This is a genomic window from Diaphorobacter sp. MNS-0 (genome assembly GCF_019602835.1).
Taxonomy (GTDB): Bacteria; Pseudomonadota; Gammaproteobacteria; order Burkholderiales; family Burkholderiaceae_C; genus Diaphorobacter; species Diaphorobacter nitroreducens.
This window is the reverse complement of record NZ_CP080761.1, coordinates 2,836,386-2,947,897: the sequence shown is the minus strand read 5'-3', so window position 1 is coordinate 2,947,897 and position 111,512 is coordinate 2,836,386. Positions and strand designations below refer to the sequence as shown.

Annotated in this window: 114 protein-coding genes and 1 riboswitch (1 of these 115 only partly in view); of the genes, 46 read left to right on the top strand and 68 right to left on the bottom strand. The window is 65.2% G+C overall.

What is annotated here, in order from left to right:
• Positions 1-442 precede the first annotated feature (442 nt).
• From rpoE to K2L43_RS14030, 14 genes are all read left to right on the top strand, one after another.
• Positions 443-1,078: an RNA polymerase sigma factor RpoE gene (gene rpoE / locus K2L43_RS14095; protein WP_123675897.1), complete on the top strand. Its 636-nt coding sequence runs from the start codon at positions 443-445 to the stop codon at positions 1,076-1,078.
• Between the two features lie 40 nt (positions 1,079-1,118).
• Positions 1,119-1,742, top strand: a complete 624-nt coding sequence (locus tag K2L43_RS14090; protein WP_220637809.1) for a sigma-E factor negative regulatory protein — start codon at positions 1,119-1,121, stop codon at positions 1,740-1,742.
• A gap of 65 nt (positions 1,743-1,807) precedes the next feature.
• Positions 1,808-2,833: a MucB/RseB C-terminal domain-containing protein gene (locus K2L43_RS14085; protein ID WP_220637808.1), complete on the top strand. Its 1,026-nt coding sequence runs from the start codon at positions 1,808-1,810 to the stop codon at positions 2,831-2,833.
• A 139-nt stretch (positions 2,834-2,972) separates the two neighbouring features.
• On the top strand, positions 2,973-4,403 hold the full coding sequence (locus K2L43_RS14080) for a DegQ family serine endoprotease (RefSeq protein WP_369799308.1): 1,431 nt from the start codon (positions 2,973-2,975) through the stop codon (positions 4,401-4,403).
• Positions 4,404-4,843: 440 nt separating this feature from the next.
• Positions 4,844-6,652, top strand: coding sequence for a translation elongation factor 4 (gene lepA, locus K2L43_RS14075; RefSeq protein WP_220637807.1), 1,809 nt, complete (start codon positions 4,844-4,846; stop codon positions 6,650-6,652).
• Positions 6,653-6,666: 14 nt separating this feature from the next.
• Positions 6,667-7,644 carry a signal peptidase I gene (gene lepB / locus K2L43_RS14070; RefSeq protein ID WP_220637806.1) on the top strand — a complete coding sequence of 326 codons (978 nt, stop codon included), beginning with the start codon at positions 6,667-6,669 and terminating at the stop codon, positions 7,642-7,644.
• Between the two features lie 27 nt (positions 7,645-7,671).
• Positions 7,672-8,046 (top strand): DUF4845 domain-containing protein, encoded by a 375-nt coding sequence (locus tag K2L43_RS14065; RefSeq protein WP_220637805.1) that lies wholly within the window; start codon positions 7,672-7,674, stop codon positions 8,044-8,046.
• A 2-nt stretch (positions 8,047-8,048) separates the two neighbouring features.
• Positions 8,049-8,735, top strand: a complete 687-nt coding sequence (gene rnc, locus K2L43_RS14060; protein WP_220637804.1) for a ribonuclease III — start codon at positions 8,049-8,051, stop codon at positions 8,733-8,735.
• Positions 8,732-9,745, top strand: coding sequence for a GTPase Era (gene era, locus K2L43_RS14055; protein ID WP_220637803.1), 1,014 nt, complete (start codon positions 8,732-8,734; stop codon positions 9,743-9,745). The genes rnc and era overlap by 4 nt, the downstream gene beginning before the upstream one ends.
• 119 nt (positions 9,746-9,864) lie before the next feature.
• Positions 9,865-10,632, top strand: a complete 768-nt coding sequence (gene recO / locus K2L43_RS14050) for a DNA repair protein RecO (protein WP_220637802.1) — start codon at positions 9,865-9,867, stop codon at positions 10,630-10,632.
• Positions 10,629-11,402, top strand: a complete 774-nt coding sequence (locus K2L43_RS14045; RefSeq protein ID WP_220637801.1) for a pyridoxine 5'-phosphate synthase — start codon at positions 10,629-10,631, stop codon at positions 11,400-11,402. Before recO ends, K2L43_RS14045 begins: the two co-directional genes overlap by 4 nt.
• Before the next feature lie 58 nt (positions 11,403-11,460).
• Complete coding sequence (gene acpS / locus K2L43_RS14040) at positions 11,461-11,853, top strand: holo-ACP synthase (protein WP_220637800.1); 393 nt, start codon at positions 11,461-11,463, stop codon at positions 11,851-11,853.
• 105 nt (positions 11,854-11,958) lie between these two features.
• On the top strand, positions 11,959-13,050 hold the full coding sequence (nagZ, locus tag K2L43_RS14035; protein WP_220637799.1) for a beta-N-acetylhexosaminidase: 1,092 nt from the start codon (positions 11,959-11,961) through the stop codon (positions 13,048-13,050).
• A gap of 181 nt (positions 13,051-13,231) precedes the next feature.
• Entirely contained in the window at positions 13,232-14,284 is a 1,053-nt protein-coding gene (locus K2L43_RS14030) for a 6-phosphofructokinase (protein WP_103737509.1), read from the top strand.
• A 90-nt stretch (positions 14,285-14,374) separates the two neighbouring features.
• Here K2L43_RS14030 and K2L43_RS14025 read toward each other — a convergent pair whose 3' ends face one another.
• The 8 genes from K2L43_RS14025 to K2L43_RS13990 all read right to left on the bottom strand — a co-directional run bounded on the left by K2L43_RS14025 (position 14,375) and on the right by K2L43_RS13990 (position 22,162).
• Positions 14,375-16,699 carry a copper-translocating P-type ATPase gene (locus K2L43_RS14025; RefSeq protein WP_220637798.1) on the bottom strand — a complete coding sequence of 775 codons (2,325 nt, stop codon included), beginning with the start codon at positions 16,697-16,699 and terminating at the stop codon, positions 14,375-14,377.
• 105 nt (positions 16,700-16,804) lie between these two features.
• Complete coding sequence (locus tag K2L43_RS14020; RefSeq protein ID WP_103737433.1) at positions 16,805-17,308, bottom strand: cytochrome c; 504 nt, start codon at positions 17,306-17,308, stop codon at positions 16,805-16,807.
• A 176-nt stretch (positions 17,309-17,484) separates the two neighbouring features.
• On the bottom strand, positions 17,485-17,763 hold the full coding sequence (locus K2L43_RS14015; protein ID WP_103737434.1) for a DUF2933 domain-containing protein: 279 nt from the start codon (positions 17,761-17,763) through the stop codon (positions 17,485-17,487).
• 10 nt (positions 17,764-17,773) lie between these two features.
• Positions 17,774-18,244 carry a hypothetical protein gene (locus K2L43_RS14010; protein WP_246867445.1) on the bottom strand — a complete coding sequence of 157 codons (471 nt, stop codon included), beginning with the start codon at positions 18,242-18,244 and terminating at the stop codon, positions 17,774-17,776.
• Between the two features lie 41 nt (positions 18,245-18,285).
• A complete protein-coding gene (locus K2L43_RS14005) occupies positions 18,286-18,768 on the bottom strand; it encodes a DUF411 domain-containing protein (RefSeq protein WP_103737435.1) in 483 nt (160 codons plus the stop codon).
• A gap of 29 nt (positions 18,769-18,797) precedes the next feature.
• Positions 18,798-19,304 carry a plastocyanin/azurin family copper-binding protein gene (locus K2L43_RS14000; RefSeq protein WP_103737436.1) on the bottom strand — a complete coding sequence of 169 codons (507 nt, stop codon included), beginning with the start codon at positions 19,302-19,304 and terminating at the stop codon, positions 18,798-18,800.
• Positions 19,305-19,337: 33 nt separating this feature from the next.
• A complete protein-coding gene (locus tag K2L43_RS13995; protein ID WP_370632964.1) occupies positions 19,338-20,306 on the bottom strand; it encodes a copper resistance protein B in 969 nt (322 codons plus the stop codon).
• A 38-nt stretch (positions 20,307-20,344) separates the two neighbouring features.
• Positions 20,345-22,162 (bottom strand): copper resistance system multicopper oxidase, encoded by a 1,818-nt coding sequence (locus tag K2L43_RS13990; RefSeq protein WP_103737437.1) that lies wholly within the window; start codon positions 22,160-22,162, stop codon positions 20,345-20,347.
• 118 nt (positions 22,163-22,280) lie between these two features.
• Here K2L43_RS13990 and K2L43_RS13985 point away from each other — a divergent pair, with 118 nt between their 5' ends.
• The 4 genes from K2L43_RS13985 (at position 22,281) to K2L43_RS13970 (ending at position 25,553) form a co-directional block, all read left to right on the top strand.
• On the top strand, positions 22,281-22,979 hold the full coding sequence (locus K2L43_RS13985; RefSeq protein WP_103737438.1) for a heavy metal response regulator transcription factor: 699 nt from the start codon (positions 22,281-22,283) through the stop codon (positions 22,977-22,979).
• Entirely contained in the window at positions 22,976-24,382 is a 1,407-nt protein-coding gene (locus tag K2L43_RS13980; protein WP_255580604.1) for a heavy metal sensor histidine kinase, read from the top strand. The genes K2L43_RS13985 and K2L43_RS13980 overlap by 4 nt, the downstream gene beginning before the upstream one ends.
• 181 nt (positions 24,383-24,563) lie before the next feature.
• Positions 24,564-24,896, top strand: a complete 333-nt coding sequence (locus tag K2L43_RS13975; protein WP_103737440.1) for an antibiotic biosynthesis monooxygenase — start codon at positions 24,564-24,566, stop codon at positions 24,894-24,896.
• 306 nt (positions 24,897-25,202) lie between these two features.
• Positions 25,203-25,553, top strand: coding sequence for a hypothetical protein (locus K2L43_RS13970; RefSeq protein ID WP_103737441.1), 351 nt, complete (start codon positions 25,203-25,205; stop codon positions 25,551-25,553).
• Here K2L43_RS13970 and K2L43_RS13965 read toward each other — a convergent pair.
• A complete protein-coding gene (locus tag K2L43_RS13965; RefSeq protein WP_348639061.1) occupies positions 25,550-25,732 on the bottom strand; it encodes a hypothetical protein in 183 nt (60 codons plus the stop codon). The two genes, K2L43_RS13970 and K2L43_RS13965, sit on opposite strands and share 4 nt — an antisense overlap.
• Before the next feature lie 195 nt (positions 25,733-25,927).
• Here K2L43_RS13965 and K2L43_RS13960 point away from each other — a divergent pair, with 195 nt between their 5' ends.
• Positions 25,928-27,298: a cytochrome P450 gene (locus tag K2L43_RS13960; protein ID WP_103737442.1), complete on the top strand. Its 1,371-nt coding sequence runs from the start codon at positions 25,928-25,930 to the stop codon at positions 27,296-27,298.
• On the opposite strand, the gene K2L43_RS13955 is transcribed toward K2L43_RS13960, so the two are convergent.
• The 12 genes from K2L43_RS13955 to K2L43_RS13900 all read right to left on the bottom strand — a co-directional run bounded on the left by K2L43_RS13955 (position 27,266) and on the right by K2L43_RS13900 (position 39,942).
• The gene (locus K2L43_RS13955) at positions 27,266-28,003 is read right to left on the bottom strand and encodes a hypothetical protein (protein ID WP_103737443.1); all 738 of its coding nucleotides are present in this window, start codon (positions 28,001-28,003) and stop codon (positions 27,266-27,268) included. The two genes, K2L43_RS13960 and K2L43_RS13955, sit on opposite strands and share 33 nt — an antisense overlap.
• 423 nt (positions 28,004-28,426) lie before the next feature.
• A complete protein-coding gene (locus tag K2L43_RS13950; protein WP_011806378.1) occupies positions 28,427-29,140 on the bottom strand; it encodes an ABC transporter ATP-binding protein in 714 nt (237 codons plus the stop codon).
• Complete coding sequence (livG, locus tag K2L43_RS13945; protein WP_220637797.1) at positions 29,140-29,907, bottom strand: high-affinity branched-chain amino acid ABC transporter ATP-binding protein LivG; 768 nt, start codon at positions 29,905-29,907, stop codon at positions 29,140-29,142. Before livG ends, K2L43_RS13950 begins: the two co-directional genes overlap by 1 nt.
• Positions 29,904-31,145 (bottom strand): high-affinity branched-chain amino acid ABC transporter permease LivM, encoded by a 1,242-nt coding sequence (locus tag K2L43_RS13940; RefSeq protein ID WP_103737444.1) that lies wholly within the window; start codon positions 31,143-31,145, stop codon positions 29,904-29,906. The genes livG and K2L43_RS13940 overlap by 4 nt, the downstream gene beginning before the upstream one ends.
• Complete coding sequence (livH, locus tag K2L43_RS13935) at positions 31,145-32,071, bottom strand: high-affinity branched-chain amino acid ABC transporter permease LivH (RefSeq protein ID WP_011806375.1); 927 nt, start codon at positions 32,069-32,071, stop codon at positions 31,145-31,147. The genes K2L43_RS13940 and livH overlap by 1 nt, the downstream gene beginning before the upstream one ends.
• A 101-nt stretch (positions 32,072-32,172) precedes the next feature.
• Positions 32,173-33,294 (bottom strand): branched-chain amino acid ABC transporter substrate-binding protein, encoded by a 1,122-nt coding sequence (locus tag K2L43_RS13930; RefSeq protein ID WP_011806374.1) that lies wholly within the window; start codon positions 33,292-33,294, stop codon positions 32,173-32,175.
• Between the two features lie 362 nt (positions 33,295-33,656).
• A complete protein-coding gene (locus K2L43_RS13925; RefSeq protein ID WP_047350766.1) occupies positions 33,657-34,325 on the bottom strand; it encodes a mechanosensitive ion channel family protein in 669 nt (222 codons plus the stop codon).
• A 39-nt stretch (positions 34,326-34,364) separates the two neighbouring features.
• Positions 34,365-35,390, bottom strand: a complete 1,026-nt coding sequence (locus K2L43_RS13920) for a diguanylate cyclase domain-containing protein (RefSeq protein ID WP_220637796.1) — start codon at positions 35,388-35,390, stop codon at positions 34,365-34,367.
• A gap of 73 nt (positions 35,391-35,463) precedes the next feature.
• Positions 35,464-37,011 carry a lysine--tRNA ligase gene (lysS, locus tag K2L43_RS13915; protein ID WP_220637795.1) on the bottom strand — a complete coding sequence of 516 codons (1,548 nt, stop codon included), beginning with the start codon at positions 37,009-37,011 and terminating at the stop codon, positions 35,464-35,466.
• A gap of 35 nt (positions 37,012-37,046) precedes the next feature.
• Positions 37,047-38,198, bottom strand: coding sequence for a hypothetical protein (locus K2L43_RS13910; RefSeq protein WP_255580458.1), 1,152 nt, complete (start codon positions 38,196-38,198; stop codon positions 37,047-37,049).
• Positions 38,195-39,067, bottom strand: coding sequence for a glycosyltransferase (locus tag K2L43_RS13905; protein ID WP_103737447.1), 873 nt, complete (start codon positions 39,065-39,067; stop codon positions 38,195-38,197). Before K2L43_RS13905 ends, K2L43_RS13910 begins: the two co-directional genes overlap by 4 nt.
• A complete protein-coding gene (locus K2L43_RS13900; RefSeq protein ID WP_255580457.1) occupies positions 39,061-39,942 on the bottom strand; it encodes a glycosyltransferase family 4 protein in 882 nt (293 codons plus the stop codon). The genes K2L43_RS13905 and K2L43_RS13900 overlap by 7 nt, the downstream gene beginning before the upstream one ends.
• Before the next feature lie 57 nt (positions 39,943-39,999).
• Between K2L43_RS13900 and K2L43_RS13895 the strand changes: the two genes are divergently transcribed.
• Entirely contained in the window at positions 40,000-40,791 is a 792-nt protein-coding gene (locus tag K2L43_RS13895) for a bifunctional 2-polyprenyl-6-hydroxyphenol methylase/3-demethylubiquinol 3-O-methyltransferase UbiG (RefSeq protein ID WP_255580456.1), read from the top strand.
• Between the two features lie 3 nt (positions 40,792-40,794).
• Here K2L43_RS13895 and K2L43_RS13890 read toward each other — a convergent pair whose 3' ends face one another.
• From K2L43_RS13890 to K2L43_RS13880, 3 genes are read right to left on the bottom strand one after another with little or no spacing between them, the layout of a single operon-like run.
• A complete protein-coding gene (locus K2L43_RS13890; RefSeq protein ID WP_220637794.1) occupies positions 40,795-42,108 on the bottom strand; it encodes a sugar transferase in 1,314 nt (437 codons plus the stop codon).
• On the bottom strand, positions 42,105-43,208 hold the full coding sequence (locus tag K2L43_RS13885; protein ID WP_220637793.1) for a glycosyltransferase family 4 protein: 1,104 nt from the start codon (positions 43,206-43,208) through the stop codon (positions 42,105-42,107). The genes K2L43_RS13890 and K2L43_RS13885 overlap by 4 nt, the downstream gene beginning before the upstream one ends.
• Before the next feature lie 6 nt (positions 43,209-43,214).
• Complete coding sequence (locus K2L43_RS13880; RefSeq protein WP_220637792.1) at positions 43,215-43,862, bottom strand: LON peptidase substrate-binding domain-containing protein; 648 nt, start codon at positions 43,860-43,862, stop codon at positions 43,215-43,217.
• 85 nt (positions 43,863-43,947) lie between these two features.
• Between K2L43_RS13880 and K2L43_RS13875 the strand changes: the two genes are divergently transcribed.
• Positions 43,948-44,496, top strand: coding sequence for a YggT family protein (locus K2L43_RS13875; RefSeq protein WP_220637791.1), 549 nt, complete (start codon positions 43,948-43,950; stop codon positions 44,494-44,496).
• Between the two features lie 79 nt (positions 44,497-44,575).
• Here K2L43_RS13875 and accD read toward each other — a convergent pair whose 3' ends face one another.
• The 25 genes from accD to grpE form a co-directional block, all read right to left on the bottom strand.
• Entirely contained in the window at positions 44,576-45,448 is an 873-nt protein-coding gene (accD, locus tag K2L43_RS13870) for an acetyl-CoA carboxylase, carboxyltransferase subunit beta (RefSeq protein ID WP_135148127.1), read from the bottom strand.
• A gap of 60 nt (positions 45,449-45,508) precedes the next feature.
• On the bottom strand, positions 45,509-46,318 hold the full coding sequence (trpA, locus tag K2L43_RS13865) for a tryptophan synthase subunit alpha (protein ID WP_015913948.1): 810 nt from the start codon (positions 46,316-46,318) through the stop codon (positions 45,509-45,511).
• Complete coding sequence (trpB, locus tag K2L43_RS13860) at positions 46,315-47,583, bottom strand: tryptophan synthase subunit beta (RefSeq protein WP_220637790.1); 1,269 nt, start codon at positions 47,581-47,583, stop codon at positions 46,315-46,317. The genes trpA and trpB overlap by 4 nt, the downstream gene beginning before the upstream one ends.
• Positions 47,584-48,327 (bottom strand): phosphoribosylanthranilate isomerase, encoded by a 744-nt coding sequence (locus K2L43_RS13855; RefSeq protein WP_220637789.1) that lies wholly within the window; start codon positions 48,325-48,327, stop codon positions 47,584-47,586.
• Entirely contained in the window at positions 48,324-49,148 is an 825-nt protein-coding gene (gene truA, locus K2L43_RS13850) for a tRNA pseudouridine(38-40) synthase TruA (protein WP_220637788.1), read from the bottom strand. Before truA ends, K2L43_RS13855 begins: the two co-directional genes overlap by 4 nt.
• Positions 49,149-49,218: 70 nt before the next feature.
• Entirely contained in the window at positions 49,219-51,876 is a 2,658-nt protein-coding gene (locus K2L43_RS13845; protein ID WP_220637787.1) for a FimV/HubP family polar landmark protein, read from the bottom strand.
• A gap of 268 nt (positions 51,877-52,144) precedes the next feature.
• A complete protein-coding gene (gene asd, locus K2L43_RS13840) occupies positions 52,145-53,275 on the bottom strand; it encodes an aspartate-semialdehyde dehydrogenase (RefSeq protein WP_011806356.1) in 1,131 nt (376 codons plus the stop codon).
• A gap of 277 nt (positions 53,276-53,552) precedes the next feature.
• Positions 53,553-54,323 carry an SDR family oxidoreductase gene (locus K2L43_RS13835; RefSeq protein ID WP_047350752.1) on the bottom strand — a complete coding sequence of 257 codons (771 nt, stop codon included), beginning with the start codon at positions 54,321-54,323 and terminating at the stop codon, positions 53,553-53,555.
• A 162-nt stretch (positions 54,324-54,485) separates the two neighbouring features.
• Positions 54,486-55,559 carry a 3-isopropylmalate dehydrogenase gene (gene leuB / locus K2L43_RS13830; protein ID WP_172207923.1) on the bottom strand — a complete coding sequence of 358 codons (1,074 nt, stop codon included), beginning with the start codon at positions 55,557-55,559 and terminating at the stop codon, positions 54,486-54,488.
• A 96-nt stretch (positions 55,560-55,655) separates the two neighbouring features.
• Positions 55,656-56,306, bottom strand: a complete 651-nt coding sequence (gene leuD / locus K2L43_RS13825) for a 3-isopropylmalate dehydratase small subunit (RefSeq protein ID WP_011806353.1) — start codon at positions 56,304-56,306, stop codon at positions 55,656-55,658.
• A 41-nt stretch (positions 56,307-56,347) separates the two neighbouring features.
• Complete coding sequence (locus K2L43_RS13820) at positions 56,348-56,755, bottom strand: hypothetical protein (RefSeq protein WP_011806352.1); 408 nt, start codon at positions 56,753-56,755, stop codon at positions 56,348-56,350.
• Between the two features lie 32 nt (positions 56,756-56,787).
• Positions 56,788-56,910: an entericidin A/B family lipoprotein gene (locus K2L43_RS13815; RefSeq protein WP_172207920.1), complete on the bottom strand. Its 123-nt coding sequence runs from the start codon at positions 56,908-56,910 to the stop codon at positions 56,788-56,790.
• Positions 56,911-56,923: 13 nt separating this feature from the next.
• Positions 56,924-58,345, bottom strand: coding sequence for a 3-isopropylmalate dehydratase large subunit (gene leuC, locus K2L43_RS13810; protein WP_103737457.1), 1,422 nt, complete (start codon positions 58,343-58,345; stop codon positions 56,924-56,926).
• A gap of 40 nt (positions 58,346-58,385) precedes the next feature.
• Positions 58,386-59,342: a LysR family transcriptional regulator gene (locus K2L43_RS13805; RefSeq protein WP_047350751.1), complete on the bottom strand. Its 957-nt coding sequence runs from the start codon at positions 59,340-59,342 to the stop codon at positions 58,386-58,388.
• Between the two features lie 188 nt (positions 59,343-59,530).
• Positions 59,531-60,895 carry an MBL fold metallo-hydrolase gene (locus K2L43_RS13800; RefSeq protein ID WP_015913937.1) on the bottom strand — a complete coding sequence of 455 codons (1,365 nt, stop codon included), beginning with the start codon at positions 60,893-60,895 and terminating at the stop codon, positions 59,531-59,533.
• Between the two features lie 44 nt (positions 60,896-60,939).
• Positions 60,940-62,100 (bottom strand): cytochrome P450, encoded by a 1,161-nt coding sequence (locus K2L43_RS13795; RefSeq protein ID WP_011806347.1) that lies wholly within the window; start codon positions 62,098-62,100, stop codon positions 60,940-60,942.
• A gap of 63 nt (positions 62,101-62,163) precedes the next feature.
• On the bottom strand, positions 62,164-63,648 hold the full coding sequence (ubiD, locus tag K2L43_RS13790; RefSeq protein WP_220637786.1) for a 4-hydroxy-3-polyprenylbenzoate decarboxylase: 1,485 nt from the start codon (positions 63,646-63,648) through the stop codon (positions 62,164-62,166).
• Between the two features lie 56 nt (positions 63,649-63,704).
• Positions 63,705-64,292 carry a UbiX family flavin prenyltransferase gene (locus K2L43_RS13785; protein WP_011806345.1) on the bottom strand — a complete coding sequence of 196 codons (588 nt, stop codon included), beginning with the start codon at positions 64,290-64,292 and terminating at the stop codon, positions 63,705-63,707.
• Entirely contained in the window at positions 64,289-64,687 is a 399-nt protein-coding gene (locus K2L43_RS13780) for a putative zinc-binding protein (protein ID WP_015913934.1), read from the bottom strand. The genes K2L43_RS13785 and K2L43_RS13780 overlap by 4 nt, the downstream gene beginning before the upstream one ends.
• On the bottom strand, positions 64,684-65,202 hold the full coding sequence (locus K2L43_RS13775) for an SCP2 domain-containing protein (protein ID WP_220637785.1): 519 nt from the start codon (positions 65,200-65,202) through the stop codon (positions 64,684-64,686). Before K2L43_RS13775 ends, K2L43_RS13780 begins: the two co-directional genes overlap by 4 nt.
• Before the next feature lie 25 nt (positions 65,203-65,227).
• Entirely contained in the window at positions 65,228-66,130 is a 903-nt protein-coding gene (locus K2L43_RS13770; protein ID WP_011806342.1) for a U32 family peptidase, read from the bottom strand.
• A gap of 109 nt (positions 66,131-66,239) precedes the next feature.
• Entirely contained in the window at positions 66,240-67,286 is a 1,047-nt protein-coding gene (locus tag K2L43_RS13765) for a peptidase U32 family protein (RefSeq protein WP_011806341.1), read from the bottom strand.
• Positions 67,287-67,476: 190 nt separating this feature from the next.
• Positions 67,477-68,607: a molecular chaperone DnaJ gene (gene dnaJ / locus K2L43_RS13760; protein ID WP_011806340.1), complete on the bottom strand. Its 1,131-nt coding sequence runs from the start codon at positions 68,605-68,607 to the stop codon at positions 67,477-67,479.
• A gap of 95 nt (positions 68,608-68,702) precedes the next feature.
• Positions 68,703-70,643, bottom strand: a complete 1,941-nt coding sequence (gene dnaK / locus K2L43_RS13755) for a molecular chaperone DnaK (RefSeq protein ID WP_220637784.1) — start codon at positions 70,641-70,643, stop codon at positions 68,703-68,705.
• An 87-nt stretch (positions 70,644-70,730) separates the two neighbouring features.
• Positions 70,731-71,267 (bottom strand): nucleotide exchange factor GrpE, encoded by a 537-nt coding sequence (gene grpE, locus K2L43_RS13750; protein ID WP_011806338.1) that lies wholly within the window; start codon positions 71,265-71,267, stop codon positions 70,731-70,733.
• A gap of 239 nt (positions 71,268-71,506) precedes the next feature.
• Between grpE and rpsF the strand changes: the two genes are divergently transcribed.
• The 5 genes from rpsF (at position 71,507) to dnaB (ending at position 74,568) form a co-directional block, all read left to right on the top strand.
• Positions 71,507-71,884 carry a 30S ribosomal protein S6 gene (gene rpsF / locus K2L43_RS13745; RefSeq protein ID WP_011806337.1) on the top strand — a complete coding sequence of 126 codons (378 nt, stop codon included), beginning with the start codon at positions 71,507-71,509 and terminating at the stop codon, positions 71,882-71,884.
• Positions 71,885-71,909: 25 nt separating this feature from the next.
• The gene (gene priB, locus K2L43_RS13740) at positions 71,910-72,200 is read left to right on the top strand and encodes a primosomal replication protein N (protein ID WP_047349450.1); all 291 of its coding nucleotides are present in this window, start codon (positions 71,910-71,912) and stop codon (positions 72,198-72,200) included.
• Between the two features lie 18 nt (positions 72,201-72,218).
• Positions 72,219-72,500, top strand: coding sequence for a 30S ribosomal protein S18 (gene rpsR, locus K2L43_RS13735; RefSeq protein WP_011806335.1), 282 nt, complete (start codon positions 72,219-72,221; stop codon positions 72,498-72,500).
• Positions 72,501-72,514: 14 nt separating this feature from the next.
• Positions 72,515-72,967 (top strand): 50S ribosomal protein L9, encoded by a 453-nt coding sequence (gene rplI, locus K2L43_RS13730; RefSeq protein WP_011806334.1) that lies wholly within the window; start codon positions 72,515-72,517, stop codon positions 72,965-72,967.
• 182 nt (positions 72,968-73,149) lie between these two features.
• Positions 73,150-74,568 carry a replicative DNA helicase gene (gene dnaB, locus K2L43_RS13725; RefSeq protein ID WP_011806333.1) on the top strand — a complete coding sequence of 473 codons (1,419 nt, stop codon included), beginning with the start codon at positions 73,150-73,152 and terminating at the stop codon, positions 74,566-74,568.
• Between the two features lie 71 nt (positions 74,569-74,639).
• Here the strand turns inward: dnaB and K2L43_RS13720 are convergent, their stop codons facing one another.
• From K2L43_RS13720 to K2L43_RS13705, 4 genes are all read right to left on the bottom strand, one after another.
• Positions 74,640-75,005 carry a hypothetical protein gene (locus K2L43_RS13720; RefSeq protein WP_015913927.1) on the bottom strand — a complete coding sequence of 122 codons (366 nt, stop codon included), beginning with the start codon at positions 75,003-75,005 and terminating at the stop codon, positions 74,640-74,642.
• Entirely contained in the window at positions 75,005-76,768 is a 1,764-nt protein-coding gene (locus K2L43_RS13715) for a PhoH family protein (protein WP_172207900.1), read from the bottom strand. The genes K2L43_RS13720 and K2L43_RS13715 overlap by 1 nt, the downstream gene beginning before the upstream one ends.
• A 155-nt stretch (positions 76,769-76,923) precedes the next feature.
• Positions 76,924-77,412 carry a peroxiredoxin gene (locus K2L43_RS13710; RefSeq protein WP_011806330.1) on the bottom strand — a complete coding sequence of 163 codons (489 nt, stop codon included), beginning with the start codon at positions 77,410-77,412 and terminating at the stop codon, positions 76,924-76,926.
• A gap of 165 nt (positions 77,413-77,577) precedes the next feature.
• The gene (locus K2L43_RS13705; RefSeq protein ID WP_015913925.1) at positions 77,578-77,952 is read right to left on the bottom strand and encodes an Mth938-like domain-containing protein; all 375 of its coding nucleotides are present in this window, start codon (positions 77,950-77,952) and stop codon (positions 77,578-77,580) included.
• Positions 77,953-78,104: 152 nt separating this feature from the next.
• Between K2L43_RS13705 and K2L43_RS13700 the strand changes: the two genes are divergently transcribed.
• The 6 genes from K2L43_RS13700 to moaD all read left to right on the top strand — a co-directional run bounded on the left by K2L43_RS13700 (position 78,105) and on the right by moaD (position 84,347).
• Positions 78,105-79,337: a pyridoxal phosphate-dependent aminotransferase gene (locus K2L43_RS13700; protein ID WP_011806328.1), complete on the top strand. Its 1,233-nt coding sequence runs from the start codon at positions 78,105-78,107 to the stop codon at positions 79,335-79,337.
• Positions 79,338-79,407: 70 nt separating this feature from the next.
• Positions 79,408-80,769, top strand: coding sequence for a homoserine dehydrogenase (locus tag K2L43_RS13695; protein WP_220637783.1), 1,362 nt, complete (start codon positions 79,408-79,410; stop codon positions 80,767-80,769).
• 15 nt (positions 80,770-80,784) lie between these two features.
• Positions 80,785-82,215 carry a threonine synthase gene (gene thrC / locus K2L43_RS13690; RefSeq protein WP_220637782.1) on the top strand — a complete coding sequence of 477 codons (1,431 nt, stop codon included), beginning with the start codon at positions 80,785-80,787 and terminating at the stop codon, positions 82,213-82,215.
• A 79-nt stretch (positions 82,216-82,294) separates the two neighbouring features.
• On the top strand, positions 82,295-82,846 hold the full coding sequence (gene mobB, locus K2L43_RS13685; RefSeq protein ID WP_015913922.1) for a molybdopterin-guanine dinucleotide biosynthesis protein B: 552 nt from the start codon (positions 82,295-82,297) through the stop codon (positions 82,844-82,846).
• Positions 82,843-84,087 (top strand): gephyrin-like molybdotransferase Glp, encoded by a 1,245-nt coding sequence (glp, locus tag K2L43_RS13680; RefSeq protein WP_220637781.1) that lies wholly within the window; start codon positions 82,843-82,845, stop codon positions 84,085-84,087. The genes mobB and glp overlap by 4 nt, the downstream gene beginning before the upstream one ends.
• On the top strand, positions 84,084-84,347 hold the full coding sequence (gene moaD, locus K2L43_RS13675) for a molybdopterin converting factor subunit 1 (protein WP_011806323.1): 264 nt from the start codon (positions 84,084-84,086) through the stop codon (positions 84,345-84,347). The genes glp and moaD overlap by 4 nt, the downstream gene beginning before the upstream one ends.
• A 6-nt stretch (positions 84,348-84,353) precedes the next feature.
• Here the strand turns inward: moaD and K2L43_RS13670 are convergent, their stop codons facing one another.
• The 3 genes from K2L43_RS13670 to K2L43_RS13660 all read right to left on the bottom strand — a co-directional run bounded on the left by K2L43_RS13670 (position 84,354) and on the right by K2L43_RS13660 (position 85,267).
• Entirely contained in the window at positions 84,354-84,683 is a 330-nt protein-coding gene (locus K2L43_RS13670) for a hypothetical protein (RefSeq protein ID WP_011806322.1), read from the bottom strand.
• Positions 84,684-84,761: 78 nt separating this feature from the next.
• Positions 84,762-84,902: a DUF3149 domain-containing protein gene (locus tag K2L43_RS13665; protein WP_015913920.1), complete on the bottom strand. Its 141-nt coding sequence runs from the start codon at positions 84,900-84,902 to the stop codon at positions 84,762-84,764.
• A gap of 110 nt (positions 84,903-85,012) precedes the next feature.
• Positions 85,013-85,267 (bottom strand): hypothetical protein, encoded by a 255-nt coding sequence (locus tag K2L43_RS13660; RefSeq protein ID WP_047349459.1) that lies wholly within the window; start codon positions 85,265-85,267, stop codon positions 85,013-85,015.
• Positions 85,268-85,333: 66 nt separating this feature from the next.
• On the opposite strand from K2L43_RS13660, the gene moaE reads away from it, so the two are divergent.
• From moaE to K2L43_RS13645, 3 genes are all read left to right on the top strand, one after another.
• Positions 85,334-85,810: a molybdopterin synthase catalytic subunit MoaE gene (gene moaE / locus K2L43_RS13655; protein ID WP_220637780.1), complete on the top strand. Its 477-nt coding sequence runs from the start codon at positions 85,334-85,336 to the stop codon at positions 85,808-85,810.
• Positions 85,811-85,878: 68 nt separating this feature from the next.
• Positions 85,879-88,482: an ATP-dependent chaperone ClpB gene (gene clpB / locus K2L43_RS13650; RefSeq protein WP_220637779.1), complete on the top strand. Its 2,604-nt coding sequence runs from the start codon at positions 85,879-85,881 to the stop codon at positions 88,480-88,482.
• Between the two features lie 64 nt (positions 88,483-88,546).
• Positions 88,547-88,852, top strand: a complete 306-nt coding sequence (locus tag K2L43_RS13645; RefSeq protein WP_047349461.1) for a hypothetical protein — start codon at positions 88,547-88,549, stop codon at positions 88,850-88,852.
• Between the two features lie 83 nt (positions 88,853-88,935).
• Here the strand turns inward: K2L43_RS13645 and K2L43_RS13640 are convergent, their stop codons facing one another.
• Entirely contained in the window at positions 88,936-89,340 is a 405-nt protein-coding gene (locus K2L43_RS13640) for a GFA family protein (protein WP_220637778.1), read from the bottom strand.
• Positions 89,341-89,455: 115 nt separating this feature from the next.
• Here K2L43_RS13640 and K2L43_RS13635 point away from each other — a divergent pair, with 115 nt between their 5' ends.
• The gene (locus K2L43_RS13635; protein ID WP_220637777.1) at positions 89,456-90,892 is read left to right on the top strand and encodes a coniferyl aldehyde dehydrogenase; all 1,437 of its coding nucleotides are present in this window, start codon (positions 89,456-89,458) and stop codon (positions 90,890-90,892) included.
• A 155-nt stretch (positions 90,893-91,047) separates the two neighbouring features.
• Positions 91,048-91,569 (top strand): GNAT family N-acetyltransferase, encoded by a 522-nt coding sequence (locus K2L43_RS13630; protein WP_220637776.1) that lies wholly within the window; start codon positions 91,048-91,050, stop codon positions 91,567-91,569.
• A gap of 78 nt (positions 91,570-91,647) precedes the next feature.
• Here K2L43_RS13630 and K2L43_RS13625 read toward each other — a convergent pair whose 3' ends face one another.
• Positions 91,648-92,226 carry a hypothetical protein gene (locus K2L43_RS13625; RefSeq protein ID WP_220637775.1) on the bottom strand — a complete coding sequence of 193 codons (579 nt, stop codon included), beginning with the start codon at positions 92,224-92,226 and terminating at the stop codon, positions 91,648-91,650.
• Positions 92,227-92,363: 137 nt separating this feature from the next.
• On the opposite strand from K2L43_RS13625, the gene K2L43_RS19240 reads away from it, so the two are divergent.
• Both K2L43_RS19240 and K2L43_RS13615 read left to right on the top strand, forming a co-directional pair.
• On the top strand, positions 92,364-92,417 hold the full coding sequence (locus tag K2L43_RS19240) for a hypothetical protein (RefSeq protein ID WP_172209338.1): 54 nt from the start codon (positions 92,364-92,366) through the stop codon (positions 92,415-92,417).
• 18 nt (positions 92,418-92,435) lie between these two features.
• Complete coding sequence (locus K2L43_RS13615; RefSeq protein WP_220637774.1) at positions 92,436-93,434, top strand: tRNA-dihydrouridine synthase; 999 nt, start codon at positions 92,436-92,438, stop codon at positions 93,432-93,434.
• On the opposite strand, the gene K2L43_RS13610 is transcribed toward K2L43_RS13615, so the two are convergent.
• From K2L43_RS13610 to K2L43_RS13570, 9 genes are all read right to left on the bottom strand, one after another.
• Positions 93,394-95,064 carry a phospholipase D family protein gene (locus K2L43_RS13610; protein ID WP_255580455.1) on the bottom strand — a complete coding sequence of 557 codons (1,671 nt, stop codon included), beginning with the start codon at positions 95,062-95,064 and terminating at the stop codon, positions 93,394-93,396. The genes K2L43_RS13615 and K2L43_RS13610 overlap by 41 nt on opposite strands.
• A gap of 182 nt (positions 95,065-95,246) precedes the next feature.
• Entirely contained in the window at positions 95,247-96,338 is a 1,092-nt protein-coding gene (gene ribD, locus K2L43_RS13605) for a bifunctional diaminohydroxyphosphoribosylaminopyrimidine deaminase/5-amino-6-(5-phosphoribosylamino)uracil reductase RibD (RefSeq protein WP_370632961.1), read from the bottom strand.
• Positions 96,339-96,390: 52 nt separating this feature from the next.
• Positions 96,391-96,813 carry a type IV pilin protein gene (locus K2L43_RS13600; protein WP_220637771.1) on the bottom strand — a complete coding sequence of 141 codons (423 nt, stop codon included), beginning with the start codon at positions 96,811-96,813 and terminating at the stop codon, positions 96,391-96,393.
• Positions 96,814-96,898: 85 nt separating this feature from the next.
• Positions 96,899-100,414, bottom strand: coding sequence for a pilus assembly protein (locus tag K2L43_RS13595; RefSeq protein ID WP_220637770.1), 3,516 nt, complete (start codon positions 100,412-100,414; stop codon positions 96,899-96,901).
• Positions 100,415-100,496: 82 nt separating this feature from the next.
• Complete coding sequence (locus K2L43_RS13590; RefSeq protein ID WP_220637769.1) at positions 100,497-101,249, bottom strand: PilX N-terminal domain-containing pilus assembly protein; 753 nt, start codon at positions 101,247-101,249, stop codon at positions 100,497-100,499.
• A 21-nt stretch (positions 101,250-101,270) separates the two neighbouring features.
• Complete coding sequence (locus K2L43_RS13585) at positions 101,271-102,167, bottom strand: PilW family protein (protein WP_220637768.1); 897 nt, start codon at positions 102,165-102,167, stop codon at positions 101,271-101,273.
• Between the two features lie 31 nt (positions 102,168-102,198).
• The gene (pilV, locus tag K2L43_RS13580) at positions 102,199-102,909 is read right to left on the bottom strand and encodes a type IV pilus modification protein PilV (protein WP_172209334.1); all 711 of its coding nucleotides are present in this window, start codon (positions 102,907-102,909) and stop codon (positions 102,199-102,201) included.
• Positions 102,906-103,490 (bottom strand): GspH/FimT family pseudopilin, encoded by a 585-nt coding sequence (locus K2L43_RS13575; RefSeq protein WP_011806304.1) that lies wholly within the window; start codon positions 103,488-103,490, stop codon positions 102,906-102,908. The genes pilV and K2L43_RS13575 overlap by 4 nt, the downstream gene beginning before the upstream one ends.
• A 37-nt stretch (positions 103,491-103,527) precedes the next feature.
• Positions 103,528-104,055 (bottom strand): GspH/FimT family pseudopilin, encoded by a 528-nt coding sequence (locus K2L43_RS13570; protein WP_220637767.1) that lies wholly within the window; start codon positions 104,053-104,055, stop codon positions 103,528-103,530.
• A gap of 178 nt (positions 104,056-104,233) precedes the next feature.
• Here K2L43_RS13570 and cbiB point away from each other — a divergent pair, with 178 nt between their 5' ends.
• The 7 genes from cbiB to K2L43_RS13535 all read left to right on the top strand — a co-directional run bounded on the left by cbiB (position 104,234) and on the right by K2L43_RS13535 (position 111,266).
• Positions 104,234-105,211 (top strand): adenosylcobinamide-phosphate synthase CbiB, encoded by a 978-nt coding sequence (cbiB, locus tag K2L43_RS13565; protein WP_220637766.1) that lies wholly within the window; start codon positions 104,234-104,236, stop codon positions 105,209-105,211.
• Positions 105,204-106,208 (top strand): aminotransferase class I/II-fold pyridoxal phosphate-dependent enzyme, encoded by a 1,005-nt coding sequence (locus tag K2L43_RS13560; RefSeq protein ID WP_220637765.1) that lies wholly within the window; start codon positions 105,204-105,206, stop codon positions 106,206-106,208. The genes cbiB and K2L43_RS13560 overlap by 8 nt, the downstream gene beginning before the upstream one ends.
• Positions 106,205-107,686: a cobyric acid synthase gene (locus K2L43_RS13555; protein WP_220637764.1), complete on the top strand. Its 1,482-nt coding sequence runs from the start codon at positions 106,205-106,207 to the stop codon at positions 107,684-107,686. Before K2L43_RS13560 ends, K2L43_RS13555 begins: the two co-directional genes overlap by 4 nt.
• Positions 107,687-107,716: 30 nt before the next feature.
• A riboswitch (cobalamin riboswitch) is annotated at positions 107,717-107,909 on the top strand.
• A 44-nt stretch (positions 107,910-107,953) separates the two neighbouring features.
• Positions 107,954-108,715, top strand: a complete 762-nt coding sequence (bluB, locus tag K2L43_RS13550) for a 5,6-dimethylbenzimidazole synthase (RefSeq protein ID WP_011806299.1) — start codon at positions 107,954-107,956, stop codon at positions 108,713-108,715.
• Positions 108,716-108,819: 104 nt separating this feature from the next.
• A complete protein-coding gene (gene cobT / locus K2L43_RS13545; RefSeq protein ID WP_220637763.1) occupies positions 108,820-109,878 on the top strand; it encodes a nicotinate-nucleotide--dimethylbenzimidazole phosphoribosyltransferase in 1,059 nt (352 codons plus the stop codon).
• Between the two features lie 165 nt (positions 109,879-110,043).
• The gene (locus tag K2L43_RS13540; protein ID WP_255580453.1) at positions 110,044-110,418 is read left to right on the top strand and encodes a DUF2334 domain-containing protein; all 375 of its coding nucleotides are present in this window, start codon (positions 110,044-110,046) and stop codon (positions 110,416-110,418) included.
• Entirely contained in the window at positions 110,385-111,266 is an 882-nt protein-coding gene (locus K2L43_RS13535) for a hypothetical protein (RefSeq protein ID WP_370632960.1), read from the top strand. The genes K2L43_RS13540 and K2L43_RS13535 overlap by 34 nt, the downstream gene beginning before the upstream one ends.
• Positions 111,267-111,303: 37 nt before the next feature.
• Here the strand turns inward: K2L43_RS13535 and nth are convergent, their stop codons facing one another.
• A protein-coding gene (gene nth, locus K2L43_RS13530; protein WP_047349476.1) for an endonuclease III crosses the window boundary here: on the bottom strand, positions 111,304-111,512 show its 3' end. The gene runs 442 nt beyond the window's last position; 209 of the gene's 651 nt are visible here — the last part of the coding sequence; its start codon lies off the right edge, out of view; it ends in the stop codon at positions 111,304-111,306.

Below are 111,512 nucleotides of genomic sequence, written 5' to 3'. Positions count from 1 at the left end.
CCGGCATGGCCTGTCTGTCGGTCTGGTTGCTATCCCATGGACGTCAGCCCGACTTGGCCATGCGCGCCTGGGTTGGTGCTGTGGCCTGGGTGTTGGGTACGGCGGCGGCCTGGCGCTTCTGGCACCGCCTGCCGGAAGGCTTTTTGGTGTGGGATGGCAGCCTATGGTGGTTGGAGACTGGGCGAACGGGCATACGTATGCCCGTGGATCCGTCTCTTAGGGTTCATCTTGACTTTCAGACCATCCTGATGCTTTCCGTGCAAGGGGCATCCCACACACGGCAATGGCTGTGGATGGAATGCAGGAGCGACCCTCTCCAATGGCCGGCTCTGCGGCGTGCGGTATATTCGCGCGCCCGTGGCGGCCCCCTCGCTGGCGCGCCCGCGAAGCAGACAACCGACGGAATGCCACCCCCGCAGGGTGGCGGAGCATCCCACAAGACATGACGACCCCATCGCCCGCGCCCCAAGAGCCCGCCGACAGTGATCTGCGATTGGTCGAGCGCACCGTCGCGGGGGACCAGCGCGCTTATGAACTTCTGGTCATCAAATACCAGCGGCGCATTGAGCGCCTGGTGGGGCGTATGGTGCGCGATACCGATCTGGTGGCCGACATCACGCAGGAAACCTTTCTGCGTGCCTACCGAGCCTTGCACCAGTTCCGTGGAGAGGCACAGTTCTATACCTGGCTCTACCGCATCGCCGTGAACACCGCCAAGAAGGCGCTGGTAGACATGAAACGCAATCCGGTTGTCACGGAGAGCGCTCTTCGTGGCAGCAACGACTCCGAAGATGAAACTTCCTTCCTGGATCGTGAACTAATCAGCGACGAAACCCCCGAAACCGTGTTGGCGGCCCAGGAAATCGCTGCCGCTGTCAATGCGGCCATGGAGGCATTGCCCGAGGATTTGCGGCAGGCCGTGACTCTGCGGGAGATCGAGGGGTTGAGTTACGAGGAAATTGCCGTAGCCATGGAATGCCCCATCGGTACGGTGCGCTCGCGGATCTTCCGTGCGCGCGAGGCAATTTCCGCGCGGGTCAAGCCTTTGCTGGAGAAGCGCTCCGGCAAGCGGTGGTAGGCGTGTGAATGGCAATGGCGCGGTTTGGCGAGTAAACACCATGAACGACGACATGATGATGCGAGAACAGCTGTCGGCTTTGGCCGATGGGGAGTTGCAGGGCGAAGAATTTGCGCACGCGCTCACCTATGCCGCGAACGCCGAGGGGCGGGCGACGTGGCAGCTCTACCATTTGATAGGTGACACCCTGCGCAGTTCTGAAGCAGCGGGCATGGGAGACCTTGAACTCGTAGACCGCCTGCGCACGCAACTGGCGCGCGAACCGGCGCCCCGTTTGGCGGCCGTGGAAGTAGGTCACGTGGCCTCTATGAAGGTGGGGCGGACGAAAGACAACGCAGCCAACGCCGCAGTGTTCCGCTGGAAGGTGGCGGCAGGGTTCGCGTCGTTTGCCGCAGTCGCGGCTGTTGGATGGAGTGTTTATCTGGGCGCCGAAGGTGACGGCCGCCCGGCAGGTGCGCAGTTGGCGGCGGCCCAGTCAGCCATGACGGCCACGGCGCCCGCTCTGCTGGCCACAGCCGCCGGCCCTGATGGGCAACAGGTCATGTTGCGTGATCCGCGTCTGGATGAGTTGCTCGCGGCGCACAAGCAGTTTGGCAGCACGACTGCACTGCAGATGCCGGCAGGCTTCCTGCGGAACGCCACGTTTGAAGCGCCTGCGCGCTAAAGGGTCGGGCTCATCGTTGGAATGTCTAGGCTAGGGAGTCCAGGCGCGTGATTCGGTGGCGAGTAATGCAGTGCTGCCGCAGGTTGCGGTCATGGTGGTTGGTGTGTGGCGGTTTGATGCTCTGTGGCGTGGCTGCGGCGAACTGCATGTCAGGCCCCGCACCAACGACCCCTGGCGAACCACGCGACGTGGCGGAGTGGGTTGCGCGCATGCACCATGCTTCGCTGTTTCGCAGCTACCGTGGCACGTTCGTGGTTCTTTCTTCCAATGGGGCCATGGTCAGTTCCCGGATCTGGCATGCCTGCGAGGGTGCGCGGCAAATTGAGCGGGTCGAGGCGCTGAGCGGAACACCACGGGTGGTCTTCCGGCGCGAAGAGGAGGTCCGCACCTTCCTTCCGCAGGCCCGTGTGGTACGCAGCGAATTGCGCGACGTGCCCGGTGCTTTTCCGCGTGTTGCCGACGCCAAGGGTGTCCATCCTTCGCAGCATTACGCACTGCGGGCGCTTGGGCAGGAGCGCGTGGCCGGGAGGGATGCCGATCGGCTTTTATTCCAGCCCCGTGACGCCTGGCGATTCGGCTACCAGATCTGGGTGGATCGCGTGTCTGGACTGGTTGTCAAGATGCAGACCTTGGACGGCGAGGGGCGGCTCCTGGAGCAGGCGGCGTTTTCGGAACTGAATCTGGATGCCCCGGCGGATCTGTCGCGCATCGAACAGATGATGGAGGACTTGCAGGGGTATCGTCTCGTAAAGGTCCCTCTTCAGCGGACGACGGCCGAAGCGCAAGGCTGGACCATGGGCAAGGCGGTGACCGGATTCGTCTCCCAGGGCTGCTATCGCAAAGACGTGATGGCCATGGCGTCCGGCCCGCTGTTGCAGTGCATTTACTCAGACGGATTGGCCACGCTCTCCGTCTTCGTGGAGCCGTTCGATGCCGCACGCCATGCTGCATCTGTGCGCAGTGCCAGTATGGGCGCCACACAAGTGGTGGGCCGGCAGGTGCACAAAACTGCCTGGGTGACCGCTGTGGGGGAAGTTCCTGCCCGAACGCTCCAGCGGTTCATCGAGTCCGTCCAACGCAAGGACGAATGATGCGTGCCGTTCCCGGTGTACGGGAACCAATGCGCGCCGCTTTCTCACAAACTGCTATTCCCGCTGTTGCGGATTGTCTGGAAAAGAAAGGCTGATGATGACGAAACTCCGTGCAAAGCGCGCATGGTGGCCCTGCGCTATGGCTATCGCCTTGGCAATGGGCGGCGCAGGCTTGGTGGTGGCGCCCGCTTCGGTGCAGGCCCAGCCTGCTGCCGTGGTGCGTGGCTTGCCTGACTTCACCGAACTGGTCGAGCAGGTGGGACCGTCCGTGGTGAACATTCGCACAACCGAGAAGGTGACGGCGAGGCCCTCCATCGGAGGCATGGATGAAGACATGCTGGAGTTCTTCCGGCGTTTTGGTGTCCCGGTGCCCAACATTCCACGCCAGCAGGGGCCGCAGCGTCCGCAGCCCGAAGAGCAGCCGCGTGGCGTGGGGTCGGGGTTCATTCTGAGTCCTGACGGCTATGTCATGACCAACGCCCACGTGGTGGAGGGGGCGGACGAAGTGATTGTGACGCTGACCGACAAGCGGGAGTTCAAGGCCAAGATCATTGGCTCGGACAAGCGCACCGACGTTGCCGTCGTCAAGATCGACGCCACGGGACTGCCCGCGGTAAAGGTGGGTGACGTGGGCCGTCTTAAGGCGGGTGAATGGGTCATGGCAATCGGCTCTCCCTTTGGCCTGGAAAACACCGTGACCGCCGGCATCGTAAGTGCCAAGCAGCGCGATACGGGCGACTATCTGCCCTTCATCCAGACGGACGTGGCCATCAATCCCGGTAACTCCGGCGGCCCTCTGATCAACATGCGGGGTGAGGTGGTGGGCATCAACAGCCAGATTTACTCCCGTTCTGGTGGATTCATGGGTATCTCGTTCGCCATTCCCATTGACGAGGCCATGCGCGTGAGCGAGCAACTGCGTGTGAGCGGTCGCGTGAGCCGTGGCCGCATTGGTGTTCAGATTGGCTCGGTTCCCAAGGATGTGGCGGAGTCCATCGGGCTTGGCAAAACCGACGGCGCGCTGGTGCGCGGCGTGGAGACTGGATCCCCCGCGGAGAAGGCTGGCATCGAGGCGGGCGACGTGATCACGCGCTATGACGGCAAGGCCGTCGAGAAGGCGTCTGACCTTCCCCGCTTGGTGGGCAACACCAAGCCAGGCACCAAGACCCATATCACGGTGTTCCGCCGTGGCGCATTGCGCGACCTGTCGATCACCATCGCCGAGGTGGAGCCTGATGAAAAGGTGGCAGCCAAGGCAGCCGAAGCAGAAGGCAAGGGCAAGTCCTCGACAGCGGCTCAGCAGATCGGCTTGGTCGTTGCCGACCTGACCGCTGCGCAGGCGAAGGAACTGAAGGTGAAGGGAGGGGTGCGCGTGGTCTCTGCCAACGACGCGGCGGCGCGTGCCGGTCTGCGGGCAGACGATGTGATCATCGCGCTGGCTAACACCGAAGTCCGTAACCTCAAGGATTTCGAAGCGGTACTAGCGAAGGCTGACATGGGGAAACCCATCAACGTGCTTTTCCGTCGCGGCGAATGGGCGCAATATGCACTGATCCGCCCCAGCCGTTAGGCAGCGTCGCCAGGGCTCGCTGGAGCCCTGCGATTCCGTAGCGGGGAACGCTCTTTCGCAGGGTTGGTATCAACGGGGCGCTATGTACTTATTGATAGAATAAGTGTGTTTCAAAGGCGCCAATCAATATAACTCCACCTTGAACGTCGCCATGCGGAAAACGCGCTAAGTCATGCACAGGTTTTCCATGGCTTGTTCACTTGTTATTCAGCAATTTGAGATGTGTTGGTTGAATAAGATGTGGATAAGTGCCTCGTTGCAGCCCGGCAACGACCCCGGGCGCTTGTAGGACGCACCCCTTGTCGGGGCCTTTTTGCCTACAATGAAGCTCCAACTATCGCAGTTGCCAAAGATTGTTGGTTCAGGGCGCGTCGCTTGTTTGACGCGCCCTTTTTTCTTGTCATGAGCCTTGCGGTTCAAATACTTGTCGTATCCCGTTGATGAACCACATCAGAAATTTTTCGATCATTGCGCACATCGACCACGGCAAGTCCACGCTTGCTGACCGCATCATCCAACGCTGCGGGGGACTGGCCGACCGGGAGATGGAAGCACAGGTGCTCGACTCGATGGACATCGAGAAGGAGCGCGGGATCACCATCAAGGCACAGACCGCGGCACTGCAATACAAGGCGCGTGATGGCAAGGTCTACAACCTGAACCTGATCGATACGCCGGGCCACGTGGACTTCTCTTATGAGGTGTCGCGCTCGCTTTCGGCGTGTGAGGGTGCATTGCTGGTGGTCGATGCATCGCAGGGCGTCGAGGCGCAGACCGTGGCCAACTGCTACACGGCGCTCGACCTGGGCGTGGAAGTGCTGCCCGTGCTCAACAAGATGGATCTGCCGCAGGCCGACCCGGACAACGCCAAGGCCGAGATCGAGGACGTGATTGGCATCGACGCCAGTGAGGCCATCGCCATCTCGGCCAAGACCGGCATGGGCATCGACGACGTGCTGGAGCAGATCGTCGCCAAGGTGCCTGCCCCGCGCGGCAAGCCCGATGCGCCGCTGCGCGCCATGATCATCGACAGCTGGTTCGACGCCTACGTGGGCGTGGTGATGCTGGTGCGCGTGGTCGATGGCGAGCTGAAAAAGGGCGAGCGCTTCAAGATGATGGCCACGGGCGCCGCCTACGAGGCCAACCAGCTCGGCGTGTTCACCCCCGCCAACCTGCCGCGCGATGCGCTCAAGGCGGGCGAGGTGGGCTTCATCATCGCGGGCATCAAGGAGCTGAAGGCGGCCAAGGTGGGCGACACCATCACGCTGGAGAAAAAGCTGCCCAACAACGCAGGCCCGGCCACCGAGGCGCTGCCCGGCTTCAAGGAAATCCAGCCCCAGGTGTTCGCCGGCCTGTACCCCACCGAGGCCAACCAGTACGACGCGCTGCGCGACGCGCTGGAGAAGCTGCAGCTCAACGACGCCTCGCTGCACTTCGAGCCCGAGGTGTCGCAGGCGCTGGGCTTCGGCTTTCGCTGCGGCTTCCTGGGCCTGCTGCACATGGAGATCGTGCAGGAGCGCCTGGAGCGCGAGTTCGACCAGGACCTGATCACCACCGCGCCCAGCGTGGTGTATGAGGTGGTCAAGGGCGACGGCGAGGTCATCATGGTCGAGAACCCGTCCAAGATGCCCGACCAGGGCCGCATCCAGGAAATCCGCGAGCCCATCGTCACCGTGCACCTGTACATGCCGCAGGACTACGTGGGCCCGGTGATGACGCTGGCCAACCAGAAGCGCGGCGTGCAGTTGAACATGCAGTACCACGGCCGCCAGGTCATGCTGACCTACGAGCTGCCGCTGGGCGAGATCGTGCTGGACTTCTTCGACAAGCTCAAATCCGTCTCGCGCGGCTATGCGTCGATGGACTACGAGTTCAAGGAATACCGCCCGTCCGACGTGGTGAAGGTGGACATCCTGCTCAACGGCGAGAAGGTGGACGCGCTGTCCATCATCGTGCACCGCACGCAGGCCGCCTACCGGGGCCGCGCCGTGGCGGCGAAGATGCGCGAGATCATCAGCCGTCAGATGTTCGACGTGGCCATCCAGGCCGCCATCGGCGCCAACATCATCGCGCGCGAGACCATCAAGGCGCTGCGCAAGAACGTGCTGGCCAAGTGCTACGGCGGCGACATCACCCGCAAGCGCAAGCTGCTGGAAAAGCAGAAGGCGGGCAAGAAGCGCATGAAGCAGATCGGCTCCGTGGAAGTGCCGCAAGAGGCATTCCTGGCCATTTTGCAGGTTGAAGACTGATAGGACGGACGGCAGTGCAAGTCATGCAATACATCACGGCCGCAGTGCTCGCGGCCTTCGTGGGCTACATCGGCGCCTGGTATCTGGGCGCGCTGGAGGGCAATTTCGCGCTGCTGCTGTTCCTGGCCACGGTGGTGACGGGCGCGTACTGGCTGGCCGAGCGGCTGTACTTCCTGCCGCGCCGCCGCCAGGCCGCCCAGGCGCTGGAGGCCGCAGCCGCCCAGCGCCGCGCGGAGCTGGACCGCATGGGCATCCAGAAGGTGGACCAGGCCGACCTGCAGGAGGCCCAGGGCCGCATCCTCATGCAGCCCTGGTGGCTGGACTGGACGGCGGGCCTGTTCCCGGTGATCGCCATCGTGTTCGTGCTGCGCTCGTTCCTGTTCGAGCCCTTCAAGATTCCGTCGGGCTCCATGATCCCCACGCTGCTCGTGGGCGACCTGATCCTGGTGAACAAGTTCACCTACGGCCTGCGCCTGCCCGTGATCAACACCAAGATCACCCAGGGCAGCCCGCTGCAGCGCGGCGACGTGGTGGTGTTCCGCTACCCGCCGCAGCCCAGCATGGACTACATCAAGCGCGTGGTGGGCGTGCCGGGCGACGAGGTGGCCTACCTGAACAAGCGCCTGACCGTGAACGGCAAGCCGGTGGAGACCACGGCGCTGCCCGACTTCTTCGACCGGGACGCGATGCGCTACTTCCAGCAGTTCGACGAGCAGCTGGGCGAGCACCGCCACCGCATCCTCAACACCGCCGAGGTGCCCGCCTTCGTGCAGGGCGCCAGCAACTACCCGTTCCGCGACCAGTGCCGCTACAGCGTCGAAGGCGTGACCTGCACGGTGCCGCAGGGCCATTACTTCATGATGGGGGACAACCGCGATAATTCGCTCGACTCGCGCTATTGGGGCTTTGTGCCGGACGAAAACATCGTGGGCAAGGCGTTTTTCGTGTGGATGAACTTTGGCGACTTCAAGCGCATCGGCGCGTTCAATTAACCAGCATCTTCAGAGGGAGCAACAGGCATGGGACTGCAACACACCGCCACGCGTTCGCGCCAGCGCGGGCTGACGTTCATCGGCGTGATCTTCGTGGGCCTGATCGCGGTGGCGGCGTTTGCCATTGGTGGGCAATCGGTTCCGATTTTTCTGGAATACGTCGCCATCAAGAAGGCCGCCAACAAGGCCGCGCGCGACGGCTCCACGGTGCCTGAAGTCCGCGCCGCCTTCGACCGCGCGGCCACCATCGACAACATCAGCTCGGTGGCGGGCAAGGACCTGGAAGTCACCAAGGTCAACGACAAGGTCGTCGTGAAGTTCAGCTACTCGCGCGAGATTGCGCTGGCAGGCCCGGCGTTCCTGGTCTATCGCTTCCAGGATTCGACCGAAGCCCGCAATTGACAGTGCAGCCAGACAGTCTTTCCTCGCTGCAGCAGCGCCTGCAGCATGCTTTCTCCAACACCGGGCTGCTGCAGCGCGCCGTCACGCACCGCAGCTTCAGCGCCGACCACAACGAGCGCCTGGAATTCCTGGGCGATTCGGTGCTCAGCCTGGCCGTCTCCAGCCTGCTGTTCCGGCGCATGCGCGATCTGCCCGAGGGCGATCTCTCGCGCGTGCGCGCCCTGCTGGTCCGGCAGGACTCGCTGCACCAGATCGCCGTGCGCCTGCAGCTGCCGCAGGTGCTGCGCCTGGGCGAGGGCGAGGCCAAGTCCGGGGGCAAGCTGCGCCCGTCCATCCTGGCCGACGCGCTGGAGGCCGTCATCGGCGCCGTCTATCTCGACGCGGGCTACGAACGCGCCGAGGCCCTGGTGCACCGCCTTTTTGAAGGCGTGGAGCTGTCCCCGCGCCTGCAGGAGGCCGCCAAGGACGCCAAGACCGCGTTGCAGGAGTGGCTGCAGGGCCGCAAAATGAAGCTGCCGCAATACCAGGTCGTCTCCACCACCGGCGCGGCGCACAACCAGGTGTTCCATGTGGAGTGCGCGATTGCAGAGCTGGCCCTGGTGCAGCGCGGCAGCGGCGCGTCGCGCCGTGCGGCAGAGCAGGCCGCCGCCAGCGCCATGCTGGCCCAGTTGAAAGCGAAGAACGTATGAATGCTACAGAAACCGTAGCTGGCAGCCCAGAAGAGACGGGGGCTAGCGGCCAAAATGACCTTGAATCCATGCTCGCCGCCGCACGCCCCGGAGGCGCCCCGGCGGCGGACGCCGCGGGCCAGCGCTGCGGGCTGATCGCCATCGTCGGCAAGCCCAACGTGGGCAAATCGACACTGATGAACGCGCTGGTGGGGCAGAAAATCTCCATCACCAGCCGCAAGGCCCAGACCACGCGCCACCGCATCACCGGCATACGCACGCGCGGCGCGGCGCAGTTCGTGTTTGTTGACACCCCCGGCTTTCAGACCAAGCACAGCACGGCTTTAAATAAGTCGCTCAACAAGACCGTGATGGGCGCCATCGGCGACGTGGACCTGATCCTGTTCGTGGTCGAGGCCGGCAGCTTCACGCTGGCCGACGCCAAGGTCTTGAGCCTGTTCAAGCCCGGCATTCCCACGCTGCTGATCGCCAACAAGCTCGACACCGTGCACCGCCGCGCCGAGATAGCGCCCTGGCTCAAGGGCATGCAAGAGCGCCACCCGTTCGCCGAATTCGTGCCCATGTCGGCCAAGAAGCGTGACGACATCGAGCGCCTGTACGGCATCTGCGAGAAATACCTGCCCGAGCAGCCCTGGTGGTACGCCGAGGACGAGCTCACCGACCGCAGCGAGAAATTCCTCGCCAGCGAGACGGTGCGCGAAAAGCTGTTCCGCTTCACTGGCGACGAGCTGCCCTACACCTCCACGGTGATCATCGACAAGTGGGACGAGGAAAAGAGCAAGCAGCACAAGCGCTTTCTGCGCATCGCCGCCACCATCGTGGTGGAGCGCGACGGCCACAAGGCCATGGTCATCGGCGAGAAGGGCGAGCGCTTGAAGCGCATCAGCACCGAAGCCCGCCAGGAGCTGGAAAAGCTCATGGACGCCAAGGTGTTCCTGGAGGTCTGGGTCAAGGTGCGCTCCGGCTGGGCCGACGACGAGGCGCGCGTGCGCTCGTTCGGCTATGAGTGAGGTGGTTCTGCTAAGTGGTGAATGGTGAGTGGTAAGTCGTGGGTGGTGAATGGGCGCGAGGCGAATCTGCATTCACCACTTACTACTCACCATTTACCACTTACCCTCTCCCCAAAAAAATGGCCTCACGCCGCATTGCCGACGAGCCTGCCTACATCCTGCACAGCTATGACTGGAGCGAGTCCAGCCTGATTCTGGATGTGTTCACGCGCCACTACGGCCGCGTGACGCTGGTTGCCAAGGGGGCAAAAAAACCCACCTCCAACTTCCGCCCTGTGCTGCTGCCGCTGCAGCCGCTGCGCCTGGCCTGGGGCCTGGCGGGCGAGGTCGGGCGGGGCGAGATCCACGCGCTCAAGGGCGCGGAGTGGGTTGGCGGCCACGTCATGCCGGTGGGTGATGCGCTGCTGTCGGGCCTGTACCTCAATGAGCTGCTGCTGCGCCTGCTGGCGCGCGAGGACACGCATGCGGCGCTGTTCGATCTGTACGCCGGCGTGGTGCGTGTTTTGGGCAGCGGCGAGCATGGCGACGCGCTGGAGCCCGTGCTGCGCGCCTTCGAGCTGCTGCTGCTGCGCGAGATCGGCCTGCTGCCCGCGCTGGATGCGGAGACCGCCACGCTGGGCGCCCTGGCCGCCCAGGGCCGCTACGCCCTGGTGGCCGAGGGCGGCCTGCGCGCCGCGGCCGGCGGCGACCGCGCCGCGCTCACGGGCGCGCAGTGGTGCGTGCTGCAGCAGGCGCTGGATGCGGCCGCCGCCTACCCGGCCACGCTGCGCGCCGTGGCGCCGGTGGCCGCCGAGCTCAAGCCCCAATTGCGCGCGCTGCTGCAATACCATTGCGGCAGCCCGCTGCTGCGCACCCGCCAGCTCATGATGGATCTGCAATCGCTATGACCACCTCCGCCTACCCCCGCACCGCCCTGTCCGTCAACGTCAACAAGGTCGCCCTGGTGCGCAACACGCGCCACCTGGGCATTCCCAGCGTCACGCGCGCCGCGCGGCTGTGCCTGGAGGCGGGCGCGCAGGGCATCACCGTGCACCCGCGCCCGGACGAGCGCCACATCCGCGCGCAGGACGTGGACAAGCTGGCCGAGCTGCTGCGCAGCTGGCCGCAGGCCGAGTTCAACATCGAGGGCAACCCCACGCAGAACCTGCTGGAGTTCATCCGCCGCGTGCGCCCGCAACAGGCCACCTTCGTGCCCGACAGCGAGGGCCAGTTCACCAGCGACCACGGCTGGAGCCTGCCGCAGGACGCCGAGCGCCTGGCCCCCCTGGTCGCCGAATGCCGCAACCTGGGCGTGCGCGTCAGCCTGTTCATGGACGCGGAGCCCGGGCAAATGGCGGCGGCCCGCGCCGTGGGCGCCGACCGCGTGGAGCTTTATACCGAGCCCTACGCCGCCGCCTGGGGCACGCCCCAGCAGGCCGCGCAGCTGGCGCGCTACCGCGACGCGGCCCAGGCCGCGCTGGATGCGGGCCTGGGCGTGAACGCGGGCCACGACCTGAACCGCGACAACCTGGCCGACTTTCTGGCCCACGTGCCCGGCGTGCTGGAAGTCTCCATAGGCCACGCGCTGATCGCCGACGCGCTGGAGCTGGGCTATGGCGACGCGGTCATCGCCTACCAGCGCTGCATAGACCAGGGCATGGCCGAGCGGAACTATTGATTCAATAGCGCAAAGCCCAGGTAGAACAAGGGCTGCAGGCTGATTTCTTCATAAACCCATGATCTACGGCATAGGCACAGACATCTGCGACGTGCGCCGCATACGCGAAAGCCTGGCGCGCCACGGCGACCGCTTTGCCGAAAAAGTGCTGGCCGACGGCGAGCTGGCCACCTGGCGCGCCCGCTCGGCACGCTGGCCCGAGCGCGGCGTGCGCTACCTGGCCACGCGCTTTTCCGCCAAGGAGGCGTTCAGCAAGGCAATTGGCTTGGGGCTACGCATGCCCATGACCTGGCGCGCCTGCGAAGTCGCCAACCAGCCCAGCGGCCAGCCGGTCATCGTGCTGCACGGCGCGCTGAAGGACTGGTTCGACGCACGCGGCCTGCGCGCCCACCTCAGCGTGACCGACGAGAGCGACTACGCCGCGAGCTTTTGCGTGGTCGAGAAAGATTGAAGCCAAATCGGCCTCCAGCCCTTGTTAATCAAGGGCTGGGAGCTATCAAAACCATATCAAAACGATCACAACGATCACAACGATCAAAGCGAAAGTAAATACCGCATGACCGAACACGCTCCCCTCATCATCGACGTGGCAGGCACCAGCCTCAGCGCCGCCGACCGCCGCCGCCTGGCCCACCCGCTGGTCGGCGGCGTGATCCTGTTTGCGCGCAACTGGGAGCATCGCGCGCAGCTGCTCACGCTCACCGCCGCCATCAAGGCCGTGCGCGAGGATTTGCTGATTTGCGTGGATCACGAAGGCGGGCGCGTGCAGCGCTTCAAGACCGACGGCTTCACCCACATCCCGCCCATGCGCGCGCTGGGCGAGCTGTGGCTGGACGACGGCAAGGGCGCCAGGCACCGCGAGGGCAGCGGCGCCCTGCGCGCCATGGACGCGGCCACGGCCGCAGGCTACGTGCTGGGCGCCGAGCTGCGCGCCTGCGGGGTGGATTTCTCCTTCACCCCGGTGCTCGATCTGGACTACGGCGCCAGCGGCGTCATCGGCGACCGCGCCTTTGCCCGCGACCCGCGCGTGGTTGCCATGCTGGCGCGGGCCCTCATGCAGGGGCTGCTGCAGGCGGGCATGGCCAACTGCGGCAAGCATTTCCCCGGCCACGGCTTCGTGGCGGCCGACTCGCACACCGAAATCCCGGTGGACCGGCGCAGTCTCAAGGCCATCCTGCAAGACGACGCCGCGCCCTACCCGTGGCTGTCCACCGTGCTCACCAGCGTCATGCCCGCGCATGTCATCTACCCCCGGGTGGACGCCCGCCCGGCGGGCTTCTCGGCCAAGTGGCTGCAGGACATCCTGCGCAGCCGCCTGCGCTTTGACGGCGCCATCTTCAGCGACGACCTGAGCATGGAGGGCGCGCGCCGCCTGGACGGCCAGGTCGTCAGCTACACCGACGCCGCCGTGGCCGCCCTCAACGCGGGCTGCGACCTGGTGCTGCTGTGCAACCAGAGCCTGGGCGACGGCGCCGCGGTGGATGAGCTGATCGCCGGCCTGGACGCCACCCAGGCCCAGGGCCGCTGGCCTGCCAGCGCCGCCAGCGAGGCCCGCCGCCTGGCCCTGCTGCCCGAGACCCTGCCCCAGCCCTGGGACGATCTGATGGTGCAGCCCGCCTACATGCACGCGCTGGACCTGCTGCCATGAAGGGCGAGTACATCCCCCTGAGCCGCTGCGCGGCTTCCCCCTTCTCTGGCATTGCTGCGCAATGCGGAAGGGGAACGATGCCCTCGCTGCGGGGCGGCCCTTGCTCGGCATCCCTGGCGTGGGCCGCGCCGGTTTCACGCGCTGCGGGCGGTGCGCGGCGCCGGGGAGGGCTGTCATGACGCTGCGCGTAGGTGTGCTCACTGGCGGAGGCGACTGCCCCGGGCTGAACGCGGTGATCCGCGCCGTCACCAAGTCGCTGATCCGCCAGGGCGGCTGCGAGGTGCTGGGCATCGAAGACGGCTTCGAGGGCCTGATGGGCGCCACGCCGCGCACCCGGCCGCTGGTGTGGGACCAGGTGTCGGGCATCCTGCACATGGGCGGCACCATTTTGGGCACCAGCAACAGCGCCAACCCCTTGAGGGACGCCGCCACGCTGGCCCAGGTGGGGCGCAACGTGCAGGCCCTGGGCCTGCAGGTCGTCGTGGCCATCGGCGGCGACGGCACCATGAGCCTGGCCCACGGGCTGGAGCAGGTGGGCCTGCAGTGCGTGGGCGTGCCCAAGACCATCGACAACGACATCGCCAGCTGCGAGCGCAGCTTTGGCTTCGACACCGCCGTCGCCACGGTGGCGGAGGCGCTGCGCCGCGTGGAGAGCACCGGCAACAGCCACCACCGCGTGATGATCGTCGAGACCATGGGCCGCCACGCGGGCTGGCTGGCGCTGGAGAGCGGCATCGCAGGCGCGGCCGACATCATCCTGTTGCCCGAGATCGACTACGACCTGCAAACCGTCATCGCCCACTGCCAGGAGCGCGAGCAGCGCCAGCGCTACAGCATCATCTGCATAGGCGAGGGCGCCAAGCCGCGCGGCGGCAGCCAGACGGTGCGCGAGCGCATCGCCCACAGCCCCGACCCGGTGCGCCTGGGCGGCGTGGGCCACGTGCTGCGCCAGCAGCTGCAGCCGCACCTGAAAAGCGAGGTGCGCGCCACCGTGCTCGGCCACGTGCAGCGCGGCGGAGACCCCACGCCGTTTGACCGCGTGCTGGCCACCCGCTTCGGCCACCACGCGGCGCAACTGGTGCTGAACGGCGCCCTCGGCCGCATGGTCACCCTGCAGGGCGGCCAGATCGGCAGCGTGCCCATTGCCGACGTGGCCAACACCCAGCGCAAGGTGCCGCTGGATCACGAGCTGATCACCACCGCGCGCGACATCGGCGTGTGCCTGGGGGATTGATTTGCTTCGTTTTCAGGAGCTGCTAGCGCTTTATCTGTAAGGGCGTGAACCTGATTTGGTTTGTGCTCTTGTAAGGCTGCTGCTAACGTCTTATGCCCGCAACCTCAGCGCATTGAAAACCACCGACGCCGAGCTCAGGCTCATCGCCAGCGCTGCGATCATGGGCGACAGCAGCCAGCCGGTGAAGGGGTACAGCAGCCCGGCCGCGATCGGCACGCCGATGCCGTTATAGACAAAGGCGAACATCAGGTTCTGGCGCATGTTGCCCACGGTGTCGATGGAGATGTCGCGCGCCGCGGCGATGCCGCGCAGGTCGCCCTTGACCAGCGTGATCTGGCCGCTGTTCATGGCCACGTCGGTGCCGGTGCCCATGGCGATGCCCACGTCGGCCTTGGCCAGGGCTGGTGCGTCGTTGATGCCGTCACCGGCCATGGCGACGACGTGCCCCTCCTTCTGCAGCCGCTCCACCAGGGCCAGCTTGTCGGTCGGCTTGACCTCGCCATGCACTTCGTCGATACGCAACCTGGCGCCCACCGCCCGGGCCGTGGTCAAGCCGTCGCCCGTGGCCATGACGATGCGCAGGCCGCTGTCGTGCAGCGTCTTGATGGCGTCGGCCGTGGTGGCCTTGATCGGGTCGGTGACGGCCAGGATGCCGGCCAGCCGACCGTCCACGGCCAGGTGCATCACGCTGCCGCCCTCGCCGCGCAGGCGCTCGGCGTCCGCCTTGATCGCGTCGGTGGCCACGTTCTCCTGCTGCATCAAGGCGGTGTTGCCCAGCGCCAGGCGCTTGCCTTCGACCGTGCCGCGCACGCCGATGCCGCTGCCCGATTCGAAGTCGTCGGCCTTGCTCAACGCCAGCCCCTTGCCCCGGGCGGCGCGGACGATGGCATCCGCCAGCGGGTGCTCGCTGCCCTGATCCAGACTGGCGGCCAGGCGCAGCACTTCGTCAGTCGTGTAGCCGGGGGCCGCGACGGCAGTGTCGAAGGCCGGCTTGCCTTCGGTCAGGGTGCCGGTCTTGTCGACGATCAGCGTATCCACCTCGCGCATCTTCTCGATGGCGCCGGCATCGCGGAACAGAATTCCCTGCGTGGCCGCGCGGCCGGTGGCGACCATCACCGACATCGGCGTCGCCAGGCCCAGCGCGCACGGGCAGGCGATGATCAGCACCGCCACGGCGTTGATCAGGCCGTACACCCAGCTCGGCTCGGGGCCGAGGAAGCCCCAGGCGAAGAAAGTCGCGATCGCGATCAGCACCACCACGACCACGAACTTGCCCGCCACCACGTCGGCCATGCGCTGCATTGGCGCTTTCGAGCGCTGGGCATTGGCCACCATCTGCACGATCTGCGACAGCATGGTGGCGGCGCCGACTTTCTCCGAGCGCATCACGAGTGCGCCGCTGGTGTTCAGCGTGGCGCCGATCAGGCTGTCGCCGGCGCGCTTGGTCACCGGCACGGGCTCGCCGGTCAGCATGGATTCATCGACGGCGCTGCTGCCCTCGGTCACCACCCCATCGACGGGCACTTTCTCGCCGGGCCGCACGCGCAGCAGGTCGCCGACGTGGACATGGTTCAAAGGCACGTCCTCCTCGCTGCCGTCGGCATTGATGCGGCGCGCCGTCTTGGGCGCCAGGCCGAGCAGCGCCTTGATCGCCGCCGAAGTCTGCGAGCGCGCTTTCAGCTCGATGATCTGACCCATCATGGTCAGCGAGATGATGACGACGGCCGCCTCGAAATAGACGGCGACGCGGCCGTGGGCGACAAACGAGTCCGGAAACACCCCCGGCGCCAGCGTGGCGACCACGCTGTAGACAAAGGCGGCGCCGGTGCCCAGGCCGATCAGCGTCCACATGTTGGGGCTGCGGTTGACGATGGACTGCCAGCAGCGCGCGAAGAAGGGCGCACCCGCCCACAGCACCACCGGCAGCGACAGCACCAGTTCGACCCAGGTCTGGGTTCGCATGTCGAACCAGCCGAGCTTGTGGCCGAACATGGCCAGGATGGTGACGATGACGGTGAGCGGCAGCGTCCACCAGAAGCGGCGCTGGAAATCGATGAGTTCGCTGTTGTCCTCCTCGTCCAGCGGAATCACCGGCTCCAGTGTCATGCCGCAGATCGGGCAGTTGCCGGGATGGTCCTGCCGGATCTCGGGATGCATCGGACAGGTGTAGATGGTGCCCGCCGGGGCCTCCTGAGGCGGCGGAGCCGCGGATGCCGGGGCCTGCGCGCCCGCCGCATGGCCGTGGTGATCGTGGCCCGAAACCGGCTGCCCCTCGGGAACCAGGTTCATGTGGCAGATCGGGCAGTTGCCGGGATGATCCTGCCGCACCTCGGGGTGCATGGGGCAGGTGTAGATGGTGCCAGCCGGGGCCTGTTCGCCCGCAGCACGATCGTGGTGATGCAGATGGTCGTTCATGCCAGTTCCTTCGTCGATTTACCTCGATTCTTGACCTTGCCATCATGGAAAGGTCAAGTCCCTCTTACCCCTCTTACTTCTCTCGTCCGCCCTACGTCCGGATGGCTATTGGCGCAAGGACTTGCTGTACTGGACATTGATGTCATCGTGACGCTGCCGCACCTCGGGCGGCCATTGCGACTTGATCCATGACAGCACGGCCACGATCTCATCGTCGCTCAATACGCCATCGTATATGGGCATGGCCGTGCGGTAGTCGGGCTGATTGATCAGCCGGGCCAGTCCCTGCTGGGTGATGGCGAACAGCTGCTCGTCGGGATGGTGCCAGGTGTGGCCGCTCGCGTCGTGCGGCGGAGCCGGCAAAAGGCCATCGGGACCGCGGTCGCGCCAGTCGGGCTGGCCCTCGCCCTTGGCGCCATGGCAGGCCGCACATTGCTGTGCGTAGATGCGGGCGCCGACGCGCAGCACCTGGGGATCATCCGGGCGCAGGCTGTGCAGAGGCAGTGCCGCCTGCCGGGTGCTGGCGCGCAGGGAGAAGTAACCCGCCCCCGCGACCAGCAGCAAGGCCAGCAATCCTGCGGCTCCCAGGGCCAGCGGTTTCAACGTCATGGCAAGCACCCTGTTCTCATTTTTGCGGCCTGGTTCTGGTTATCGGATGCATTGCTCAAGGCTGCGTCGTGCCTTCTCACTGAGAAAGACAACGCGGCACACGGCATGCATGCTCCCAAACGCCATCAGGACTCCCGGATGCCATGCGACGATCCTGTGTGCGCCATGGTCTGGTCTCAGCTCTTGTCCGAGTTTTGCCCAGCACCGTGGCCGGGCGCGCCGACGCCACCGCCGTGCCCGCCATGGCCACCATGGCCCTTGTGCATGAAGACATGCATCAGCGGGCAGGCCAGCAGCAGGGCATAGGGCCACCATTGCTCCAGGTGGGCGCGGTGCTCAGTCCATAAAAAATACCCGGCGACGGCGCCGAGCACGAGCAGGCCCAGGGCATGGCGCGAGCGCCAGAACCCGCCGGGCTGCCCACCCTGCGGATGGGATGCATGGTCATGGGTCATGATCGACTCCTCACTTTGCGGCGGGCCTGGAAGGGGCGGAGGCGGGCGGCATGGGCATTCGATCCATCATCATCTGCATCATCGACTCCATCATGTCCATGCGCTTCTCCATCCATTGGTTGTGGCGCTGCATGTCGGGCATGCTTGCCGGTGCGCCTTCAGCCATCTGGCCGCGCATCATGCCTATCATCTGCATGCCGCCCTGCATGGTCTTCATGTGTTCATCCATCAGCGCCTGCCGGGCCTCCGGCGTCTTCGCCTCGATCATCTTCTGGTGCATGTCTCGCATGGCTTGCATTTGCGCATCCATGTTCTGCATGGTTTCGGCGTTGGGCGGATAGGGCGTCATGCCAGGTGATGGCGCAGCGGCGGCGGCCTGTCCGGGATGGTGAGCGCCGTGGTCGCTGCCCATGGGTGCCTGTGCCTGGGCGCTGGCCAGCGTTGCAAGCGCCAGCAGCAGACCGGCGGAAAACTTGGTCATGGAAGTCATCATCAGCTCCTTCGGATAAAGCATCAAACCGTTCACGTGTGACTCTGGAACACGCGGCTGCTGCCGTCGCGCAGCACCAGCAGCGTGTCGTATCTGTCTCGGCGGCCACCGTAGGCGGCGCCGTCCATTCCCGGCGAGCCGACGGGCATCCCTGGGGCGGCCAGCCCGAGCGCCTGCGGCTTTTCGCGCAGCAGGCGCTGCACGTCGGCGGCTGGAACGTGGCCTTCCACGACGTAGCCGCCCACCAGTGCCGTGTGACACGACCCATACTTGGTAGCAAGGCCAAGGCGGGCGCGCACGGCGTTGTTGCCGGTGTCGTGGACCGTGGCCTTGAAGCCGTTCTGTTCCATGTGGGTGATCCAGTCGCCACAGCAGCCGCAGTTGGCGTCCTTCCAGACTTCGAGTGCCACGCCGGCACGACGCGCCTGAGCGTGGAGCGAACCGGCGACCAGCATGCCCAGGCCTGCTGCGGCCCATTGGCCCAGCTGGCGACGGCGCAAAGCGAAGGTGGTCATGTCATTTCTCCTGTGCTGTGCCCTGGCGTTCAAGGCGTCACCTTGACCTGGCCGACCATGCCTGCTTCGAGGTGCCCCGGCACGGTGCAGGCGAAGTCCACCGTGCCAGCCTGGGTGAACTGCCAAACCATGCCGCCGCGCTGGCCTGGCTTCAGGAAGACCTGGTTCGGCTCCTTGTGCACCATGCCGGGGTTGGCCTGCATTTCCTTGGCGTGCGCCTTCAGCTCGTCCAGCTGGCCGAGCACCATTTCATGATTGACCTGTCCGTTGTTGCGCACGAAGAAGCGGATCGTCTCGCCAGCCTTCACGTCGATGGCGGCGGGCGTGAACCGCATGTCGTCGCCGAGCACCACCTCGACCGTGCGGGTGACTTTCTTCGGATCACCCGGCTGGCCGGACATGGTGGCGTGCTCCTCGGCCGTCATGTTGCCGTGCGAGGCCGGCATGGCGTGGCCGTGGCCGTGGTTGTCGGCAGCCAGCGCGGCCACAGGAAATGCCGCCGCCAACAGCAGCGAAGTCAATGCATGTTTGTTCATCAGGTACTCCTTCGTGAGTCGTTCAAGAGATGTTCAGAACCAGAAACTGAGGCCGGCCACCCAGCGGGTCTGGCTGACGCGGCCGCCCTCGGCACGGGCGAAGTCGCCGGTGCGGCCGAATGACTTTTGCCATTCGACTCCGACGTAGGGCGTGATCTGGCGTGTGATGTCATAGCGCAGGCGCATGCCGACAGTCGCCGTGCTCAAGCCTTTTCCACGGCCGTTTTCCCGGTCGTTCTTGCCGTAGAAGGTCCATTCGGTTCGCGGTTGCAGGGCCAGTTTCTGGGTGAGGCGCCAGTCGTATTCGCCTTCCAGCCGCAAGGCCGTGCGCCCGCCATTGCCCAGGTAGGCAGTGGCGCCCAGTTCAAACCAGTACGGCGCCAGGCCCTGGATGCCGACGGCCAGCCATTGGCGGTTTTTGCCTTCGCCCTTGTCGAAGCGCACACCCAGCTGGGTGTCCCAGTAGGGGGCGACGGCATGGCCCCACAGCAGTTCGGTGCGCGAGTCGTGGAGCTTGCCCTTGGCGACTTCGCCTTCCGCCTTGACGACCAGGTGATCGAAATCGCGCCCGAAGCGGCCCTGCAGGTCGTAGGCGGTGAAATTGCCCCCGTGGCGTGTCCAGGCGCGCTCCAGGCGATTGACGCGCAGATTGCCGAAAGCGTGCTGATCCGCCAGTTCGAGGCGCGTCACGCCGTCTGGCACATGCAGGCCTTGACCGCGCTCGAAGCCTTCGGAGTAGGCGTTGGGGTCGCGCGCGTCCGCAGGAGGGCTGCCACCCTGCATCTGCATGCTGCCGTGATCCATGGGCGCGGTGTCCGCGCCGGGCATGGCTGGTGCGTCGGGCATCTTTTGCGTTGCCGAAGGGGCGGTAGCCGATCCGGGCGCGCTGGGGTGGCCACCGTGCATGTCGTGCATACCGCTTGGTGGGTGCCCCTGCGCCCACGCGGCCGAGCCGCCGGCGAGCAACAGGAGTGCCAGGGCCAGCGAGGTGGTTTGTGCCATGGGTGTGCGATCCGTCAATGATTTGGTTTCGAGGGCGTTCATGCGACCACCACCTCCCGGAACATGCCCATGTCCATGTGGAACATCAGGTGGCAATGCCAGACCCATCGGCCCAGGGCGTCGGCGGTGACCAGAAAGCTCACCCGCTGCGCCGGTTGGACGGGAATGGTGTGCAGGCGCGCCAGAAATTCACCTTCCGGCGATTCCAGCTCGCTCCACATCCCGTGCAGGTGCATGGGGTGCGTCATCATGGTGTCGTTGTGCAGGATGACGCGCAGCCGCTCGCCGTAGCGGAAGTGCAGCGGTTTGCTGTCGGCGAATGCCAGGCCGTCGAGCGACCAGGTGTAGCGCTCCATGTTGCCGGTCAGGTGCAGTTCCATCTCGCGCTCGGCGCCGCGTGCATCGAGCGGGCCACCGATCGTCTTGAGATCGGCCAGGTTCAGCACCCGCCGCCCGTTGTTGCGCAGGCCGACGCCGGGGTCGTCGAGGTTGGTGCGCGGCATGTCCACGCGCATGTCGGTGCCGGGGCCCCACTCGGTGCGCGCGTGGCGTACCGTGGTGCCGGGCTTTTGCAGCGGGCTGGGCGCCATGGAATGTGCCATGCCGGGCATGCTCCCGTGGTTCATTCCGGCCATGTCGCCGTGGCTCATTCCAGCCATCGAGCCATGGCCCATCGCGGCCATGTCGTGGCCGCCGCCGTGGCTCATGCCGCCCATCATGTCGGCCATGGTCAGCCATTGCACCGGGTCCAGCGCGGGGACGGGCGCGCTCAAGCCCTGGCGAACGGCAAGCGTGCCGCGCGCGAAGCCGGTGCGATCCATGGATTGCGCGTAGATGGTGTAGGCGTCGTCCTTGGGCTGCACCAGCACATCGCAGGTCTGGCCGGGGCCGAAGCGAAACTCATCGACGGTCGCGGGCTCCACGTCCTGGCCGTCCATCTGCACCACGGTGAGCTTGAGTCCGGGGATGCGCAAGTCGTAGAAGGTGTTGCCGGAGCCGTTGATGCAGCGCAGGCGCACGCGCTCGCCGGGCTTGAACAAGGCCGTCCAGTTGGCGCCCGGCGCACTGCCATTGACCAGGTAGCTGAGCACGGTTGAAGACAGGTCGCCCAGGTCGGTCGGGCTCATGCGCATGGCGTTCCACATGTCGCGATCCTGGAGCGTGGCGCTCAGCCCGCGCGCCCGCACGTCGCGCAGGAAGTCGCGCATCGCCGGGCGGTTCTGGTTGAACACGTCGCCCTGGGCCTTGAGCATGTTCAAGGCGTGCATCGGGTCGCTGCCAGTCCAGTCCGAGAGCAGCACCACATGCTCGCGGTCGGCGCGGATGGTCTCGCCGCCGCGCGGCTCCACGATCAGCGCGCCATAGATGCCGGTCAGCTCCTGCATGCCGCTGTGGGAGTGGTACCAGTAGGTGCCGCTTTGCTCCAGCTTGAACTGGTAGGTGAAGGTCTCGCCCGGCGCGATGCCGGCAAAGCTGATGCCCGGCACGCCGTCCATCTGGAACGGCAGGATGATGCCGTGCCAGTGGATCGAGGCTGCTTCGCGCAAGCGATTGGTGACCCGGATCGTCACCGTCTCGCCCTCGCGCATGCGCAGCGTGGGGCCGGGCAGGCTGCCGTTGATGGTGGTGGCAATGCCGGTCCGGCCATCGAAGTTGACGGAGGTTTCCGCCAGCGTCAGATCAAACTGGGGGCCGCGCAACTCGGGCGGCGTGCCGGTGCGCGCGGCGGGGAGATCGCTTTGCGCCCACGACGCGGCGGGGGCCAGGGCACCCAACGTGCCGTACATGGCCAGAATCTGTGCGAACCGGCGCCGCGTCGGGTGCGGAAGGTTGGGAAAGAGTGTGGGGTGAGGCATGGCAGCCAGTTTCTGACCCAGCCGCCGACACCAGGATGACGCGCCGATTACATTTTTATCATCTACGCCGGCGTCGTACAGATGAAGGCACACTCGGTCTCACACTCGGCCCTGAACCATGAAAATCCTGATCGTCGAGGACGAAACCAAGACCGGCGACTATCTGCGCCAAGGCCTGTGCGAGGCAGGCTACAACGTGGAACTCGCACGCAATGGTCCCGATGGCCTGCACCTGGCCTTGACGGGTGACCATGACTTGATCGTGCTCGACGTCATGCTCCCCGGCCTCGACGGCTGGCAGGTCTTGGGTGCGCTGCGCCAGTCGGGCAGAAAGGGCACACCGGTGCTCTTTCTCACGGCACGCGACACGGTGGAGGATCGCGTCAAGGGGCTGGAACTCGGCGCTGACGATTACCTGGTCAAGCCATTCGCCTTTGCCGAATTGCTGGCGCGGGTGCGCACCTTGCTGCGGCGCGCCGCAATGAACACGACGGAGGGCGAAGCGGCCACCCTGCAGGCCGCCGACCTCACGTTGGATTTGCTGCGCCGACGTGCGACACGCAGCGGTCAGCGCATCGAACTGACGGGCAAGGAGTTCGCGCTGCTGGAGTTGTTGCTGCGCCGCCGTGGCGAGGTGCTGCCGCGTTCGCTGATCGCTTCCCAGGTCTGGGACATGAACTTCGACAGCGACTCCAACGTGGTCGAAGTCGCCATGCGGCGCCTGCGCGCCAAAGTGGACGATGCGTTTCAGCCCAAGCTGATCCGGACCGTGCGCGGCATGGGCTACGTTCTGGACGACGAGGCGCCCGCTTGGTGATAGGGGGCCGCGCCTCTCTCGGCACCCGGCTGACCCTTCTGGTGGCGGGCCTGGCCAGCCTTGCGCTGGGGGTACTCGGCGGCGTGACGATGTGGGCGCTCGACGCGCATTTCGAGGCGCAGGACCGCGGCACGCTGCACAGCCATTTGCAGCAGGCACGTACGTTGATCGCGCAGGCAGACTCCGCCGCGGCGATGACGGCGCTGCCCGCCCGGCTTGACTCATCCTTTGCCAGCCATCATGACCTTGCAGTGCGCGTGCAGGCCCCTGACGGGTCGGTTTGGTTCGAGCAGAACGCCAGTGCCATGCCGGCCACGCTCATGCAACAGGTCGGTGTGACGCACCCGGTTCCAATAATCACCTGGCGTGAAGGCGAGCATGCGTGGCGCGGAAGCGCCATGCTGATGACCTCGGCGCTGGACGGCGCTTCGCCGCTCACCGTGGCCATGGCGCTCGACATTCATCATCACGAAGCCTTCATCGCCAACTTTCGGCGCGCGCTGATTGGATACGTCCTGCTGACGGGTCTGGGCTGCGCGCTGCTGGCGTGGTGGGCGGTGCGACGGGCCCTGAAACCGTTGCACCTCATGGGCAGGAAAGCGGCACGCATCGGATCGGGCGACCTCGACGAACGCATGCCCGTCGAAGCCGTGCCTGCGGAGCTGGCGGAGCTGGCGAGTGCGCTTAACGCCATGCTGGAGCGGCTTCAAGAATCGTTTGAGCGCCTGACCCGCTTTTCCTCCGACATTGCGCATGAGCTGCGTACCCCTTTGTCGAACTTGCTGACGCAGACCCAGGTCACCCTTGGCCAGGCGCGTACGAGCGCGGAGTACCGCGAAGTCCTGGCATCCAATGCCGAGGAGTTGGAACGCCTGGCACGCACGGTGGCCGATATGTTGCTGTTGGCCAAAGCGCAGCACGGTCATTTGCTGCCCTCGCGCGAACCTGTCGTGTTGGCCGATGAAGTACACGCGCTGTTCGACTTCTACGAAGCGCTGGCGGAAGACCGTGGCGTTGCACTGCGCCTGCAAGGCGCGGCCACGGTGCCGGGTGACCGCCTGATGCTGCGCAGAGCGATGAACAACTTGCTTTCCAACGCTCTGCGCTATACCCCGCGCGGTGAGGCGATCGATGTGCGGATCGAGCGGCATGGAGATCGAGTCAGCGTTGCCGTACGAAACGCGGGTACGCCCATCCCGCCGGCAGTGCTGTCAAGGCTGTTCGAGCGCTTTTACCGAGCCGAATCCGATCGCAGCCACGAAATCGGCGCCAGCGAGGGGGCCGGCCTGGGTCTGGCGATCGCACAAGCCATCGTTCAGGCGCACGGGGGCAGCGTCAGAGCCTTCAGCGAACACGATGGGAATGTTTTTGAGATAGTGCTGCCGGCACGGGCGAGCCCATAGTGGGCGGTTCGGCCGCATGGTCCCGCTGCAGCATGAGCCGATCACCGCGGTGCGACATCGGCATGTGCCTGGGGGAGTAGGGGTGGTTTGTCCGGGTGCTGCATATTCAATAGCTGTCAGCGCTTTACCCATAAGCGTTAGAGTCCAATTTTCCTGATATTTTCTCTGGGGCCGTGCCACCATGTATTCGTCCACCTTCATCTTTTCCACCAAGCAGTTCGACGATGCCTTTCATCGGCTTGATCAGGAGATTGCCGCGCTGGCGAAGTCCATCCCCGGATACCTGGGCGAGGAAGCCTGGGAGAACCCCACAACCGGCCTTATTTCCAATGTCTATTACTGGGAGTCGCTGGAAGCGCTGCAGCAACTGGTGCAGCACCCCAAACACCTGCAGGCCAAACAGGCGCAAGCCAATTGGCTGGAGGGTTATCAGGTGGTTATCTCGCAGGTGTTGCGGATTTATGGGGATTCAAGGCTTGATGATCGGCTGCCTGTCACCCGTTGCGGCGGGTGAATGCGCAGTCGGTCTAGCAGCTTGGATTGGTGGGTACGCTCAGGGCATAACGTTGCAGCGCTTTGTCTTATCCGACTACATCTCGTAAGATCACTGTCGTTTAATTCTTATTTGGAATATGCAGAAGACCATGAATCCCACAGAGTGCGCTGTGGCTTTTGTTGACCTATTCGTTCCGGAAGCAATTTTTATGGGTAATCCCCTCCCTGTCGTACCTAATTTTCTGATCAAGCGGACGACCTATGACTGGCTATGCCAGTCTCTATCCGCTGTTTGGTGTCAACGTTATGCTCAATAGAAAGTCATATGAATCTGTCCCAAAAATCAGATGCTGAAATCCTGTCGATTGCCAATCCAATCATGGATAACTTGATGGATGCGTCGACGGAAGTTGATTACGAGAGGCACATTCAGGATTTCACGGATCGCCTGAAAGGGGTTCTGTCAGAAGAACGTCTGGTGTGGATTTGCCAAGAGTATCAAAGCACCAAGGGGTTTTTCACCAATCGAGATTTCGTGGCGATTTTCCGGCGGCCTGAATCGGTGGCTATCGTCTGGAGGCAAGGGTTCAGCAAAATTCCAGGTGAGTTTGTGGCGGAGATGGTTCTGGTTGAACAGGGCGGAAGGTATCTTGTTGACCATGTGATGGTTTTTTAAGCCGAGGCAACTGTTCGTTGTGGTTTTTGTTTGCGGTGGGTGAGGCATTCATCCACGCCAGCTGCGGCCAGCACGGTGGTGAGCAGCGGGCCGCGCAGGGTGTGGCGCTTTTCATCGTGTTCCAGCGTGGGTTGGATGGTGACGGCGGCCATGCGCTGCGGGGCGGCGGCATCCAGCACATGGGCGTTGGTAAACTGGATGCCAGTGCTTGCCCATCATCTGGTCGATGACTGGGTTGATGACCGGGGCAAGCTGCAGGTGCAGAACGCAAAGTCGAAATCTATCCCGGGTTACCGAAGGCTGGCATGATGGGCTCGGAAACTTCCGATTCATTGGTTTTGCCAATAGTGTTTAATTTTCCGGATTGACCGTCGATGATGTTGAGCTTTTTTCGTATCCTCGGGAACGTGGCGTTGCGTTCGGTGTTAGTGTGCCGGGCCATGGCCCGCTGGATGCCGAGTCCAATGCGTTTTCTTGGGTGGAAGGCATTTGAACGGCAACTGCTGGTGTACCAGGTTCCGGCAGGAAGTATCGCGCTTGCGAACGATCTGTCGGTCGCCAAGTGTGTGCTCGTGGACAAGGATGGGAATTTCCCGAAGAGCACGCACCTGGAGGCGATGCTCCAGCCCTTGATCGGGAAGGGGGTTTTCGGCCAGCCGGGTGGGGGTGAGGTTCGCACGCGTCGCAGAACTTATTTGAAGACCCTCACCAGGGTTACGGACGCCGAGGTCGCGCAGGCCGCAGCGGTGCTGACTAAACGCTACATTGCAGATTGGGATGCTGCGGGAGGGGTCATACCAGTGCCGCGCGAGATGTCGCGCTTGACCATTGATATTGTGACCACGGTGATCTTCGGGGATTGTTTCTCAGTCGCCGAGAGCCTGCGATTTGTGGATCTTTTCTTCGAATACCACAAGCGCTGCAACCCTTCGGTGGTCTTCTGCACTGCGGGCGGTGCTGCGCAGGAATCGCGCTTCCTGGAAAACGTTCAGCTCAGCACGATTGGCCATGAAATGCGCGAGATCATGCGCCATCGCTTCGTCATGCCTTTGCTGGGAGTCTCGGGGGAGGGGGGGCTGCCGGGATTGCATTTACCGCCATTTGTGGCGGCCTTGATGGAAGAAGCGGGCGATGTGCCCCGGGAAAAACTGGCCGAACTTTTGCTCGATGAGGTGTCGGTGATGATTCTCGCCGGGCATGAGACTTCCGCATCGGTGTTGAGCTGGTTGTTATGGGAGATCGCGGGCGATGTTTCGCTGGTGGATGGCCTGCGCGCGGTTGAGACCGACGGGGAGGCTTATGCTAGGGCGGTAGAGAACCTAATCCATGAGGGGCTGCGGCTGTATCCGCCAATTGCCTTCTACTTCAGGGATATCAAGGAGAGCGTTGAATTTCGTGGAAAACAATTGCCCGGAGGAAGTTCGATTGCCATCTCCCCTTGGACTATTCAGCGCCACAAGGAGAACTGGGAAACTGCTGCCCAGTTTTGCCCTGCTCGTTGGCTCGGTATAGGGGAGAAAGGGGAGCATGCCAAGCTGCGCTTCCAGCCATTTGGCTATGGCGCGCGATTTTGCCCCGGCAAGTCTTTTGCCGAAGCAGAACTCAAGGTCATCCTATCGGAGTTACTGGCCCACCACCATGTCGAGCGCGTGAGCAAGCGAGTGCCCAAGCCACTGGGCAACCTGACTTCGCGGCCAGACTATGATTTCCGCTTACGGTTTTCCCCTCGTGCCGGATTGCGATGAAGAGGTCATGTCCCTGATTTCGGCGTAGTCGGGCGAACTCTCGCAGGCCTGCTTGTCCTGAAGCGCGGGCGCATGCTGGCCATTGAGTGCCAAGGCGAGCATTCCCTGGAACAGGGTACGCATTTTCTCGCCACCGCTGTGCTCGGAATCCTTGAAATGCTGCCCGCGAAACGCATTGAGCATGCCGAAGTGGCCCCAGCTTTCCCCGAAGTCCTCGGCATAAATGAAGAAAACCTTCTCCGACTCGATGAATGACCTGGGCAGGCTCCGGATATCGGGCCTGAGAAACGAGTATTCGCTGGAAAGCAGGACGAACACGTAGCCAAGCTCCGACTCATTGACGTCGATCAGAGTTCCAATGTCCGATATTGAGAACGGGTCGAAGAGCAGCGCATGATAATGAAGCGGAACGCCTCTGAATTGGGCCGCCTGCTTGATGGCGTCTAAGCTGCCGCGCAGAATGTCGGGGCGCCCGCCCATGCTGTAGTGAATACCTATGAACTCCGTGCCTGGGCCTGTGATGGCATGCTGGTAGATGGGTGTCAAATCGCGATCCGGCAGTTCCAGCATTTTTCCGGCGAAGCGATACTCGGTCAGGATGGTGCCGGCTTCAACGGCAAGACTGCGATCCCAGTGCAGACCGAACAGAAGCAGGCCGGGATGGACGAAAAGCGTGTTGCGGCGGTTGACGGAGTTATCGGCCAAGGGGGCAATCGCTGCATGGCAGCGGACGGTCGTTCTGGGTAGGTTCCGAACCATCCTGATTTCGTCGGAAGTTTCTCCGGGGAGTAAGCGTGATTGTTCTATCCTCCCTGTCGAGCAGGCGGACAGCGAGAGTGAGAAAAAAAGTAATACAGCCAGTTTGCAGTGGGTTAGGTAGTGCGAATGCATGACTGGTTCACTCTGGCATATTCAGCCCTGATCATTAATTTTGATCTGTTGATTTCGACGCAATCCTGCCCCTCCGATTTCTGTTCAATTTTGACCCCATCTATCTGTTGGAGTGTAGTCGTGCCATGTGGCTGTGGATAAGTTTACTTCCCGTTAATGTCATGCTGAACAGCCTCGCGAATCCAGGGGCGGTTCGGAGCGGCTTGATTCAGGCGGTGAAAATGACCGCGCCGCCGGTCAAGCCCCCAGATACGCCTTGCGCACGTCCGCATTGGTGAGCAGGGCGGCGCCGGTGTCCTCCAGCACCACGCGGCCGTTTTCCAGCACGTAGCCGCGGTCGGCGATCTGCAGGGCGCGGTTGGCGTTCTGCTCCACCAGAAACACGGTCACGCCCTCGGCACGGATGGCCTGGATGATCTCGAAGATCTGCGCAATGATCAGCGGCGCCAGGCCCAGCGTGGGCTCGTCCAGCAGCAGCAGGCGGGGCTTGCTCATCAGCGCGCGGCCGATGGCCAGCATCTGCTGCTCGCCACCCGACATGGTGCCGGCACGCTGCGCTGCGCGGTCCTTCAGGCGCGGAAACAGCTTGAACACGTGTTCCATGCCCTCCTCAATGGCAGCGCCGTCCTGGAAGAAGCCGCCCATCTTCAGGTTCTCGACCACGGTCAGGTTCGAGAAGATGCGGCGTCCCTCGGGCGAGACGGCGATGCCCTTGCGCATGATGAGGTGCGTGGGTTGCTGGGTGATGTCCTCGCCCTCGAAGCGCACGGTGCCGCCGCTGGCGCGCGGCGTGCCGCACAGGGTCATGAGCAGCGAGGTCTTGCCCGCGCCATTGGAGCCGATCAGCGAGACGATTTCGCCCTGGTTCACGTGCAGGCTCACGCCATTCACGGCGCAGATCGCGCCGTAGTGCGTGGACAGGTTTTCTACTTGCAGCATGGGCTGGGCCATCACGCTTCCCCCAGATAGGCCTTGATGACCCGTTCGTCGTTGCGGATGGCGTCGGGCGTGCCCATGGCGATGGGCTTGCCGTATTCCATGACCAGGATGCGCTCGGAAACGCCCATCACCAGCCCCATGTCGTGCTCGATGAGCAGCACCGTCACGCCGTACTGGCGGCGCAATTGGTCGATCAGCGCCTGCAGGTCCTTCTTCTCCTGCGGGTTCAGGCCCGCGGCGGGCTCGTCCAGCATGAGCAGGCGCGGCTTGGTGATCATGCAGCGCGCGATCTCCAGGCGGCGCTGGTGCCCGTAGGCCAGGTTGCCGGCCTCGCGGTTCACGAACTCGCGCAGGCCCATGACGTCCAGCCAGTGCATGGCTTGATCGATCTTCTCGGCCTCGCTCCGGCGATAGCTTGCCGTATTGAACAGGCCCGCCAGCAGCGGCGCCTGCGACTGGTGGTGCTGGGCCACCAGCAGGTTCTCCAGCACCGTCATGCCCTTGAACAGGCGCACGTTCTGGAACGTGCGCACCACGCCCTGACGCGCGACCTGGTGGCTGGTGTAGCCCGCGATGGCCTGGCCCTGCAGCGCGATCTGGCCGCTGCTGGGCTGGTAGAAGCCGCTGATGCAGTTGAACACCGTGGTCTTGCCCGCACCGTTGGGGCCGATGATGGCAAACACCTCCTGCGGTTTCACGTCGAAGGCCACATGGTCCACCGCCAGCAGGCCGCCGAAGCGCATGCACAGGTCCTTGACCTCAAGCAGGGGGGCGCTCATGCGGGCACCTCCACATGGTGGCGTTTCATGGGCAGCAGGCCCTGCGGGCGCCACACCATCATCAGGATCATGACCAGGCCGAAGATCAGCATGCGGTACTCGGAGAATTCGCGTGCCAGTTCGGGCAACACGGTGAGGATGATGGCCGCCACGATCACGCCCAGCTGCGAGCCCATGCCGCCCAGCACCACGATGGCCAGGATCAGCGCAGACTCGATGAAGGTGAACGACTCGGGGTTCACGATGCCCTGGCGCGCCGCGAAGAACGCGCCGCCGAAGCCCGCGAACATGGCGCCCAGCGTGAAGGCCGAGAGCTTGATCTTCATGGGGTTCAGGCCCAGCGACCGGCAGGCGATCTCGTCCTCGCGCAGTGCCTCCCAGGCGCGGCCGATGGGCATGCGGATCAGGCGGTTGCTGATGAACAGCGTGACCACCGCGAGCAGCAGCGCCATCAGGTACAGGGCGATCACCATGTGCAGGGAGTTGAACTCCATCCCGAAGAACTGGTGGAAGGTGGTGCCGCCCTCCACGGTGGGCGAGCGCGTCATCTCCAGGCCCAGCACGGACGGCTTGGGAATGCTGGAGATGCCGTCCGGCCCGCCCGTCCAGTCGGTCAGGTTGACCAGCAGCAGCCGGATGATTTCGCCAAAGCCCAGCGTCACGATGGCCAGATAGTCACCCCGCAGGCGCAGCACTGGAAAGCCCAGCACGAAGCCGAACAGCGCCGCCGCCGCGCCGGCCAGGGGAAGGGCTTCCCAGAAGCTCCAGCCGGCCCAGTGGAACAGCAGCGCATAGGTGTATGCACCCACGGCATAGAAGCCCACGAAGCCCAGGTCCAACAGGCCGGCGAAGCCCACCACGATGTTCAGACCGAGGCCCAGCATCACGTAGATCATGGCCAGCGTGGCGATGTCCACGGCGTTGCGGCCGGCGAAGAACGGCCACGATGCCGCGATCATCAGCGCCACGAAGATCAGCACCTTGCGCTGGCCCGGCGCCGCCTGAGGCAGGCTGGGCAGCGACAGCTTGGGCAGCCGCGTACCCAGCAGCGGGCGCAGCAGCTGCACCACGAACACGGCGAGGCACCCCCACAGCAGCGTGCGCCACTCGGGCACGATGATGGTGCGCGTGCCTGCGCGCTCCAGGTGCAGCGTGAAGATGGGCAGTACCACGATGGCCGCCAGAAAGGTGGCGATCAGCGCGTTCTTGAGATGGGAAGAAAAACCGGTGGCGTGCATCAGACTTTCTCCACTTCAGGCTTGCCCAGCAGGCCCGTGGGGCGCACCAGCAGGATGAGCACCAGCAGGCCGAAGGCCACGATGTCCTTGTACTCCGACGAGATGTAGGCGGCGGCGAAGGTCTCGGCCACGCCCAGGATCACCCCGCCCAGCATGGCGCCGGGAATGGAGCCGATGCCCCCGAGGACGGCCGCCGTGAACGCCTTGATGCCTGCGATGAACCCGATGAAGGGGTTGAGCTTGCCCACGGCGAGTGCGATCAGCACGCCGCCCACGGCCGCCAGCATGGCGCCCAGGATGAAGGTGAACGAGATCACGCGGTTGGTGTCGATGCCCAGCAGGTTGGCCATGTGCATGTCCTGCGAGCAGGCGCGCGAGGCGCGGCCCATGCGCGAGTGCTGGATGTACAGCGTGAGCGCAATCATCAGCACCACCGCCACGGCGATGATGAGGATGCGCGAGTAGGGCACGTAGACCTCGAAGCCGCCTTCACTGCCAAAGCGCAGCGCGCCGGGGATCAGCGAGGGCACGGCCATGTCGCGCGCGCCCTGGCCCAGCGCCACCCAGTTCTGCAGGAAGATGGACATGCCGATGGCCGAGATCAGCGCCACCAGGCGCGGGCTGCTGCGCAGCGGCTTGTAGGCCACCTGCTCCACCACGAAGCCGTAGACGCCCGTGATGGCCACCGCTACCACCAGCATCAGGGCGATGATCGCCCACACCGGCAGACCACTCTGCACGCCGACGGCCGACAGCGTGACCAGGCCGATGTAGGCGCCGATCATGTAGATGTCGCCATGGGCGAAGTTGATCATTCCGATGATGCCGTAGACCATCGTGTAGCCGATCGCGATCAGCGCGTAGATGGCGCCCAGCGAAAGACCATTGAACAGCTGTTGTACCAGCTGGGGTATGAGATCAGACATGCATGCCACCCCTCAACAGGAAAAGGCCCCTCCAGGGGCCGAATGCAATGGACCAAGGGTGCGTGGCTTGCGCAACGCACCCTTGGGACGGGGAGGTGGGTTTACTTGGCGGCCAGGCTCTTGCTGCCGTCCTTGTGCCACTGGAAGACCTGGAAGTCGAAGCTGTTCAGGTCGCCCTGCTTGTTCCAGGACACGGGGCCCAGCACCGTTTCGATGGTGCTCTTGTGCAGGTGGTCGGCCACCTTGGCAGGGTTGTCACCCACGGCCTTGATGCTGTCCAGCAGTGCCTGGGTGGCGGCGAACGAGGTCAGCTGGAAGGCGCCGGACGCATTGCGCTTCTTGTCCTTGAAGGCGGCCACGACGGCAGCGTTCTTGGGGTTGGCAGCGAAGTCGGCCGGCAGCGTCACCAGCATGCCTTCCACGGCGTTACCGGCAATGGCGTTCACCTCAGGGTTGCCCACGCCCTCGGGGCCCATCATGCGCACCTTCAGGCCTTGCTCGCCGGCCTGGCGCAGCAGCAGGCCCATCTCGGGGTGGTAGCCGCCGTAATACACGAAGTCCACGCCAGCGCTCTTGAGCTTGGTGATGACGGCGGAGTAGTCGCTGTCGCCGGCGTTGATGCCTTCGAACAGCGCCACGGTGATGCCGGCCTTCTTCAGGTCGTCACGCACGGAGGAGGCGATGCCCTGGCCATAGGACTGCTTGTCGTGCAGCACGGCGACCTTCTTGGGCTTGGCCTTTTCGGCGATGAACTTGGCAGCGGCAGGGCCCTGTTGGTCGTCACGGCCGATGGTGCGGAAGATGAAGTGGTAGTTCTTGCCGTCGGTGAGCGCCGGGGAGGTGGCCGACGGGGTGATGACGACCACGCCCTCGTTGTTGTAGATGGGAGCGGCAGCGATGGAGGCACCCGAGCACACCGGGCCGATCACGTAGCCGATCTTGGCATTCACCACACGGTTGGCGGCCACGGGGCCTTGCTTGGGTTCGCAGGCATCGTCGATGGAGACCAACTCGATCTTCTTGCCGCCCACGCCGCCAGCGGCGTTGGCCATCTCGACGGCCGTTGTCACGCCTTCCTTGACCATGTCACCGTACTGCGTCAGCGGGCCAGTGGTGGGCATCACCATGGCGATCTTGACTTGCGCATGCGCGGTGGAGAACAAAGCGGCACCGGCCAGACCCAGTGCGGCAACGACGGTGTGCATGCGGAATGGAATGCTCATAGGACTCTTTCAACTTTGGGTAAAGCGGTCTGAAAAATCAACAGGCCCCGGTGGGGGCCTGAGACGTAGGCCGCAAAGATTAACGGGATGTGTGGCGTTGGCAACAGGGTAACCGGGGGTGGCCCTGCCGGAAGGTTTTTGCTAGGGCTGTTGCCGAAAGACGGGCAGCGTTGTCCGCGGGGCTTACGGCGGACTGACATGCGCGGGGGCGATAGGGTTTTGCCCGTCACCCGGGGCGCAGTGACCGCGCTGTGCGGCCGTGGGGTGCCCGAATATATGTCAAAAAGGCCTGCAGCGCCCGCCCATCAAGCGCGGACAGCTATATTTTGATGAGCATCAACCCCGTCGATGTACTTGGGCCATCAAGGGAAGCTCGCCGGCTTGGGCGCGGGCGTGCTGGCGGGCTCGCGAGCGGTGGCGGCGCAGGCGGCGGAATCCGGAGCAGGATGTAGCCGTGACTCCGGCACCGGCGTGCCGGCACGCCAGCGGCGCACCACGCGCTGGAAGATCAGTGTGTTGGGAATCTGCAGCAGCGTGCCAGGCTCGGGGGCGGTGGCGTCCTCCAGCGTGGTGTAAAGCAAGTTGATGTCCATCACGCGGCCCAGGGCGCCGGGCTTGTCGGCGGTGTCCAGCAGTTCGATGTGGTCTCCCACGCGGAACGGGCCGACGGTGAAGATCAGAAAGGCGCAAAACAGATTGGACAGCACGCTCCATGCCGCGAAGAACGCCACCGCGCCCACTGTGGCGAAGCCGGTGAAGGCCGTCCACAGCACGGCCGCTGACACCCCCAGGCGCTCCAGCACCAGCAGGCCGGCGCTGCCCAGGATGAGCCAGCGCACCACGGCGTTGATGGGTGTGAGCAGTTCGTGCGGGAACTGGTAGTGGTCGCTGGCCCGCATGATGATGCGCAGCAGCAGGCGCTGCAGCAGCAGCGCGGCCAGGACGATGAGCACAATCTGCACACCGGGCACGATGATGTCGAGCCAGTCGTGCATCCAGACGGGGAGGGCGGTTTTCAGTCGCGGCAGCATGTCATGGGCAATGAACGGGTGGGCAAGCGCTGGCGCGGCTCAAATCTGCCGCTGCTCGATGGTGTCCATCTGCATCTCGAAGCTGAAGAAGCGGTCCCGGCCCTGGGCCTTGGCGGCATACAGGGCCTCGTCGGCGCGCATGAGCATGGTCTCGGCGCTGGTACCGTCGTCGGGCACGCACGTGGTAATGCCACCCGACAGCGTGAGCGTTTCGCCGTTGGGCGAGCCCGGATGGGCGATGGCGCGGGCCTTCAACAGCTTGCCCAGCGCGCGCGCGAACGTCATGGCGCCCGAGCGCGGCGTGTTGGGCAGGATGAGTGCAAATTCTTCGCCGCCATAGCGCGAGGCCACGTCGCGCGGGCGCATGCAGACGTCGTGCAGCACGCGGCCGACCTCCTTCAGGCAGGCATCGCCCTGCACATGGCCCAGGGTGTCGTTGTATCTCTTGAAATGGTCCAGGTCGCACAGCATCAGCGTGAGCGGCACTCCGTCGCGCCGCGCGGCGAGGATCTCGCTGTGCAGGATGCGGTCGAAGCCGCGGCGGTTGACCAGCCCCGTGAGCGGGTCCATCTCCACCATCTCGTTGAGGTGCTGGTTGGCCACGTGCAGCTCTTCGGTCAGTTCCACGAGGCGCCTGCGCATGTCGCGCAGCCGGCGCATGGCGCGCAGCTTGGCGGCCAGAACGATCGGCTTGACGGGCTTGACGAGATAGTCGTCTCCGCCGACTTCGATGCCGCGCCACACATCCAGGTCGCCATCCAGCCCCGAGAGGAAGATGATGGGCGTCCAGCCGCCGGGTTCTGCCTCGCGCATGCGCTGGGCCACCCAGTAGCCGTCGTTGCCGCCAGGCAGGCGTATGTCCAGCAGCACCAGGTCGGGACGCCGCAGCTTGAACAGCTGTAGCGCCGCGTCGGCCGAGGCGGCCTCCAGTACCTCTGACACCCCCACATGGCGCAGCTCGCCTGCCAGTGTGGCGCGCACGGACGCCTGGTCCTCCACCAGCAGCACGCTGAAGGGCTCATGCAAGAACTGCGGAAATGCGTTGGCGCTGGCAGGAGGGCTCATGAGGTGGTGCGGTAGAGGCCGCTGGTGCGGCGGGATGTCAGCGTGGCCACGTGCGGCCACGCATGCCCACGGGTCAGTGCTCGCGCCGCAGGGCCGGGAACAGGATCACGTCACGGATGCTCGGGCTGTCGGTGAGCAGCATCATCAGCCGGTCGATGCCGATGCCGCAACCACCTGTGGGCGGCATGCCGTATTCCAGCGCACGTACGAAGTCGTGGTCGAAGAACATGGCCTCGTCATCGCCGCTGTCCTTGGCCGCCACCTGGGCGTTGAAGCGCGCGGCCTGGTCCTCGGCGTCGTTGAGCTCGGAGAAGCCGTTGCCGAACTCGCGGCCGGTGATGTAGAGCTCGAAGCGCTCGGTGACCTCGGGGCGCAGGTCGTTGGCGCGCGCGAGCGGGCTGATCTCGGTCGGGTGCTCCATGATGAAGGTGGGCTGCCAGAGCTTGTCCTCCACCTCCTCCTCGAAGTACAGCACCTGCAGGCTGGCCAGCGAGCGCGTGGACAGGCGGTCCTTCTCCTCGGTCATGCCGAGCTTCTTGAGCGCGCTCACGAGCCAGGCTGCGTCGTCCACGTGCGCGCCGGCTTCGGTGTACTGGTAGATGGCCTCGCGGATCGTCAGGCGCGCAAAGGGCTGGGACAGGTCCACCGCGCGAGCGCCGTAGGTCAGCTGCAGCGTGCCCGTGGCCTTGAGCGCCGCGTCGCGCACGAGCGCTTCGGTGAAGTCCATGAGGTCGCGGTAGTTCCAGTAGGCCGCGTAGAACTCCATCATCGTGAACTCGGGGTTGTGGCGTACCGAGATGCCTTCGTTGCGGAAGTTGCGGTTGATCTCGAACACGCGCTCGAAGCCGCCCACGATGAGGCGCTTGAGGTACAGCTCGGGCGCGATGCGCAGGAACATCTCCTGCTCCAACGCATTGTGGTGGGTGACGAAGGGCTTGGCGTTGGCGCCGCCGGGAATGGGGTGCAGCATGGGCGTTTCCACCTCCAGGAAGCCGTGCTCCATCATGAAAGAGCGGATGCTGCCCACCGCCTTGCTGCGCGCGACGAAGCGGCGGCGCGCGGCCTCGTCGGTCATCAGGTCCACGTAGCGCTGGCGGTACTTGACCTCTTGGTCGGCCACACCGTGGAACTTGTCGGGCATGGGGCGCAGGCTCTTGGTGAGCAGGCGCAGGCGCGACACCTTGACCGATAGCTCGCCGGTCTTGGTCTTCATCAGCGTGCCTTCGGCACCCAGGATGTCGCCGAGGTCCCAGCGCTTGAAGTCGGAATAGGCTTCTTCGCCAATGGCGTCGCGTGTCACGTAGAGCTGGATGCGCCCGCCGGTGTCACCCAGCGATCCATCCTGCAGGGTCGCGAAGCTGGCCTTGCCCATGACGCGCTTGAGCATCATGCGGCCGGCCACGCTCACTGTGATCGTCTGGGCTTCGAGCGCTTCTCCATCCAATGTGCCGTACTGCTGCTGCAGCACTGCGGCATGGTGCTGGGGCTTGTAGTCATTGGGAAATGCCACGCCTTGGCCCTGGGCCTGGTTCTCGCGCAGAGCCTTGAGCTTTTCACGGCGTTCGGCGATGAGTTGGTTTTCGTCCTGGGGGGCTGGTGCAGGAGTGGCTTCAGTGGACATGGCGGAGTGCTGGCTGGAACTTGGGCAGAAACCCTCTATTTTGCCATCCAGGCCGACAGCATCAGCAGCCCAGTGGTGCAAAGGCCGGCGAGCCACCACAGGTGCACCTGCGGCGTCCAACCCAGGGGGGCGAGCAGCACCATTATCTGCATGATATTGAAACCTATGGTCAGCAATGAGTAGCGGCGCGCCAGTCCCTGCTGGAAGGGCCGATGGCTCAGTGCCGCGAAGATGCATGCGCTACCCTGCCACAGCATGATGGGCAGGATATAGGGCAGCAGGCCCTGCCATGTAGGCGCCAGCAGTGTGGTCTGCAGTACGGCGGCGCTCCCCAGACCGATCAGCCCTGTGACCAGGGCAGCTCCCATCCCTACGCCCAGCGACTTCAAGCGTGAGGGCCGCGCTTGTGCCAGCAGCACTTGTGACCAAGCCGCGTGCACGATGGCGGGCATTAAGCCGAACAGCCGTAGCAGCACTGCCAGATAGCTGGCGTCCGCCGTGCCATGCTGCCGCTGCCAGGCCAACACCAGAGCTACGCCGGCCACGGCATCCATTACCGCGTGCGCCATGCGCAAGAGAGCGCTGCGGCCGTCGGATTGCCTTGCTGCGGATTGAGGTGGATGGTCGGTGCGGCTACCGTGAAGCAACCAGAGCGCCCCCACTGCATAGCCGCACGCCGCCGCGGCCAGTAGGCCGGTGGCGTTGTCAGCGTTTCCACGCATACCCAGCCCGGCGGCCAGCGCCAGCGCCAGCAAGGGGGGGGCTGTGCGTACGCAGGCGGCGGACATCGGTGATGCCGTGCGCAATACCCAGGGCTGGGCCAGGTACCAGCCCATTTGCAACAGCGCTAGCAGCCCGGCCCAGGCCACCACGGTGGTCAAAGGGAGGACGGGACTCGACCACCATAGGGCTGCGGCCACCAGGGGCAGCAGCAGTATCCAGCGCAGCAGGCTGGCGCGCAGAGCAGCACGAAGCGCCCGCTGTGGGGGCAGGTGTGCGTCGGCAAGGAACTGAAGTGGGCTTTGTGCCAGTGCCAGCGTGACCCAGAAAAACGCCACTTGTGCTACGACGGCGAAGTGGCCTGCCGCCGTGGGCGTGAAGAAGTGGAGCATGGCCGCACCCATGAGCGCTTGTGCGATCAGCGCGATCAGGCTGGCTCCGGCCATCAGCAGCGAGGTGTGGTTCACGGGCACAGCCCCAGGCGGCGCCAGAGTGCCAGTCGTTCAAGTACGCGCGGCCATGCCAGTGTGGATACATCAGGCACCACGCAGCCAGCGATGTCTGGTATGGGCAGGTAGGCAAAGCGCGCTCCGTGCCGCGCTTCAAAGGCCCGCACCCAGTCGTAGTCGGTGCTGACCACTGGCAAACCTGCCGCGCAGTATTCGATGAGTTTGGTGGACGTCTGTTGGCTGTACGGCAATTGGTCAGGAACCAGGTTCAGTCCGTAGCGCGCGCGGCGCAGCAGGGTGGATACCTGACCGTGCGGAACGCGACCCGTGACGTGCCCCAAGGTGTGCAGTGTTTTACGCAGATCGACAGGCGGCTCGCCAATCAGCAGAGTGCGCTGGCCTGCCTGTTGTAGTGCGGTCAAGAGTGGCACAAACTGCCGCAGGCGTTGCATGTCCCCCAGATAGACTCCGTCGAACTCGGGCGCAGCCCGTCTCGCACACGTGGCAAGAAAGGACGGCTCCACGCCCATGTCACGGAACTCGTACGGCACGCCGTCGGAAAATCCCAGCCGATCGCGCACCCAGGTATTCTGGAAAAGGCGGTACTGCGGCACGGGCTGCAGGGCGCGCTTGGCCCGGTCCTTGACCTTAGGCCAGGGCGGTACTGAAGCCGATGCGTATTCATGGATGTGAAAGGCATGGCTGAGCCGCCGCGCCGCGTCGTGCGGCACGCGGCCGCACATCCACCAGCAGATGACCGCATCTGCAGGCACGCTCGCAGGGCGGGAATGCACCTGCGCGCTGTGCCCCAGCGCCGCAAGGAAGTCGCCATATGCCGCCAGTTCGGGCAGGTAAGCGCTGCCGGGGTGAATGAAGTGGATCAGCACGCCGCCTCCTGCAGCACGCGTTGCCAGTTATGCGAAAAGCGCTCAGGACTGTAGCGGCGCAGCACCTGGGCCATGTCGTGCGCCAGCTGTTCGGGTGGCATGGCGCACACGGTTTGCACGGCGCGAGCGAGCGCAGCCGCGCTGCAGTCGTGGGCCAGCGCATAGGGCATGTCTGGCCCCAACATTTCGCGCAGCGCGGGGATAGGCAGGCCTACGCAGGGCCTGCCAGCGGCCAGCGATTCCAGCGCTGCCATGGGGCAGCCTTCGTAGAGCGATGCGAGCACGGTAACTTGCCATGGGGCGTACACCGAGGCCTGTACGAGGTGAAAAGGGCGCAACTCCAGCCGGCCGACTTGCTGCAGGTCAGCACCGGCTGCACACAGCGCCGGTTGTGAAGGGCCATCGCCTACCATGCAAAGCCGATAAGTAGTCGGCAGCAAGCGCAGCATCTGCACCAGCAATTCGGGCTGCTTCTCCGGCGCAAGCCTGCCCACGAAACCCAGGTATTGCGGTGACGCGCCCATTGGCGCGGGCTGCCAATCAGGATGGGCGTTAGGAATCACCTCCAGGCGTTGCCCTGCCGCTGCACCGCCCGTGAATTCAAGGAACGAGTCGCGTGTGTGGGCTGAGACGAACACCACCCAGCGTAGTCGGCGATACAGCCAGCGCAGCCAGGCGCGTTTGGCAGCACTGGCATGGGCGTGCTCCAGCACCTCCTGCGTGGGGCCGTGAAGCCATGCCACCACGGGCCGGCGCAGCAGCATGCCCAGCAGCCAGGCTGCATAGGACGGCAGAAAGCCGTTCGTGGCTACGATGATGTCGGCCCGCCAAACGGCACGCAGTAGCGCTCCGATGTGCGTATTGCGCAGAGCCAAGGCGACCGGTATCTGGCCTGCGCACCGCAGTGCATTCGCCAGCGTCTGTGTGGCGGTGTGAATACCGCCAACGGCCATGTCTTCTTGCAACAACAGGATGTAGCGCGTGTGCATTCTGGTGGAGGGCGCGCCAATAATCGCACGATGCCACACATTGAAACCTATTTGCTGGGCGAGGCTTTCAGCGACGATTTGCCTTTCAGGCCGGGGATTATCGGACATGCCCAGCCACGCGGTGATTTGCTGGCCGGCTGGGTCGCGCAGCAGTGCGTGCTGCATGTGGGCTTTGCCGACCATGCACCACTGATTGCACGTCGCGCCTCCGACGGCAGTTGGTTGCACGCGCTTCTCAGCCGCAACGCACGGATTTGCCATGGTATCGACATCAACGCCACCGCTGTGGACACGGCGCGCAGCCTGGGTTTTGACCACGTGCAGCAGCTCGACGTGTTCGCTCCCGAGGCCCCGCAGGTGCTGGCCCGGTGTGCGCCCGACATGGTGCTGGTGCCTGATGTAATTGAACACCTGCCTGACCCCGCCGCGTTCCTGCGGCGGCTGGCGCAGTGCCTGCCAGAGGCGGAGTTCGTCGTCAGTGTGCCCAATGCGTTGTCCCTGCGCAATGCGCTTCACAGCGTGTGCGGGGTGGAGCATGTCAACACCGACCATCGGGCGTGGTTTTCACCCTTCACCCTACTGAAGGTGCTGGCGGATGCAGGGCTAGTGGGCGCCGAACTGCACAGCTGCCAGGTGGCGGCGCCGGGGACGATGAAGGGACGCCTGTTGCATCGGCTGGCAGTGCGCAGGCCGTTGTGGGCGGATGTGCTGGTTGCGCGAGTGAAGGCACGTTGACAACTAGCGCGCTCCGAAACCTGTGAGCACCGTGTGCACCGTCTTGTAGGCAATGAGCAGATCCAGAGCCATGGAGCAGTGCGTCACGTAATACAGGTCATAGCTCAGCTTGATAGCGGTCTGCTCGGCGCTATCGGTATAGCCATGCTGCACCTGCGCCCAGCCCGTGAGACCGGGGCGCATCAAGTGGCGGTAGGGGTAGGCGGGCATGGCTGCGGCAAAGTGGTGCGCGAACTCTGCCTGCTCGGGACGCGGGCCGATCAGGCTCATTTCTCCGCGCAGTACGTTCCAGAGCTGGGGTAGTTCATCGAGCCGCGTGCGGCGGATGAAGCGGCCAACTGACGTGATACGGTCGTCCTGCTGTTTGGCGAACTGAACGATGTGGCTGGCAGGCTCGTGACGCATGCTGCGCAGCTTCCATATGCGGAAGCTGCGTCCGTGGCGACCCATGCGCTGCTGCGAGTACAACATGGGGCCGGGTGAATCGAACTTCACTGCCAGCCCCGCGGCCATACACAGCGGAACCCATAGCGGCACCGTGATGAGGGTCAGGCCCAAGTCCAGCATGCGCTTGGCGATGTCGTAAGCAGGGTAATTGGTCAGTTGCCATAGATCTTGCTCGCCCAGCGTCCCGGTGATTTTGCGGCCCGACAGCATTTCCGCTGCCGCTTCTGCGCTGTAGAGAGGGATGCGCTGGAGTTTGAGCTCGCTGATCCACTGTTGGCGTTGCGGGTCGGGATCAGCCAGCCGGTCTAGCACCACACCGTCCACGGCTACGCGCTGTTTTCGCGCTGGTAGTCCGGCCACCCAGCTGGTCAGGCGCAGTCGGTCATCGCCTTGCTCCTGCGGGCGCAGCATTTGGCGCAGGACGTAGGGTAAGTCGGCATCCACGTAGGCCAGGTGCAGCGTACGACGGGTCCCCCACAGCGCATGCCCGCACAGCAGCCAAGCCAAGGCCAGCATGTAGGCCATCAATACGGCGCCGCGCGAATAGGGCGCTTGCAGCAGTGCAAAGCCCAACGGGGTGAGCAGAAAGGCCACCGTGATCACCACCAGCAAAAAGCCACCCTGCTCCCGCGGCGGTAGATGGGCACCCTGGTGCAGCCAGCGTGTTGCCAACAGGTAGGACACCGCACACCACAGCACGGTGGCGGGGAACAGCGGTGTGACCCAGCCTGCGTGTTGCATCTTGTGCGCTATGGCGTAACCCAGCGCTTGAGGCAACAGGCCGAGCAGGCTCCACCACAACAGCGCGCCATCACGCCGTGCCGGGTCGGGTTCGGCGCAGGGTCGGGAGGTGACAACAGGCTGGGTCATGCACGGACTTGGGTGTAGATGGCGAGTATGGCCGACGCCATGCGTTCCGGGGCATGATGTTCTTCGTAATGGCGGCGGGCCATTCGGCCCATTTGCTCGCGCAGCGCGGGGCTGCGGATTAGGCGCTCCATGGCTTGAGCGATGGCCTCCACGTCATTGGACACCAGGAATCCGTATTGTTCGGAGGGGAGCAATTCCGCCATCCCAGGCAGTCGACTGACCACGACGGGCAGCCCCGCCCGCATGGCTTCGATCACGGAGATGGGAAGACCTTCGTGGTCAGACAGCAACACGAAAAGGTGGTGATGCGCGAGGCGCTGGGGCACATCATCCACGTCGCCCACGAAACTCACTTGAAATAAGCCCAACCCGGATGCCAGCGCCTGCAAGGCCGTGCGATCCGGGCCATCGCCAATGATGCTAGCGGCTACCTCATGCCCCAGGCCATCGCGCAGCCGGACCAGGGCATGCAGGAGCAGGTCGGGGCGCTTGGGTGCGGCCAGCCGGGCTACCATGGCGACGCGCACGGGTTCCAGCCCAGGCTGAGCGCGTTGGCTATTGTTTTCTAGGGCATTGGGTATGACGGTCAGCCGGTCAGCGCGAATCGGCAAACCTCGGGCAAGTTGTCGCTCGTGCTGCGATACACACACCATGTGCTCCGTCCAACGCGCCAGCAACCATTCACAGCACCACGCCACTGTGCGGCGTACCCGGGGTACTTCGGGTTTGAAAGCGAAGCCATGCACTGTGTAGATCACGGGCTTGCGGCACAGTCTGCCCGCCAGGCGTGCGACTACGCCCGATACGGCGCTGTGCGCGTGCAAGATGTCGGGTTCGTGCTCGCGGATCAGGGCGCGCAGTTGCAGTACCGAACGGAACAGATGCCAGGGCGCCAGCGAATTGCGCAGGCTTGGCAGGCGGTAAATCGGCAGTCCCAGCGTGTGTAGGTCGCTTTCGAGCGGCGTGGGACACGTGCCGCCAATGACAGCGCTGAAATGGATGCGGGAGGCCAGAGCCTGGCACAAGGTGCGCACATGGGTCTGGGCACCTCCTCGTTCGCCCTTGGTGATCACTTGCATCACCTTCAGTTTGGCCTGCATGCAACGCTAGCCAGAAATGCCGGTACGTTCCAGGATGTCACTCACCAGCTCCAGCCGCACCAGCGGGTTGTTCAGTTGCATGAGCTGCTGCTTGAGTTCCAACGGAATGGGCAATAACTCGCACCAGCGATTGGCAAGCCAACCGCAGTCTTGGAGATCTGTGCGTGAGGGCTGTGCGTGTGCGGCTGGTCCCCCGGCTGCTCCTGCCGCCTGCTCGCGCAATGACGACAACACCTGCGTCAGTGTGCTAGCTGCACGCTGCAAGTCTGGGGGAACTTGGACCGGCGTGTCGCAAGGGATCTGTTCCACGTTGGCGGTCCACAGCCCGTGGGGCAGCAGTTGTTGGCGCACGACATGAAAGCGGGCGATCCCCCGGCAACGTACGTGCATCAGCCCCGCTTGCAGTTCTTCTAAATGCTCGATCATGGCCAATGTGCCGACGCTGTACAGGCTTTCCGGCAGGGCTCCCGCCTGGCGCACCTCATGGCCGCGGGCCAGGGCCACGACGCCGAAGGGGGCACCCGTGCGGTGGCATTTGCGCACCATGTCCAGGTAACGCACCTCGAACACACGCAGCGGTAGAACACCACCGGGAAACAGCACGGTGTTGAGCGGAAACAGGGGCAGGGAGGTCAGCGTGAGGGGATCGGACATGGCGGCATGCGTAGCGTCGCTATCATCCCACGTTGAACCCGTGTGCGGCGCACCGCAACGGGGTCGACCTATTTGCTAATTGGCCATGCTGTTTCAAATTCTGTCTTTTCTCCTCGACGTTGCCAGCGGCCTGCTTACCGGGGCTTGCCTGTTGCGGCTGTACATGCAGCTGCAGCGGGTGTCGTTTGCCAATCCCGTGGGCCGTCTCGTGTTTGCCCTGAGCGACTGGCTGGTGCTGCCACTGCGCAAGCTCGTTCCGTCGGTGGGGCGGTGGGATCTGTCCTGCCTTGCGGCGGCGCTGCTGCTGCAACTGGTCCAGTATCTGCTGCTGTGGCTTCTGGTGGGCGGGGGGATGGGACTGGCCTGGCTGCCGTGGATGGCGCTTTTTGGCCTGGCGCGCGTGGCCGTGTCGGGACTGATGGGCTTGCTGATCGTTTATGCCGTGCTCTCGTGGGTGCAGACGCGATCGCCCATCAGCGATGTGATCACCCGCCTGTGCGAGCCGTTGTTGCGCCCCGTGCGCCGTGTTCTACCGCTACTGGGCGGGGTGGACCTGTCGCCGCTGGTGGTGCTGGTACTGCTGCAGGTCGTGATGATCGTGCTGGGGCATCTGCAGGCCAGCGTCATGATGTAGCGACACTGTTCTCAATAAAAAATAGCTGCTAGCGCCCGTCCACCAAGCGCTAGCAGCTATTGTTTTTGATGTCCGAGGTTCAGGCTACCGCGTCGGCCGGCAGGCGCTGCAGCATGGACAGGCATTGCGCCACGGTGTGGCGCAGTTCGCGGCGGTCGCAGATGAAGTCCACAGCGCCCTTGGTCTGCAGGAACTCCGCGCGCTGGAAACCCTCGGGCAATGTGACGCGCACGGTGGATTCAATCACGCGCGGACCGGCAAAGCCGATCAGGGCCTTGGGCTCGGCAATCACGATATCCCCCACGAATGCGAAGCCGGCCGACACGCCACCCATGGTAGGGTCGGTCAGCACGCTGATGTAGGGCAGGCCTTTCTTGGCCAAACGGGTGAGGGCCGCATTGGTCTTGGCCATCTGCATCAGGCTGAGCAGGCCTTCCTGCATGCGTGCGCCGCCCGTGGCGGTGAAGCAGATGAAGGGCACCTTCTGCTCGATGGCGGTTTCCACGCCGCGAACGAAGCGCTCGCCTACCACGGAACCCATGGAGCCGCCCATGAAATCGAATTCGAAGCAGGCCACTACGACGTTGATGCTCTTGACCGCGCCGCCCATCACGATGAGCGCGTCGGTCTCGCCGGTGTTCTCCAGCGCCTCTTTCAGGCGTTCGGGATACTTGCGGCTGTCCTTGAACTTGAGAGCGTCGACCGGCAGCACTTCCTGGCCGATCTCATAGCGTCCCTCGCCGTCCAGGAAGGCGTTGAGCCGCGCACGGGCACCGATGCGGTGGTGGTGGCCGCACTGGGGACAGACGTTTTCGTTGTGCTCCAGATCGGTCTTGTAGAGCACGTTCTCGCAGCTCGGGCACTTGATCCACAGGCCCTCGGGCATCTGGCGACGCTCGGTAGGGTCGGTCTGCTGGATTTTGGAGGGCAGGAGTTTTTCGAGCCAGGACATAGGTTTCCTCTGTTCAGATCGCGGCTGCGCGCGGGCCGTGGCCGGCGCGCAGGGCCGTCATTATGCGTCCAGCGCCTTGCGCACCCCGCGCAGAAAGTCCACGGTGATACCGACCACTTTCTCATGGGGCTGGTCTTCGATGAGCTGGATGATGCGGCTGCCGATGACCACCGCATCGGCCACGCGGCCGATGGCCTGCGCGGTGGCGGCATCGCGAATGCCAAAGCCCACGCCGACGGGGATCTTCACATGCTCGCGGATGCGCGGCAGCATGGCCTCGACGGCGGCCGTGTCCAGCGCGCCGGAGCCGGTCACGCCCTTGAGTGAGACGTAGTAGACGTAGCCGCTGGCTACGCGAGCCACCTGCTGCATGCGTTCCGCCGTGGAGGTAGGTGCCAGCAGGAAGATCAGGTCGATGCCGTGGCCGCGCAGGTCGGCGGCGAACTGCTCGCACTCCTCGGGCGGGTAGTCCACGATCAGCACACCGTCCACGCCGGCTTCGCCCGCGTCGCGGGCGAAAGCGCCCTTGCCGTGGCGCTGCTCGTAGCGCTCCACCGGATTCGCGTAGCCCATCAGCACCACGGGCGTGGTGCTGTTGCGCAGGCGGAAGCTGCGCACCATCTCCAGCACCTGGGCCAGGCCCACGCCCAGTGCCAGGGCCTTCTCGCCCGCCTTCTGGATGACGGGGCCGTCGGCCATCGGGTCGGAAAAGGGCACGCCCAGTTCGATCACATCGGCGCCGGCCTCGACCATGCCGTGCATCAAAGCCGGTGTGATGTCGACGAAGGGAAAGCCTGCTGTGACGTAGGGGATGAGCGCCTTGCGGCCCTTGGACTGCAGCTCTGCAAAAGTGTCAGCGATGCGGCTCATGCGGCGGGTCCTCCCTTGACGGTCAACCCGCGCATGGAGGGACGGTCGTAGAAGTCCACGCCAGACAGGTCGGCCACGGTGCCGATGTCCTTGTCGCCGCGGCCGGACAGGTTCACAAGGATGGATTGCTGGGGCGTCATGGTCTTGGCGAGCTTGAGCGCGTAGGCCACGGCGTGGCTGGATTCCAGGGCCGGGATGATGCCCTCGGTGCGGCACAGGTAGTGAAAGGCTTCCAACGCTTCCGTATCGGTGATGCCCACGTACTCGGCTCGCTTGATTTCCTGCAGCCAGGCGTGCTCGGGGCCCACTCCGGGGTAGTCCAGCCCGGCGCTGATGCTGTGCGTCTCCGTGATCTGGCCATTCTCATCTTGCAGGATGAAGGTGCGGTTGCCGTGCAGCACGCCACTGGAGCCGCGCTGCAGGCTGGCGGAATGCTTGCCGCTGTCCAGGCCTTCGCCTGCGGCTTCCACGCCGATCAGGCGGGTTTTCTCGAACGGGATGTAGGGGTGGAAGATGCCCATGGCATTGCTGCCACCGCCCACGCAGGCCACGACGGCGTCGGGTTGCTCGGCGGCGATCTTCTGTTCGGCCAGCATGATGGGCATCTGCGTGAGGCATTCCTTGCCGATCACGCTCTGGAAGTCACGCACCATCATGGGATAGGGGTGGGGGCCTGCCACGGTGCCGATGATGTAGAAGGTGTTGTCCACGTTGGCCACCCAGTCCCGCATGGCCTCGTTGAGCGCATCTTTCAGCGTCTTGCTGCCCGACTCGACGGGCACCACGGTGGCGCCCAGCAGCTTCATGCGGTAGACGTTGGGGCTTTGGCGCTTGACGTCCTCGGCGCCCATGTACACCACACACTCCAGGCCATAGCGCGCGCAGATGGTGGCGGTGGCCACGCCGTGCTGGCCGGCGCCGGTCTCGGCAATGATGCGCGGCTTGCCCATGCGCTTGGCGAGCATGGCCTGGCCGATCACGTTGTTGATCTTGTGTGCGCCGGTGTGGTTCAGGTCTTCGCGCTTGAGGTAGATCTGCGCGCCGCCCATCTCGCGGCTGGTGCGCGCCGCGTGGTAAACCGGTGAGGGGCGGCCCACGAAGTGCGCAAGCTCATAGTGGAATTCCTTGAGGAACTCCGGGTCGTTCTGGTAGCGCGCATAGGCTTCGCGCAGTTCGTTGATGGCGTGCGTCAGCGTCTCAGAGACGAAGCTGCCGCCATAGGGGCCAAAATGGCCCGAAGCATCGGGTTGGGTATATGCAGGCATTTACAAATAAGGAACTGGTGCCGCATCGGCCGCGCGTACGGCGGCGATGAAGCGGTCGATCTTGCCGGCGTCCTTGATCCCCTTCAGGGGCAGACCATCGGGGCCCGTGGCCTCCACGCCGGAACTGACATCAACGGCCAGCGCCCGGCAACGCGGGCGCACTTGCCGTATGCCATCGGTCACGTTTGCAGGCGTGAGTCCACCAGACAAAACGAGATGACAGTCGACGTTTGTTGGAAGGAGTGACCAATTGAATGCCTTGCCACCGCCGCCATAGCCCTCGACATGGGCGTCGAGCAGGATGGCGCGGGCGTGAGAGTGATCGTGGGCGTATTTTACGAGGTCGAACCGTGCCGCACCTTCGCCCAGGGGAATGCGCGCGGCGCGCAGGAAGGGAATGCGGCCCCCGTCGCTGGAGCGCAGGCAGTCCTCGGGCGTTTCGTCACCATGGAATTGTGCTGTAGCGCCCGGTACAGCATCGCAGGCAGCTATCACATCAGTAGCACGGGCATTGACGAACAACAGCACTGGCGTGACAAAGGGCGGCAGCCGCCGGGCCAGTTGCGCTGCGCGCTCTGGGGTGACGGCGCGCGGGCTCGCGGGATAGAGCACGAAGCCGACGGCGTCGGCACCGCTAGCGACGGCCGCGTCCACGTCCTGCTCGCGCGTGAGGCCGCAGATCTTGATGCGTGTGCGCGCGGTGGAGTGGACGGGGGTGCTCAGTGGCGCGGTCGGGCTGCTCATGGCAGCCAATCATACGCAGCCGTGCGCGTCGGCAGGCCCCATTCCGCGCCGTATACCGGGCCCTGGAAGTACAGGCCATCGGGCGAAAAGGTAGGAGCAGCCGCGTCGCGCGACCGCGCCTCCAGCACCGTGCGCATCCATTCGGGCGGATACAGCCCCTGGCCGATGGCGACGATGCAGCCCATGATGTTGCGGATCATGTGGTGCAGGAACGCATTGCCTTCGAATTCAAAGCGCCAGTAGCAGGGGACACACCCGTGGGTGCCGGTGGACTCGCCCGCTGGCGGAGCCCGGCGTGTGATGTCGATGCGGTGCAATGTCTTCACCGGCGACTTGGCCTGGCAGGCCGAGGCGCGAAATGACGTGAAGTCATGCTCGCCCAGCAAATGCTGCACGGCCTTGTGCATGGCCTGCTCATCGAGGGCATGAAAGACCCAACCCACGCGCCCGGCATCAACGCTGGGGCGTACGGGCGACTGCAGCAATACGTAGGCATAGCGCCGGGCCACGGCGCAGGCGCGCGAATGAAAGGCATCGGGAACGGGTTGCGCCCACTGCACGGCGATGTCCGCCGGCAGGAAGGTGTTGGTACCGCGGACCCATGAAAACGGCGCACGCTGCAGTTCCGTATCGAAGTGCACCACCTGCATCAGCCCGTGCACGCCGGCGTCAGTACGCCCGGCACAGATCGTGTGCACCTCCTGCGTGGCAAAGCGGCCAAGGGCCGCTTCCAGACGGTCTTGCACCGTGTTGCCAGAGGGCTGACTCTGCCAGCCGTTGTACGCCTGGCCGTTGTAACTGACGCCCAGGGCCATCCTCATCGGATGCTCCTTTCGGAGGGCAATGGCACGTCAGCGCGGCACTGGCCGCGTGCCCACCGCCGCATGGACATCAGCCCAGTTCGGCGAGCAGTCGCTGGGCGCGGGCCTTCAGCTCACCAGACGATTCGGCGATGACCTCTTCCACCAGGGCCCGCGCGCCTTCGCTGTCGCCAATGGTGTTGAACTCTTCCGCCAGTGCGAGCTTGGTGGCCAGAGGGTCGTCCGGCAGCGCGTCGGCAGCGGAGGACGCTGCCTTGGCGGCGACCGAGGGTGCAACAGGAGCGGCCGCCGTGGGGGTGTCAAGGTCCAGCGACAGATCGCCGAGGTCGAACTCCAGGGATTCCGAGGTGGCGGCCTTCGCGTCGCGGCTGGTCAGGGGGGCGACGCCGGAGTCCATCAGGGACAAGTCATCGTCCAGGTTCAACGGAAGAGGCTCGCTTTGCACGTCGGGCTCTGTCGTCGCCTGCGGCGTCACCGCTGGCTCGTCCCAGGAGGCCTGGGGTAGTTCCAGGTCGCCCAGATCCAGGGACGGTACGGGCGCCTGGGCGGCCGGCACTACCGGCGGGGCTGCGGCGGTGTTGTTGGCTGCGGCCATGGCAAACGTGCTTGGCGCCGGGGCCGGGGCCGACGGTGCTTCGTGCAGATCGAGATCCAAGTCCAGATCGAGGTCTGGCAGCACAGAGTCCGGTCCGCCCGTGGGTGCCGCGGGAGCAGTTGCTGCGCCCAGCGTGCTTGCAAAGGCCGCGGTCGATGCAGCAGCCGCTGTGGCGCTGGCGGCAACGGCAGGACGGCCACCGGGCTGGTACAGCGGATTTTCGGGGTCGAGCATACGGCCCAGGTCGGACACGCGGGTCCAGTCGGGCCCCTGGCCGTTGGTGAGCCGGAACACGTCGTTGGCGACGGACTCCAGCGCCTTGCGGTCCTGGCGCTTGGCATAAATCTCGGCCAGTTTGGCGGGGATGGAGACGCGCTCCGGATGGTGGCGCAGCGCCTCCTTGAGAATTTCCTCCGCCTGCAGGTCACGGCCGTAGGCGAGGTAGACGTCGGCTTCCGCCACCGGATCCACATCGCCACCGGCATCCAGTTGGCTGGGCGAATAGGTCATGGACGAGGAGCCGGTCGTGAGTTCGCTGTTGGCCGTGTCCACACGCTGACCGCCACTGGCGCCGAAGAAAGAATCCGGCTGCAGGCTACTTTCCGAGAACGAACTGTCCAGGGCACCCTGGTTGCGGCGGCTTTGGACCACGCGGTAGCCGCCATAGCCCAGCAACGCAAGTACGAGCGCCAGTGCGCCTCCTGCCAGCAGCGGGTCCTCCGTGAGGGCATCCAGGAAGCTGGGCTCTTCGTAGGGAACGGGCTGGGGGGCTGGACGCGGGGCCACGGCGGCGGGAGCGGGTGCTGCGGCAGAAGCCTGGGATGCTGCTTCGGCGGGAACAGCCGCCTCGGCGGCAGAGGCCTCGGGCGCTGGTGCGGCAGCTTCTGCCGTAGCAGTGCTCATGTCGGCGCTTGCAGCCGCGGTAGCGGGTGCGGGCAACCCCCCGGCGGCGGGTACTGCCACCGCCGGCTGGCTGGCAGGGGCGGAAGGCGCCGTGGCTCTTGGCGCAGCTGCGCCAGCGCCGGCTGGCGCGGAGGCGCCGCTGAGCTGGTTCAGGTCCGAGATGTTCTTGGACAGCTCTGCCATGCGGGCGCTGTTCTGTTCGGCCTGCTTGTCGCGGGCCATCTGCTCCTCGGTCTTCTGGGCCTGAACGCTGCCTTTGGAGAGAGTGAGCTTATCGGGGCCGGCAGCGGCGGGCTTGCTCTCGTCCACCTGGGTCTGCACAGTGCCGCGCGCGGAGCGCTCTGCGGCTGCAACCTCGGCCTTGGGCGCTGTCGCTGCCATGCGGCGACGGAATTCATTGAAATCGCGGCTTTGCGCGGCGACGATCTTGCGAGCTTCGGTGGCGTCCGTGGCTTGCGCCTCCGTTTCGCTAGGCATCTGCAGCACTGCGCCGGAACGCAGACGATTCACATTGCTGTTGACGAACGCGTCCGGATTGGCGCGCATCATTGCTACCAGCATCTGGTCCAGCGAGACGCCAGCGGGGCGATGGGCTTCCGCGATGCGGCCGGCCGTGTCCCCGGGGCGCACGCGAATCTCGTCACCGCCAGCGAACGCGGGTGCCTCTGCGGGGGTGGGACGGCCGGCTACGGCGGGTGCGGGAGGGGTTGCTGGGCGTGCGGCAGGCGCGGGCGCCGCGGTGGTGGCGGGGGCGCGCGGCGCAGTTGCCGCGGCACGGGGTGACGTTACCTGAGGTGCGGCGGTCACCGCCGCCTGCGGGCGGCTCGCCGGCGGGTCGAACAGCATCGTGTAGCTACGCACGATATGGCCGGAACTCCAGGTCGCATCGATAACCAAATCCACGAAAGGATCGTTGACCGGGCGGGTACTGCTCAAGCGCAGCACCATGGAGCCATTCGTGCGGCGGTGCAGTTGCACTTGCACGCTATGCGCAGCGGGGGAATATTCCATGCCCTGGCTGCGGAAAACTTCAGGGCTGGCGGTGCTCACGCGCAGCGATTCGGCCTCGGCAGCAGTGATCTGGGGCAGTTCGATTTCCGCGCGCAGGGGCTCGCCAAGCGCCGACTGGACATTCACGCGGCCCAGGGCGAGAGCACTTGCATCGGTGGTGTAAAGACCAGCCGAGAGGATGGCCGCGGTGGCCAGGACAGAAAATTTCCAGCGATGCATGTGTGCGACGAATGAAGAGATGGATGGTGCCGAGGGGGCGGTATTTTTCTGGTCGTGATCGAGCCGCCCAGGCGCGTGAAAATATGTAAAAAGCACCATAGCATCAATGTTTTGCACTGACAAGCTGAGGTGTCGCGCCACGTTTTATACGGTGCGGGAAGAGGCCGGGACGGCCTTATTCCTGTTGGTAATGGACAACGATCGGTAACGGGCCGTATCAATCTATGACCTCGAAAAAACGCCACCCGAAGGTGGCGTTGAATCTGCGTCAGGCGTCTAGCAGGATGCGCAGCATGCGGCGCAGCGGCTCGGCGGCGCCCCACAGCAACTGGTCGCCGATGGTGAACGCGCCCACATACTCCGGACCCATGGCCAGCTTGCGGATGCGGCCGACGGGAATGGTCATGGTGCCGGTGACGGCCACGGGAGTCAGGTCCTTCAGCGTCGCCTCACGCGTATTGGGAACCACCTTCACCCACTCGTTGTCGGCAGCGATCATGGCCTCGATGTCGGCTACGGGCACATCCTTCTTGAGCTTGAAGGTCAGTGCTTGGCTGTGGCAGCGCATGGCGCCTACGCGCACGCAGAAACCGTCCACCGGCACTGCGGCGGTGTTGAAGCCTTCCCCCTGGCCCAGGATCTTGTTGGTCTCGGCCATGCCCTTCCACTCTTCCTTGGACATGCCGTTGCCCAGGTCCTTGTCGATCCACGGGATGAGTGAGCCGCCCAGCGGCACGCCGAAATTGGCCGTCTCCGCGCCCGACAGGCTGCGCTGCTTGGCGATGACCTTGCGGTCGATTTCCAGAATGGCGCTCTTGGGATCGTCGAGCAGGGCCTTCACCTCGGCATTCAGCGTGCCGTACTGCGTCAGCAGTTCGCGCATGTGCTGCGCGCCGCCGCCGCTGGCCGCCTGGTAGGTCTGGGTGCTCATCCACTCGACGAGCCCGGCCTTGTACAGCGCACCCACGCCCATCAGCATGCAGGACACGGTGCAGTTGCCGCCAATCCAATCCTTGCCGCCGTTCGCCAGTGCGTTCTTGATGACGGGCATGTTCACCGGGTCGAGCACGATGACCGCGTTCTTTTCCATGCGCAGGGCAGAGGCGGCGTCGATCCAGTGGCCGTTCCAGCCGGCCGCGCGCAGCTTGGGGTACACCTCGTTGGTGTAGTCGCCGCCCTGTGCGGTGAGGATGATGTCGCAGCGCTTGAGCTGTTCGATGTCGAACGCGTCCTGCAGCGTGGTCTCGTTCTTGGCCTGGGCGGGCGCCTTGCCGCCTGCGTTCGAGGTGGAGAAGAACAGGGGCTCGATCAGATCGAAGTCCTTTTCCTGCGCCATGCGGTCCATCAGGACCGAGCCGACCATGCCGCGCCAGCCGACCAAACCTACCAACTTGCTCATTTCATCGCCCTTTCAAAGTAAAAAACAGTACGCACGCGACCGGTGGCTGCTTTCTTCCGCCCCCGGCTCGTCTAGGCCAGGGAGGGCGCACGACGATGCCGGAGCTGGATCAGCCCGTAATGGTCGTGGTTTTGGTGATTGCGCGCGCAGCCTTGCGTGCCTTGGCGGCAGAGGCGGTGTTCAGGGCGAACGGGCGGGCGGCAAACATAGCTGGGCATTGTAGCGGAACCCATGCAGGCCCATGGCTGGGCATGCCGCCATCGCCGCTGCGCTGCGGTCATCCCCGCTGGATGGACACCCCGCCATCCACCAGCATGGCTGTCCCGGTGACGAACGATGCCGCGTCGGACGCCAGGTACAACGCGGCCTGGGCAATCTCCCGGGGCTGCGCCAGGCGCTTGAGTGCATGCAGTTGGGCGACCTGGGCCAGCGCCTCGGGTGTTCCGTTCATGGTGCGCGCCATGGGGGTGAGGGTGCCGCCGGGCAGCAAGGCATTCACACGGATGGCCTTCGCTCCGAACTCCGTGGCCAGTGCCTGGGTCAGGCCGATCAGGCCGGCCTTGCTCGCGGCATACGCGGCCGTGCCCGCAAATGCGGCGGTATACCCCACGAAGGTGGAGGTGAGGATGATTGAACCACCTCCGCGCGCCAGCATTGCGGGAATCTGGTGCTTGGCGCCCAGGAAGGCACTGGTGAGGTTGGTCTCCAGGGTGTCGCGCCAATCGCTCGACTGCACGTCCGGCGTGGGTTGCAGCGGCCCCATGGTGCCCGCGTTGTTGAAGGCGATATCGAGGCCGCCAAAACGCTCCACGGCAGTGGCGACGAGCGCTTGTGCGTAGGCCTCGTCGCGCACGTCGCCGGCCACTGCCGCAGCCGACCCTCCCTGCTGGGTGATGGCAGCGACGAGTTGGTCCAGCTCCGCTTGGCGCCGTGCGCCCACGACGACGGCCGCGCCGGCCTCCGCGAAAAGCAGGGCCGCTGCGCGGCCGATGCCGGAACTGGCGCCGGTGACGATGGCGACGCGATGGGAGAGGGACGGTTGGGACATGGGACGCTCCTTCGGGTTGGGTGAAGGAAGAGTCTCCCGGCCCGTGGGCGATGCGTCTGGCCGGATCCGGACTTGCGATGCCGCGTGGCCGCTTGTGCTGCTTGCGCGCCACGAAAAAGCGGCCCCGAAGGGCCGCTGTCGCGTTGTGCGGGAGGCCGCCCGTCAGGCAGCGAGGGCCTTCACCACGGCATCGCCCATCTGCGCCGTGCCCACCTTGGTGGTGCCGTCGCTGTAGATGTCAGGCGTGCGCAGGCCTTGGGCCAGCACCTGCTGCACCGCGGCTTCGATGCGGCGCGCGGCTTCTTCCTGGTTCAGGCTGAAGCGCAGCATCATGGCAGCGCTGAGGATGGTAGCCAGGGGGTTGGCCACGCCCTTGCCGGCGATGTCGGGGGCGCTGCCGTGGCTGGGCTCGTACAGGCCTTGCTTCTTGTCGTTCAGGCTGGCCGAGGGCAGCATGCCGATGGAGCCGGTGAGCATGGAGGCTTCGTCGGAGAGGATGTCGCCGAACATGTTGCCGGTGACGATCACGTCGAACGCCTTGGGCGCTTTCACCAGCTGCATGGCCGCGTTGTCCACGTACATGTGCTGCAGCTCCACGTCGGGATAGTCCTTGTGCACCTCGGTCACGACGTCCTTCCAGAACTGGAAGGTTTCCAGCACGTTGGCCTTGTCCACGCTGGTGACCTTCTTGTTGCGCTTGCGCGCGGCCTCAAACGCGACGCGGGCGATGCGCTCGATCTCGGGCTTGCTGTAGCGCATGGTGTCGAATGCTTCCTCGGCGCCGGGGAAGTGGCCGTCAGCGGCGGTGCGACGCCCGCGCGGCTGGCCGAAGTAGATGTCGCCGGTCAGCTCGCGGATGATGAGGATGTCCAGGCCGGCCACCAGTTCAGGCTTGAGGCTGGACGCATGCGTGAGCTGCTCGTAGCAGATCGCGGGACGGAAGTTGGCGAACAGGCCCAGGTGCTTGCGCAGGCCCAGGATGGCCTGCTCGGGGCGCAGCGGGCGCGCCAACGTGTCGTACTTCCAGTCGCCCACGGCGCCGAACAGGATGGCGTCGGCACTCTGGGCGAGATTCAACGTGGACTCCGGCAGCGGGTGGCCCGCGGCCTCGTAAGCGGCGCCGCCCACGGGTGCCGTCTCCATCTCCAGCTTCAGGTCCAGGGCTTCGAGCACCTTGACGGCCTCGGCGACGATCTCGGGGCCAATGCCGTCACCCGGCAGAACTGCGATTTTCATGGTCATTCACTTCTGTTTTGATAGCTGTTGGCGCTTGATGGATAAGCGCCGGAGGCTGTTTTTGCTTGTAATCAATCGGTCAGGGCCGGTGGTGGGTCACGCGGCCATGGTGTGGCTCAGCCACGGCTTGCTGGCCAGGCGTGCGGCTTCGAACGCGCGGATCTTGTCGGCATGGCGCAGCGTCAGCCCGATGTCGTCAAACCCGTTGAGCAAGCAGTACTTGCGAAACGGCACCACGTCGAAGGGGATCTCCTCGCCCTGGGGACGCACCACCACCTGGCGCTCCAGGTCCACGGTGAGCTGGTAGCCGGGGAAGGCGGCCGCTTCGTTGAACAGCTGGTCCACCGTGGCTTCGGGCAGCACGATGGGCAGCAGGCCGTTCTTGAAGCAGTTGTTGAAGAAGATGTCGGCAAAGCTCGGCGCGATGATGGCGCGAAAACCGTATTGGTCCAGCGCCCAGGGCGCGTGCTCGCGGCTGGAGCCGCAGCCGAAGTTCTTGCGCGCCAGCAGGATGCTCGCGCCCTGGTAGCGCGGCTGGTTCAGCACGAAGTCGGGGTTGGGCTTGCGCTGGGATTCGGGCACGCCCGGCTCGCCCTTGTCGAGGTAGCGCCACTCGTCGAACAGGTTGGGGCCGAAGCCCGTCTTCTTGATCGACTTGAGGAACTGCTTGGGGATGATGGCGTCGGTATCGACGTTCTCGCGGTCCATGGGGGCGACGAGGCCCTTGTGGAGGGTGAATTTCTGCATGGTGGTGTGTCCGGAAAGAAGTGGCGTTGGGGCCCGCGGGCTTACTGGCCGTTGGTCCAAGTGCCGGCCTTGATCTGTGCGCTGGAGGTTTCGCAGGCCTTGCGCTTGTCCTGCAGCGCATCGGCGGTCAGGTTGTAGTAGTAGGCATCCACGGGCTGACCCATCAGCCCCTTGCAGGCGCCGCTGGCCGGGCGCGGGCACTGCGGCAGGTAGCTCACCTTGCCGGGCTTGCCGCCCAGTTGGGCGGACATCTGCGCCAGGCCGCCGCAGCTGCCCTTGATCTGGTCGTCGGGCACGCCGGCGGCGAATTCCATGCAGTCCTTGACCTGCGTGGTCTTGCCACTGAAGGTGATGCTGCCTTCGATGACGCAGGCGCGGTTGGCGGCCCACGACAGGGCGGGGCTGGCTAGCAGCAGCGTGGTGGCGAGGCAGGCGAGGGCTTTCTTCATGCGGAGCTCCTGGGATGGCGGTGTGGAGGGGCCTACTTGGCGGCGCGTTCGATGGCGCTGCCGGCGCGCTGCACGTCCTGGCCCATGCCCTTGACGGTGTTGCAGCCGGCCAGCACGAAGGCCAGCGCGAGCAGGGCGGCGAGAGACTTTTTCATGGTGGGAGGCTCCTTAAGCGAACTGGCGGATGTCCACGAAGTGGCCATGGATGGCGGCGGCCGCGGCCATGGCGGGGCTCACGAGGTGCGTGCGCCCGCCCGCGCCCTGGCGGCCTTCGAAGTTGCGGTTGGACGTGGAAGCGCAGCGCTCGCCGGGCTCCAGGCGGTCGGCATTCATGGCCAGGCACATGGAGCAACCGGGCTCGCGCCATTCAAAGCCCGCGGCCTTGAAAATCGCATCCAGCCCCTCGCGTTCGGCCTGTTCCTTCACCAGGCCCGAGCCAGGTACCACCATGGCCAGCTTGATGTTCTTGGCGACCTTCTGGCCGAGCTTCTTCACCACGGCGGCGGCTTCGCGCATGTCCTCGATGCGGCTGTTGGTGCACGAGCCGATGAACACCTTGTCCACGAAGATGTCATCCATCGGCTTGCCGGGCTGCAGACCCATGTAGGTCAGCGCACGTTCGATGGCGCCGCGCTTGGACGGGTCCTTCTCATTGTCCGGGTCGGGCACCACGGCGTCGATGCCCAGCACCATCTCGGGGCTGGTGCCCCAGGTGACCTGCGGCACGATCTCGGCGGCGTTCAACTCCACCACCGCGTCGAACTTCGCGTCGGCGTCCGAGTGCAGCGTCTTCCAGTACGCCACGGCCTGGTCCCACTCCACGCCCGTGGGTGCGAGCGGGCGGCCCTTCACGTAGTTGATCGTCTTGTCGTCCACCGCCACCAGGCCCGCGCGCGCGCCGGCTTCGATGGCCATGTTGCACACGGTCATGCGGCCTTCCATGCTCAGGTCGCGGATGGCTTCACCGGCAAATTCAATCGTGTAACCCGTGCCGCCGGCGGTGCCGATCCTGCCGATGATGGCCAGCACGATGTCCTTGGCCGTGATGCCAGGGGCGACCTTGCCATTCACTTGGACCAGCATGTTCTTGGCCTTCTTGGCCAGCAGGGTCTGCGTGGCCATCACGTGCTCGACCTCGCTGGTGCCGATGCCGTGGGCCAGCGCGCCGAACGCGCCGTGGGTGCTGGTGTGGCTGTCGCCGCAGACCACGGTCATGCCCGGGAGGGTGGCGCCGTTCTCGGGGCCGATCACGTGCACGATGCCCTGGCGCTTGGACAGGAAGGGGAAGAACGCCGCCGCACCGGACTCCTGGATGTTCTTGTCCAGCGTGACGATCTGCTCCTTGCTGATCGGGTCGGCAATGCCGTCGTAGCCGCGCTCCCAACCGGTGGTGGGGGTGTTGTGGTCGGCCGTGGCCACGATGGAGCTCACGCGCCAGACCTTGCGGCCCGCCTCGCGCAGACCCTCGAAGGCCTGCGGGCTGGTCACCTCATGCACCAGGTGGCGGTCGATGTAGAGCACGGCGGTGCCGTCCTCTTCCGTGTGGACGACGTGCTCGTCGAAGATCTTGTCGTACAGGGTGCGTCCCATGGCAGTCTCGTTTCTTGGGTTCAGTGGGGTGGTGAGAATTCTAGGTGGGGGTGTCGCCGTCCTCGGCGGGCGTCGCGGCAGGCGCGGGCGCCAGGTGTTCGACCAGCAGCCGTGCCGTGACGGGCAGGGCCTCGAAGTCGCGCGCCACCAGGCGCAGCGCGCGCCGGGCCCAGGGTTCGTCCAGCGGCACGGCGGCCAGTTGCCCCACGCCGCGCATCAGCGAAAACGCCCGGTCGGGCAGCAGGCCTACGCCCAGGCCGTTGTCGATCATGCGGCACATCGCGTCCAGGCTGGTGACCTGGATGCGCTGGCGCAGCGGGCGCGCGGCCTGCGCGGCGGCCTGGCGCATGGCCAGGCTGATGCTGCTGCCCGCGTGCAGCCCGACGATGTCCCAGTCCAGCACTTCTTCAAAGCGGATCGATGCGCGGGTCGACAGGGCGTGCGTCTGGGGCACGACCAGCACCAGCCGGTCGCTGCGGTAGGGGCGGCTTTGCAGGCCTTCGTGGGCGGCCGTGGCGGGCACGTTGCAGATCCCCAGATCCGCCGCGCCTTCGTGCACGGCCTGCAGCACGTCGGGCGAGAGGTGCTCCTGCAGATCGATCTTGATCTGGCTGTGTGCCTGGGCAAACGCGCCCAGGTCCTCGGGCAGGAACTGCACGATGGCCGAGATGTTGGCGTGCATGCGCACATGGCCGCGCACGCCGTCGGCGTACTCGGAAAGCTCACCCTGCATGCGCTCCAGCCCGAACAGCACGTTGCGCGCGTGGTGCAGCAGGCTTTCGCCAGCGGGGGTCAGCGTCACGCCGCGGCTGTGGCGGTACAGCAGGGCCGTGTCGACCGCAGCCTCCAGGTCGGACAGGCGCTTGCTCACCGCCGAGGCGGCGATGAACTCCCGCTCGGCCGCGCGGCCGATGCTGCCCAGTTCGCAGACGGCCACGAACAGTTGCAGCGAGGTGAGGTCAATGCGGCGCGCAAAGCTGCGCTCTGAGCTTTTCATCGGGGGGGTGGAGCGACTTCTCGTTTGACGAGGTGAGTCCTCTATTTTCCCGTGTATATTTGCCGGTTGTCATCGCGATACGCGATGGCTCACATGCCGCCGGATGGGGCATAGCGGCGGATTTGCTATGAAAAATATAGCTTTCAGCGCTCATCAGATAAGCGCTGGAGGCTGTTTTGGCTCTTGTTTTAGAGCGTCACGCTGTCGCCATGCTCGGGAACCTCCACGGGGCAGCCCAACGCGTGGTCGATGCGCTGGCGCAGCATGTCGGCCGCAGCCATCTCCCCGTGCACCACATACACCTGCCGGGGTGTGGAGGGCATGGAGCGCAGCCAGGCCACCAATTGGTCGCCATCGGCGTGGGCCGAGGCCGTGGCCAATTGCACCACCTCGGCGCGGATGGCCACGTCGCGCCCGTGGATGCGGATGGTTTTTTCGCCCGCGGCGATGCGGGCGCCGCGCGTGCCGCCCGCCTGGTGCCCGGTGAGGATGATCATGTTGCGATGGTCGCCCGCGTGCAGCGCCAAATGGTGCAGCACGCGCCCGCCGGTGGCCATGCCGCTGGCCGACAGGATCACGCGCGGCCCGTGCAGGCGGGCCAGCGCCTTGGATTCGTCCACGCTGTGCACCAGCGTCGTGCCGCGCGCCATGGCGTGCAGTTCGGATCGGTTGATCCGGGTCTCGCTCAGGTGGTTCTGGAACAGCTCCGTGGCGCTCACGGCCATGGGGCTGTCCAGGTACACGCGCAGTCCGGAAGGCACTTCGCCGCGGGCCTTCAGCTGGGCGATGGCGTACATCACCGTCTGCGCGCGCCCCACGGCGAATACCGGCACCACCGCCACGCCGCCGCGTGCAGCCAGGCGTGCCAGCGCGGGCCCCAGCTCGTCCAGCACCGTGCCGGGTGGGTGGCTGCGGTCGCCGTAGGTGGACTCGATGAGCACGGTGTCGGCCGCGGGCGGCGCGTCGGGCGCATGCATCAGCAGGTCGTCCGGGCGGCCCAGGTCGCCAGAGAACAGGATGCGCCGCCCTCCCACCTCCAGCAGCACGCTGGCCGCACCCAGGATGTGGCCTGCATTCTGGAAGGTGGCGCGCCAGCCGCGCATGGGCTCGAAGGTCTGGTGCGTGGGCTGCACTTGCAGCAGCGACAGGCAGTGCTGCGCGTCCAGGCGCGTGTACAGCGGCAGGGCGGGTTCGTGCTTGCTGAGCTTGTGCCGGTTGAGGAAAGCCGCGTCTTCTTCCTGCAGATGGCCGCTGTCGGGCAGCAGGATGGCGCATAGATCGCGCGTGCCGGCCGTGCAGAACACCGGCCCGCCAAAGCCGTCCTTGGCCAGCAGCGGCAGGTAGCCCGAGTGGTCCAGGTGGGCATGGGTGAGCAGCACGGCGTCAATGTCCTGCGGCGCCACCGGCAGCGGGTTCCAGTTGCGCAGGCGCAGCGGCTTGTAGCCCTGGAACAGGCCGCAGTCCACGAGCAGCGCCTGGCCGCCGTGGCGTACGAGGTATTTGGAGCCGGTGACGGTGCCGGCCCCGCCGAGGAAAGTGATGCTGACGGACATGGAATGGCTTTGTGAAGTGACGACCGTCAGCGTAGCAGGCGGCGCTACGCGGGTGTTTGATGCAAACGCACCCGCAACGCGGCGTAGCCGGCGTCCGGGGCAGTGGCCCGCGTAGGCGCATGGCCTGCGGGCAGTGCGATGGCGCTGGTGCGCGCCAGCAACTCCTCCATCAGCACCCGCAGTTCCAGCCGCGCCAGCGGCGCGCCGGGGCAGACGTGGATGCCTGCGCCATACAGCAGGTTGAGCGCGGGGTCGCGGTCCATGCGGAACTCATCCGGGTCGCCGAACACGCGCGGGTCACGGTTGGCGGCGATCCAGTGGATGGACAGGCGCTCGCCCATCGGCACGGGGCAGCCGCCCAGCGTCACGTCGCGGGTGGTGATGCGGCGGTTGGCCACGAGCGGGCCGTCGATGCGCAGCACCTCGTCGATGGCCGTGGGCAAGAGGCCGGGCTGCGCGCGCAGGCGTTGCTGCCAGTCGGGGTGGCTCGCCAGCCAGTGCAGCAGGATGCCGATGGAGGCCGCAATCGTGCCGACCTCGCCCACCGTCCAGTTGCGCAGCACGCTGGCAAGCTCGCGCAGGTCCAGCAGGCGGCCCTCCACACGGGTGTGCATCAGTTCGCTGGTGATGTCCTGCGTGGGCGGCGCCTCCAGGCGGGCCTGGCGCACGCGCCCGACCAGGTCTTCGAACTCCTGCGCAACGGCCGAGGTCTGCGTGCGGTCGCCCGAGCGGGTGGCGGCCTGGCTGCGGCGCAGCCAGCCGAGCAGCTCGTCTTGCAGCAGCGTGGGCCAGCCGAGGAACGCGGACTGCACGCGCACCGCGAAGGGCAGGGCGAACTCGTGGGTGATCTCCAGCTCGCCGCCCAGGGCCAGGGCCTCCTGCACCGTGGCGGCCGACAGCGCGCGACACACGGGCTCGAAGTGCGCCATGCGCTCGGGGGCGAAGAACGGGTCGAGCGCGCGGCGGTACTGCGTGTGCAGGGGCTGGTCGTAGCCATTGGGCACGGCCGGGTGGGCGGACACCGCACTGCTGAAGGTGGCATGGTCGCCGAGCACCTGCATGACCTCGGCGTGGCGCAGCACGGACCAGTGCTGCGCGTCGCTGTGCGCCAGCGGGCAGCGCTCGCGCAGCTGGTCGTAGGCGGCGCGCTGGTCGCGCAGGACTTCGGGGGCTTGCGGGTCCCAGCGGGGCGGTGTCGTGGTCATGGCAGTCTCCTTGGAAGGCTTCCTGCGGCTTCGCCCACCCGGCGAGGCGATCGCAGTCGGGTTCTACAGTCCCAGCGCGTCGGCCAGCGCGTTCATGCGCTGGCTCACGCCGACATCCATGGCCATGGGGCGGCCCCATTCGCGCTGGGTCTCCCCGGGCCATTTGTTGGTGGCGTCCAGTCCCATCTTGCTGCCCAGGCCTGCCACGGGCGAGGCGAAGTCCAGGTAGTCGATGGGCGTGTGCTCGATCAACAGGGTGTCGCGCGCCGGGTCCATGCGTGTGGTCAGGGCCCAGATGACTTCCTTCCAGTCGCGCGCGTCCACGTCCTCGTCCACCACCACGATGAACTTGGTGTACAGAAACTGGCGCAGGTGGCTCCACACGCCCATCATCACGCGCCGTGCATGGCCCGCATAGGCCTTGCGGATGCGCACTACCGCCATGCGATAGCTGCAGGCCTCGGGCGGCAGGTAGAAGTCGATGATCTCCGGGAAGGCGCGCTGCAGCAGCGGCACGAACAGTTCGTTGAGCGCCAGGCCCAGCATGGCCGGCTCGTCGGGCGGCTTGCCCGTGTAGGTGCTGTGGTACAGGGCGTCCTGGCGCTGCGTGATGCGCTCGACGGTGAACACGGGGAACTCGGCGCACTCGTTGTAGTAGCCAGTGTGGTCGCCGTAGGGGCCTTCCAGCGCGTGCTGCCAGCCGCTCTTGTCGTTGGCATCGGGATGGATGTGGCCTTCCAGCACGATCTCGGCGCTGGCCGGTATCGACAGCGGCACGCCTAAAGCGGGCGCCACCTCGGTGCGCGCGCCGCGCAGCAGGCCGGCGAACTGGTATTCCGACAGCGTGTCGGGCACAGGCGTGACGGCGCCCAGGATGGTGGCCGGGTCGGCCCCGATGGCCACGGCCACCGGGTAGGGCTGGCCGGGGTTGAGCCGGCAGTGGTCGGCAAAGTCCAGCGCACCGCCGCGGTGCGACAGCCAGCGCATGATGAGCTGGTTCTTGCCCAGCAGCTGCTGGCGGTATATCCCTAAGTTCTGCCGTGCCTTGCGCGGCCCGCGCGTGATGGTGAGACCCCAGGTGACCAATGGCGCCACGTCGCCAGGCCAGCAGTGCTGGATGGGCAGGCGGGTCAGGTCGACGTCGCTGCCCTCCCACACCACCTCCTGGCAGGGCGGGCGGCGCACGGTGGCCGGGGCCATGCTCCACAGCGTCTTGAGCAGGTCGCGCTTGCCCCACAGGTCCTTCATGCCGCGCGGCGGCTCGGGCTCCTTGAGCTGCGCCAGCACCTCGCCGAAGGCGCGGATCTCCGGCAGCCCCGCCACGCCCAATGCGCGGGCCACGCGCCCGGGCGTGCCGAACAGATTGGCGAGCACCGGCATGGTATGGCCCGCGGGGTGCTCGAACAGCAATGCGGGGCCGCCCGCGCGCAGTACGCGGTCGGCCAGCGCGGTCATTTCCAGGTGAGGGGATACGGGCTCGGCAATGCGGCGCAATTCGCCCGCGGCCTCCAGCTGGGCCATGAAGTCGCGCAGGTCGCGGTAATGCATGCTTTGAATGAAATCAGGCTCCAGCGCTTATCCAGCAAGCGCTAGCAGCTATTGTTTCAGGAGTCCAACGGCAGGCCCTGCCATTGCGGCGCCAGGGCATGCTCCAGCCCCAGCAGGTCCAGCACGCGGGCCACGCTGTGGTCCACGATCTCGCCCACGCTGGTGGGGCGCTGGTAGAACGCGGGCATGGGCGGGCACACGATGCCGCCCATCTCGGTCACCGTCGCCATGTTGCGCAGGTGCACCAGGTGCAGAGGGGATTCGCGCACCATCAGCACCAGGCGACGCCGCTCCTTGAGCACCACGTCGGCCGCGCGCGTGAGCAGGTTGTCCGCCAGGCCGTGGGCCACGGCCGCCAGCGTGCGCATGGAGCAGGGCGCCACCACCATGCCGTGCGCGGCGAACGAGCCGCTGGCAATGCTGGCGCCCACGTTGGCGAGGTCGTGCACCACGTCCGCCAGCGCCTCGACGCTGGCGCGGTCCATGTCCAGCTCGTGGCGCAGGTTGCGCCAGCCGGCGTCGGAGACGACCAGGTGCGATTCCACGTTGGGCATGTCCTGCAGCGCCTGCAGCAGGCGTGCGCCATACACGGCGCCGCTGGCACCCGAGATGCCCACGATCACGCGGCGGGGCGGCTGGCTCATGCGGCGGCCTTGGAGCGCAGGGGATGGTCGTGCAGGTCGGCCTGGATGCGCGCCAGCACCTGGGCGGCCTCGGCCGGGTCGAAGTCCTGGTGGTTGCGCTTCTTCACGCCGTACTCATGCAACTGGAAGTGGCGTGCCGGCGTAATGCCGTGGCGCGCCAGGCTGCTTTTCACGCACACCAGGGGGCAGCCGTCGAGCGCGATGATGGGACGGCCCGAGCGCGCCAGCTTGACCAGCTTGGGCACGTCGCCCCCCACGCCAGCGATGCACGACATCTCCGCCACGCCCTCACGGTCCAGCCGCACGGCGACATGGTTGGCCAGCTGCGCGGCGCTGGAGCAGCCGGAGCAGGAATAGACCAGCGGGTGGACATCGCAAGGGGCAGGTTCCGTCACGAACGACCTCCAAAGAAGGGCGGAAGAGGCGGCAATTGTTGCGCAAGCTGCGGGGCCCAGCGCGAGAGCACGGCGCGCGGCGCCCAGTGGCGCGGGTCGAGCACGGGCAGGTCGATGGCGTCCAGCGCGTTCTTGACCACCAGGCCCAGCTCGGTGTCGCCCTCCATCACCAGGCGGCGGTTGAAGAACAACGTGTCCGGGTCCTGGCGGCGTTGCGCCAGCAGCACGAAGTCCTGCGCATTGGCGCTGATCGCGAGGTCCGGGTTGCCCTGCGGCGCGCTGGGCGCAAAGCGTTGGCCGTTCCAAGTGAAGTCGAAGGCCACGCGCGCGTCGCGCACGCGGATGGACAGGCGCTTGTCCTTGAGCAGGTCCTTCACGTCCTGCGGCAGGTGGCGCGACAGGGCCAGGTTGATGGCCGTAACCAGCAGGACCGAGCCCGGATAGGCGGGCAGACGCGAGAGCACGGCGCCCACGGGGCGCGGCAGGGTGAACGGTGCGGGTGGGGTAGCGGTCATGGCTTGAAGGAGTAAGTGCGGTGGCTCAGGATGTCACGGCGGGCTGCACCAGATCCAGCCCGGGCTTGCCGTGCCAGTAACCGTTGCAGGGGGCCTCGGGCATCAGGGGGCGCATGCGGTCAAGGGCACCTGCATCGGGTTGGGGCGCCTTGCGGGCCGCGTCGAAGGCGGCAATGACCTCTGCCATGTGCTGCGATTGGGGGGACAGGCGCAGCAGTTCCACGCCCAGCGCGCGCAGCGCAGGTACGTCCTGGATGAGGTTGTGCACGCGCGCCGACTGGGTCTGGATGCCGTTGAGCACCAGGAAGCCCTCGCCTTCGCGGGTGGCCAGCAGCTGGCCGTCCGGGTGCTCGATGCAGCGAAAACCGCAGTCGTCCTTGGGCAGGTTGTGGTGGCGTGCCGTGAAGCAGCGCGCCGAGAACGCCAAGGGCATGCGGCCGTAGGCGAAGACTTCGGTCTCCAGCCCCGCGGGCTTGTGCTGCTGCAGCACGGCCAGGTCGGCCTGGCGCATCTCCAATGGCATGACCCAGCGGCTGGCGCCCAGGCCGACCATCCAGTTCAGCGAATCGGCATTGAACAGGTTGAGCTGGGGGCCGGCGACGAAGGCGCGCTTGCCTGCGAGCTGGTGCACGGCGCCCATGTCGTTCGCCTCGATGAGGAATTCCTCGTCCTGGGCGATCTTGTGCATGGCGGATACGTCGGAGGTGGACTCCAGCAGCACCATGGTGGAGAGCACCGCCTGCTTGCCGGCGTCGCGCAGCATGCGTGCGATGTCGATCCAGTCGCTCTGGCGCAGCTCGCGGCGGCGCGAGCACACGGCTTCGCCAAGGTAGACGACGTCCACCGGCGTCTCGGCCATGGCCTGGTAAAAATCAAAAACGGTATCGCGCGGCCAGTAGTACTGCAGCGGGCCCAGGGCTAGTTTCATCTTGATGCTCTCAGTTCTTCAGGGGGCCAAGCGCAGTCCCCGCCGCATAAATCGGCGTGACCCAGGCCCAGGCTGCCGGGCAACGGCACAGGGGGGTGTTCTTCGCACTTCATTTCCAGGGGCGGTGGTAGGCGCCCAGCGTGTGCTGCTGGCCCTCGGCCACCTGGTCCAGGCTGGCCATCCAGGCGGTCTTGGGGCTGTACAGGTGGCCTTGCGCCATGCAGTGGTCGATGGCCTCGCGCCAGACCTTGGTCACCTGGGCCACGTACGCGGGGCTGCGCTGACGGCCCTCGATCTTGAAGGCACGCACGCCCATCTTCACAAGCTTGGGCAGCAGTTCCAGCGTGTTGAGGCTGGTGGGTTCCTCCAGCGCGTAGTAGTTGCTCTCGTCGCCCACGTCGAAGCGGCCCTTGCACAGCGTGGGGTAGCCGGCGTTCTCGCCGTTGCCGTAGCGGTCGATGAGCACGCCATTCAGGCGCGACTCCAGGCCCTTGGGCGTCTCCTGCCAGCGCACGAACTTCGCGGGTGAGCACACGCCGTGCGTGTTGGGCGACTCACCCGTGGCATAAGACGACAGCGCGCAGCGCCCTTCGACCATCACGCACAGGCTGCCGAAGGCGAACACCTCGATCTCCACCGGCGTGCGGTCGATCACCTGGCGCACCTGCTCCAGCGAGAGCACGCGCGGCAGCACGGCGCGCTGGATGCCGAACTGCTGGTGGTAGAAGTTGATGGCGTCGTGGTTGGTGGCCGAGCCCTGCACCGACAGGTGCAGCCGCAGCTGCGGATGGTGGCGCATGGCGTATTGCATAAGGCCGGGATCGGCCATGATCACGGCGTCGATCCCCCAGGCGGCCGCGCGGTCCAGGGCGGCGCGCCAGGGGGCGGGGTTGGCGGCCTGCGGGTAGGTGTTGAGTGCCAGCAGCACCTTGCGCCCGCGCGCATGGGCGTAGGCAATGCCGTTCTGGATGGCCGCCTCGTCAAAGTTCAGACCCGCGAAATTGCGTGCATTCGTCGCGTCGCGCAGTCCGAGGTAGACACAGTCGGCTCCGCCGTCAACGGCCGCCTTGAGTGCAGGCAGGCTGCCGGCGGGGCAGACCAGTTCGGGTGCGGAAGGGATGTCGGGGGAAGTCGGTTGGCGGGCTGGGTCGGTCACGGGGGCGCTCTTTCGGCTGGCTTGTGCGCGGATCGTCTGATCCTGCGCAGGCTGCGTACCTTAGGTCGCGGTGAATACCCATAACCTGATTTTTGTCAACGATGGGCCGGTCGTTCCTGAATAAACAGATCGGGATTGACCAAAGCCCAGGCAAAAAAAGGCCCGCTGTCCGCGGGCCTTGTCCAGGGGGTCAGCTGAAGAAGCTCTTGAGCCGGTCGGTCCAGCTCTCGGTGGACGGCGAATGCTTGGCACCGCCCTTCTTGAGCGACTCGTCCAGTTCCTTGAGCAGCTTGCGCTGGTGCTCGGTGAGCTTGACCGGGGTTTCCACGATGATGTGGCAGTACAGATCGCCGGGGTAGCTGGAGCGCACCCCCTTGATGCCCTTGCCCCTCAGGCGAAACTGTTTGCCGGCCTGTGTGCCTTCGGGGATATCGATGGCCGCCTTGCCCTGCAGCGTGGGCACCTCGATCTCTCCACCCAGCGCCGCGGTGATGAAGCTCACCGGAACCTGGCAGTGCAGATCGTCGCCGTCGCGCTCGAAGATGTCGTGCTTCTTGATGCGGATCTCGATGTACAGGTCGCCCGGCGGCCCGCCATTGGTGCCCGGTTCCCCGTTGCCGGTGGAGCGGATGCGCATGCCGTCGTCGATGCCGGCGGGGATCTTCACCTCCAGCGTCTTTTGTTTCTTGACCCGGCCCTGGCCGTGGCAGGCCGTGCAGGGCTCGGGAATGATCTTGCCCGTGCCGCGGCAGTGGGGGCAGGTCTGCTGCACGCTGAAGAAACCCTGGCGCATCTGCACCGTGCCAGAGCCCTGGCAGGTGCCGCAGGTCTTGGCGCTGGTGCCGGGTTTGGCGCCGCTGCCGTGGCAGGTCTCGCAGCTTTCCCAACTGGGAATGCGGATCTGCGCTTCCTTGCCCTTGGCGGCTTCCTCCAGCGTGATTTCCATCGCGTAGGAGAGGTCGTTGCCGCGGTACACCTGCCGGCCGCCGCGCCCGCGCGCGCCGCCGAACATGTCGCCGAAGATGTCTCCGAAGGCTTCGGCAAAGCCACCAAAGCCCTCGGCGCCACCCATGCCGCCACGCATGTTGGGGTCTACGCCCGCGTGGCCGTACTGGTCGTAGGCGGCGCGTTTCTGTGCGTCGGACAGGATCTCGTAGGCTTCCTTGGCCTCCTTGAACTTCTCTTCGGCAGGCTTGGCAGCATCACCCTGGTTGCGGTCAGGGTGGTACTTCATCGCGAGCTTGCGATAGGCTTTCTTGATCTCATCGTCCGAGGCGTTCTTGGGAACGCCAAGGACCTCGTAAAAATCTCTCTTGGACATGGGCAATCTTCAGGCCGGTTGGGAGCACGAACGCCGCGCGAACCCCGGCTGGCGGGGCCCGACGCGGCGGCTAGGCACGGGATGCGCTGGCGCGATCAGCCCTTCTTGACTTCCTTGACCTCGGCATCCACCACGTTGTCGTCCTGCGCGGCGGCGCCGGCGGAGCCACTGGCGGCAGCTTGCGCACCCGCAGCCTCGGCCCCTTGAGCGGCCTGCGCATCGCCGTACATCTTCTCGCCGAGCTTCTGGCTGGCAGCCATCAGTGCGGTGGTCTTCTCGTCGATGGCGGCCTTGTCCTCGGTCTTGAGGGCAGCTTCCAGGTCCTTGACGGCGGCCTCGATCTTTTCCTTCTCACCGGCGTCCAGCTTGTCGCCGTGCTCGGACAGGCTCTTGGTCACGGTGTGCACGGCGGCCTCACCCTGGTTGCGGGCCTGCACCAGCTCCAGCTTCTTCTTGTCGTCGGCGGCGTTGAGCTCGGCGTCCTTCACCATCTTCTGGATCTCGTCCTCGGACAGGCCGGAGTTGGCCTTGATGGTGATCTTGTTCTCCTTGCCCGTGCCCTTGTCCTTGGCGCCCACGTGCAGGATGCCGTTGGCGTCGATGTCAAAGGTCACTTCGATCTGGGGCGTGCCGCGCGACGCCGGGGGAATGCCTTCCAGGTTGAACTCGCCCAGCAGCTTGTTGGCGCTGGCAATCTCGCGCTCGCCCTGGAACACCTTGATCGTCACGGCGGGCTGGTTGTCCTCGGCCGTCGAGAAGGTCTGCGCGAACTTCGTCGGGATCGTGGTGTTCTTCGTGATCATCTTGGTCATCACGCCGCCCAGGGTCTCGATGCCCAGCGACAGCGGCGTCACGTCCAGCAGCAGCACGTCCTTGCGGTCGCCCGACAGCACCTGGCCCTGGATGGCTGCGCCCACGGCCACGGCTTCGTCGGGGTTCACGTCCTTGCGGGGTTCCTTGCCGAAGAATTCCTTGACCTTTTCCTGCACCTTGGGCATGCGGGTCATGCCGCCGACCAGGATCACGTCGTCGATGTCGGACACGGAGATGCCGGCGTCCTTGATGGCCGTGCGGCAGGGCGCGATGGTGCGCTCAATCAGGTCTTCTACCAGCGATTCCAGCTTGGCGCGGGTCAGCTTGATGTTCAGGTGCTTGGGACCCGAGGCATCGGCCGTGATGTAGGGCAGGTTGATGTCGGTCTGCGAGGAGTTCGACAGCTCGATCTTGGCCTTCTCGGCGGCTTCCTTCAGGCGCTGCAAGGCCAGCACGTCCTTGGACAGGTCCACGCCCTGTTCCTTTTTGAACTCGCCGATGATGTAGTCGATGATGCGCTGGTCGAAGTCCTCGCCGCCCAGGAAAGTGTCGCCGTTGGTGGACAGCACTTCGAACTGCTTTTCGCCATCGACGTCGGCGATCTCGATGATGGACACGTCGAACGTGCCACCACCCAGGTCATACACGGCGATCTTGCGGTCGCCCTTGTCCTGCTTGTCCAGGCCGAAAGCCAGCGCGGCGGCGGTAGGCTCATTGATGATGCGCTTCACATCCAGGCCCGCGATACGGCCGGCGTCCTTGGTGGCCTGGCGCTGAGCGTCGTTGAAGTATGCGGGAACCGTGATCACGGCCTCGGTCACCGGCTCGCCCAGGAAGTCCTCGGCGGTCTTCTTCATCTTGCGCAGCACTTCCGCGGAGATCTGCGGGGGGGCCAGCTTCTGGCCGCGCACTTCCACCCAGGCATCGCCGTTGTCGGCGCGGGTGATGGTGAAGGGCATCAGGTCGATGTCCTTCTGCACTTCCTTTTCCTCGAACTTGCGGCCGATCAGGCGCTTGGCGGCGTAGATCGTGTTCTTGGGGTTGGTCACGGCCTGGCGCTTGGCCGAGGCGCCGACCAGAATCTCGCCGTCTTCCTGGTACGCGACGATGGACGGCGTGGTGCGCGCGCCTTCGCTGTTCTCGATCACGCGCGTGTTGTTGCCTTCCATGATGGCCACGCAGCTGTTGGTGGTGCCCAGGTCAATACCGATGATTTTTCCCATGTTTTTCTCCGTGATGTCTGAAATGGCTGGATAGCCAGTAACTTGTGGATAACTTGCCCGTCTTCAAGCGGCGGTGCTGAGATTTATTTACTTGGGCGCGGCCACCGTGACCAGCGCAGGGCGCAGGACGCGGTCAAAGATCAGATAGCCCTTTTGCAGCACGCTCACGACGGTGTTGGCTTCCTGGTCGGCGGGCACCATGCTGATGGCCTGGTGCTGGTGCGGGTCGAACTTGGTGCCGGCCTCGGGGTTCACGATGACCACCTTGTTGCGCTCCAGCGCCGACATCAGTTGGCGCAGGGTGGCGTCCGAACCCTCGCGCAGTTGCTCGGCCGTGGCGTTCTCGATGGCCAGGGCGGCGTCCAGGCTGTCGCAGACAGGCAGCAGGCTTTCGGCGAAGCTCTCAATGCCGAACTTGCGGGCCTTGGCTACCTCATCCTCCGCACGCCGGCGGGCATTCTCGGCCTCGGCCTTGGCGCGCAAAAATTGATCGGCCAAGTCGGCGCTCTTGGCTTTGAGCTCGGCCAGTTCGCCCTGCAGGCGGTTCAGTTCGTCGGCGGCATTGGCGGACATCGCCGCTTCAATCTCTTCAGGAGAGGGAGGGGGATTCTGGTTCTCGGACATGTCGACTCGGGTTGAATTGGAATGCTTGTGCGCGCCAGTTAGGGGCGCATCCGCGGTTTTCAAGCGCGAATGGTGCAAATGGCGTTCTTTGCGTGCAACGCGGGGGCTTTGGCGTGCCGCGTGCAGGAGTGTGGACGGTGCGCAGTGTACAAGGTGAGCGCGCGTTGCTATAATCTCGCGCTTTGCCTTGCCACACCGCTACACGACGCGGCGGGTGGTGTCATCCAAAAGGAGTTTGCATGCGTCACTACGAAATCATTTTGTTGATCCATCCGGATCAGAGCGAACAGGTTCCGGCCATGCTGGAGCGCTACAAGGGCATGATCGTTGCCGGCGGCGGCCAGGTGCACCGTGTGGAAGATTGGGGTCGCCGTCAACTGGCTTACCTGATCAACAAGCTGGCCAAGGCCCACTACCTGTGCCTGAACATCGAAGCCGACCAGGCTGTGATGGCCGAACTCGAGCACGCCTTCAAGTTCAACGACGCCGTGCTGCGTCACCTGACGGTGCAGAAGAAGAAGGCCGAAACGGGCGCGTCCTCCATGATGAAGACCGTCGAGCGCGAAGAAGCACGCAAGGCCAGCCAGGCCGAGTTTGCCGCTTCGAACGAGCGCTGATCGACCAGCCTGTCAGCCAGGAGGTGTGAACAACCATTGGGTCCTGACAGCCTGTATCGCCGAGGTCCAGCCTCTGCGCTACACGCCCGCCGGCCTGCCGGCGCTGGATATACGACTCGAGCACGAGTCGCTCCAGCGGGAAGCCGGGGCGGATCGGCAGGTCAAGGCCAGCGTGAAAGCCCTCGCATTTGGCGCTCTTGCGGAGCGCCTGGCCCGGCAAGCACTGGGAAGCGTCTGGAGGTTCCAGGGCTTCTTGGCCACGGGGCGCAGCGGCAAGGGATTGGTGTTCCACATCCAGGATATTCAACAAGATTAATTTTCAAGAGGTCCGAAAATGGCCACGTTCAAGAAATTCAACAAGGACAAGCGCCCGAAGCGCAACACCCAGTCGCTGCTGTTCAAGCGCAAGCGCTTCTGCCGCTTCACGGTCGCAGGCGTCGAAGAAATCGACTACAAGGATGTCGACACCCTGCGTGACTTCATCGCCGAGAACGGCAAGATCATCCCCGCGCGCCTGACCGGCACGCGCGCGATCTACCAGCGCCAGCTCAACACCGCCATCAAGCGCGCCCGCTTCCTGGCCCTGTTGCCCTACAGCGACCAGCACAAGATCTAAGGAGCACGATTACCATGCAAATCATCCTGCTCGACAAGGTCGTGAACCTCGGTAACCTCGGCGAGATCGTCAAGGTCAAGGACGGTTACGCCCGCAACTTCCTGATCCCTACGGGCCGCGCCCGCCGCGCCACCGAAGCCGCCAAGGCCGAGTTCGAGGCCAAGCGCGCCGAACTTGAAAAGGCCGCCGCCGAGAAGCTGGCTGCCGCCCAGGCACAAGGCGAAAAGCTGGCCGGCACCACCGTCAAGCTGACGCAGAAGGCTGGCGTGGACGGCCGTCTGTTCGGCTCCGTGACCAACCATGACATCGCCGAAGAGCTGAACAAGCAAGGCTACAACGTGGTGAAGTCGCAAGTCCGCCTGCCCAACGGCCCGATCAAGGTCGTGGGCGACAACACCGTCACGGTGGCCCTGCACACCGACGTGGCCGTTGAAGTCACCGTGTCCGTCTACGGCGAAACGGCCTGATCGGTTCGCACCCCTGGCTCTGCCATACAAAGCCGCCCTTGGGCGGCTTTTGTTTTTTCACCCGCACCTGTGCACCTGCTGCCCACTGCCTTTGCACGCCTTATCCACAGAGTTGTGCAATGACGGGCGTGGCACCGCCCGCTAGCATCGTCTGCTTGCCCTCCTGAAAGCCCCTGAGTCCCATGTCTGCCGTTGTGCCCACCCTTCCTGACGGTTATGCCGTCCCATCGCTGGATCGCGAGGTGGCCCAGTTGCGCGTTCCGCCCCATTCCATCGAGGCAGAGTCCAGCGTGCTGGGCGGCCTGTTGCTGGACAACATGGCGTGGGACCGCGTGGGTGACCTGCTGGTGGATGGCGATTTCTACCGCCACGAGCACCAGCAGATCTACGCCGCCATCGGCGCGCTGATCAACGCCAGCAAGCCTGCGGACGTGATCACGGTCTACGAGCATCTGCAGGGCATGGGCAAGGCCGAGGAGATCGGCGGGCTGGCCTATCTGAACAGCCTGGCCCAGTACGTGCCCAGTGCCAGCAACATCCGCCGCTACGCAGAGATCGTGCGCGAGCGCGCCATCCTGCGCAAGCTGGTGACCGCCAGCGACGACATCGCCACCAACGCCTTCAATCCCCAGGGCCGGCCGGTGGAGCGCATCCTGGACGAGGCTGAGCAGAAGATCTTCGCCATCGGCGAAGAGGGCTCGCGGATGAAGCAGGGCTTTCAGTCGCTTGACTCGCTCGTGATCGACCTGCTGGACCGCGTACAGGAGATGGCCGACAACCCCATGGACGTGACCGGCGTGCCCACGGGCTTCGCCGACCTGGACCGCATGACCAGCGGTCTGCAGGCAGGCGACCTGGTGGTGCTCGCGGCGCGCCCTTCCATGGGCAAGACCTCGTTCGCCGTGAACATTGCCGAGCATGTGGCGCTCAACGAGGGCCTGCCGGTGGCCATCTTCTCGATGGAAATGGGCGCCGCCCAACTGGCGGTGCGTATCGTGGGCTCGATCGGGCGCGTGAACCAGGGCAACCTGCGCACCGGCAAGCTCAGCGACGAGGAGTGGCCGCGCCTGACCGAAGCCATCGAGCGGCTGCGCACCGTGAGCCTGCACATCGACGAGACGCCGGGCCTGACCCCATCCGAGCTGCGCGCCAACGCGCGCCGCCTGGCGCGCCAGTGCGGCAAGCTCGGCCTGATCGTGGTCGACTATCTGCAGCTCATGAGCGGCTCGGGCAGCAACAGCTCCGACAACCGCGCCACTGAGCTGGGCGAGATCTCGCGGGGCCTGAAGATGCTGGCCAAGGAGCTGCAGTGCCCGGTGATCGCGCTGTCGCAGCTCAACCGTTCGGTGGAGCAGCGCACCGACAAGCGTCCCATGATGAGTGACCTGCGCGAATCGGGCGCCATCGAACAGGACGCGGACATCATCATGTTCATCTACCGCGACGACTACTACAACAAGGAGTCCAAGGAGCCGAACATTGCCGAAGTCATCATCGGCAAGCAGCGTAACGGCCCCACGGGCACGGTGAAGCTGTTCTTCCAGAAGAACCAGACGCGCTTTGAGAACCTGGCGGTGGGCGCAGGTGACGATTACTATTAAGATTCAAAAATGGCTCTAGCGCTTACTGAGTAAGCGCTAGCAGCTATTTATTTAATAGTGATTGAGCGGTCTCAACGCGACAGTGCCCAGGCGAGCAGCGCCAGCGTGCATACGCCGAGCCCGCAGACGGCGAGCAGCAGGTGCAGGCTGCGCCGGCGCAACCCATCGACTGCGCGCACCAGTTGGGCGTTCTGCTCGGCCAGCGATTCGATCAGCGCGGCGGACGCGCGCTGGTCTTCCTCCAACTGGGCCATCCGCGCTTGCAGTACCGCCAGTTGATCGGGCGTGCTGTCGATCCGCTGCGCGGGCGCCTCGGGCGGCGGGGCTTTGCGCGTGTTGCTGATGAGTTTGCGCGCGGCCTGCATGATCTGGGGCGTGGCCTCGATCACGTCGCCCCAGGGCACAAGCTTCAGCGCGGACATCCAACCCACGGCCATCAGAGTACCTCGCTGGCGAAGTCGGCCAGGCGCGAGCGCTCGCCGCGCGCGAGCAGGATATGCCCGCTGTGCGGCCAGCCCTTGAACCGGTCCACCGCATAGGTCAGGCCGGAGGAGCCTTCCGTGAGATAGGGCGTGTCGATCTGTGCCAGGTTGCCCATGCAGATGATTTTGGTGCCGGGGCCCGCGCGGGTGACCAGCGTCTTCATCTGCTTGGGCGTCAGATTCTGCGCCTCGTCGATGATGACGTACTTGTTCAGAAAGGTACGCCCGCGCATGAAGTTCATGCTCTTGATCTTGATGCGGCTGCGGATCAGCTCATTGGTGGCCGCGCGGCCCCACTCGCCAGCATTGCCCCCGTCGCCCTTGGCAAGAAATTCCAGGTTGTCGTCCAGCGCGCCCATCCAGGGGCCCATCTTTTCTTCCTCCGTACCGGGCAGGAAGCCGATGTCCTCGCCCACGCTCACCGTGGCGCGGGTCATGATGATCTCGGTATAGCGGCGCTCGTCCAGCACCTGGGTCAGGCCCGCGGCCAGCGCCATCAGCGTTTTGCCGGTGCCGGCCGTGCCGGTCAGCGTCACGAAGTCCACGTCGGGGTCCATGAGCAGGTTCATGGCGAAGTTCTGCTCGCGGTTGCGGGTGTTCACACCCCAGACCGTATTCTTGGACGAGCCATAGTCCTTGAGCGTCTCCAGTACCGCCGTCTTGTCCCGGATCTCGGTCACGCGCGCATACAGGCTGGGCTCGCCCGGCGCCTCGAAATACACAAACTGGTTGATCATCAGCTGCGCCACCACGGGGCCGCTGATGCGGTAGTACATGTGCACGCCGCTCTGCCAGCTTTCGACGTTCTTGCCGGCCTTGGTCCAGAAGTCCGTTGGCAGCGCAAGGCTGCCCGAATAGAGCAGGTCGCCGTCTTCCAGCGTCTTGTCGTTCTGGTAATCCTCCGCGACCAGGCCCAGGGCGCGCGCCTTCACGCGCATGTTGATGTCCTTGGACACCAGCACCACCTCGCGCGGCGCATGCAGCTTGCGCAGCGCTTCCACCACGCCCAGGATCTGGTTGTCGGCCTTGCCCTGGGGCAGGCTGGAGGGCAACTGGTAGTTCAGCGGGGCAGTCTGGAAGTACAGGCAACCGCCGGCGGCGCGCTGGCCCGTGGAATCCAGGCGCAGGCCCAAGGCCATGTCGGCGCTGCCATGCGCTGCCGCCAGCGCATCCAGCGTACGGCTGGCCTGGCGGCCGTTGCGGGCCACTTCGGTCATGCCCTTCTTGTGGCCGTCGAGTTCCTCCAGCACGATCATTGGCAGGAAGATGTCGTGTTCTTCGAAGCGGAACAGGCTCGTGGGATCGTGCAGCAGCACGTTGGTGTCGAGCACGAACATTTTCTTCGGCCCGGCAGCACGCTTCTTGCGCAGTGCAGCGTCCGGTGCGGCGCGCGGCGCGGCAGCCGGGGGCACTGCGGTGACGGGGGGCCTCATGCGCACTGCGCCCTCATCCGCAGGGCGTGCGCGCGAATGGGCGGGTGCAGCAGATACCCCTGCTTTGGTCGAGCGGCCTGCACCGGATGGGATGGCGGTATCAGGTGCGGCGGCTTTCTTGGCGGCGCTGGTCTTGGTGGCCGCGCGCTTGCGAGTGGGAGCGGCCGCTGTAGCGGGCGGGGCCGCGGAAGCCTCCGCGGCCTCGTCATCCTCGAAAACCGTCATGCGATAGGCGTCTGGTTTGAGCAGGGCGGCGCGCTGGGTCGGGGCGGGGGGCAGGGGCATTGCAGGGAGCCTTGAGGAAAGTAACGTTCAAAAAGCACAAAGCCGCCTAGGAGACCGAGGCGGCTTTGGATTGCGGGGAGCGTGTTGCGTTTCTCAGCAGCATTGACCCATTATGCATGCTCCCCGTGACGGCCCACGGTAGAGCCGTCAGGTGTTCAGGCGGCTTTCTTGACAGGGGCTTTGATCGCCTTCACGGCCTTCAATACCTCGTCCACATGGCCGGGTACCTTCAGGCCGCGCCATTCCTGCACCAGAATGCCTTCGGGATTGACGAGGAAGGTGCTGCGCTCGATGCCCTTGACCTTCTTGCCGTACATGATCTTGTTCTTCACTACGCCGAACATGTGGCACATCTTCTCTTCGGTGTCGGCGATCAGCTCGAAGGGCAGCTCCAGCTTTTCCTTGAAGTCGTCATGCGACTTCATGTTGTCGCGCGACACGCCGAAGACCACGGCACCGGCCTTCTCGAAATCCTTGAATTTGTCGCGGAACTGCATGGCCTCGGTGGTGCAGCCCGGGGTGTTGTCCTTCGGGTAGAAATACAGAATCAGAATCTGGCCCTGGTGCGAGACGTTGGAAACCTTGATTCCGCCAGTCGCGTTGGCTTCAAATTCAGGAAGGGGTTTGTTGACAACGATCGCCATGGCACTTCTATCTCTCACGAATTAGTCGAAGAAAAGCCGGGGGAGTGGGGGTGTACTCTTTTTTGGGTGGTGCCCCCGACCGCAACAGGCTATTTTACCCCGAAACCCCCTCCAGGAGAAACGGCCGCCCTGGCACCCGGATACGGCGACAGGGGAAATCTGCCGTTACTCGGTTTCCAACAGCAGGGCTGCGACCACGTTGCGCCCTTCGCCTGCCAGGACGTTGTAGGTCCGGCAGGCGGCCTGGGTGTCCATGGTTTCCAGGCCGATACGCCGCGCCATTAGTGGCTGCAACCAGGCGGGCGGTGGAAAGCGGTTGCGCAGGCCACTGCCGAAGATCACCACCTCGGCGTCCAGTTCGGCGAGTTGCGCGAAGTGCGCGGCAGTCAGGTCCTCGAAGCGGCGGCAGTTCCAGGCGATGCGCTGGCCGCGCGCACCGATGATGACGCTCTCGGTCACCCGATCGGCGTCCACGCCGATCCAGTCCGGCCCGTAGGCGGTGATGGACTGGGTATCGGGGCGTTCGGGCTGGAATTTCATGGGCGTTGCGGAGGCTGCCCGCACCCTGCGCGGTTGTGCGGCGGCCGGGGCCGTGGGTGGAACTGTGGTCAAATTATAGGTTTCACCGAGGCGCCCTGCGCCCGGCGGGGCCGCAGCCCCACTTGTGCCCCTCTCCTCACGCCTGCCCGCACATGAAGCCCATCCGCAAATCCGCCAAGCTCAACAATGTTCTCTACGATGTCCGGGGCCCCATCGTGGACGCGGCCAAGCAGATGGAGGACGAGGGCCAGAAGATCATCAAGCTGAACATCGGCAACCTGGCGCCGTTCGGCTTTGACGCGCCCGAGGAGATCCAGCAGGACATGATCCGCAACCTGCCCAACTCGGCGGGCTACTCGGACAGCAAGGGCATCTTTGCGGCGCGCAAGGCCGTGATGCACTACAGCCAGCAGCAGGGCGTGGCCGGCGTGACGCTGGACGATATTTACCTGGGCAACGGCGCGAGCGACCTGATCACCATGGCCACCAACGCGCTGCTCGACGACGGCGACGAGCTGCTGGTGCCCGCACCCGACTATCCGCTGTGGACGGCGGCGGCCAGCCTGTCGGGCGGTCGGCCTGTGCACTACCTGTGCGATGAAGACAACGGCTGGATGCCCAGCCTGACGGACATCCGCGCCAAGATCACCCCGCGCACGCGCGGCATTGTGGTCATCAACCCCAACAACCCCACGGGCGCGCTGTACTCGGACGAATTGCTCAAGGGCATCGTGCAGATCGCGCGCGAGCACAACCTGGTGCTGTTTGCCGACGAGGTGTACGACAAGGTGCTGTACGACGGTGTCAAGCACACGGCCATGGCCAGCCTGTCGACCGACGTGGTCACGCTCACCTTCAACTCGCTCTCCAAGGCCTACCGCTCCTGCGGCTACCGCGCCGGGTGGATGGTGATCTCGGGCGACAAGACGGCCGCGCGCGACTACATCGAAGGCATCAACATGCTGGCCAACATCAAGCTCGGCTCCAACGTGCCGGGCCAGTGGGCCATCCAGACCGCGCTGGGCGGCTACCAGAGCATCAACGACCTGGTCAAACCCGGCGGGCGCCTGTGCCGCCAGCGCGACCTGGCCTACGAGCTGATCACCGCCATCCCCGGCGTCACCTGCGTCAAGCCGCAGGCGGCGCTGTACATGTTCCCCCGCCTGGACCCCGAGATGTACCCCATCGCGGACGACCGCCAGTTCTTTATGGAAGTGCTGCGCGCCACGCGGGTCATGCTGGTGCAGGGCTCGGGCTTCAATTACCCCGACAACCAGCACTTTCGCATCGTGTTCCTGCCGCACGAAGACGACCTGCGCGAGGCCATCGGCCGGCTGGCGGGCTTCCTGGCCGCCTACCGGCAGCGCCACGCCAAGGCGGCGTGAACTTCATTTTTGATAGCTGCTGGCGCCCGTCAATAGGGCGCTGGGGCCTTTTTTGACGGGTAACCCTGATATGAAACCGATCCAAGTGGGCCTGCTGGGCATTGGCACCGTGGGCAGCGGCGTGTTCAACGTCCTGTCGCGCAACCAGGAAGAAATCCGCCGCCGCGCCGGCCGCGGCATCGAGATTGCTTGTGTGGCCGACCTGGACACCGCCCGCGCACGTTCCATCGTGGGCGAGAACGCCCGCGTGGTGGTCGATGCGCGCGAAGTGATCGCCAACCCTGAGATCGACATCGTGGTCGAGCTGATCGGCGGCTACGGCATCGCCAAGCAGCTGGTGCTGGAGGCGATCGCCGCCGGCAAGCATGTGGTGACGGCCAACAAGGCCCTGCTGGCCGTGCACGGCACGGAGATCTTCAAGGCCGCGGCCGAGAAGGGTGTGGTGGTCGCCTACGAGGCGGCGGTGGCCGGCGGCATCCCGATCATCAAGGCGCTGCGCGAAGGCCTGGCGGCCAACCAGATCCAGTGGGTGGCCGGCATCATCAACGGCACCACCAACTTCATCCTGTCCGAGATGCGCGACAAGGGCCTGGACTTCGACGTGGTGCTCAAGGAAGCGCAAGCGTTGGGCTACGCCGAGGCCGACCCCACCTTCGACATCGAGGGCGTGGACGCCGCGCACAAGGCCACCATCATGAGCGCCATCGCCTTCGGCATTCCGGTGCAGTTCGACAAGGCCTACGTGGAGGGCATCACCAAGTTGTCCGCCGTCGACATCCGCTATGCCGAGCAACTGGGCTACCGCATCAAGCTGCTGGGGATCGCCAAGCGCCGCCAGGGCGACGCGACCAAGCGCACGCCCGATGGCGTGGAGCTGCGCGTACACCCCGCGCTGGTGCCGGCCAAGCGCCTGATCGCCAATGTCGAAGGCGCGATGAACGCCGTGGTGGTGCACGGGGACGCCGTGGGCACCACGCTGTACTACGGCAAGGGCGCGGGCAGCGAGCCCACCGCCAGCGCCGTGATCGCCGACCTGGTGGACATCACCCGCCTGATCGAGGCCGACCCCGCGCACCGCGTGCCGCCGCTGGCCTTCCAGAGCCACACGCTGCGCGAGGCGGGGCAGGAGCTGCCCGTGCTGCCCATGGCCGACGTGGTCACCAGCTACTACCTGCGCATCCGCGTGGCCGACGAGGCCGGCGTTTTGGCCAAGATCACCGGCATCCTGGCCGGCGCGGGCATCAGCATCGACGCCGTGCTGCAGCGCGAGGCCGACGAAGTGGGCGGCGAAGGCAGTACGCAGACCGACCTGATCATCCTCACGCATGACACGCGCGAGGGCGACATGGACGCCGCGCTCGCCCAAATCCAGGGCCTGCCCACGGTGCTGGCCAGCATCACGCGCATCCGCAAGGAAGAGCTCAACAACTAAGAGGGGCTGCACGCCATGCTGTACCTGTCCACCCGCGGCCACGCGGACCGCAAGCATTTCTGCGACATCCTGCTCGAAGGCCTGGCGCCCGACGGCGGCCTGTACCTGCCCGAGCGTTACCCGCAGATCAGCGACGCCGAGCTGACCGCGCTGCGTACCGCCTATCACACGCAAGGCTATGCCGAGCTGGCCTTCCGCATCCTGTCGCTGTACATCGACGACATCCCGCCCGCGGACCTGAAGCGCCTGTGCGAGAAGACGTACACCGCCGAAGTGTTCGGCACGGGCGAGATCGTGCCGCTGCGCCACCTGGAAGACGGCCTGTGGATCGAGGCCCTGTCCAACGGCCCCACGCTGGCCTTCAAGGACATGGCCATGCAACTGCTGGGCAACCTGTTCGAGTACGAACTGGCCCGCCGTGGCGAGCAGCTCAACATCCTGGGCGCCACCAGCGGCGACACCGGCAGCGCGGCCGAGTACGCCATGCGCGGCAAGCAGGGCGTGCGCGTGTTCATGACCAGCCCGCACGGTCGCATGAGCCCGTTCCAGCAAGCGCAGATGTTCAGCCTGCAGGACGCGAACATCCACAACCTGGCCATCGAAGGCGTATTCGACGACTGCCAGGACATCGTCAAGGCGGTGAGCAACGACCACGCTTTCAAGGCCCAATACAAGATCGGCACCGTCAACTCGATCAACTGGGCGCGCCTGCTGGCGCAGGTGGTGTACTACTTCGCGGGCTACATCCAGGCGACGGAGACGAACGGCCAGAAGGTCAGCTTCACCGTGCCCAGCGGCAACTTCGGCAACATCTGCGCCGGCCACGTGGCGCGCCAGATGGGCCTGCCGATCGACCGCCTGATCGTTGCCACCAACGAAAACGACGTGCTCGACGAGTTCTTCCGCACCGGCGCCTACCGCGTGCGCGGCGCGGCCGACACGCACGAGACCAGCAGCCCCAGCATGGACATCAGCAAGGCCAGCAACTTCGAGCGTTTCGTGTTCGACCTGCTGGGGCGCAATGCGGAGCGCACGCGCCAGCTGTTCGCCGAGGGCGTGGCCAAACAGGGCTTCTTCGACCTGGGGAGCGACCCCGCGTTCCGAGACGCACGCGCCAAGTACGGCTTCGAGAGCGGCAAGAGCACGCACGCCGACCGCCTGGCCACCATCCGCGACACGTACGAGCGCTTCGGCCAGATCATCGATACCCACACCGCCGACGGCGTGAAGGTGGCGCGCGAGCACCGTGGCGATCCCGCCGTGCCCATGATCGTGCTGGAGACGGCCCTGCCCATCAAGTTTGCCGAAACCATCCAGGAAGCCCTGGGCCGCGCACCCGAGCGCCCGGCCAGGTTCGAGGGCATCGAGCAATTGCCCAAGCGCCTGCAGGTGCTGGCGGCCGATGCCGAGCAGGTCAAGGCCTATATCGCAGCCCATTGCGATTAGGGATCAAATCGGCCTATGGCGCTTATCCATCAAGCGCTGGTAGCTATTAATAGATGAGTGAAACTGAAGGAGTGGCGGGATGAAGGTGGTTGGCTTTGCCGGCTATTCAGGCAGCGGCAAGACCACGCTGGTGGAGCAGCTGATTCCCGAACTGCGCCTGCATGGCCTGCGCGTGTCGGTGGTCAAGCATGCGCACCACAAGTTCGACATCGACCATGTGGGCAAGGACACCTGGCGCCACCGCGAGGCCGGCGCCTACGAAGTGGCCGTGGCCTCCGACCGGCGCATGGCGCTGATGCGCGAATTCGAGCAGGAGCACACGCCCAGCGTGCACGAACTGCTGGCGGAGCTGGATCCGCGCGTGGACTGGGTGCTGGTGGAAGGCTTCAAGGAAAGCGACCTGCCCAAGATCGAGATCTGGCGCGCCGCATCACCCGATTACCGCGAACGGCCCGCTCTCTATCCGCACGATCCCTGCATCGTCGCCGTGGCCACCGACGCGCCGCTGCCGCCGGTGCCCACCGCGCTGCCGGTGCTCAACCTGGACGACCCTCACGCCGTGGTGCAATGGCTGCTGGCTCAGGGCGCGCGTTTTGACTATGTGCCCGACCGGGCGGAGGCCTGCGAATGAAACCCCAAGCGCGTGCACCCCTCAAGCCACTGGACGAAGCCCTGGCCGAACTGCTGGCGCAGGCCGCCCCGCTGGCAGGCACCGACACCGTCAACACCTTCGACGCCGACGGTCGCGTGCTCGCGCAGGCCGCCACCTCGCCGCTGCAGGTGCCGCCCAACGACAACAGCTCGATGGACGGCTACGCCGTGCGCTGCGCCGACGTGCCGGCAGCGGGGGTGGAGTTGCCGGTGGCGCAGCGTATTCCCGCGGGCGCCTTCGGCGTGCCGCTGGCGGCGGGGACGGCGGCGCGCATCTTCACGGGCGCGCCGGTGCCCGAGGGGGCCGATGCCATCGTGATGCAGGAAGACTGCGAGGCGCTCGACGGGGATCGCGTGCGCGTGAATGCCGTACCGGCCCAGGGGCAGTGGATTCGGCGCGCGGGCGAGGACATCACCCGGGGTGCTGAGGTGCTGGCCGCTGGCACGCGCCTCACTCCCGCAGAGCTGGGCCTGGCTGCCAGTATCGGCTTGGGCACCCTGCAGGTGGCGCGCCGGCCCCGCGTGGCGCTTTTTTCCACGGGCGACGAACTCGTCATGCCGGGTGATGTGCCGCCCGCGCAGATGAAGCCCGGCGCCATCTACAACAGCAACCGTTTCTTCCTGCGCGCCATGCTGCTGCGCCTGGGCTGCGAGGTGAGCGACTTAGGCATCGTGCCCGACCGGCGCGAGGCCACCGTGGCCGCGCTGCGCGAGGCTGCCCAGGGACATGACCTGATCCTGACCAGCGGCGGCGTGAGTGTGGGCGAGGAAGACCACATCAAGCCGGCGGTGGAGCGCTTGGGCACGCTGCAGCTCTGGCAGATCGCCATGAAGCCGGGCAAGCCCTTCGCCTACGGCCAGATTCCCCACGCGGGCGGCAGTGCACACTTCATGGGCCTGCCGGGCAACCCCGTGTCCAGCTTTGTCACTTTCGGCCTGCTGGTGCGCCCCTTCCTGTTGCGCCTGCAGGGCGTGCGTGATGTTGCTCCTAAAGCGATAGCTGCTACGGCTGGATTCGACTGGCCCCGGGCCGATAAACGCCGTGAATTCCTGCGCGTGCGCCAGTGCGCCGATGGCACGCTGGAGCTGTTTCCCAACCAAAGCTCGGGCGTGCTTACCTCGGCCGCCTGGGCGGACGGCGTGGTGGACAACCCCGCCGGCCAGACCATTGCGCGCGGCGACACCGTGCGCTTCCTGCCATTTGCGGAGTTGCTGTCATGACCACGCCCTTCACGATCACGGTGCGTTACTTCGCCTCCATCCGCGAGGCCGTGGGCATGGGGCAGGAGACGGTGCAGACCGGCGCCACCACGCTGGGCGCCTTGCGCGATGAACTCATCGCCCGTGGCGAGCCCTGGGCCACCTGCCTCTCGCGCGGGCGCGCCGTGCGCGTGGCCCTCGACCAGACCATGGCGCATGACGCCACGCCGCTGGCGGCAGGCGCCGAGGCGGCGTTCTTTCCGCCCGTCACGGGCGGCTGACGGCGTTCAAGGCTGCTGCACCGCCAGGGCGGGCAGCTCGGGGCTGCGCCACCCCAGCAACTCGGCCAGGCGCAGCGTGATCCAGCGCGCCTCGGCCGGGGTCACGCCCGCGTCCGGACCGGCCAGGCCGGCGTGGATGCCCAGCAGCACCCCTTCTTCCGACCGCGCACCGCCGTGGTACAGCTGCTGCGCCTGTTCCACCAAGTGGCAGGCCAGGTCCTCGCACCACTCGTAGCGCGCCCGCACCTCGGCGGCAGGCGCCTGCAGGCGTGCGCGTGTGTCGCTGTACAGCGCGATGAAGGAGGGCGGGACCAGGATCTGGTTGTCGTCGTGCATCTGCCTATTGTCTGGCACGGCGCAAAAACACAGGCGCCGCTCTTGCCGGAGACGGCGCCCGCGCGGGTCTGGAGCGGATCAGCGCTTTTGCTGTGCCGGGGGCGCATCGTTGCGCGTGAACAGCCAGACGAAGAAGCCCCCCATGCACAGCATGAAACCGATGCCTATGGCGCTGAACAGGCCCACCTCGGTGGTGAAGAGTTGCTTGAGCAGTTGCATGGCGTTTCCTCCGTCGTTATGTGATGGAGCCATTGCAGCGCAGCCCGGCGGAAGCCCCTTTGAGACAAGTCAAAAATCCGGGTATACCCCACTATTGTCGTCAAGTACCTTCAATCAGGCACGAACAGGCGCTCAAAGCGCTGCTGGTCGCCTTCCAGCTCGAAGGTCACGAGCTGGCCCATCTTCGCGTCAGCCTTGCGGTGGGCGGAGAACAGGCTGTAGCGGCCCGCCAGGTCGAAGCTGGGCAGATCGACCAAGGCATAGGGGTGGGGCACGAAAGTCTGGAACTCAAACACCACACGGTGCGCATTGCGCGGCGAGGGGTAGAGCAGGTAGTCGTCGGTGGTGATAGTCTGCAGGGCCATGGTGTGCAAGTGTGGGGTGGGCGTTAAAGTGCCGTCAATCCCGCAATTCTGCCGCTGACCACTGCCATGCACCGCGTTTCCATCCAGACCCATGACTTCGACGTTTCCACCGAGCTGGCGGCGCTGCGTGCGCGGGACGCGCGCGTGGGGGCGGTGTGCTGCTTCGTGGGCACGGTGCGCGACCGCAACGAAGGGGACAGCGTGGCCTCCATGGAGCTGGAGCACTACCCGGGCATGACCGAGAAATCCATCGATGCCATGGTGGATGCGGCGTTTGCACGTTTTGACCTCTATGGCGTGCGCGTGATCCACCGCGTGGGGCTGCTCGCGCCCTTGGACCAGATCGTGATGGTGGCCGTGACCTCGGCGCACCGCGGCGAGAGCTTTCAGGCCTGCGAGTTCGTCATGGACTACCTCAAGACCCAGGCGCCGTTCTGGAAGAAGGAGCAGACGCCAGATGGTGCGCGCTGGGTGGATGCGCGCGTGAGCGACGATGCGGCGCTGGCGCGCTGGGGCATCGCCGCGCCGCCCCAGGTGGGCTGACTTTTATCGTCCGGCGGCTTGAAATCGAGGCCCCGGAGCCCTAGCTAGTGACAAGTTGGAGGTTTCACATGCGTCTCGATAAATTCACCACGAAGTTCCAAGAAGCGCTGTCTGATGCACAGTCGCTGGCCCTGGGACATGACAACGCCTACATAGAGCCCGTGCACATGCTGGTGGCCATGCTGCGCCAGGATGAAGGCCCGCGCGCGCTGCTGCAGCGTGCCGGCGCCAATGTGCCGGGCCTGCTGGCCGCGGCCGAGGCCGCCGTCAAGCGCCTGCCCCAGGTGCAGGGCCAGGACCAGGTGCAGGGCAGCCCCGAGCTGGGCCGTGTGCTGCAGGCCACCGAGAAGGAGGCCATCAAGCGCGGCGACCAGTTCATCGCCAGCGAATTGTTTTTGCTGGCGCTGGTCGACAGCAAGGGCGAGGCCGCGCAGCTGGCCAAGGACAACGGCGTGACCCGCAAGAGCCTGGAGGCGGCCATCGACGCCGTGCGTGGCGGCCAGAAGGTGGACAGCGCCGAAGCCGAGGGCCAGCGCGAGGCGCTGAAGAAATACACGCTGGACCTGACCGAGCGCGCCCGCCAGGGCAAGCTGGACCCGGTGATCGGCCGCGACGACGAGATCCGCCGCGTCATCCAGGTGCTGCAGCGGCGCAGCAAGAACAACCCCGTGCTGATCGGCGAGCCCGGCGTGGGCAAGACCGCCATCGTCGAGGGGCTGGCCCAGCGCATCGTCGAGGGCGAGGTGCCCGAGACGCTGAAGAACAAGCGCGTGCTGGTGCTGGACATGGCCGGCCTGCTGGCGGGTGCCAAGTACCGCGGCGAGTTCGAGGAGCGTCTGAAGTCCGTGCTGAAAGAAGTGGCGCACGAGGAAGGCCGCATCATCCTCTTCATCGACGAGATCCACACCATGGTCGGCGCCGGCAAGGCCGAAGGCGCCATGGACGCGGGCAACATGCTGAAACCCGCACTGGCGCGCGGCGAGCTGCACTGCATCGGCGCGACCACGCTGGACGAGTACCGCAAGTACATCGAGAAGGATGCGGCGCTGGAGCGGCGCTTTCAGAAGGTGCTGGTGGACGAGCCCAGCGTAGAAGACACCATCGCCATCCTGCGCGGCCTGCAGGTGCGCTACGAGGCGCACCACGGCGTGGACATCACCGACCCGGCCATCGTGGCCGCGGCCGAGCTGTCGCACCGCTACATCACCGACCGCTTTCTGCCCGACAAGGCCATCGACCTGATCGACGAGGCCGCGGCCAAGATCAAGATCGAGATCGACTCCAAGCCCGAGTCGATGGACAAGCTCGAGCGGCGCATGATCCAGCTCAAGATCGAGCGCGAGGCGATGAAGAAGGAGACCGATGAGGCCTCGCAAAAACGCCTGCAGCTCATCGAGGAAGAGTTGGGCAATGTGGAGCGCGAGTACGCCGATCTGGAAGAGGTCTGGAAAGCCGAGAAGGCCAGCGCGCAGGGCTCCGAACAGATCCGCAAGGACATCGATGCCATCCGCACGCAGATCGACGACTTGAAGCGCAAGGGCGACTTCAACAAGGTCGCCGAGCTGCAGTACGGCACGCTGCCCGAGCTGGAAAAGCGCCTGAAGGAAGCGCAGGACAGCGAGGCCGGCGGGACCGGCACCAAGCACAAGCTGCTGCGCACCCAGGTGGGTGCCGAGGAAATCGCCGAGGTGGTCAGCCGCGCCACCGGCATTCCCGTGGCCAAGATGATGCAGGGCGAGAAGGACAAGCTGCTGCACATGGAGGAAAAGCTGCACGAGCGCGTGGTGGGCCAGGACGAGGCGATCTCCGCCGTGGCCAACGCCATCCGCCGCTCGCGCTCGGGCCTGTCGGACCCCAACCGGCCGCTGGGCAGCTTCCTGTTCCTGGGGCCCACGGGCGTGGGCAAGACCGAGCTGTGCAAGGCGCTGGCCGGGTTTCTCTTCGACAGTGAAGAGCATCTGGTGCGCATCGACATGAGCGAGTTCATGGAAAAGCATAGCGTCGCGCGCTTGATTGGCGCGCCTCCCGGCTATGTGGGCTATGAAGAGGGCGGCTACCTGACCGAGGCTGTGCGCCGCAAGCCCTACAGCGTGCTGCTGCTGGATGAGGTGGAAAAGGCACACCCCGACGTGTTCAACGTGCTGCTTCAGGTGCTGGACGACGGCCGCCTGACCGATGGCCAGGGGCGCACCGTGGACTTCAAGAACACGGTGATCGTGATGACCAGCAACATTGGCTCGCACCTGATCCAGGCCATGGTGGGCCAGGATGCCGAGGACATCAAGGAAGCCGTGTGGGGGGAACTCAAGGGCCATTTCCGACCCGAATTCCTCAACCGCATCGACGAAACGGTGGTGTTCCACGGCTTGGATGCCAAGCACATCGAAGCGATTGCACGCATTCAGTTGCGTCTGCTGGAGTCGCGGCTGGCCAAAATGGACCTGGCCCTGCAGGTGTCGCCGGCCGCGATGGGCGAACTGGCCAAGGTGGGGTTCGATCCGGTGTTCGGGGCGCGTCCGCTCAAGCGGGCCATCCAGCAGCGCATCGAGAACCCGCTGTCCAAGCTGCTGCTGGAGGGGCGCTACCCGCCCAAGAGCGTGATTCCGGTGGATGTCGATCCTGTGACAGACCCAGGGGTATTCCACTTCGGCGAGGCCCGCCCCGCGGGGTGAGGTCTACCATTGAACGAGGGCGCGGGCCTTTCCCGCGCCCTCATCTGCCAGAAAGGGGCATGGTTTGAACGACATTGTGGCCGGCGCGATCCGGTGGACGTTGCAGCTCGTGGTCGTCGCCATGGGTGCACTTTTTTTCCTGAGTCTGCTGGCCGCGGCCGCCGTTCTGGCACTCGTGTGGGGCGCACGCGCCGTGTGGGCGCGCCTCACGGGCCGCCCGGTCATGCCCTGGGCGATGCGCATGAACCCGCGCGAGGGGTGGAGCACCGTGTACCGCAGCACGGCGCGCTGGACGGCGCCCGGCCCGACGGCGCATGCCCCGCAGCGCAGCACGGACGTCACCGACGTCGTGCCGCGCGAAGTGCATTGATTGCTATTGAAAAATGAGCTGCTGGCGCTTGCTGGATGAGCGCTGGAGGCTTAAAAGGCTATAACACTCTCCACCCCGTGCATTCAGCCGTTGGGCGGCCCGTATTGCGCGATCACCTGTTGCTCGGTGAGCGTCGGCATCTGGTTCGCGAAGGCGTAGTACGCGGGCTTCTTGTCGATGTAGATCTGGCTGGCCAGTTCGAAGTCCTGCGTCTCGAAGGCCCCGGCGGGAATGAAATATTCGCCCGTCGCCAGCAACTTGTAGTACAGGTGTGTTCCGCAGCGCGTGCAGAAGGCCCGCTGTGCCCAATCAGAGGACGCATACACGCCGATATGCTCCTCACCCGTGAACTCCACCTCCGGCCCGCAATGCACGGCCAGCAGCGGCCCGCCACCCCAGCGGCGGCAGAAGCCGCAATGGCAGGCGCCGATTTCCTTGGCCACGGGGGACGTGAAGTGGACTGCGCCGCAAAGACAATGACCGTTCATCTCGTGTTCCTTTCAAGCGGAAGGGCAGGGGCGCATCTTACGGGGGCAGGGCAGCAACACAATGTCACGCGCGGCTCGGTCTGGCGGTGGGGTGGCGAGCCCTATCATGCACGGCATGAGCCCTGATGACATCCGCCACCTGTTCGACCTCCAGCGCCAAGCCAGCCGCGCCCACCCCGATGTGCCCTTGATGGTGCGTCGAGAGCGCTTGCTGCGGCTGTCCAAGATGCTGGACGAACATGGGCCGGTGCTGGCGGCGGCGGTGCAGGCGGACTTTGGCATGCGCTCGCAGCGCCTGACGGAGGTGGCCGACCTCTTCGTGCTGCGCGCGGAACTGGGGCATACGCTCAGGCATCTGGCGCGCTGGAGTCGGCGCACCAGGGTGCGCACGCCGCTGTTCCTGCAGCCCGCACGCGGCTGGATAGAGCGCCAGCCGCTGGGCGTGGTGGGCATCATCTCGCCGTGGAACTACCCGGTGCAGCTGGCGCTGGGGCCGGCCATTGGTGCGCTGGCCGCGGGCAACCGGGTGATGCTCAAGCCGAGTGAGCTCACGCCCCACACGTCGGCCCAACTGGCCGCGCTGGTGGCACAGTTCTTCGCGCCCGAAGAGTTCTGCGTGGTGCAGGGCGACGCGGCCACGGCCGCGCTCGTGGCATCGCTGCCGTTCGACCATCTGGTGTTCACCGGCTCCACCGCCGTGGGGCGCAAGGTAGCGCAGGCGGCGGCGGCCAATCTCACGCCGACCACGCTGGAGCTGGGCGGCAAGTCGCCGTGCATCATCGATGCGGACTGCGACATGCAGGAGGCCGCGCTCAAGATCGCCCATGGCAAGCTGCTCAACGCGGGCCAGACCTGCATCGCACCCGACTACGTGCTGCTGCCGCGTGGCAACGAGGCGGCCTTTGCCGAGGCGTTCCGCGTGGCGGTGGCGCGGCTGTTTCCGTACTTCGAGGGCAACCCGGACTACGCCTCCATCATCAGCACGCGCCACCTCGCGCGGCTGCGCACCATGCTGCAGCAGGCCCAGACGCACGGGGCGGAGGTACACGTGCTGCAACCCGTGCCGGGCGCACCCCCGCCACCGCCTCCGGGTATCGGCGACGGGGTGGGGCGGCAGATGGCGCCAACGCTGGTGTTCGGTGCCAGCCCGAACATGCAGCTCATGCAGGAAGAGATCTTCGGGCCCGTGCTGCCCGTGCTCAGCTACGAGCGCCTGGACGATGCCATTGCCCACATCAACGCCCACCCGCGTCCGTTGGCGCTGTATTGGTTCGGGCGCAGCGAGGCGGTGCGCGACGATGTGCTGCGGCGCACCGTGAGCGGCGGCGTCTCGGTGAACGACACGCTGATGCACATCGCGCACGACGCGCTGCCTTTTGGCGGCGTGGGTGACAGCGGCTGGGGCGCCTACCATGGCGAGGCGGGCTTTCTGCGCTTTTGCCATCAGAAGTCAGTGCTGGCGCAGTCGCGCTGGTCGCTGGGACACTTGCTATACCCGCCCTATGGCGCGCGTTTCGACCAGGTGATGGCGCTGCTGCGCCGCCTGATGTAGCGCGGCGTGGCCGTGGCATGCGCGCTATGCCACAGATGGCCGCGTTTGCGTGCAATGGTGGGGTTGGCAAGGTGGAAACTGCGGGGCATGAGAGGCGAAGCGGCATTTGCGCGAAAATGCTGGGTTTTTCGCTTTTCACCTGCTTTCGTTTTCCCATGTCCAGTATCCAGGTTCGTCCCGCCACCCTTCGCGATGCCAAAGCCATTGCCCAGGTTCATACCTCCGCCGCGTTGGAAGCTTACCGAGGGCTGCTGCCTGACGATCAGTTGAAGTCCATGTCGTCCGTCGAGAAGCGCCAAGCCTACTGGCGCGAGGCGATCGAGTATTGCGAGCCCCAGGTCCAAGTGGCCGTGGACGGCGACAAGATCGTCGGTTTCGTCGGCTTCGACCGCTCGCGTGATGAAAAGACGCGCAACACCACCGGTGAAATCTGGGCCATCTACGCGGCCCCCTCGCATTGGAACAAGGGGGTCGGAGTGGCCCTGTGGGACGCAGCCCGCGACGGTCTGCACGAAGAAGGCTGCACCACCGTAACCGCCTGGGTGCCACTGCGCAACGAGCGCGCCCTGCGCTTTCATGAAATGGCAGGCTTCAAGCGCGAGATGACCACCGCCAAGACGGCAGTGGTTGGCGGTGTGAAGATTGAGGAAGTGCGCCTCAAGCGGCCCATCAACTGACAGGGCGGGGCTGCGGCATGGCAAGCAGCTTTGCGGCAGCGGCCTGACCGCTGTGCGGTGCCACGCCAGTACACCCATTCAGGGCAGTAACTGCACCAGACGCTCGCGCACGCTGGCGGCGCGGTCATGGCCGGCCAGGTTCGTGATTTCATCCAGCAGTGCTTCGCCGACCTCCAGCATGCTGTCGCGGTCACGGGCATTGCGCAGTGCCTCGTGAAACTCGCGTGCCAGGTCGGCATTGCGGCGCGCAAACATGCGTTCGTTGATATCAAACAGATACATGCGCGTGCCAGCCAGCGAGCGGGTCGCGCTGGGCGCCGGTATGTCGGCTGCGCTGGTGCTCTCATCGCTCTGGCTGACGTGTTCAGCGCCTGATGTGAGGGCGTGTGCAGTTGCTGGGGCAGGCGCTGGAGCTGGAGCTGGAGCCGTTATCGGAGCCGACGCAACTGCTGGCGCCGGAGCATGCGCAGTGCTGAAGGCCAAGTAGCCCTGGTGGATCAGCCCTTGCACAATTTGCGCGCCCATGCCGTTGTACATGGCCTGCAAGGATTCGATGGGTCGGCCATCGGCCATCAGCAGCAACGAACGCTCGCGCAGGCTCAGGGTGCGAACACCCGGCGAGAGTTCCTGGCGTGCCTTGTCGGTTTTCTGCAGCATGGGAGTATTGGAAGCGGCCACACAGAGCGGCCAAGTGGCCGGATTACACCGCTAGCCTGTTACGTAACGATGACCCTGCCCAGCGTCGGCGCCATTGAGCGTGCGGGCGGAGTGCTTTTTGACTACAGTATTGATAGCTGCTGGCGCTTTCTGCACAGGCGTTGGAGGCTGTTTTGAATCATATTTTTTAGCGTGCCCGCCCAGCTGTCATGACCCTATTGCTGGCCCCGATGGAGGGGCTTTTGGACTTCGTGTTGCGTGACGTGCTCACCCGGGTGGGCGGCGTGGATCGGTGCGTGTCCGAGTTCATCCGTATCACTGGCAGCCTGTTGCCCGACAAAGTGTTCCTGCGTTACATACCCGAGCTGAACCACGGCGGCCGCACGCTGGCAGGGGTGCCCGTGCGGGCGCAGCTGCTGGGATCGGACCCGGTCAGCATGGCCGAGAACGCGGCCCGGCTGGCAGAGCTGGGTCCGGAAGGCATTGACCTGAATTTCGGTTGCCCCGCCAAGACGGTGAACCGCCATGGGGGTGGCGCGGCCCTGTTGCGCGAGCCCGAGCGCATCGCGGCGGTGGTGGAGGCGGTGCGCCGCGCCGTGCCCGCGCATGTACCGGTGTCCGCCAAGATGCGCCTGGGCTACGACGATGCAGGCCTGGCGCGTGAATGCGCGCAGGCCATGGCACGCGGCGGCGCCTGCGAGCTGGTGGTGCATGCTCGCACGAAGGCCGACGGCTACCGCCCACCCGCGTACTGGGAGCAGATCCCCGCGATTCGCGAGGCGGTGGGCATTCCGGTGGTGGCCAACGGCGAGATCTGGACCGTGCAGGACGCACTGCGGTGCCGCAGCGTGTCGGGCTGCGACGCTCTTATGCTGGGCCGCGGCATCGTGGCAGACCCGGGCCTGGCACTGTCTATCCGCGCTCACGACCGCGGTGCGCCTGCACTGGGCCTGCCCTGGGAAGACCTGCTGCCGCACATGGAGCGCTTCTGGCATCTGGTGTGCGAAGACCTGGAGCCGCGCCAGCGCGCCGGCCGGCTCAAGCAGTGGCTGAACCTGCTGCGCCGCCGTTACCCGCAGGCGCAGGCCGCGTTCGACGAGGTGCGCGTGATGACCGACCAGCAGGCCATTACCGCGTGGGTGGCGCGCGTCTGCGCTGGGGCATCTGTCACAGCAGGTGGTCGGGCGCCAGCGGCCCCAGCAGCTTGAGCAACAGCCGCAAGGCCAGGCTGCTGTCGGGGTCGGTGTGCGCATCCTCCAGGCCGCTGCCCTGCGGCGCGCGCCAGACCAGGTCACCGTCGGCGCTGCGTTGCAGGTGCCACGCCCCCTCGCGCATGGCGGTGTCGATCTGCTGCGCAGCTTCGGCGGCCAGGGCGCGGCTGCGAATCAGCAGGGCGATCTCGGTGTTGTGCAGCTGGGAGCGCAGATCCAGGTTCATGGAGCCGACCACCACCATGCGGCCGTCCACGACCATGACCTTCGAATGCAGCATGGAGCGCGAAGCCCCCACCGCGCTGGCGCCCGAACTGCCAAAGGCCGAGCGCAGGCCGGCCTGCTCGCTGCGCAGTTCGTACAGCTCCACACCCATGGCCAACAGGTCTTCGCGGTGGCGGGCATAGCCCACGTGGGCAATGGGCGCGTCATTGGACGCTAGCGAATTGGTGAGCAACCGCACACGCACGCCGCGCTGGCGCGCACGTGCAAAGGCGCGCTTCATGTCGTCGCCTGGAACGAAGTAGGGTGAGATGATGAGCAGCTCGCGCCGTGTACGGTCCATGAGGGTGAGCAGCCCGTCCACCACCGTGTCCCCGCTGGACACGGGCGCTGCGGGCGCCGGCGGTGCCTGGGGCGTGTCGCTGGCTTCCGGATGGGCGCCCGGCGTTGTGCCCACGCGTATCGCGGCGGACGGTGGCGGTTCGTCACCCTCCAGCGGAATCTTGGTCGGCTCGTCCACCAGCATGGCGGCGGGCGCCCATATGAAATCGACGGTGCGCAGGTCCATGGGCTGCGTGTCCCATTGGGGCGATGAGGCGCGGGGGCGGTCTGCAGGGGCGGTGGAGCCGGGCGAGCCGGCTTCCGCGCCTGCCTTCTCGCCACTGCTGCGCACCTGCGCACGCAAACGGTCCAGCTCTTCTCGGCTGACGAGCGACTGCACGGGATAGGCGCGCGGGTTGTTCCAGTAGCTGTCAAAACTGCGCGACATGTCGGCCACGATGGGGCCGACGGCCAGCACGTCCAGGTCAACAAAATTCTCGGCCTCTGCCTTGCCGAAGTACGCGTCGCCCAGATTGCGCCCTCCGGTCACGCCCATCATGTTGTCGGCCAGGAACAGCTTGTTGTGCATGCGCTGCTGCACACGCGAAAAATCGCTGACCGCGCCCCACATCCGGCCCAGGAACGATGCGCGGGGGCCCGCCACCGGGTTGAACATGCGCATTTCGATGTTCGGCTCGAACGCCATGCCCATGACCAGGGCGTTGCGCCCCGTGCTGTGGAAATCGTCGAGCAGGATGCGCACGCGTACGCCGCGCCGCGCTGCGTTCACCACGCTGCGCAGCAGGTGCGCGGAGCTGGCATCGGCATGGATGGCGTAGTACTGCAGGTCCAACGTCTTCTGCGCCGATTGCACCAGCGCGAGCCGGCTGCCATAGGCCTCCTGCGGGCCGCTCAAGAGGGAGAATCCTGACGCATGGCGGGCGCCTGCCTTCTGTCGCAGCTGTTGCACTATGGTGGCTAACTCCGTAGGCTCGCCCGCCGTGTCCAACGCCATGGACACGGGCCGGTCCACATCCTTGGGCAACCCACCGCAACCGCCGAAGGACAGGACCAGCAAAGCCATGATCGGCCAGCGCGACCAGGTGCGATGGCGAAGGTGGCGGAGCAGGTCTATGAAGGACATCGAACGCAATAAGGTGAGGTGACGACAGGGGTATAGCGCGAAACTCGGCAGCGCGACTGTCGGACAACGGCATGCAAGCACGCGGGCGTGTGGTGCATCGCCTGGACTGCGCAGGGCGGGATTCAGAAGTCCGCGTGCCCCGCGATGCGGGCCACCACCCGTAAATCGGGCCCCACCTGCTGCACGGCTTGGAATTGCATCGGAATCCCGTCGGCCAGCGTCTGCAACGGCCCCCAGTTGGACAGGCCCTGGGCTCCCTGGCCCAGCATGATCGGGGCCAGATAGAGCAGCAATTCATCCACGAGCCCTTCCCGCAGGAAGGAGCCGTTGAGCTTGTGACCGGCCTCCAGGTGCAGTTCATTCACGCCTTCGCGGGCCAGGTTGCGCAACAGGGCGGGCAGATCCACCTTGCCCTGGTCATTGGGCAGTTCGGTGATCGTGGCGCCGCGTGCCCGCAGCGCCGCGGCGCCAGCGGCATCTGGCCGGGCGGTGTAGATCAGTACACGCCGGTCGGCAACGTCGAAAAGCCGGGCATTCGCAGGCGTCTGCAGCAGGCTGTCGACAATCACCAGATGCGGCTGGCGTGGGGTGGCGATCTCCCGCACATCGAGGCGCGGATCATCCGCCAACACGGTGCCGATGCCTGTCAACACGGCGCAGGCGCGGGCACGCCAGGCATGCCCGTCGGCACGGGCCGCCGGGGATGTGATCCATTGGCTGGTGCCATTGGCCAATGCGGTCACGCCATCGAGCGAGGCCGCGGCCTTCATGCGCACCCAGGGGATGCCGCGCACCATGCGGCTGAAGAAGCCGATATTCAGTTCGCGCGATTGCGTACCGCCGGGGCCCACCTCCACCTGCACTCCCGCAGCCCTCAGCCGCGCGAACCCTTGACCCGCCACCAGCGGATTGGGGTCGGCGATGGATGCCACTACGTGTGCAATGCCGGCCTGAATGAGCGCATCGCAACAGGGGCCGGTGCGCCCCTGGTGTGCGCACGGCTCCAGCGTGACGTATGCGGTGGCGCCGCGCACGTCGCATCCCCGCGCGGCTGCGTCACGCAAGGCCATCACCTCGGCATGGGGTGCCCCTGCGCGCTGGGTAAAGCCCTGGCCCAGCATGTTGCCGTTAACGTCGGTGATGACGCATCCCACGCGGGGGTTGGGATTGGAAAGAAAAAGCGCCTGGGCGGCGAGCCCAAGCGCTTGGTTCATGGAGGGGGAAATCTCAGTCATGGCGCCGCGATGGTAGCGCCCTGGGCTGAATTTATTTGCCCCAGCAGTCGGGGTCGTAGCCGCTCTCTCCGGACTTCTTACCGGCGGCTCCCCGCACGCCGGTATTGCTGAGGGTATAGGTGCCGCATTTGTCCCCTGTCTGTGCGCCTTTGGGTGTCGCCGTCAATACATAGGCTGCGGTGGTATTGCCTGCTTGAAAGGCAATGTCGTAGCGCTTGGTGTTATCGGCGGTCCACGTGAGGGCGCTTGGCAGGCTGGTGGGGTAGGTCCCGGTGGCAGTGGCTGCCCGTTCCAGCCATTGTTGAGCTTGCAGCAAGCCCGCACGGGCATCGGCGCGGTGGCCTCGCCGTACGTATTCGGTATAGCTCGGATACGCGATGGCCGACAAAATGCCGACGATCGCCACCACGATCATCAGCTCAATCAGAGTAAAACCTCGGTGCTGGTATTTCATGTTTTCATCGTCCAGTCAGAACACATGCGAGGCAGTGAGCCGACCTCCCTCACGAGAGAAACAACTGCCCCGCGATCCATGCGTTTCACTTGAGCTGCCGCCAATTGGGGCGCAGGGACATTTCGGGCATGCGGCGCATCTTCTCCTCGACGAGGTCGGAACCCGTTCCGCCCGGCTTAGGCTGCCGGCCTCGCATGTGGATGCGATTGTCCTTCGTGATCATCGTCAGAGCCCCAGGCGGCATGCTATAGCGTGCCAGTCCAGTGGGGCCATCAATGATAGGCACGCGCGGTGCTTGGCCATCCATGATGTTGATGAAGGTCACATACTGGGTTTCCTTGACCACGGCACCCCCTTCACAGCTTTCGACAGAGGGATCCAGACGAGAGCCCTTTGCGGGGATTTGTGACGGGACCACAAGCAGATTGCTGCCGTCATAGAACTGCATCGGCTTGAGCAGGCGCTCGCGCGTCAGCGGGAAGTCCATGAACCAGCCCTTCTTTTCCGCCCAGTTGATGGTAGTGGCGTTCACTTTCCAGAACTGCCGCCCATCGCGGGTCTGCGCCACAGTACTGGGTACCGTGGTCTGGACCAGTTCGTCTTGCGATACGGCACGGGGCAGATCGGCACTGGACTTGACCAGTTCACCGCAGACACCGGAGGTGGTCGTGCAGACGTTGATCCGTCCGGTGGGTTTTTCATTGGGTGCGGTACCCGTCATCTCGCGGACGTAACGGGTGTTGTCCAGGACGGAGTACAAAGTCTGCTGCTGCAACTCAGCCTGGTCGAGCTTGGTGATGTTCCGGCCCGTGCCAAAGGCGACCATCATCCCTCCCACAGGCAGAGTCTTGTCCACACCGCCTTCGGTGACGGTCTTGGTGCGGTCGTTCACCCGTACCGAGGGGGCAGCGGTAATGGATTGCCGGGTGGAACTGTTCGTGTTGGCAGAGTGGCCAGTGCCTCGATTCGCAATGAACAGTGGCGTGCCGGCAGGTTTGCCTTCCCAACTGGCGACACCCCAACTGCTTGAATCTTTCGTGTTGATGAGGAACTTCCAAAGGTTGCCCTTAAGGTCCCCTGCGTATACGACATCGGGCTTGCCATCACCACTAATGTCTACGAGCCGAGGAGCTGAAAGGCCGTTTCCGCTGTCCGTTGCTACCGCCGGGATGCGCAGAAGTTCTTTGTCGCCGTCGAGGTACTGGATTAACAGTACAGGCCGTCCGTTGGCACTGTTGTACCCGTTACCCATGACGACGGCCCAGCGGTTGTTGTTCAGCCGCACGATTTGCGTGGTGCGTTGGGGGTTGGCATCATCCAGCACCGGTTTGGCAAAGATGTGTCCCAGATCGTCGATGGCATCATTGTTCACCGGTGTCGTACTGGCGGGCAGCGTTTTGTCCATCACAACCAGGTTGTTGGCATTGGCCTTGGTGAAGCTGCTGGCGCCGCCATCGGTGGTGCCTGGGTTCGTCACATCCAGAACAAAGTAGCCTCTGCCACCGGCCCCGAGGGTGCCCACCAAGAGCGTTTTCCACGCGCCATCGAATACGTCGCCGGTCATCGGCGAGCCGTCGACGAAATACTGGTGGTTGTTGTTGAAGGAGGGATTAGTGAGCTTGGGAAGGTCACGCATCACGCCGCGCGGGACATAGGCGAGGCGTTCCGTTCCATCCTTCGCTGTGAACCCGTGCAGCATCCCATCATTTCCACCTACATACAGCATGGGCTCGCGTTTGGCCCAGGTACGCGTGAATGCGGCATAACCTTCCATCGCGTAGTTGCTGACAGGAGCACCCACGTACCAGACTTCTGAATTGACGATGCTGCCCTGCCGGCTCCAGCGCTGCCTGAACGGCTTGTCCGTAGTACAGCCGGAGCTAGGGCACTCCAGGCTGCGGTCACCCCGCAAATAGGCTATACGGTTGGTACCGCTTTCCCCTGTAGTCCCTGAGGGCCCTCCATCTGCTCCGGTTGCTTTGAGGAGGGTTTGCTGAGCCTCGCTGAGGCTGGCCCATTCGAAGGATGTGCCCCCGATTTCCTCGGTACTTCCACTGGGAATCGCGTCGCTCCAAGTAAGCACCAGGCGATTGGAAACATTGAACGATGGGTCATCAAGCTTGTCTGCAGTGGTCTTGCCTTCCCAGGCTTGTTCCGTGGAACCATCGTCGCTTTTGAAGGTTTCGGCTGAGACGGCGCCACGCCAGCCTTCTTTGGGAACGTAGCTCGCAGTGAAAATGCCTACGTCGTTCTGCGAGGCGTTGCTACCGCTGGTGGCGGTGGAGCCTCGGTCGGGCTCGGTTTCGGCGTTGATGGTGCGCACGATCTGCCTGAACGCCTCCTTTAAGTCTTCGCCCTTCTCCACAGCGTAGAACTGGCCGCGGCCGTTGATAGCTGAGTGCCACATGTCCTGGCCCTTGTCACTGAGGGCCCTCCACTCGTAGGTGCCGTTGGCGTACTCGGCAAAGTCGCCATCGAAACCATAGGGAAGCGTGGATTTTGGAGGGGTGATGGTATTGGAGCCTGAGGTGGTTTTGTAACTGAGCTGGGGCAGTGCGTCGGCGCTGAATCCGATGGTGAAGGTAGTCAGGTGCGCCCAGTCGGCGGGGTTGTAGCGGGGGTTCCAGAATTTCTCCAGTGTGGCCGTTGCTCCGGTAACGTGATTCTTGAAGATCTCCGTAGGGGGCGCGTTCTCGTAATCGGGCAAGGGCGTTACCTTGCCATGGAGGCTGGTTGCGGGTTGCAGCGGATCGGCCCAACTCATGAAAGCCCAGTCGGCGACGGTTGAGTTCTGCTTGTCGCGGTAGGGCCGCGTTTGCGATGAGGTAACGTCATACGTCTTGCCGTTCGGCAAGGGCTTGTTGTTCATAGTCGAGTCCGAGCCATAGCCGTCGTAGTTGGGCTTGGAAGTGTCGGGCGCGATTGCGTGACTGCTTTGCCATCCGCCATCGGTCAGCAGAATGTGGTAATTGCGTCGGCAGCCCAAGGGCTTGTTGTCGTTCTTGGCATCCGCCAGTTTGGTGCCGGGCACGTCGGCCCAGGGGCCGTTTTGATGAAGGGATGCGCGCATGTACTGGTCGGCATTGCGCACCATTTGGGGGGTTGGGGTAGTGCCTAGGCAGGTACCGCTATAGCGGTCGACGTAGTCGAGGAAGGTGGCGCGGTGGGTACTGTCCAGTATGCGCATCAGGTTCTTGCTGCTCGCAGAGGACGCGGCGGCGGTGCTCAGGTGCTGGAGGGCGAGGCCAGAGACGTAGCCGCAGCCGGAGGACTTGTCGTGGTTGTAACTCATGCCCATGGATTGCCAGGCCAAGCGGATTTTTCCGTTGGGCAGCAGGGACTCGTCGCTGAACGTTTCCTTGAGGGCATCTTTCAAAACCTTGGCGCGTGTGCCCAGACCCGCGCCCGCACTGCTGCCCATACTGCCCGAATCGTCCAACGACAAAATTACGTTCGGTGCCACATACGGCTCCACAGTGCCTGGCGGCGCTTGTGCAAAATCTAACGCGGCCAGCGCGCTCTGTGACGAGAGAGCGGCGCCAATCAAAACGGCCAGTGGTGTTTGTCGAAAATGGCGGCGGGCGCTTGCATGGAAAGGCATGGCGTTCTCCGTTGAAAATAGTACTGAAATCTGGCTGTAGGGCTTGTCTGTCAAGCGCTAACAGCTCCTATTTCTATAGCTCTTAGTCTTTGAGTCGGTGCCGCACGTATGTCTGTTGCACCACCACCCGCGTATTGGCCTTGCGCCCCTGGGCCATGGCGGTGATGCGGTAGATGACGTTGGGCTGTACGTTTACTGCCAGGTAGTTGGCGCCGATGCCTGCGATCAGGTTGGCGTTGGCAACGTCGGGCAGGTAGGGCAGCACTTCGATCCAATACCAGCCGCCCTGGCCTGTAGCCGTATTTCGCAAAATGGGGTTGGCGGGTGAATCGTCATTGCCCACTTTGGCGCCGGTGTAGGTGCCGTAGCGCGTGCCCACGGCCTGCATTGCGGCAAGGCCGGTATTGGCATCGTTGTCGTTCCAGAAATCTTGGTAGCCCGTACGCTTGAGGCACAGGCCATCCTTGCAGCGCGGCCCGGTATTTATGCCTTCGAGAGTGGCGAGGAGTTCTGCAACGTCTTTCGCCTCCACGGGAATCTTGGCAACCGAACCCAGACGGCATACGGGCGCAGAGCCCGTACACACTGTGCCATCTGCGCGTTCTCCCCGAATGTCCAGCTCCGCGTCTTGCAGCAGCGCCTGGGCTGCTTCCATGGCGCGCTGGTAGTCTGCATCGTTGCCCACGACCAGCTCGTTGAAGAGCGAGGTGCGTGACGCCCACAGCGCCAGCAACATGGAGAGCATGACGAAAACAAGGACCACGAAGAGTGCGACACCGCGCTGCGCGCCTTGGGAGCTGCGTGGGAGTCGATGTGTAGGCATGCGCTGGTGCATGGTGAATGTGCCCGACATTGGTTAAAGCACCGCGCCTGTTTGGCCTTGGCCGCGCAACTGGGACACGCTGCGGAAAGCGAGATGCAGGCGACGTGCCCGTTCGCCCGTGAGCGTGCTGTAGGCCACGGGACCGGAACATCCTGTATAGGTACTGCCCGCCGGAAGGTCGATGGGCTCGTTTCCGTACAACTCCAGGCAAACCTCTACAGCCTGCACCTTGGCCCATCCATTGGTGGCTGATTCCACTGCACTGTGGCTGGCCACGTATTCGACTTGCGGGATGCCGGGGGTGGTCGTGATGTCCTGCATCACGTAGCGCACCTGAAAGGCTGCCACATTGCGAACAATGGGCTCGTCATCAGCGCCGCCATCGCCGCAGCGCAGTACGCCGTCTTGCAGCCGGAAGTTGCTGCGTGTGACTGTGGTTCCCGCGCGGCCTAGGCAATTGAATGCCTGATGGGCCTGATATTCGGGGGCAGCGCCCGTGGTGACTTTCTCTGTGAAACTCGCAAAGCCGAATATGGGACCGCCGGGCTTGCCCGATGGCGTGTAGAAACCGACTGTGTCGGTGGCTGGGTCCCAGCCGGCGTCGCTGCCTGACGGGGGTGTGCGCGCCTCGAGGGCGACTGGCACCACATGTTCCAAGGTGTCGCTTGCTCCCGCCATCGCTCCAGAGGGGAATAGATCCAACTTGAGAGAACCGGCTTGGCGGATTTGCTGGCCGATGACGCGCATGGCGTAGGAGCCTTGCTGCTGAATTTCGCTGGCGTCACTGACTGTGCCACTGACGCCGCGAGAGACCATGAGCGCTCCCATTGCCACGGCGACGGTGAGCAGCCCAATGATGAGACCGACGAGCAGTTCGATGAGGGTGACGCCGCGTTGGCGCTGCGGAAAAGGTGCTGCAGAACGTGTCATGCCAATAGCCTTGTGATGTCGTCCTGGAGGGTCAGGCCCCGGCACAGAAGTGCCAAGTCGAGCCGGCCCAGATATCGGGGGCACAACGTGCACTGATGGGGATGTACTGAAGGTGGCAGGTAAAGCTGGCGTCGCCACAGCCGGTGTCCAGCGTAGTTTTGCCAGTGCCACTCACGAAACTGCCGTCAGCCTTTTGAAGCTTGCTGGCATCAATGTTGTTCTTGTATTTCTTTTTATCCTCCTCAGTGCCGTCGATTTGGCGCTCGTTCTCCCGCCAACGGAGCATGATTCCCAGTTGCCTTTGGTTGCCCGCAGCTCCATCTTCCCCTTTAGTGAGAAAGACCACGCCGTCTCCGGCGGGAAGAGTGTTGCGAACCAAGGTACGCCAAGCCCACAGGTCGTAGGCGGCCAGCTGGGCTGGTGTGCATTTGGCTGTGGTGCAGTTCACGCTGGGAGCAGTCAATGCGGACCCCCAGCTATCGGCCACATAGCTGGCGGCCGCACCGCCTGTGGGGTTGACGGCGTTGAGCGCGTTGGGGTGAACCTTGAGCCGTTCGCTCAGGTCCTCGATGAGCCGGATGGCTTGAGCTCTACGCACAGTGGTTTGCGTGTCGCTGAGCGTACGCATCTGAACACCTACGACACCCAGGATTCCCAGGGCAGCAACCACGATCGCGACCAGAGACTCAATCAGGGTGATGCCGCGCTGGCTTCTGGGGCGGAAGGAGACGGAGAGGGTCAGGGCGTGCACGGAAGTTCCTCCGATCGAATGGTGCGAATACGTCCGCCTGCGCTCATGCAAACGCCGCGGGCAGCAGGGTGACTGACTGATTGATCGAGTGGCACGATGCTGAAACCCACCCAGGTGCCATTCACTAGTCCCCAGCGATTGAGCTTGATGGCGGTGCCACCGCCCGTGCGGGTGACCTGGACCCTGGATGGAGTCTCATAGCGCTGCAACACTGGCTCTGTGGAACTGCATGTGCCATTGCCGTTCGTGTCTTCGCAAACGAACCATCCGCAGTCCCAGTCGGCGTTTCCGGTCGCGGTGGTGCAGCCATTGGTGTTGTTGGCAATCTTTTGGATGAGCACGTTTCCTCCGCGCTTGATGGCTTCCGAGCGGGCGTAGTGCAGTGTGGACTTCAACATGTCGGTGGTCTGCGTGATGCGCCAGCGCTCAATGAGCGCAGAGAAACTGGGAGCCGCCAGGGCTGCAAGCACGCCCACGATAGCGACGGTGACCATCAATTCGACGGCTGTGAATCCCTTGTTCCTGAGTCTTTTGGCGTCGCGGGTGTGCTTTGCTAAGAGAAAGGAGGGCATGTGGATACCTCGTCATAGTCGAGCCTTCACATGGGAGTCAGCAGGTGGCAGCCTGCCGTTTGATGGCCGCTCCGCCGTTAATGCACAAGGACGCAGCGGAGGAGTCATTGCTGAGCTTGCCCTGGGGGACCAGGCGAAAACCGAAGGTGGACACGCCCGCACCTTTGTTCATGCGCCCCCATCGGTCTAGCGTGATGGTGCCCCCTGCAGGGTCCGGCGTGACGGAGACACGATCGGGAGCATTGGACGTTTGCAAGGTGGTGCTTGCTGAACACGCGCCGGCACACACTGACCAGCCTGTGGCCCAGTCGGCGCCGCTTGTTGCGACGACTGTGATATCCCCGCCACGCTTGATGGCCTCGGATCGCGCGTAATACAGTGTGGATTCCAGGCCGTTGGCTGCCTGCCGCACGCGCCATCTTTCAATGATCGGAGTGAAACTAGGCGTAGCAAGCGCTGCAAGGACGGCCATGATGGTCACCACCACCATCAGCTCGATGACGGTGAAACCGCGTTCGGCAGTCTGAGGCCAGTGCTGTCTGGAAGGTGCGTGCGGGAGTTGCATGCCGGCATGCTAGGCAGAATTCATTGCATGTGTTTGGAACGAAGGATGAGCGGGGGGTTAGTGCCGACAGACGGCGCATTGAGACGTGTGGTCAGCAGATCCGATGTCCGACAAAGCATGAGTTAGCGCGAACCGCGCGGCTTCCGTGTATCGCTTGTATTCACGTTAGGCTCACCCCATGCCGCTCTGGACTCTGGATCCTTTCCTCCTGGCTTGCGCCCTGCTGCTGGCGCTGGCCATTGACGGCCGTTGGGGCGAGCCCCCTGCTGCCTTTCACCCCGTCGTGTGGATGGGGCGGGCGCTGGGGTGGGCCGGTATGCGCATCGCGCCGCTGCAGGCCACAGGTCGGGATATACGGTCTTTTTGCGCTGCAGCGATTTTCTGGTGCGCGCTGGCAGCTATCGTTTTAATAGTATCCGGCGCTTTGCAGTGGGTCGCCTTCGCGTTGCTTCCCGTCTGGGGTGCAGCGCTCGTTGTGGGATTGCTGCTGAAACCTTTGCTGGCCTGGCGCATGCTGCGCGGGGAAGTGCTGGCGGTGGAAGATGCGCTGGCGCAGTCGCTGGATGCGGGGCGCGAGCGACTGTCCTGGCTGGTCAGCCGTGATGTGCAAGGGCTCGATGCGGCGGCCGTGCGCGAGAGCGCCATTGAATCCCTGGCCGAGAACCTCAGCGACTCCGTGATTGCGCCGCTGTTTTGGTTCGTGCTGCTGGGCCTGCCCGGTGCGGCGCTTTACCGCTTTGCCAATACGGCCGACGCGATGTGGGGATACCCCGGCATGCGCGGCGGGCGCTACTGGCAATGGGCGGGCAAGTGGGCGGCGCGTGCGGACGATGTGCTGTCCTGGCTGCCCGCGCGCATCACGGCGGTGCTGTTGTGGGGCATCTCGCGCGGCAGTGGCGCCCGCTGGACTGATCTGCGCGCGCAGTCGCGTCTCACGCCGTCGCCCAACGGCGGGTGGCCCATGGGGGCGATGGCGCTGGCGTTGGGGGTGCGCCTGTCCAAACCTGGTGTGTACGTGTTGAACGCCCCCGGGCGTGCGCCCCAGGCCGCGGACACGCAGCGTGCGGTGCATTTGGCATCAAAAACACTGCTAGCGCTTGTGGTGCTTGCGGTAGCAGCTCTGTTATTGATAGCTATAGTGCACACCCATGTCTGACCATGCGCCACAGCACGGCGGCCCGGATGCGCTGGGCGTGCCGCTGCATGACTTCTCCACCAACGCCAACGCCTGCGGTCCTTGTCCGCAGGCCATCGCGGCGCTCCGGCAGAGTGACTTCATCCACTACCCCGACCCGGCCTACACCGCGCTGCGCGCGCAGATTGCCACGTTCCACGGCGTGGCGGTGCAGCGCGTGGTGCTCTCCGCCAGCGCCAGCGAGTTCATTCATCGCATCACCGCGCACGCGGCACGCAGCGGCGCGCGCCAGGTCGTTGTGCCCGCGCATGGCTACGGCGACTACACCCGCGCGGCCCAGGTGTGGGGGCTGGACTGCCGCCACACACCTTCTTCTGAGCCGGCGCTGCACTGGGCGTGCGAACCGGCCAGCCCGTTGGGAACGACCGATGCTGCACTGGCGGCGTGGTGCGCCCCGGCCCCTGTCGGCGTGTTGCGCATACTGGACTGCGCCTATGCACCACTGCGCCTGGAGGGAGCCACCACCGTAGCGCCTGATGTCGCCTGGCAGATGTGGACGCCCAACAAGGCGCTGGGCCTGACCGGCGTACGCGCGGCCTATGCCATTGGGCCGAGTGCCGCGGTCGCCGATGGCAGTGTCGCCGCTGTGCAGGCGCTGGCGGCCTCCTGGCCGGTCGGTGCCGACGGTGTTGCCCTGTTGGCGGCCTGGGTCCGGCCGGATACGCAGGCATGGCTCGCGCAATCGCTGGCGACCCTGCGCGAATGGAAGGCCGCGCAACTGGCGCTGTGCGCGGCCCTGGGCTGGGCCGTTGCGCCGGGCAGTCTCGCCAACTTCTTCACGGCATGTCCGCCGGTGCAGGATGTGGGGACCTTCCTGCAGTGGCTGCGCGCGCGTGGCGTCAAGCTGCGCGACTGCACCTCGTTTGGCCTGCCCGGGCATGTGCGCCTGGGCGTGCTGCCACCGCAGTCGCAGCGGGCGTTGGAGGTATCGTGGCGCCTCTACAAGGAATCGCAATGAACAAGACCCGACCCGGGCCGGCGCGCTGCGTCATGGTGCTGGGCACCACCAGCGGTGCGGGCAAGAGCTGGCTGGCCACCGCGCTGTGCCGCTACTACAGCAACCAGGGCCTGAAGGTGGCGCCTTTTAAGGCGCAGAACATGAGCAACAACGCGCGCGTGGTGGCTGCACCGGGCGAGCAGTTCGGCGAGATTGGCAGTGCCCAGTATTTCCAAGCGCTGGCAGCGCGGGCCGTGCCCGACGTGCGCATGAACCCGCTGTTGCTCAAGCCCGAAGCCGACACGAAGAGCCAGGTGGTGCTGCTGGGACAGGTGAGCGATGAGCTTTCGCAACTGCCATGGCGCGGCCGCAGCCAGCGTGTGTGGCCGCAGATCGCGGCGGCGCTGGACGCACTGCGGGCCGAGAACGACGTGGTGGTCATCGAAGGCGCGGGCTCGCCGGCAGAGATCAATCTGCACGCCAGCGACGTGGTCAACATGCGCGTGGCGCGCCATGCTGAGGCGCGCTGCCTGCTGGTGACGGATATCGACCGCGGCGGCGCCTTTGCCCACCTGTTTGGCACATGGGCGTTGCTGCCCGAGGAAGAACGCGCGCTCATCGCTGGCTTCGTGCTCAACAAGTTCCGGGGCGACGAGGCACTGCTGGCGCCAGCGCCGCAAATGCTGCAGGACAAGACCGGCGTGCCCGTCGTCGCCACCATTCCGATGCAGTGGAACCATGGCCTGCCCGAGGAGGACGGCGTGTTCGACATGCGCTCCACCGCCGTCGGTGCCGTGCATACGCGCATCGCCGTGGTGGCGTATCCGCGCATCAGCAATCTGGACGAATTCCAGCCGCTCAAAAATGTGCCGGGTGTGCGTCTGTCCTGGGCGCGCAGCCCCGCGGATGTGGAGGGCGCCGACTGGATCGTCCTGCCCGGCAGCAAGGCCACGGCGGCTGACCTGGCCTGGCTGCGCGCACAGGGGTTGGACGCGGCGATTGCTGCCCATGCGGCACGCGGTGGCCGTGTGCTCGGAGTCTGCGGTGGACTGCAGATGCTCGGCGAGGCGTTGATCGACACCGTGGGGGTGGACGGCAATGGCCCAGGCCTGGGCCTGCTGCCGTTGGTGACGAGCTTCGAGGCCACCAAGACCGTGCGGCCCACGCGCCAGTGCTTCGGCGCCGTACAAGGCGCCTGGCGGCATCTTGCCGGCGTGGCTGTGCAAGGCTATGAAATCCACCACGGCCAGACTGCTCAGCACCCGGCCATGGCAGCCAGCGGCGATGTGGCGCGCGAAATCATGCCCGGGTTGGCGTGGCAGAACCCCGGGGGCAATGTGCTGGGCCTGTACCTGCACGGCCTGTTCGAGGACGCAGCCGTGCTGCGGGCACTGTTCGGTGCCGATGCTCCGACACTGGATGCGGTGTTTGAGGGGCTGGCCGCCGGCATCGCACGGCACTTCGAGCCCAGGGCGTTGGATGCCCTCGCTGCGCAGTAAAGGACGATAACTGCGGTTGAATTGCGGTTGTTATCATCCCCGTCCTCAGGTGCCCGCTGCCGCAAGGCAAAGGGAGAATCGGGAAGGCGGTTGGAGTCCGCCGCGTGCCCAACGCTGTAAGGAAGATGACCCCCGCTCAATGCCACTGGCCGCCAAGGCCGGGAAGGCGCGGCGGGTCAGATGAATCCAAGCCAGAAGACCGGCCTGAACGTTCATCGCGCTGCAAGGCCAGGCAGCGTGCGACCTATTCACGCACAGGGGACTGCCATGAATACCGCGCAGGCGCAAGCCACGCAAAGCGTTCACGCCTTTACGCAAGAGGCCCGCGACGCCATTTACCGCACCATCTTTTCACGCCGTGATGTGCGCGGGCAGTTTCTGCCCACCCCGGTACCGGACGAGGTGCTCAGCCGCATCCTGACCGCGGCGCACTATGCGCCTTCCGTAGGCTTCATGCAGCCATGGAACTTCCTGTTGGTGCGATCGCAGGACACCAAGCGCCGGGTGCATGGTGCCTTCGCCAAGGCCCATGCCGAAGCGGCCGGTATGTTCGAGGGCGACAAGCGCGCGGTATACCAGCGTCTCAAGCTCGAGGGCATTCTGGAGTCGCCCATCGGCCTCTGCATCACGTGCGACCGCGAGCGCACCGGTCCGGTGGTGGTAGGGCGTACCCACATGAAAACCATGGACCTGTACAGCAGCGTCTGTGCCGTGCAAAACCTGTGGCTCGCCGCGCGCGCCGAGGGGCTTGGGGTGGGATGGGTGAGCATCTTTCACCAGGCTGACCTGCAGCAGGCGCTGGGTATTCCCAAGGGCATCACCCCCATCGCCTACCTGTGTGTCGGCTATGTCAGCCACTTCCATGCCAAGCCCGAACTGGAAACCGCTGGCTGGCTTCCGCGCCTGCCCGTGGAAGACCTGGTGTACTTCGAGCAATGGGGGCAGCGCGACGACCAGCAGCCGCTCATCGCGCATCTGCGGTGCGACCAGGCTGCGGCGCAGTGCAGTCGCCAGACCGCACCGGCATAAGCCAGCCACAACGCATGGGGCCCGCCCCGCAATACGGCCACCTCTTGATGTGCGCCCCGTGAGTCGGGGCCGCGCTGGACCTTTTTTGACAATCGAAACACGCCATGATCATCGACCTGCCTTTCATTGCTGACCTCACCGATCGGCCGTTGACCCAAGCCCTGCAGCACAAGCTGGACAACAAGACCAAACCACTGGGTGCGTTGGGGCGCCTGGAGCAACTCGCCCTCCGTCTGGGCCAGATCCAAGGTACCGAATCACCCATGCTGCAGGCGCCGCAGATGCTGGTGTGCGCGGGCGACCATGGCCTGGCGGCCAAGGGCGTATCGGCCTACCCGAGCGACGTGACCTGGCAGATGGTCGAGAACTTTCTGGCAGGCGGCGCAGCCGTGAGCGTGCTGGCGCGCCAGCACGGCCTTCAGCTCACCGTGGCCGACTGCGGCGTGGCGCGCGAAGTACCCGCGCGCGACGCCGTTCCCGATGCGCCTCGCCTGGTGCACTGCCGTGTGGCGGCGGGCACGCAGGACGCGAGCGTCGGCCCTGCGATGACCGAGGCGCAGTGCGCCCAGGCGCTGCGCAACGGCATGGATATCGTGCGCGCCATGCCCGGCAACGCGCTGCTGCTGGGCGAGATGGGCATCGGCAACACGTCCGTGGCGTCGCTGTTGTTGGCGCGTCTGGCAGGCGTGCCGCTGGCCGAGTGCACGGGTGCCGGTACGGGACTGGATGCGGCAGGCATCGCGCGCAAGCAGGCCGTGCTGGAGCAGGCGCTGGCGGCCAACGCCGGTGCTAGGCAGCCCTTGGAGGCCCTGGCCGCCCTGGGTGGTTTTGAAGTCGCCACGCTCACCGGCGCCGTGCTGCAGGCCGCCGCCGAGCGTCGTGTGATCGTGGTCGACGGCTTCATCACCTGCGCGGCTGTGCTGGTGGCCGTGCGCCTGGCGCCTGCCGTGCTGCAGCGCTGTGTGTTTGCCCATCGCTCCGGCGAACGGGGCCATGGCCACATGCTGCAGGCTTTGCAGGCGCAGCCGCTGCTGGACCTGGGGCTGCGCTTGGGAGAAGGCTCAGGTGCCGCTCTGGCTTGGCCGTTGCTGGAGTCGGCATGCCGCGTGCTGCGCGAGATGGCGAGTTTTCAAGCGGCCGGGGTGGACGGAGCGATGCGCTAAGTGTCTTGCCGGCACTTGCCATCTTCAGGATGGGCGCATGAGGAATTCGACGGGGCTGTGCAACCAGAAGCGGTCCTATCACGCACCGGTAAATAGTTAAATACTGTTGATCTAATTTGCCAATTGATGAAAAAGTAGTAAGAATCTTCTCTACCAAGTGACCTATTGAAACCCTGGTACTACACGTCCGACCAGCCCGACCTCAAGGCCGGGGACTACATGGTGGACCAGTTCTTCCCCTTCGTCATCGAGCGCGACCGCTATGGCCTGCGCGTGCTGCCGGAGAACCTGGGCAACCTGCAGTATTTCGAGTTCGGGGCGGATGAGGAGCTGACATCCAAGGAGGTGCTGGAAAACGCGCGCTACCAGAAGGTCGTGCGTGACGGCTTTGCCTCGTTCTTCTTCCACCCCTTCCTGGCGGTTGAGTCCCAGGCGCAGAAGTATGACGGGCGCGGTTATACGCACCTGAAGGAAATCGTGGATGGCCTGACGGCCATGGGCTACACGTGGACCTCACCCAGCCGCCAGCGCAAGCCCTGACCCTGACACGGCGCGCGGCCATGGTGGCTATGCTGCCGTGCGCGGTGTCTTGGCCGCCGTCGTCCGGCGCGCCATTGCGCCACCTCGGCGGCATGGTGTGGCAGCCCAGCCTGCGCACGCTGCGCCCCCAGGGCAACTGGGCGCAACTGGGCGTTCGCCGCCTGTTGGTGCAATGGACGGCGGTGGATTCACAGGCTTTTGTGCCGGGCACCGGCCTGCCTCCGATCGCGGCTGAGCTACCCGACTGGGAGCGCATCGCCGCCGAGCCCTGGGCCCAGGAGGTGATCGTGGGACTGGCGGCCATGCATGGAGAGGCGCAGGCACGTGCCTCGGTGGCGCTTCTGGTGGAGCAGGCGCACGCCCTGGTGCCCATCGTGCAGCGGCTCCCGCTGAAGCTGGGTGGCTGGTATTTCCCCCTGGAGGTGGATCCCACCTGGCTGCCGGGGCCAGAGTGGTCCCAGGGCCTGGCGCAGTTGCCACGCCCGCTGTGGATCAGCGCCTATGACAGCGCCAACCTTGGCCCGCACGCGCTGGCGGACTGGATCGAGCGCTGGCTGCCGGGCGACGTAGGGGTGTTCTTCCAGGACGGCGTGGGCGTGCATGCGCGCAGTCCGGAGGTTGCGCTGAAGTACTTGCAGGTGCTGACCTACCGCCTGGGGCAGGCGCGCGTGCAGATGATTGCCGAGGCTTTTCGCCCCGCGCCAGAAGGCGGGTTCCGCAGCGCCACGGCGGCGGAGTTCCTGCCGCAGATCGATGCCTACAAGGGGTGGGAGGTGCTGGCCTTCGACGGCCCGCACTACCTGGGAGAGCCGCTGGTGGCTGAGCTGGTGGCGCAGGGCGTGCGCTGATGCCGGCGGCTGCCGCGGCAGCACCCCGCAAGGTTGATCAACCCGCGTTGAACGGCGCCGGCGTCTTCGGCTCGTAGTCGCACCAGGGTGCGACCACGCATTCCCAGCAGCGCGGTTTGCGTGCCTGGCACACGTAGCGGCCCAGCAGAATCAACCAGTGGTGGGCGTCCACCAGATACTGCGGTGGCACGCGCTGCAGCAGCTGCATCTCCACGGCCAACGGGTTCTTGCCGGGCGCCAGGCCGG

Coding starts and splice junctions, on each gene's coding strand:
- rpoE (WP_123675897.1), top strand. CDS start 443: ATGACGACCCCATCGCCCGCGCCCCAAGAGCCCGCCGACAGTGATCTG.
- K2L43_RS14090 (WP_220637809.1), top strand. CDS start 1,119: ATGAACGACGACATGATGATGCGAGAACAGCTGTCGGCTTTGGCCGAT.
- K2L43_RS14085 (WP_220637808.1), top strand. CDS start 1,808: ATGCAGTGCTGCCGCAGGTTGCGGTCATGGTGGTTGGTGTGTGGCGGT.
- K2L43_RS14080 (WP_369799308.1), top strand. CDS start 2,973: ATGGCTATCGCCTTGGCAATGGGCGGCGCAGGCTTGGTGGTGGCGCCC.
- lepA (WP_220637807.1), top strand. CDS start 4,844: ATGAACCACATCAGAAATTTTTCGATCATTGCGCACATCGACCACGGC.
- K2L43_RS14065 (WP_220637805.1), top strand. CDS start 7,672: ATGGGACTGCAACACACCGCCACGCGTTCGCGCCAGCGCGGGCTGACG.
- era (WP_220637803.1), top strand. CDS start 8,732: ATGAATGCTACAGAAACCGTAGCTGGCAGCCCAGAAGAGACGGGGGCT.
- recO (WP_220637802.1), top strand. CDS start 9,865: ATGGCCTCACGCCGCATTGCCGACGAGCCTGCCTACATCCTGCACAGC.
- K2L43_RS14045 (WP_220637801.1), top strand. CDS start 10,629: ATGACCACCTCCGCCTACCCCCGCACCGCCCTGTCCGTCAACGTCAAC.
- acpS (WP_220637800.1), top strand. CDS start 11,461: ATGATCTACGGCATAGGCACAGACATCTGCGACGTGCGCCGCATACGC.
- nagZ (WP_220637799.1), top strand. CDS start 11,959: ATGACCGAACACGCTCCCCTCATCATCGACGTGGCAGGCACCAGCCTC.
- K2L43_RS14025 (WP_220637798.1), bottom strand. CDS start 16,699: ATGAACGACCATCTGCATCACCACGATCGTGCTGCGGGCGAACAGGCC.
- K2L43_RS14020 (WP_103737433.1), bottom strand. CDS start 17,308: ATGACGTTGAAACCGCTGGCCCTGGGAGCCGCAGGATTGCTGGCCTTG.
- K2L43_RS14015 (WP_103737434.1), bottom strand. CDS start 17,763: ATGACCCATGACCATGCATCCCATCCGCAGGGTGGGCAGCCCGGCGGG.
- K2L43_RS14010 (WP_246867445.1), bottom strand. CDS start 18,244: ATGACCAAGTTTTCCGCCGGTCTGCTGCTGGCGCTTGCAACGCTGGCC.
- K2L43_RS14005 (WP_103737435.1), bottom strand. CDS start 18,768: ATGACCACCTTCGCTTTGCGCCGTCGCCAGCTGGGCCAATGGGCCGCA.
- K2L43_RS14000 (WP_103737436.1), bottom strand. CDS start 19,304: ATGAACAAACATGCATTGACTTCGCTGCTGTTGGCGGCGGCATTTCCT.
- K2L43_RS13995 (WP_370632964.1), bottom strand. CDS start 20,306: ATGGCACAAACCACCTCGCTGGCCCTGGCACTCCTGTTGCTCGCCGGC.
- K2L43_RS13990 (WP_103737437.1), bottom strand. CDS start 22,162: ATGCCTCACCCCACACTCTTTCCCAACCTTCCGCACCCGACGCGGCGC.
- K2L43_RS13985 (WP_103737438.1), top strand. CDS start 22,281: ATGAAAATCCTGATCGTCGAGGACGAAACCAAGACCGGCGACTATCTG.
- K2L43_RS13975 (WP_103737440.1), top strand. CDS start 24,564: ATGTATTCGTCCACCTTCATCTTTTCCACCAAGCAGTTCGACGATGCC.
- K2L43_RS13970 (WP_103737441.1), top strand. CDS start 25,203: ATGAATCTGTCCCAAAAATCAGATGCTGAAATCCTGTCGATTGCCAAT.
- K2L43_RS13960 (WP_103737442.1), top strand. CDS start 25,928: ATGATGTTGAGCTTTTTTCGTATCCTCGGGAACGTGGCGTTGCGTTCG.
- K2L43_RS13950 (WP_011806378.1), bottom strand. CDS start 29,140: ATGGCCCAGCCCATGCTGCAAGTAGAAAACCTGTCCACGCACTACGGC.
- livG (WP_220637797.1), bottom strand. CDS start 29,907: ATGAGCGCCCCCCTGCTTGAGGTCAAGGACCTGTGCATGCGCTTCGGC.
- K2L43_RS13940 (WP_103737444.1), bottom strand. CDS start 31,145: ATGCACGCCACCGGTTTTTCTTCCCATCTCAAGAACGCGCTGATCGCC.
- livH (WP_011806375.1), bottom strand. CDS start 32,071: ATGTCTGATCTCATACCCCAGCTGGTACAACAGCTGTTCAATGGTCTT.
- K2L43_RS13930 (WP_011806374.1), bottom strand. CDS start 33,294: ATGAGCATTCCATTCCGCATGCACACCGTCGTTGCCGCACTGGGTCTG.
- K2L43_RS13925 (WP_047350766.1), bottom strand. CDS start 34,325: ATGCTGCCGCGACTGAAAACCGCCCTCCCCGTCTGGATGCACGACTGG.
- K2L43_RS13920 (WP_220637796.1), bottom strand. CDS start 35,390: ATGAGCCCTCCTGCCAGCGCCAACGCATTTCCGCAGTTCTTGCATGAG.
- lysS (WP_220637795.1), bottom strand. CDS start 37,011: ATGTCCACTGAAGCCACTCCTGCACCAGCCCCCCAGGACGAAAACCAA.
- K2L43_RS13890 (WP_220637794.1), bottom strand. CDS start 42,108: ATGACCCAGCCTGTTGTCACCTCCCGACCCTGCGCCGAACCCGACCCG.
- K2L43_RS13885 (WP_220637793.1), bottom strand. CDS start 43,208: ATGCAGGCCAAACTGAAGGTGATGCAAGTGATCACCAAGGGCGAACGA.
- K2L43_RS13880 (WP_220637792.1), bottom strand. CDS start 43,862: ATGTCCGATCCCCTCACGCTGACCTCCCTGCCCCTGTTTCCGCTCAAC.
- K2L43_RS13875 (WP_220637791.1), top strand. CDS start 43,948: ATGCTGTTTCAAATTCTGTCTTTTCTCCTCGACGTTGCCAGCGGCCTG.
- accD (WP_135148127.1), bottom strand. CDS start 45,448: ATGTCCTGGCTCGAAAAACTCCTGCCCTCCAAAATCCAGCAGACCGAC.
- trpA (WP_015913948.1), bottom strand. CDS start 46,318: ATGAGCCGCATCGCTGACACTTTTGCAGAGCTGCAGTCCAAGGGCCGC.
- trpB (WP_220637790.1), bottom strand. CDS start 47,583: ATGCCTGCATATACCCAACCCGATGCTTCGGGCCATTTTGGCCCCTAT.
- K2L43_RS13855 (WP_220637789.1), bottom strand. CDS start 48,327: ATGAGCAGCCCGACCGCGCCACTGAGCACCCCCGTCCACTCCACCGCG.
- truA (WP_220637788.1), bottom strand. CDS start 49,148: ATGAGGATGGCCCTGGGCGTCAGTTACAACGGCCAGGCGTACAACGGC.
- K2L43_RS13845 (WP_220637787.1), bottom strand. CDS start 51,876: ATGCATCGCTGGAAATTTTCTGTCCTGGCCACCGCGGCCATCCTCTCG.
- asd (WP_011806356.1), bottom strand. CDS start 53,275: ATGAGCAAGTTGGTAGGTTTGGTCGGCTGGCGCGGCATGGTCGGCTCG.
- K2L43_RS13835 (WP_047350752.1), bottom strand. CDS start 54,323: ATGTCCCAACCGTCCCTCTCCCATCGCGTCGCCATCGTCACCGGCGCC.
- leuB (WP_172207923.1), bottom strand. CDS start 55,559: ATGAAAATCGCAGTTCTGCCGGGTGACGGCATTGGCCCCGAGATCGTC.
- leuD (WP_011806353.1), bottom strand. CDS start 56,306: ATGCAGAAATTCACCCTCCACAAGGGCCTCGTCGCCCCCATGGACCGC.
- K2L43_RS13820 (WP_011806352.1), bottom strand. CDS start 56,755: ATGAAGAAAGCCCTCGCCTGCCTCGCCACCACGCTGCTGCTAGCCAGC.
- K2L43_RS13815 (WP_172207920.1), bottom strand. CDS start 56,910: ATGAAAAAGTCTCTCGCCGCCCTGCTCGCGCTGGCCTTCGTGCTGGCC.
- leuC (WP_103737457.1), bottom strand. CDS start 58,345: ATGGGACGCACCCTGTACGACAAGATCTTCGACGAGCACGTCGTCCAC.
- K2L43_RS13805 (WP_047350751.1), bottom strand. CDS start 59,342: ATGAAAAGCTCAGAGCGCAGCTTTGCGCGCCGCATTGACCTCACCTCG.
- K2L43_RS13800 (WP_015913937.1), bottom strand. CDS start 60,895: ATGTCCGTCAGCATCACTTTCCTCGGCGGGGCCGGCACCGTCACCGGC.
- K2L43_RS13795 (WP_011806347.1), bottom strand. CDS start 62,100: ATGACCACGACACCGCCCCGCTGGGACCCGCAAGCCCCCGAAGTCCTG.
- ubiD (WP_220637786.1), bottom strand. CDS start 63,648: ATGCATTACCGCGACCTGCGCGACTTCATGGCCCAGCTGGAGGCCGCG.
- K2L43_RS13785 (WP_011806345.1), bottom strand. CDS start 64,292: ATGAGCCAGCCGCCCCGCCGCGTGATCGTGGGCATCTCGGGTGCCAGC.
- K2L43_RS13775 (WP_220637785.1), bottom strand. CDS start 65,202: ATGACCGCTACCCCACCCGCACCGTTCACCCTGCCGCGCCCCGTGGGC.
- K2L43_RS13770 (WP_011806342.1), bottom strand. CDS start 66,130: ATGAAACTAGCCCTGGGCCCGCTGCAGTACTACTGGCCGCGCGATACC.
- dnaJ (WP_011806340.1), bottom strand. CDS start 68,607: ATGTCCAAGAGAGATTTTTACGAGGTCCTTGGCGTTCCCAAGAACGCC.
- dnaK (WP_220637784.1), bottom strand. CDS start 70,643: ATGGGAAAAATCATCGGTATTGACCTGGGCACCACCAACAGCTGCGTG.
- grpE (WP_011806338.1), bottom strand. CDS start 71,267: ATGTCCGAGAACCAGAATCCCCCTCCCTCTCCTGAAGAGATTGAAGCG.
- rpsF (WP_011806337.1), top strand. CDS start 71,507: ATGCGTCACTACGAAATCATTTTGTTGATCCATCCGGATCAGAGCGAA.
- rpsR (WP_011806335.1), top strand. CDS start 72,219: ATGGCCACGTTCAAGAAATTCAACAAGGACAAGCGCCCGAAGCGCAAC.
- rplI (WP_011806334.1), top strand. CDS start 72,515: ATGCAAATCATCCTGCTCGACAAGGTCGTGAACCTCGGTAACCTCGGC.
- dnaB (WP_011806333.1), top strand. CDS start 73,150: ATGTCTGCCGTTGTGCCCACCCTTCCTGACGGTTATGCCGTCCCATCG.
- K2L43_RS13720 (WP_015913927.1), bottom strand. CDS start 75,005: ATGGCCGTGGGTTGGATGTCCGCGCTGAAGCTTGTGCCCTGGGGCGAC.
- K2L43_RS13715 (WP_172207900.1), bottom strand. CDS start 76,768: ATGCCCCTGCCCCCCGCCCCGACCCAGCGCGCCGCCCTGCTCAAACCA.
- K2L43_RS13710 (WP_011806330.1), bottom strand. CDS start 77,412: ATGGCGATCGTTGTCAACAAACCCCTTCCTGAATTTGAAGCCAACGCG.
- K2L43_RS13705 (WP_015913925.1), bottom strand. CDS start 77,952: ATGAAATTCCAGCCCGAACGCCCCGATACCCAGTCCATCACCGCCTAC.
- K2L43_RS13700 (WP_011806328.1), top strand. CDS start 78,105: ATGAAGCCCATCCGCAAATCCGCCAAGCTCAACAATGTTCTCTACGAT.
- K2L43_RS13695 (WP_220637783.1), top strand. CDS start 79,408: ATGAAACCGATCCAAGTGGGCCTGCTGGGCATTGGCACCGTGGGCAGC.
- thrC (WP_220637782.1), top strand. CDS start 80,785: ATGCTGTACCTGTCCACCCGCGGCCACGCGGACCGCAAGCATTTCTGC.
- mobB (WP_015913922.1), top strand. CDS start 82,295: ATGAAGGTGGTTGGCTTTGCCGGCTATTCAGGCAGCGGCAAGACCACG.
- glp (WP_220637781.1), top strand. CDS start 82,843: ATGAAACCCCAAGCGCGTGCACCCCTCAAGCCACTGGACGAAGCCCTG.
- moaD (WP_011806323.1), top strand. CDS start 84,084: ATGACCACGCCCTTCACGATCACGGTGCGTTACTTCGCCTCCATCCGC.
- K2L43_RS13670 (WP_011806322.1), bottom strand. CDS start 84,683: ATGCACGACGACAACCAGATCCTGGTCCCGCCCTCCTTCATCGCGCTG.
- K2L43_RS13665 (WP_015913920.1), bottom strand. CDS start 84,902: ATGCAACTGCTCAAGCAACTCTTCACCACCGAGGTGGGCCTGTTCAGC.
- K2L43_RS13660 (WP_047349459.1), bottom strand. CDS start 85,267: ATGGCCCTGCAGACTATCACCACCGACGACTACCTGCTCTACCCCTCG.
- moaE (WP_220637780.1), top strand. CDS start 85,334: ATGCACCGCGTTTCCATCCAGACCCATGACTTCGACGTTTCCACCGAG.
- clpB (WP_220637779.1), top strand. CDS start 85,879: ATGCGTCTCGATAAATTCACCACGAAGTTCCAAGAAGCGCTGTCTGAT.
- K2L43_RS13640 (WP_220637778.1), bottom strand. CDS start 89,340: ATGAACGGTCATTGTCTTTGCGGCGCAGTCCACTTCACGTCCCCCGTG.
- K2L43_RS13635 (WP_220637777.1), top strand. CDS start 89,456: ATGAGCCCTGATGACATCCGCCACCTGTTCGACCTCCAGCGCCAAGCC.
- K2L43_RS13630 (WP_220637776.1), top strand. CDS start 91,048: ATGTCCAGTATCCAGGTTCGTCCCGCCACCCTTCGCGATGCCAAAGCC.
- K2L43_RS13625 (WP_220637775.1), bottom strand. CDS start 92,226: ATGCTGCAGAAAACCGACAAGGCACGCCAGGAACTCTCGCCGGGTGTT.
- K2L43_RS13615 (WP_220637774.1), top strand. CDS start 92,436: ATGACCCTATTGCTGGCCCCGATGGAGGGGCTTTTGGACTTCGTGTTG.
- K2L43_RS13610 (WP_255580455.1), bottom strand. CDS start 95,064: ATGGCTTTGCTGGTCCTGTCCTTCGGCGGTTGCGGTGGGTTGCCCAAG.
- ribD (WP_370632961.1), bottom strand. CDS start 96,338: ATGAACCAAGCGCTTGGGCTCGCCGCCCAGGCGCTTTTTCTTTCCAAT.
- K2L43_RS13600 (WP_220637771.1), bottom strand. CDS start 96,813: ATGAAATACCAGCACCGAGGTTTTACTCTGATTGAGCTGATGATCGTG.
- K2L43_RS13595 (WP_220637770.1), bottom strand. CDS start 100,414: ATGCCTTTCCATGCAAGCGCCCGCCGCCATTTTCGACAAACACCACTG.
- K2L43_RS13590 (WP_220637769.1), bottom strand. CDS start 101,249: ATGCACCAGCGCATGCCTACACATCGACTCCCACGCAGCTCCCAAGGC.
- K2L43_RS13585 (WP_220637768.1), bottom strand. CDS start 102,167: ATGACACGTTCTGCAGCACCTTTTCCGCAGCGCCAACGCGGCGTCACC.
- K2L43_RS13575 (WP_011806304.1), bottom strand. CDS start 103,490: ATGCCCTCCTTTCTCTTAGCAAAGCACACCCGCGACGCCAAAAGACTC.
- K2L43_RS13570 (WP_220637767.1), bottom strand. CDS start 104,055: ATGCAACTCCCGCACGCACCTTCCAGACAGCACTGGCCTCAGACTGCC.
- cbiB (WP_220637766.1), top strand. CDS start 104,234: ATGCCGCTCTGGACTCTGGATCCTTTCCTCCTGGCTTGCGCCCTGCTG.
- K2L43_RS13560 (WP_220637765.1), top strand. CDS start 105,204: ATGTCTGACCATGCGCCACAGCACGGCGGCCCGGATGCGCTGGGCGTG.
- K2L43_RS13555 (WP_220637764.1), top strand. CDS start 106,205: ATGAACAAGACCCGACCCGGGCCGGCGCGCTGCGTCATGGTGCTGGGC.
- bluB (WP_011806299.1), top strand. CDS start 107,954: ATGAATACCGCGCAGGCGCAAGCCACGCAAAGCGTTCACGCCTTTACG.
- cobT (WP_220637763.1), top strand. CDS start 108,820: ATGATCATCGACCTGCCTTTCATTGCTGACCTCACCGATCGGCCGTTG.